The following is a 110,891-nucleotide window of genomic DNA, read 5'->3' as shown; positions in this document are numbered from 1 at the left end:
CCCAGATCAATGACCCGCTCAGTTCGCTATCTATTCTGCAACAGGATACATTCTTGTCATCTGCCGGTTACGGGATTGATTTTTATTTCGGGTGGCGCATCTTACCTTAGATTGTGTTGGGGGACGCAGAAATGCCAGAACTCGTTCAGCCACAGCCGATCGAAAGGCCGCCGCGCTCGCGGCTTGCGGAGTTGCTCACCTTCCTGGTGCTCGCCTTCGGCATCTGGCCGATCGTCGCCGTCGGCATCGTCGGCGGCTATGGCTTCCTCGTCTGGATGCTGCAGATCATCTTCGGGCCGCCTGGTCCTCCGGGACATTGAGGTTGGCCATGGGCATCGAACCTCTTTCCCGCCGTGAACTCTTTACCGGCCGCGCCGCCGCAAAGCCCGCCCGCATCCGGCCGCCCGGTGTTTCGGAGGCAAGCCTTGCGGCCTGCACCGGCTGCGGCGCCTGCGGGGAACGATGTCCCACCGGCATAATCCGTCTCGCAGACGGTCTCCCCTTCGTCGACTTTTCGCGCGGCGAATGCACCTTTTGCGGCGCCTGCGAGGAAGCCTGTCCTCAGCCGGTGTTCGAGGCAAAGGACGTGCGGCGCTTCCCCCATGTCGCCGCGATCACCGATACGTGCCTGGCGCGCCGCAACGTCGCCTGCCAGTCCTGCGGCGAAAGCTGTCCGGAGCAGGCGATCCGCTTTCGCCCGCGCATCGGCGGGCCGTTCCTGCCTGAGATCAACGAGGCCAAATGCACCGGTTGCGGCGCCTGCCTCTCGGGCTGCCCGGTCAGCGCGATCGCGGTCAAGGCAATGGAAGCGGAGGTGGCTCATGTCTGAGGCCGCAACGGCAAAGGCGGGCACGCCCTATCACATTTCGAGCGCCGTGGTCGCCACGATGCCTGACAGCACCGAGAGCATCCTTCAGACGCTGCAGGGAATGGAAAACGTCGAAATCCACGGTCACGGCGGCGGCAAGATCGTCATCGTCATCGAAGGCACCAGTACGGGCCAGCTCGGCGAGTGCCTGACGAAGATCTCGCTGCTTGATGGGGTGATCTCGGCCAACATGGTTTTCGAGCATGTCGAAATGGAAGAGGAAAGGCAGGAGCCATGAGCGGACAACTGACGCGGCGTGACATTCTGAAAGCCCACGCAGCCGGCATCGCCGCCGCCACGGCCGGCATAGCGCTGCCTGCCGCCGCACAGCCGGTGCCCGGCGGTGTCAACGCGCTGGAGATCAAATGGTCCAAGGCGCCGTGCCGCTTCTGCGGCACGGGCTGCGGCGTGATGGTGGGCGTGAAGGAGGGCCAGGTCGTCGCCACCCACGGCGACATGCAGGCGGAGGTCAACCGCGGCCTCAACTGCATCAAGGGCTATTTCCTCTCCAAGATCATGTATGGCAACGACCGGCTGACGACGCCGCTCCTGCGCAAGCGCGGCGGCGCCTACGCCAAGGACGGCGAGTTCGAGCCGGTGAGCTGGGACGAGGCCTTCAACGTGATGGCCGAGCAGGCGAAGAAGGTGCTGAAGGAGAAGGGGCCGACGGCGGTCGGCATGTTCGGCTCCGGCCAGTGGACGATCTTCGAGGGCTATGCCGCGACGAAGCTGATGCGGGCGGGCTTCCGCTCCAACAACCTCGACCCCAATGCCCGCCACTGCATGGCGTCTGCCGCCGTCGCCTTCATGCGCACTTTCGGCATGGACGAGCCGATGGGCTGCTACGACGATTTCGAGAACGCCGATGCCTTCGTGCTCTGGGGCTCGAACATGGCGGAGATGCACCCGATTCTCTGGACGCGCGTCGCCGATCGCCGCCTCGGCCAGCCGCATGTGCGGGTCGCGGTGCTTTCGACCTTCACCCATCGCAGCATGGACCTGGCCGACATCCCGATCGTCTTCAAGCCAGGCACGGATCTGGCGATCCTCAACTATATCGCCAACCACATCATCGAGACTGGCCGCGTCAACGAGGACTTCGTCAGCAAGCACACCAAGTTTGCCCGCGGCGTCACCGACATTGGCTATGGCCTGAGGCCCGACAATCCGGTCGAGGTCAATGCCGCCAACTCCAAGGACCCGGGCAAGACCGAGCCGATGGATTTCGAGGCGTTCAAGGAATTCGTTTCGGAATACACGCTGGAAAAGACCGTCGAACTGACCGGCGTCGAGCCGGAATTCCTGAAGCAGCTTGCCGAGCTCTATGCCGACCCGAGCCGCAAGGTCATGTCGCTCTGGACCATGGGCTTCAACCAGCATGTGCGCGGCGTCTGGGCCAACCAGATGGTCTATAACCTGCACCTTCTGACCGGCAAGATCTCCGAGCCCGGCAACAGCCCGTTCTCGCTGACCGGCCAGCCTTCGGCCTGCGGCACGGCGCGCGAGGTCGGCACCTTCGCGCACCGCCTGCCGGCGGACATGGTGGTGACCAATCCCGAGCACCGCAAGCATGCGGAGGAAATCTGGCGCATCCCGCACGGCATCATCCCGGAAAAGCCCGGCTATCACGCCGTGCAGCAAGACCGGATGCTGAAGGACGGCAAGCTCAACTTCTACTGGGTGCAGGTCAACAACAACGTCCAGGCAGGACCCAACACCGCCAACGAGACCTGGCAGGGCTATCGCAACCCGGACAATTTCATCGTCGTTTCCGATGCCTATCCGACGATCACCGCGATGAGCGCCGACCTGATCCTGCCCGCCGCCATGTGGGTGGAGAAGGAAGGGGCCTACGGTAATGCCGAGCGGCGCACCCATGTCTGGCACCAGCTCGTCCAGGCCCCCGGCGAGGCGCGCTCGGATCTCTGGCAGTTGGTGGAATTCTCCAAGCGCTTCATCACGGACGAGGTGTGGCCGAAGGAGATCCTCGACGCCAGCCCCGAATATCGCGGCAAGACGCTGTTCGAAGTCCTGTTCAAGAACGGCGAAGTCGACCGCTTCCCGATCACCGACGTCAGCGCCGAGTACGACAACAACGAGGCCAAGGACTTCGGCTTCTACATCCAGAAGGGCCTGTTCGAGGAATATGCCACCTTTGGCCGCGGCCACGGCCATGACCTGGCGCCCTATGACACCTATCACGAGGTCAGGGGCTTACGCTGGCCTGTCGTCAACGGCCAGGAGACGAAGTGGCGCTACCGCGAGGGCTTCGACCCTTACGTGAAGGCGGGCGAGGGCGTGAAATTTTATGGCAACAAGGACGGCAAAGCGATCATCCTCGCCGTGCCCTACGAGCCGCCGGCCGAATCCCCCGACGAGGAGTACGACACCTGGCTGGTGACCGGCCGGGTGCTGGAACACTGGCACTCGGGCTCGATGACCATGCGGGTGCCGGAACTCTACAAGGCGTTTCCGGGTGCACGCGTCTTCATGAATGCCGAGGACGCCCGCAAGCGCGGCATCAACCAGGGCATGGAAGTGCGCATCGTCTCGCGGCGCGGCGAAATCCGCTCGCGCGTCGATATCCGCGGCCGCAACCGCATGCCGCCCGGCGTCATCTTCGTTCCCTGGTTCGACGCGAGCCAGCTCATCAACAAGGTCACTCTCGACGCCACCGATCCCATCTCCAAACAGACGGATTTCAAAAAATGCGCGGTCAAGATCGTTCCCGTCACCCTCTAGGGTTTTCTCGGCTGAAGCGGATTTGCGGAAACGTCCTGTCTCTTTGTTTCGGGACCGTTCCTCAGGCAAGACCGCTTCGCACCTTTGCTGGCCCGAAGCGGCCCGTCTGGATGGCGATGGCCGCCGGGCTGATGGTGTTCGTCACCACCGCCGCCGTGGCTCAAGTTGCGGAAAAGCTGGTGCCGCAGCTCGAAGGCCCGACGCCGCAGATGGCGACCGAGGCGGCGGCACCGCTGCCGAAATGGGTGGTCGACGACAAGCGCAAGATGCGCGCCTATCCCGACCAACCGCCGGTCATCCCGCATTCGATCGAGGGCTACGAACTTTCGGTCAATGCCAACCGCTGCCTTTCCTGCCACAAGCGCGAATTCACACAGGATTCGGGCGCGCCGATGATCAGCGTCACCCATTACATGACGCGCGACGGGCAGATGATCGCCGACGTTTCGCCGCGGCGCTATTTCTGCACGGCCTGCCATGTGCCGCAGGCTGACACCAGCCCGCTGGTGCCGAGCAATTTCAAGGACATGAGCGAGTTGGGCTTCAAGCCGGCCGGAAGCGAGTGACATCATGATCGCATGGATCAGGAAACTTATCCTCTGGGCCTGGCACATCATGGCGACGCCGGCCGGCACGCTGGGCTTGGGCTTCCTCACGCTCGGCGGCTTCATCGGCGGCGTCATGTTCTGGGGCGCCTTCAACACCGCGCTGGAACTCACCAACACCGAGAAGTTCTGCACCTCCTGTCACGAGATGCACGACAACGTCTACCAGGAGCTGACGCGCACCATCCACTTCTCCAACCGCTCCGGCGTGCGCGCCACCTGTCCGGATTGCCACGTGCCGCACCAGTGGACCGACAAGATCGCCCGCAAGATGCAGGCGTCGAAGGAGGTCTGGGGCAAGATCTTCGGCACCATCAACACAAGGTCGAAATTCCTCGAAAAACGGCTGGAACTGGCGCAGCACGAATGGGCGCGCATGAAGGCCAATGACAGCCTGGAATGCCGCAACTGCCACTCCTCCGTCGCCATGGACCTGCAGAAGCAGACGCAGCGGGCGGCCGAGATCCACACCCGCTATCTGCTTTCCGGCAAGGCGACCTGCATCGACTGCCACAAGGGCATTGCGCACGAACTGCCCAACATGGAAGGCATCGACCCCGGCTGGAAGATGCCGCCGGAGCTGGAAGGCAAGAAGATGGCCAACCAGACGCCGATCGACGACCTGCGGCAGGCGCTGGCGGAGCTGCATCAGCAGGTGCAGTAGCACGCTGTGGCCGAGGATTTCGGCCGGAGAGAACGCACGATGACAGAGGGCCATGCCGGCGCGGCGTGGCCCTTGTTCGTTCATTGGGCAGTGGGACGCCCATCAAGGCCTCCTCATTCCTGTGCTTGTCACAGGAATCCAGCCGCGCCGCGTCGGCGGCGCGAGAGATCTTCCAAATGTCGAGTGTTGGCACTCCATCTCCCGCCGTGCCGACGCACGGCGGCTGGATCTCTGTGACGAGCACAGAGATGAGGGTGGAGGGTGCTGCGACCGCCGAGCCTACGGAGCCTGCGAGGACGGGCAGCAATGGACAGGCTGGCCTTGGCTTTCCGTTCGCCTCCCTCCACATCATCATTTTTCCTGAAAAATTTCGCCAGCGATGTCGGACCCATCGTTGCCCGTTCGTCATTTAGCCAGGGAGGCCCATTCGGCTTCCTCCACCGGAGCGGGATAGGAAAAAAATCCGCGCGGGCCTTTCGCCCGCAAACCGCTCTCACTATCTGGGTTTCACCGCGCCGATACCCCCTTAGGGTCGCAACGACCGGGACCGGCGTGACAGAGGAGATTGGACGATGCGCGTAGTGGTTTTTGTAAAGGCGACCGAGGACAGCGAAGCGGGCAAGATGCCGACGACCGAGCTTCTCGAAGCCATGGGCAAGTACAATGAGGAACTGGTCAATGCCGGCATCATGCAGGCGGGCGAAGGCTTGCATCCTTCCTCCAAGGGCGCCCGCGTCGCCTTCGACGGGCCCAATCGACTGGTCATCGACGGCCCCTTCGCCGAGACCAAGGAACTGGTCGCCGGCTTCTGGATCTGGACCGTCAAGGACATGGACGAGGCGATCGCCTGGGTGAAGCGCTGCCCGAACCCGATGCCGGGCCCGAGCGAAATCGAAATCCGCCCGGTCTTCGAGGCCGCCGATTTCGGCGACGCGCTGACGCCCGAGATCGCCGCACAGGACGAGCGCCTGCGCGAGAAGATCGCCAAGCAGTAGGGACGTCACTCTGCTGACGCCTAAGGGCGGGCTTGCCCCTCTCCTCGGGTTTAACCCGAGGACTAACCCTCTCCCCGCCAAGCGGGGAGAGGGGACGAGCCCGGTTCGCGGCGTTTTCGAACGCGGCCGCAGTCAGGGTCAAACGGGGTTTAGTCGGGGGCAAACCAATTAGCCCGGAGTGAAACTGTGGCGCTTGTCGTCGAGGCGAGCGGGCGCCACGCGTGCCCTTCATCCCCGCGCGCGCGGGGAAGGTGGCCGGCAGGCCGGATGAGGGGCAAGCCCTCACCGGGCGGATGAGGGGCAGCCGCAAGTGTTGGGCGGTGAGCGGGAAGAAGCAGCCCGCATGTCGGATGAGCGGCTACCACAGTGTCCGAACCGTGGCGCCGTTAGCGGTCCGCTCCGTCGGTTTCCCGTAGAGATTGTATTAACCATATTTGCTTACCTATTCTCAGGGGTTTCAACCGGAGTGGGGCAATGGTCAGGGCGAGCGGTTTCGTCATTTTTCTTTTATCAAGTGTTCAGTTTGCGGCCGCCGCGGATATCGACGGTCCGCTGGTCGGGACGCAGGACGCCTATGAAGTGCCGGTGGAGCAAGCATCCGGCGGCATTGTCGGCTATATCGAGGGCTCCTATGGCGCCGGCGTCGATACACCCGGCGATATCGATACGGATGCATGGGACCTGCGCGGCGCCGTGAACTTCGATGCCGGTGCCGGCCTGAACCTGCAGGTCGATCTCGGCTACACGCGCGCGTCCTATGAAGACGTCGATACCAACAGCTATGACGGCGCGCTGCACGGCTACTACCGCAACGATCTCTATGCGGCAGGCGTCTTTGTGCAAGGCGCGCGCCTCGACCCGGGCATTGGCGTCGACCTCAACGATTACATGGGTGGCCTCGAAGGGGCCTATTTTCTCGATACCTGGACGCTGCATGGTGCGGTCGGCTACGGCCAGGCGAGCGTGGAAGACTTCGACGACATCGACGCCGATCATTACATGGGCTCGCTCGGTGCCCGCATTTACGCGACCGACAACCTGCGCTTCGACGTCGACGGCTCGCTTCATCGCATGAGCGAAAACGACCTGGATTACGATCTGCGCAGCCTGAAGCTGACGGCCAACTACCGGCTGGACGCTTTCCCGGTCACGCTCTTTGCCGGCTACAAATACACCAATGAGGAGCTGTCGGGGCTGAGCGCCTCGGTCTCCGGTGACACGAGCACCATCTTCGGGGGCCTGCGCTTCTCCTACGGTTCCGCGACGCTTAAGGAAGAAGAGCGCCTCGGCCCGGTCTGGTCCAGCAACCGCCTGTCGTTCTGATTGGCTGCTTGGCAGTCGCATCTCGTGCTGCCCCGCGAGTCGGGGCAGCTGATCGCAGCAAATGCCGCTAGCTCGCGTGAAATTCACACGGATACAATGCCTAGTAGCATTATTTAGTATGTGCTAACCTCTCGTCGCCATGAGGGCAAGAGGGAGGCGAATATGGACATGACACGTCGTGCCGTCGCTTTGGGAGGCGCTGGCCTGCTCGCAACGGTTTCAACTTTACCTGCGAATGCTCTGGAATCTCCGCTGATCGATCCGGTCGAGGCGGCTGACGAATTCTGGCTGGCGGTGGAAGCCTATATCTACGGCTATCCGCTGGTGACGACGGAAATGACCCGCCGCGTCGTCACCAATGTGGCACAGCCTGAGGGCAGCAAGGGGCCGATGGGGCATATCATCAAGCTTAGGGAGTATCCGAACGCTTCCTTCAAGGACGTGACCGCGCCGAACGCCGATACGCTTTATACGACGGCCTTCGTCGACGTCAGCAAGGAGCCCTGGGTGCTGTCGATCCCGGACATGAAGGATCGCTACTTCCTGTTCCCGATGCTCGACGGCTGGACGACGGTGTTTCAGGTGCCGGGCAAGCGGACGACCGGCGACGGGGCGCAGTCCTACGCGATCACCGGGCCCGGCTGGCAGGGCACCATTCCCGACGGCGTGACCGAATACAAGTCGGCAACGAGCGTCGTCTGGATCCTCGGTCGCATCTATTGCGATGGCTCGCCCGAGGACTATGCGGCGGTTCACGCGCTGCAGGATCAGTGCAAGCTCTCGCCGCTCAGCGCCTATGGCAAGGACTGGACGCCACCGGCGGGCAAGATCGACCCGACCATCGACATGAAGACGGCGGTGCGCGAACAGGTCAACCGCATGGACGCGGTCGAGTACTTCACATTGCTCTGCGAACTGATGAAGACCAATCCGCCGACGGCTGCGGATGCGGAAGCGGTCGCCAAGTTCGCCGAGATCGGCATCGTGCCCGGCAAGGATTTCGACAAGAGCAAGCTGGATGCCGCTTTCATCTCGCGCATTCCCGCCATGGCGTTCCATCGCATCATGCTGCATTTCAAGTTCAGCGATGGCGACGTTCAGGACATCAATGGCTGGGGCTTTACCACCAAGACCGGCATCTACGGCACGGGCTATCTGCAGCGCGCACTGATCACGGCGATCGGTCTCGGTGCCAATCGTCCTCAGGATGCGATCTATCCGACGTCGCTGAAATCCAAGGACGGCCTCTTCTCTCGCGCCTACCACGGCGCGAACAAGTACGTCATCACCTTCGCGAAGGGGCAATTGCCGCCGGTGCGCGGTTTCTGGTCGATCACCATGTATGACGAGGACTACTTCTTCGTCGACAATCCGATCAATCGCTATTCGATCAGCGCACGCGTCAGCCCCAAGGCCAATGCCGACGGGTCGACGGAGATCTACATCCAGAACGAAACGCCCGGAGCTGACAAGGAGAACAACTGGCTGCCCGCGCCGAAGGGCAAGTTCATCCTGATGATGCGGCTCTACTGGCCCGACGACAGCCCGCCCTCCATTCTCGACGGCTCCTGGGTCATCCCGCCGGTGAAGAAGGCGGGATGATAGAGGCGCTATAGCACTTTGAATTGCTGTATGTTTTTGTCCTTTAATCGGGTACGATTAAAGGAAACATGCAGTAGCGCCGCGCGTCTTGTCAGACGCGCAAAGGTCGCTGTAGCACTTTGAATTGCTGCATGTTTTTGTCCTTTAACCGGGTACGGCTAAGGGAAACATGCAGCAGCGATCAGGCCACGGATACGCGCTTCGGCAGGACGAGATCGCCGACCGAGTAGGTGTGAAACTCGCTCCGGGAGACCTCGTCCAGCTTCCGGAACTTCTCCACGAACACCGGGTCGGAGAAGAACTCACCGACATTTCCGGTTCCCTGGATTGCCTCGACATTGACGACCGTCTGTCCGTCCGTGCTCTTCGCCAAAGTGCTCCACAGGAACCCTTCCTTCCGCTCGGCGACGTAGTGCACAACGTCCTGGATGATCGCGAAGGCTTCCTCCTGCTTGCCGGGGTGAGCGTGGATGACGTTGACGACAAAGGTCGTCGGAGCGGGGGAAGCTGAGAAGGTGGGGGTAAGGCTCGTATTCATGGGGCTCTCCATTTGAACATCGCAGCGCATCGACCGCGACGACATCTGGATATCGAGGGAGAAATAGCGGATAAACGAGCGGGTATTCTCATCACTTCGGAAAGTAATTCCGCAATCGGCAGACGATGGACAAGCTCGGAACGCTCAGCATTTTCATTCAGGTCGCAGAGGCAGGCAGCTTCGTGGCCGCCGGCCATCGGCTCGGCCTTTCGGGTTCTGCGGTCGGCAAGGCCATCGCGCGGCTCGAAGACGAGATGGGCGTGCGTCTCTTCAATCGGTCGACGAGAAGCATGGCGCTGACCGAGGACGGGAGCTTCTTTCTCGATACCTGTCGCCGCATCCAATCCGAATTCGAGGCAGCCCAGGCGCAGCTGTCGCGGTCGCACGCGACACCGCGCGGCCAGCTTCGTGTCAGCCTGCCCTTGGCCGGCATGCTCCTGATGCCGACCATATCGGATTTCATGCGAGCCTACCCATTGATCAACCTCGACCTCGATTTCACCGATCGGCTGGTCGACGTCATCGAGGAGGGCTTCGATGCCGTCATCCGAACAGGCGAGGTCAAGGATACGCGCCTCATGAGCCGCAAGCTCGGGACGTTCCGGCACAGGATCGTCGCGGCGCCGGAGTATCTCGCCGCGCACGGTCGGCCGAAGGTGCCGGAAGACCTGCTCGGGCATCGCTGCCTCCATCACCGGTACGCGAACTCCGGCCGCCTCGAACCCTGGCCGCTCGTTCGTGACGGGCGCGAGGTCAAGCTCGATCTGCCCGTGACCACGGTTGCGAGCACACTCGAGCCCTTGATCTTCCTGGCGGAGCGATCCTTCGGCATCACCTGTCTGCCGCCGTTCGCCGTGTCGTCGGAACTGGCGGAAGGCAAGCTGGTATCGCTGCTGGAGGATTGCCTTCGCGAAACGGGCACATTCCGCGTGCTGTGGCCGACCAATCGATATCTCTCGCCAAAGGTCCGTGCCTTCGTCGACTTCATGGCCGCGAACCTGTTTGCCGAGTAACGGCCGGGCCGTACGGCAGGCGCCTTGTATTATTCCAGCCGTTGCTAAAGCGCGACAAATGGCAGAAGCTCCGTCTACGCCACTTTGGCCATGTGAGCCGGAGACGCAGACCATGACCGAAGCCTCTACCATGCAGCCGGCCAATCGCGGCGACGCCAGGATCTGCCGCGGATGCTGGGACCAGATGCACATGCCGATCCCCATTCGCGGGCCGCTGGCGCTGCCGTTTCGTGCCTTTGGCATCACCCGCAGCAAGATGAACCCGAACATCTGCACGATCTGCGAACGCTCCTTCCGTTACGTCAAGAAGCAGAGTCACGTAGCGGCAAGCGCGACCATTCTTTTTGCCGACATCCGCGGCTTCACCCATTTGTCCGAGCGCATCGAGCGCATCAGGCTCAGCGAAATCGTCAGCCTGTTTCAGGATCGCTGCGCCGAGGCGATCTGGGCGCATGACGGCATCGTCAACAAGCAGATGGGCGACGGGCTGATGGCGATCTTCAATTTTCCCATTATCAGGAAGGATCACGCAGAAGCCGCGATCCGGGCGGCGCTCGATATCCAGCGGCTTTGCGCGCAAGCACTCGGCAGCCTGGACCTCGACGGGCTGGGTGAGCAACCGCTCGGTGTCGGGGTCGGCATTCACTCGGGCGAGGTCGAGATCGGCGAGTTCTCGAGCTTCCGCAGCGATTTCACCGCGATCGGCGGCACGGTCAACCTGGCGTCGCGGCTTGAATCCCAGGCCGAGGCGGGCGAGATCCTGATCTCGACCGAGACCGCCGCTGAGGCGGCAGCGCTCACGATGGGCGCCGGAACCCGGCTGCTTGTCCTGAAGGGCATCGACCAGCCGGTGGAGGCGAGGGTGCTGGCGGCGCACTGATCCGGCGCACCGTTGCAACTGGAGGGAGCCCACTCGCCGAAATGGTGTATAGAGGGAGATTGCACTGAGGCGATAGGGGTAGGCCCGGAGCAAGCTGCCAGCAGTTGGCGCGGATTTGCGCGACAACGTCCTTTGCACGGCTGCCGCTGCGCCCTTGGGTGTCTCGTCGGGAAGGGAGCGCCTCGATGACCATCGCGCACGATCAAAGCCGGGAACAGATGAAGGCCGAGCTGGAAGACAGCGAGCGGCTGCAGGCCATCAGCCTCGAACTGATCAAGGACGGGCGACCGCAGGCCGTCTACGAGACCATTTTGGATGGTGCGGCCGCCATCATGCGCTCGCAATTCGCCAGCCTGCAGATGCTGGATGCCGACCGGGGCGCCGCTGGAGAGCTACGCCTGCTTTCCCATCGCGGCTTCAGCGACGAGGCCGCGCAATTCTGGCATTGGGTCAGCATGGACCGGGCTTCCACCTGCGCGCTCGCCCTGCGCACCGGGCGGCGCGTCGTCGTTTCGGATGTCGAAACCGCTGCGTTCATGCAGGGTACGGCGGATCTGGCCCATTACCGGCAGAGCGGGATCCGCGCCGTGCAGACCACGCCGCTCCATTCCCGCGTCGGAACGCTCATCGGGATGTTGTCGACCCATTGGGCGCATGTGCACCGACCGAAGGAGCGGGAACTGCGTCTCCTCGACGTGCTGGCACGACAGGCGGCCGACCTGATCGAGCGCGAGAAGACGGAGACGGCGCTTCGGGCGAGCGAGGAACGGTTGCGGACGGCGGTGGAGGTCGGCGGTCTGGGGCTCTGGGACTGGAATGTCCTAACCGGAGAGGTGCATTGGAGCGACGAGTATTTTCGCATGCTGGGTTACGGGGTGGACGAGGTGACGCCCAGCTATGAAAACTGGTCCGCGCGCATCCACCCGGATGACCGGGCGGAGACCGAGGCCTTGCTGCAGCACGCGCGGGAGGCCCGCACAGAGTTCGTCACGGAGTTTCGCACCCTGCATCCGAATGGCGCCGTTCGCTGGCTGCACGGCCGCGGCCGTTTCTTCTACGATCAAGGCGGGCAGGCGATCCGCATGGTGGGCGCGATGACCGACACCACCGAGCGGCGGCAATGGGAAGACCGCCAGAAGGCGCTGGTTGCCGAGCTGCAGCATCGCACCCGAAACCTCATGGCGGTTGTCCGGGCCGTTGCCGAAACCACCGCCCGCAGAGCCAAGGACCTGCCGGATTTCAGCGCGCATTTTCGCAGCCGCCTGTCGGCGCTGGCCAGGGTCCAGGGCCTGTTGTCGCGCCTGGCCAACCAGCAGCGGGTCACCTTCGATGAGCTGCTCCGGGCAGAACTGGCGGCGGTGGATGCGGATATGGGGCGTGTGCGGCTGGACGGTCCCAGCGGCGTGAAGCTGCGTTCGTCGACGGTGCAAACGCTGACCATGGCCCTTCATGAACTGGCCAACAATGCCGTCAAGTACGGTGCCTTGGGTCAGGCCGGTGCAGCACTTTCCGTTCGCTGGCATGTCGAGGCCGGGCAGGATCAAAAGCTCTGGCTTCACATCGACTGGCACGAAAGCGGCGTGCGCATGGCGCCGGCAACCGGTGCCGGCGAGGGCATCGGGCACGGGCGCGAACTGATCGAGCGGGCGCTGCCCTACCAGCTTGAGGCGAGAACGAGCTTCGCCCTTGGGCCGGATGGCCTGCGCTGCACCATCTCCATGCCGGTCTCCGAGCTCAACATGGCTCGATGAGGCAGGCTTCGACACTGTTCTGCAACCTTGCTCTGCCACTGCGAAGACACATCGCGAGGGGGGACGCGACTACCCGGCCAGAGGGGCTTCCATGAAGATGAGATGGTTGCGCAGTTCGGGAGGTGCTTTGTAGTAGGGTGCGATCTCCTGGAATCCCAGGGAGCGGTAGAGGCTCAACGCCTCATCGTGGTTGCGGCCGGTATCCAGCCGCATGGCGGCATAGCCCCGCTCGGTTGCCACGCGCACGAGGGCCTCGGCGAGACGGCGGCCCAGCCCCAAGCCTCGGCCCTCCGGGCTGATGAACATTCGCTTCATCTCGCATGTACGTTCGTCGATCCGCTGCATCATCACACAGCCGACCACCTTTCCGTTCAGGCGGGCAACAAGAATCTCCCCATCTGGAGCCGAATGGATTTTCGGCAGGCTGTCCAGGAGTGCGGCCCATTGTTCCGGCGTGTAGTACCGGTCGACGAACCAGGCGTTTTCGCCATAGCGCGATCGGCACCAGTCGAGGAAGCCGTTGCACAAGGATCGAATGGCAGGAAAGTCGTCAGCTTCGGCCGGGCCGATCTCGGAGTTCTGTTCCATCGCTGCGCTCCACTCACGAATTCTGCATCGGAAAGCGGGCGCTCCGTCCCGAGTTCCGCGGCCACCGAAAGGGAGGCCACAGTCGGGCCGGGCTCAAGGACTTGTCCGCTCTGACGAATGTCGTGGTTTCTGCCGCAACTGTAGTCGAAAAAGGCCCTGTTGACCATTTGCCGGTGCTGAGCGCGGCGCGCTTCTGCTTCCGCAAAAACGTGGGGCTTGCCGCGTCCCGCCATCCGGTGTTAATTGCATGCCATCGCGAAAAGCGACTGCTTCCCTTGATCCGCTCAGTGGCGGAGTAAACAGGTGGACGAATCCACGTCCAGGCAGTCAAGCACACGCCATCCCTGCCGTTTGAGCACGGATCGGCCAGCGTTTCCCAAAACCTATCGCCTGCATCGTCAGGTCACCCAATCGCAAGGCATCGGCGCCTCTTGGCGTGGGCGTGCTTGCGTTGATCGGAACGCATCATGAAGAAATCCCTCATCGTCATTTTTACTGCCATTGTGCTCGATGCCGTGGGCATCGGCCTCATCTTTCCCATCCTGCCTTCGCTGCTGAAGGACGTGATCCATGCCGACAACGTGGCGCCCTATATCGGCACGATGACCGCGCTCTACGCGGTCATGCAGTTCATCTGCGCGCCGGTGCTGGGTGCGCTCAGCGATCGGCTGGGCCGCCGGCCCGTGCTCTTGATCTCGCTCGCGGGTGCTGCGGTCAACTATCTGTTCCTCGCCTTTGCGCCCAATCTCTGGATGCTCTTTGCGGGCCGTGCGATCGCCGGGCTGACGAGCGCCAACATGTCGGTCGCAACCGCCTACCTCACCGACATCACGCCCGAGGACAAGCGTGCGCAGCGCTTCGGCCTGTTCAACGCCATGTTCGGCATCGGCTTCATCATCGGCCCGGTTCTCGGCGGCGTGCTCGGCGACCACTGGCTGCGTTTGCCCTTCGTCGCCGCGGCGGTCCTGAACGGCTGCAATTTGGCTCTGGCGTACTTCGTGCTGCCGGAGTCGCGCGCACCGAGCCGCGAGAGGATCGACCTTGCCGCGCTCAACCCGCTTCGGCCGCTGCGCTGGGTGTTCTCGGTGAAGAGCGTGCTGCCGATCGTCTTTCTCTTCCTGATCTTCAGCGCCACGGGCGAGGCCTATGGCACCTGCTGGGCGCTCTGGGGCAGCGAGACGTTCCAGTGGAACGGGCTCTGGATCGGCCTATCGCTCGGCGCCTTTGGCGTCTGCCAGACGTTTGCCCAGGCGGTTCTCCCGGGACCGGCCGTAAAACGCTTCGGCGAGCGCGGCGCCATTCTGGTGGGCGTCGCCGGCGTCTGCGTTGCCCTGACCGTCATGGCCTTTGCGACCGAGGGCTGGATGATCTTCGCGATCATGCCGGTCTTTGCGCTCGGCGGCATCGGCGTGCCGGCGCTGCAATCGCTCGCGACCCGGCAGGTCGACGAGAACCAGCAGGGCCAGTTCCAGGGCGTGCTGGCCTCGGCCGTGAGCCTGGCATCGATCATCAGTCCGCTCGCGTTCTCGAGCATCTACTTCGTCGTTCGCGCGCAATGGCCGGGCGCGATCTGGCTTTCGGTCGTCGTCGTTTATGCGCTGGGCGGGCTGCTGGTTCTCGGCCTGCGCCTGACGAAACCGGTGGCGGCCTCAGTCGCGTCATAACGCCCCGCGGGGCATGTGGATGGGATCGCAATGATCCCATCCGCTGCCGAGCGGGACGATGCTCCGAGGGGCTATTTCGATGGGCGATCCAGCGCATCACCTTCTCCTCGCCGAGCATCATGCCGGTCTCGCGGAAACCGAAGCGGTGATAAAGGGCGTGGGCGCGGGTGTTTTCCGGGTAGACGCCGAGATAGATGTCGCCGCATTCGGGGATGCCGGCCATATGTTCCAGCAGGGCGGCAAGCGCCTTGACACCGTAGCCCTTGCCCTGGTGGCGGGCGTCGATCATCAGGCGGTAGATCCAGTGGTTGCCGTCATCCGGATCGAGCGCATACATGGCGAAGCCGACGGGGGCGCCTTCGATCATCACGGCAAAGCCGACGCATTCGGGGCGTTCGGCGAGTTCTTCCAGCGACTCCTCGTTGCTGGCGATGAAATCCATCTGGCTTTCATGCACGTCCAGTTTTCGGATGGCGTCGGGATCGACGGCATCGACGGGTAGAAGCGTTATCGTCATTCGTTTCCTCATGGTTGACGCCGGGCCCGCGTGGAGCGAGGCGGTTGCCGCGTGCCCCTCATCCGCGCGGTGAGGGATTTGCCCTCATCCGCACGGTGAGGATTGCCCCCTCATCCGCCTGCCGGCACCGTCTCCCGCCTGCGGGGAGACGGGACGCTGTGGCGCTTGCCTGTGTCCATCTCTAGCGTTTGCAGGTCGCGCCGATCCTGTCTGGTCGCAGCCTTCAACGGGCTACGGCGAGGCGGGACGCTTACCGTTTCCCTCTCCCCACAGGCGGGGAAAAGGGGAGGGTGAGGGGCAGATTTGCGCGACGCGTGGCGCGTGTTCCGCCGGGCAAAGGCGCCAATAACAATTTGATTTATAAGTTGTTTCTGTTCAGGCCGAATCCGGTCCCGGCAAGTCTAGCGCCGGAATCCGGAAAGGCAAGTCCTTGTCGTTAGGCTGCATTGCGGGAACATTGCGGCTCGCTGTCGCGGGCGGCTTATGTGCCGGCCGATCAATCCTCGTCCAGAATGCGCGGCTCGGGCGCGCCCGACCATTGAAAGGTGATGGTGCGGCCCTGGCGGATGTTCTGGATGACGGCGGGGCGGAAGACGGCGAGGCATTCGCCCTCGGGGTCGCGGGCGGAAGGGTAGATCAGGCCGTTGCCGCCTTCCGCCAGAATGGTGGCGGCGAGCGCCTGGCCGGCGGGGTAGGCGACCGTGGTATCGGGATCGAGATAGGCGGCTCCCTTTTCTCCGCGCGCATCATGAAAGCGGCAGGTGAAGCCGGCGATCAGTTCGCGGTAGCGGCCGATGTCGTGAAAGCTGCCGGCTTCGCTGAGCGCCCGGGTGCGGTGATAGACGATTTCCGCCTGGCAGGTTTGAAGCGCGCGCGGGCCGAAGGCGCAATACCAGGCGCCGCGCTCCTCGCCGTTGAAGCGGTTGCCCGGCGGGCGCGCATGGCAGAAGGCGGCATTGATCAGCGACCAGCCGTAGCCGAAGGTCTCGTTCAGCAGTTCGGCCGGATCGACGCCGACAGGCAGGGCGAGGGGGCTGAGGCGCGCCGAGGTCATAGCCTCCAGCCGGTTGAGGATTTCGATCTCGTCGTCATCGTCGGCGAGCGGCTTGACGGCGGGCTCGTCAATATAGGCGGTCGAGATCAGCCGGACGGTCGCCGGCTCGTTGAAATCGATCTCGGGTATCATAGGCCGCCGCGCAGGCCATCGAGATAGCGTCGCACCTTCAGCATCACCGGAATGCCGCCCTCGATCATCAGATCGACGGGCGAGTGGCCATTGAACAGCGGGCCGGTATTGACCGCCTTCGGCCATTGATAGGTGAGTGGGCCGTTGAAGAAGAGCCGCAGCCCCTTGAAGATGCCGACGATCAGGCTCGCGCGCATGCGCTTGTCCTGGTCAAGCCTGCCCTTGAAGTCACCCGCCTTCATGCGGTTCCAGGTGGCGATCGGCACGTCGAACAACTGGGCCGCCTCTCTGTTGGTGAGGTTCCAGAGGTCGCAGGCTTTGACCACGGCCTTGACGATGACAGCCTCTTCTTGCCGGGCCGTTTGCCGATCAGGGGCGAAAGCCGATTGAGCGTTGGCCATGGTCGTCTCCTATGCCGCGACTTCGTGTATCATATGATATGAAATGGCGATGCTCGGCGAGAAGTCAAGGGGCGATGGCGGCGTTTGCTGTGCGGGGTGCTGCCGGAGAGACATCACCGCCGAGGCTCCGGCTGGATCGGAATTTTCCTGCGTGCGTGCCTCTGATGGGGAGCGATCGGTTCTCGAGGTCGATCCAACCCGTCAATTCAGGCCGGCACGGGCAAGTCCCTCGATCAGACGCGCCCGATCCTCGGCGCGAACGAAAGAAGATGTTGCTGCGACGGCGTCCCGTGAGATGTCAGGGACTAGCGACTTCAGCCGTCCGAGCAAGTCCGTGGCAGCCTCCTGGTTGTCCAGAAGTCCGGCACAGGCCGTGCCGATGATCAGCGGAACCGCGTGGCCGGACCGCAAGCGATGCGCCTCCCGTGCGTAACTCAATCCAAGTTCGTAATTCGCGCCCTGGAAATAAGCCATGGCGTAGTAAAACTGAAAGTCGCCGAGAAAAGCCTCGCGCGGGCTCAGTCTGAGGGCGTAGTCGATGCAAGGAATGGCGTCCGCCGCGCGGCCCCCGTTGGCATGCGCAAGCCCCAACTGGCCGTGCGCAAACGCGGAGTTGGGGTTGATCGCGACAGCCTGGCTGATCGCTGCCATCGCCAGGACATTGTCACGCGTCGCAAAGGCTATCATCGCCTGCGCAAGGTAAGTCCACTGTTCCTTATCGTCCGCGGCAATAGCTTGTTGGACGAAATCCCTGGCAAGGGCCAGGGCGTACCCCATGTCCTCCCACCCCTGGAACGCGCGCCACACGGTAATCCAACCTTTCATCGCGAGCGCCTGGGCATAACCGGGAGCCAGTCCGATTGCCCGATCGAGTAGGGGGAGCATCTTGCCGCTGCTCTCCTCAGACAACTGGGAACATAGGAACACCGCCCGCACGACACATTCCCAAGCATCAAGGCCATGATGCGGCTTGGGGCTTTCGCGGGCATGCTCTGCCGCCAGGAGTTCCGGCCCGATGCGGCCGACGACGCTTGCAGTGATTTCGTCCTGAATGACGAAGATGTCGCCGAGGTCGCCGTCGTACCTCTCGGCCCAGAGTTGGACTTCGGAGGCCGCATCGATGAGCTGCGCGGTCACCCTTACCCGGTTGCCGGACTTGCGCACACTCCCCTCGAGAATATAGCGGATCCCGAGTTCGCGCCCGATGGCGCGCACATCCACGGGCTTTCCCTTGTAGGTGAACATCGTGTTGCGGGCGATCACGAAGAAGCCCTTGAGCTTGGATAGCGCGGTGGTGATGTCCTCGGTGAGTCCATCGCTGAAGAAGTCCTGCTCCGGGTCGGCGCTCATGACGTTGAACGGCAGCACGGCAATGGATGGTCGATCCGGAAGTGCGGGCCTGGGCGATACCGTTCCTGCGGTCGTCCTTTCCAGAAGGGGGCGGTACAGTCGCACCGGCCGCTCCATGTTCTTGAGCGCGCGTTCGCCGAGGTACTCGTAGCCGCAGTCAAGCTTGCCCGGGAGGTGATCGTACGCCGTGCCGGAAATGCAAATGCCGCCTGGATCCGCCAAGGTCTGGAGGCGGGCCGCGATGTTGACGCCATCGCCGTAGAGATCCCCATCAACCTCATGGATCACATCACCGAGATTGACGCCGATCCGGAAGATGATGCGTCGCTCCGTCGGGATATCGGCCTGGTTCTCGGCAACCCCCTTCTGGATGGCGACCGCGCACGCGACGGCATCGACGACCGAGCCGAACTCCACGAGCGCACCGTCGCCCATCAGCTTGACAATACGGCCCTGATGGTCGGCCAGCAGCGGATCGATCACCTCCCGGCGCAGAACCTTGAGGGCCGACACCGTCCCGGCCTCGTCATGTTCGACGAGGTGGGAATAGCCGACGACATCAGCGGCCAGGATCGCGGCCAGCCGCCGCTCTGCTCTTGCAGTTGCCATGGCTGTCTCCCCCTCAGGAGATCCGCCGGATGAAGCCAGGCAATTGACGCGACATGCACCATCCGGCTGCCCGAAACCGCGACCGTGCTGGTTCATGATACCACTGAGACGGTCGTATAGCGACGCTTCACGAGAGTACCGCCTTCAGCAGGAACAGGATCCGCGAAGCGGTCGCTGCAAAGGTCTGTTGCCGTCCAATGGAGAAGGAAGGTCGGTTTTCCTCACGAGATCGCGTCGGCCTTCATCGGAATCTTGTGGCACTTGCTCCATGATGCTGAAGAGGCGTTGGCGAGCCGGATAGGGCACCTTCCTCTACAAATGCGGCCCCAGCAGCGAGAGATCCGCTTCGCCGAGCCGGTCCTTGGCGCTCCGGAGCTGGTGCCAGTAGGGATAGATCACCGGCGGCAGGCTGACGGCGTCGAGCAGTTCCTTTTCCTCGTCGGAAAGCTTCAGGCCGGCGGCGGCGAGGTTGTCGCTGAACTGTGCTTCCGTGCGGCCGCCGATGATGACGGACGTGACGCCCTTGCGGCCGATCAGCCAGGCGAGCGCGACCTGCGCCGGCGAGACGCCGCGTTCGCCTGATATCGCGCCCAGCATGTCGACGATCTTCCACAGCCGCTCCTCGTCGCGGATCGGCGGCTCGTTCCAGCCGGCAAGCTGGCGCGTTCCCTCTGATGTCTCGCCCCGCCGGTGCTTGCCCGAGAGCAGGCCGCCTGCAAGCGGGCTCCAGACGAGCACGCCGAGCCCCTGATCGATCGAGATCGGCATCAGTTCGTATTCGGCCTCGCGGGCTTCCAGCGTATAGTGGATCTGCTGGCTGACGAAGCGCTGCCGGCCCTCGAGCGCGCTGATGCCGAGCGCCTTCATGATGTGCCAGCCGGAATAGTTGGAGCAGCCGATGTAGCGGACCTTGCCGCTTCGGACGAGGCTGTCGAGCGCTTCCATCGTTTCTTCCAGCGGCGTCTGGCCATCCCATTCATGCACCTGGTAGAGATCGATGACGTCGGTCTTCAGCCGCTTCAGGCTCGCCTCGCAGGCGGCGATCAGATGGTGGCGCGAGAGGCCGCCGTCGTTCGGTCCGGGCCCCATGGAGAAGCGTGCCTTGGTGGCGACCAGCACGCCGTTCTTGCGCTTGCCGCCAAGCACCTCGCCGATGATCTCCTCTGAGTAGCCGATCGAATAGATATCGGCGGTGTCGATCAGGTTGACGCCGGCGTCGAGGCAGAGATCGACGTAGCGGCGGGCGTCCTTGAGGCCGACATTGCCGACCTCGGCGAACTTGCCGCGGCCGCCAATCGTCATCGTGCCCATGGTGATAACAGAGATTTTCAGGCCGGAGCGGCCGAGCAGCCGGTATTCCATGGTCTCGGATCCTTTGCTGATGCGCTGGGAAAGCAACGAAAACGCAAGCCTCCGTTGTGGAACAAACCGAAGGCGACAGGCGGTAAGGTAGCGGCCTGTGCCGGGCGGGCAAGATGTGTATGCCTGCACCGTCCTGCAATCGGATGTTGCGGTTCTTGAGGCTCCTGTTTCTTAGGGCTGGCTTGAAGATGGCGGAATGCTATCGTCTCTGCCGAGAGATGAGGGGGGTCACTCGATGAGCGTTGCCAAGAGTTTGCTGTCCGCATAGGCAATCGCTGCCGGCCTGTGTTGCGTGGTCGCGCCTTCGACGGCGAACGCGGCTGAAAACGGTGCCGGCTTCTATCTGCTCGGTGCCCGTGGCCCGATGGCCGGCCTTCTCGCACCGCCCGGAACCTACTTTCAGAACGACACCTATTTCTATGTCGGTGAGCTCAAGGGCAACAAGCAGCTTCCGCTCGGCGGCCAGATCGTCGGCGAAGTCGACGCGACCCTGATCGGCGTCTTCGGCACCGGCCTCTGGGTCATGCCCGAGGAGGTGCTCGGCGGCAATCTCGGCTTTACCGCGATCGTGCCTTTCGGCGGCCCCGACATCGATGCAACGCTGTCAGCGCCGAGGGCCGGCCGTTCGGCCTCCGCAAGCGACTCGATCTTCACCATCGGCGACCCGGTGGTTGGCGCCGTGCTCGGCTGGCACGAAGGCGATTTCCACTGGACGGCGAACGCCAGCCTCAACGTGCCGATCGGCGACTACCAGAAAGGCGAGCTCGCCAATCTCTCCTTCAATCGCTGGGCAGGCGACTTCACCCTTGCCGGCACCTGGTTCAACCCGGAAGCCGGTTTCGACCTTTCGGGTGCGGCGGGCTTCACCTTCAACGGCGAGAACCCGGCGACGGACTATCGCACGGGTACGGAATTCCACGCGGAATGGGCGGTTACCAGGCACTTCGGCCAGGAATTCTCCGCCGGCGTGGCGGGCTACTTCTACCAGCAGGTGACGGGCGACAGCGGTCCCGGTGCAAGCCTCGGCGACTTCAAGGGCCGTATCGCCGCAATCGGCGGCACCATGGGCTACAATTTCAAGATGGCCGAGACGCCGGTCTCTCTGACGCTGAAGATTTTCCAGGAATTCGGCGCCAAGAACCGGCCGGAGGGTACCGCCGGCTTCGTCACCATCGCCTTCCCAATCGGCACGCCGCCGGCGCAGGTGAAGTAGCATCGACTATAGAGGGAAGCCCCTCATCCGCCTGCCGGCACCTTCTCCCCGCGGGCGGGGAGAAGGGACATGTGGCAACCGCTCGTCTCAACAGCAAGCATCTTCGATTTTTCTCTGACGGCGGCTCCGCTCGACAACGCTGCGAAGGGGCACGTTCCCTCGCCCCGCGTGCGGGGAGAGGGCTAGGGTGAGGGGCAGACTTCGCCTGGAATTGGCGGCGGACGGAGTGGTGGACGGTGTCACAAAGCGTCTTGCCATCCCGATTCACGAAGGCGCTCGATCTCCCTGTATTCACTTCGTTTCCGGGCGTGGCTCACATCTCGAAAAACCGCTCGGGCATCAGGTTCCGGTAGGGAAACATATGGAAATAAGGCCGCGCTTCGGTGAGCACGCGGCGCACGGAGGCGCGCTCAAGCAGGCGCTCGAAATAGGCTGCGAGATGCGGGTATTTCTCATCGAAGGGCTCGACGATGCCGCCATAGAAGAGCGCAGGCGTGGCCGCGCAATCGGCAAGGCTGAAGGCATCGCCGGCGGCGAAGGTGTTCTCAGTGAAATGCTTGTCGGCCATGCCATAGGCAACGGCAAGGGAAGCGCGGGCGTCGGTGACGCCGCGATGGTCGTTTTCGCCTGATGCGCGCAGCGTATCGGTGACGATCTTCTGCATCGGCACATGGATGTAGAGATCGAAGAAGCGATCCCAGAGGCGCGCCTTGAGGGCCGTATCCTGATCGTCGGGGATCAGCCGCTGGCGGCCGGGATAGTGGCGGTCGAGATATTCGATGATGATGGAGGTTTCGGGCATCACGACATTACGGGCGCTGTCGGTCAGAACCGGCATCTTGCCGACCGGCCAGAGTGCTGCAAAGCGGGCCGCTTCCTCAGGATCGAGCAGATCGACAAGGCTGCTCTTGAAGGGGGTATCGTTCTCGTAAAGCGCGATCAGCACCTTATGGCAGAAGGACGCAAGCGGATGCTGGTAAAGCGTGAGGGACATGCGGACGGTCTCCGGCTCGGACGGTTCCAATGAATGGATGGCGCTTCGATAGAACTAGCGCCGCGCTTTCGATTGTCGATCTCGACAATGATATAATTTCACAACCGGTTTAAATTAACAATCAGATTATGGGCATCCGGCGACGCCGATTGTCGACGCAGCGGGCATGAGAACTGTGCCGAATTTGCGCATAGCCATTGAAAGCGCAAAAGCTGCCCTAGAATTAATAGAGTAAGGGCGTCGCAACGCTCGGCGCCTTCTGGCAATCGCGACAGGGGAGGATCGCCGATGCGCTGCTTCACGGTACTTGGGCCCTCACAGACCGGAAAAACCACGCTGGTAGAAAAGCTGGCCGGTTTGGAGGGGGCCTCCAGAAAAGCTGTTTCGCCCTATGGACTGAACCTCACGGAATTCGAGTTTGGCGGCGAGCCCTGGTGCGCGCTCGATGCACCCGGCGGAACCGAGGCGCTTGGCCACGCGCAGCATGCGCTGATTGCCAGCGATGCCTGCGTGCTCTGCGTCTCGCCGGCGCCGGAGGAGGCGGTGCTGGCTGCGCCCTATCTCAAGGTGATCGAGGCCTCGGGCACTCCCTGCATTCTCTTCATCAACCGCATGGACGAGCCGCGGGCGCGGCTGCGCGACGTGATCGCCGCCCTCCAGGACTATTCCGGCCACATGCTGCTCTTGCGCCAGGTGCCGATCCGCGAAGGCGACAAGATCGTCGGCACCTGCGACCTGATCTCCGAGCGCGCCTGGCGCTACCGCGAAGGCCAGACCTCGGCGCTGATCGAGATCCCCGATACGGTGATGGAGCGCGAGAAGGAGGCGCGCACCGAACTGCTGGAACATTTCTCCGAGTTCGACGACTGGCTGCTCGAGGAGCTGATCGAAGATCGGGCACCGGCAAGCGACACGATCTACGCGATCTCCACGCGGCTGCTTAAGGAAAACCGGATCATCCCGGTGCTGGTCGGCTCGGCGAGCCATGCCAATGGCATCATGCGGCTGATGAAGGCGCTGCGCCATGAGGCGCCCGCTGTCGATGCGCTTCGAAACCGGCTGGCTGCGGCCGGCTCGATTGCCGAAACCACCCTTTCGGCTGTCAGCTTCCATGCCTACCACCGCGCCAATGTCGGCAAGACCGTGCTGGTGCGGGCGCTGACATCGGGGATCAAGCAGGGCGCAACGCTCGGCGGCGGCAGCCTCGGCTCGCTGCAGGACCCGGCGACCGGAAAACCGCTGCCAAACGCCACGCCGGAGGCGGGCGCGATCATCGCGGCGGTCAAATCCGAGCATCTGCCGGTGCCGGCGCTGCTTGCCGGCAATAGCACGGCCGAGGCGCCGGACTGGACGGTGCCGCCGACGCCGATGCTGGAGCGCATCCTGGTGCCGGACAGCGAGCGCGACGAGACCAAGCTTTCCGGCACGCTCGCCAAACTCGCCGAGACCGACCGCGGGCTTGCGGTCATGCAGGAGGAGGGAACCGGCGCCCAGCTCGTCTGCGTGCAAGGGCCGATGCACCTGCGCGATCTCTGCAAGACGCTCGCCGACGTCTTCCACGTCGGCGTCACCGACAAGCCACCGAGCCCGACCTATCGCGAGACGGTGCTGAAACCCTCCGACGTGCATTATCGCCACCGCAAGCAGACGGGTGGCGCCGGGCAATTTGCCGACGTCAAGCTCAGCGTGCACCCGAACGAGCGCGGCACCGGCTTCTCCTTTGCCGAGACGGTGAAGGGCGGGGCGGTGCCGCGCAACTTCATCCCGGCGATCGAGGCCGGGGCGCGGGAGGCGATGGAGAAAGGCCCGCTCGGCTTTCAGGTGATCGATGTCGGCGTGACCTTGACCGACGGCCAGCACCATTCGGTCGACAGCAACGACTTCGCCTTTCGGGCGGCGGCCAAGATGGGCGTGCGCCAGGCGCTGTCGCAGGCCTCCGCCGTGCTGATGCAGCCGGTCATCCGCATCGAGATCCACATCCCCTCGATCTATTCCGGCAGCCTGGTGCCGATTGTCTCCACCTACAAGGGCCAGGTGCTCGGCTTCGACCGCGACGAGACCGCCAAGGGCTGGGACATCTTTCGCGCACTGGTGCCCGGATCGGCGCTCGACGATCTCGCCCGGGCACTGCGGGCGGCCACGCAGGGGATCGGCTACTTTTCCAAGAGCTTCGACCATTTCGAGGAGCTCTACGGCAAGGAGGCCGATGCGGTGATCCACGCGCATGGGGCGCAGCAGGCGGGGTGAGGCGAGCGGCCCTTCGGGCAGATGTCGGTGTTCATGGGGTGGTGCGGACGGCTCAACTCGATTGCCGGGCTCTACGGCGCCGCGCGTCTTATCAGACGCGCAAAGGTCGCTGTAGAACTTTGCTTGGCTGCATGTCGCGCAAGAGCGCCGCGCTTCAGGCTGCCAGGCTGGCGATCCTGGGAATGAACCAGAGCATCGCGCTGGTGCCGATGCCGTAGGCGATTGCCCGGCGCGCGAAGGCGGCGTGGTAACCAACCACCGCGCGCCCCGCCCAGGCAACCGCCAGAGCCGCGGCAACGAAGATGATCTGTCCCGCCTCGACGCCGAGGTTGAAGGTCAAGAGGCTCAGCGGCACATCCGACTGCGGTAATCCGATCTCCTTCAGCGCGCCGGAGAAGCCGAAACCGTGCAGCAGGCCGAAGGCGAAGGCGACGACCCAGGGATAGGTTTCCGACAGGCGCGCTTCGTTCGGTCTGGCCTTGAGCAGTTCGCTTGCGACGAAGGCAATGCTGAGGGCGATCGTTGCTTCGACCGGCTTCTGGGGAAGACTGAAATAGCCGAGCGATGCTCCGGCGAGCGTGATGCTGTGGGCGACGGTGAAGGCCGTGATCGTCTTGAACAGCATCCAGCGGTCATGGATCAGCAACATGAGCGCGAGCACGAAGATCAGATGATCGAAACCCAGGAGTATGTGCTCGACGCCGAGCAGGAAATAGGTCCGCGCCACTTCAAGACTGGGCTGGGTGCCGGCCGCAGTGAAGGTGGGCGCCTCGGGCATGAGGCGCCCAACCTCGGTGCCGCCATTCTCGTATTCGATGCGCACCAGTGCTTCGGTCAGCGTGGCCTTGAGCCCGTCGATGACGATCGTGCCATTCCGCAATCCCCCCGCGCAGTCGACGGTCCACCGCTCCAGATAGGCGCTGCCTTCGAACGACGGCATCGGCGTGGCCCTTTCGATGCACTGTTTTGGCAGATGCGCGTCGAGTGCCAGCCGCATCCTGCCCTGCGCCGGCACCTTCCAGAGAACGGCGAAGGTGTCGTGCGCCGTTTCGCGTATGTCGAGATAGGCCGGCCGAACCTCATGGGCGATAGCGGAAGCGCCGAGCAGCAGAAGGATCGGCAAGGCGAGAAGGGCACAAGGCGGTCTCATCTGCCGTCCCCCGCGGCAGTGGCGGCTTCGACGCTCACCTGGTAGCGAGCGAGCAATTCACCGAAGCGTTGCTGCTCAAGTTGGGCACGCTTGGCGTTTTCCCACTCCCTTGCCACGTCGTCGCGGACGTCCTTGAGTTGCGGCACCCGGCCCGGCGCATGCTCGGACACCCGGACCAGATGGAGGCCGAAGCTGCTGGCGATCGGCCCCGTCCACTGACCGAGCGGAGCCTTTTCGAGCCCGTCCGCAAGGTCGCCGCCGAAGGTCTGGTCGATCGCCGCCTTGCTTGTGAGCAGAACTGCCGCGGGAAGCAGGGAGACATCGCCAAGCGAAGCAGGGTCGGCCATGTCGTTGCTGCGGAGCTCCGCGAGCAAGGCGGCGGCGTCCTCAGCAATCGTGTCGCCGTGCCGGGCGGGATTGAGAAACACCTGCTCGAATGCCAGCTTCGCATCGGTGGCGAAGGTTGCCGGATTGGCCTCGAGATAGGCTTCCAGTTCCGGATCGGTGACCGTCACGGGGACGGCGTCGGCGGCGTTCAGGAACTCCATTTTCTGGCGCAGGCGGCGGCGCACGACCGTGTCGTCCCGGTCGAGCCCGAGTTCGAGCGCCTGGCGCACCAGAATTTCCTCCTTCACATAGTCGTCGATCATGCCTTTCAGCTCGTCCGCCGTCGGCGAGCGCTGCCAGGTCTTGGTGAAGACCGTTGCCATCTGCTCGATTTTCGACGCACTGACGACGATTTTTTCCGACGCATCGGCGCCGCCGCGCAGAAGGCCGTGCGCGGCGAAAATCAAAAGCGCAAGTGCCAGGAAATGGACCAGCGGCTCTCGTAAGATGCGTTTCAGCATGGCCGTGCTCGCTCGCTTGACGGAGGGCGGCGGGCGCAGGGTCTTCGTGCGTCCGCCCGCATGCGGTCATCCATCTCCCGGATTATGGCGTGTACCAGATCGGAGAGGTGTAGGCGCGCTCGGTCACGGTCATGCGCGTGCCTTCCAGCGGCTTCGTCCCGAAACGCTTGGCGTCATAGGCGGTCCACCGGGGCGTCGGGATCTCAATGACGCGGCCGTAGTAGAATGCCTTCTGCTTCGGGTCGAACTCCGGGTCCTTCCAGACCGCGATCAGCTCGGGCGCGCCGATGGTGTTGGTCCATGTGGCGTTCTCGATGTCGACCGTATCGCCGACAGACGGCACTTTGCTGTCCGGGCCCGGCTTGCGGTCTCCGCCCCAGGCGACATCGTAGACCTGTTCGTGCGTCTCGCCCTTGTCGTCAAGCCAGCCCTTGACGACCTGGTAACGATCGAGATTGGCGCCGATCGGGTCCCTGAGCGCGGCAACGAGAAATGTCGGTGCCTTGCCCTCAGGCGCCGCCGTCAGATCGCCACCCATGGGCACGCCCTTGGCATAGCCGATGGCGCCGGGATTGCGGCCTTCGGCATCGGCCGGTTCGAAGTCCCAGCCGCCGAAGAAGCGCACGAGCATGCGCGGTCCTGTTGTCGCATAGGTCTCCTTGCGCTGCATGGCGTCCCAGATTGACTCGCGGGTGTTTTCCACCGCCCAGACGGCTGCGTAGCCAGACGCCCCGACCTCCCAGTCCATCACCGTTATGTTGGTCTTAGGGTTCTTGACGAAGGTTGCAGTCAGTCGTTCCGGGCTCGGTTCCTGGGGGGTCGTCTTGCCGAAGAAGTTCTCTTCCTCCATGGCCGACAGACCGGTATGCGAGTCCGAGCTGCCCACCAACCCGAACTTGTAGGGATTGGTGCCGAGTTGAGCCTCGAGCTTAAGGCCGTTCTTGAACGCCGAGCGCGCATATTCGAATTCGAGCATGTCCGGCGTCTTGCGCTCGCTGGCATCGAGGTTGCCGAAGTCCCAGATCTCGAAGTTTGCGAACTCGTCATTGGGCGCGAGCGCCGGGTGCGCCTCGCCGGTGCCCTTGGTCTGGGTTGTCTCATAGAGCCGTTCCCAGCGGGCGCGTTGCTCGACATAGTCCTTGTCCACCGGCTTGCCGGTGAAGGATTCGATCATCGGGAACATGCGCCCGTTGGACAGGTTGCCGTTGTGGGCGATCGCCAGCACACTGCCACCGGTCTTGTCCTCGTAGGCCTGCATCCACTTCCACAGGTCGCGCGGATTGTCGCTGCCGAGCGGCTTCAGCGTCGTGTAGGGCAAGACCTCGTTCGCCTTGTCGGCATTGTCGCGGAAGATGACGTTGCGGTGCAGGTTGTTGCCCGCTGTGTTCGATGTCCATTCGTAGCCGATGAAGGCGGTGAAGCGGCCGGGCTCGTTATATTCCTCGGCCGCCTTGATCGTGTCCTGCCAGGCGTTCTTGTAGGGGCGGGTGTCGGGCCCGTAGATCATCGACTGCGGCAAGGTGCCCTCGCTGAACCCGACGATGATTTCCATCGCCGCCTTGCCGCCCTGACCCGACTTGATCATGTCGTACCAGGTCTTGGCCTGCGGATCGGAGATAACCTCCGGCTTGCCAGCGAAGAGGTCCGGAAACATGCCCATGTTGTCGGAGTGGTCGGAGACCACCAGGAAGTCGAGCGGGCGCGACAGCTTGGCGGGCTGGCCGCTCGACGCCATGACCTCTTCGCCGCGGGCGAAGCGATAGGCGTCGCGCGGCGTCAGCCGCGCCCCGAACGCGCCGGCGTCGAATGAGGCTCCGGTGTGAAGATGCGTGTCGCCGAACAGGGGGCGGGTCGGAAAATTGCGGCCCGCATAGGGTGAATAGAGCGGCTTGGCGGCAAAAGCCTTTTCGGCCTTGGCCGTGTCCAGCGTGCCGGTGTCGTTATGTTCCTGTGCGGCTGCCGGGAGCGCCGGGCCAAGGCTCAGAATGCTTGCAAGGATCAGTCTAGCAGACTTGTTTCTCATCGCTTTCCCCTCCGTGCGGCACGGCCGCTTCGCGAAAGACTGAGCTACTGCGCAGAAACAATCGCACGGCGCAGTCGGGATTTCCTTGACTTTGATCAAGACCGCCAAGGCGATGAGGGTAGCCTGTCCCAAATCCGGTCAGAGAGCAGGACAAGCGGGCAAAAGCTCGTCCGCCGCCATCCGACGCCAGCTAACGGTCAGTCGGCAAACTCGGCGTTGCGACTTTCCCGTTCCTCTGACTGCAGGCGATCGCCTCCGGGCAGGCGCGCGTCTCCGGCACGGCGGTGGCGCCGGAGGCGGTATCGGCCGCACCCTTCATCGTGCGGATCAAGCTGGATAACGAGGCCATTGCCGCAAAGCTGCCCGCAGGCGCGGCAGGGGATGCCGCTGTATTCACCGACCGGGTAAAGGCGGCGCATGTGATCCGCCGCGTGCTACTGCGCCAGATCGCGATCACCAACTATATCAACCCGTTCTGATGGAGCAGCGGAAGCCTGATCTGGCAGCGGAAGCAAAGGTGGCGATCAACTGCGCGCCCGCCGTTGTTAAGCCGCCTGTTGCGACGTAGCATGGCCACCCCATGCCGAGGTCCAGGTCGCAGCAGGTCATGACACTTTCTTCCATTCAACCATCGCCACAGATCCTGCTCACCAGTGCCGGGCGGGCATGGAACGTGCTTTCGGCCGACTTCATCCATATTCCGCGCGGCCGGGTGCATGTGCCGGGCAGTGACACCCATAGGCTCGGCATGCATTTCGGCCCGCCGGTTAACGCCGATTGCCAATGCGGTGGCCGGCGCATGCGGCGGGTGCAGAAGCCGGGCGATATCGACATCATCCCGGCCGGGGTCGAGGGTTCCTGGGAGGATGATGCCGACTGCCGGATCCTGCGGCTCAGTTTCTCGCGATCGCTGCTCGACCGGGTCGCGGCCGACCTCGGGCGGCATGGCGACAGGGTGGAGTTGCTGCCGCAATTGCAGCTGCGCGACACCAGGCTCGAAGCGATCGGTTGGGCGATCAAGGCGGATCTGGAGGCCGACACGCCATCCGATCCACTTTATATCGACCTGCTTGCCAATGCGCTTGCGGTGCGGCTGATCGAGACGGCGACCGGCGGGCCGCAACGGCCGGAAGGGCGGAGCGAACCGAAACTCTCGGCGCGGCAATTGCGGGTTCTGACCGAGTTCATCGAGACCCATCTGGACAAGCGGCTTCATCTTGTCGACCTCGCCGCGGTCGCGGGTTTGAGCGCCACGCGGTTGAAGACCCTGTTTCGCAACAGCACCGGCCTGCCGGTGCACCAATATGTGATCCGCCGCCGCGTCGAGCATGCCCGTGCGCTGATGACCACGACGATGATGCCGGCGAGCGAGATTGCGGTCGCCGCCGGCTTCGCCCATCAAAGCCATATGGCTTCGACGATGCGCCGGCTTCTGGGCGAGACGCCTGGCGAGATCATGCGGCGCGCGGCGGAAATCTGACCGAAGCTGCAAAATCCTGACCGAATCTGTGCGACGGCGCCCTGCGTGGTCCCTAGTCCTTGCCCGTCTTCAGCAAGGAAAGAGATCATGTTTGTTATTCTCGGGGCCGCCGGAAAGGTGGGGTTCTCAACGGCAACGGCACTGCGCGAGGCGGGCCTGCCGGTCAGGGCGGTGCTGCGCGACGCGGCCAAGGCGGACAAATTGCGGGCGATCGGTTGTGATATCGCGCTCGCCGATCTGCGGGACCCGGCAGCACTCCGCCAGGCGTTTGCGGGTGCGCAAGCCGTGCAGATCATCCTGCCGCCGCCGTTGCGCGCCGAGGACGCGAAGGGAGACATGCGCCAGATGACGGCGAACATGGCCGAGGCGATTGCGCGTGCAGGGCCGGAACGCGTGCTGGCGATCTCCGACTACGGCGCCCATGTCGACGGGGATATCGGCATGCCCACCGTGTTCCGTCGCTTCGAGGAACGCCTTCGCGCGCTCGCCATGCCCAAGGTTTTCCTGCGCTCGGCGGAGCATATGGAGGGCTGGGCCCGCAGCATCCCCACCGCGATCGCGACGGGCAGCCTGCCGAGCCTGCACCACCCGGTCGAGCGGACATTTGCCGCCGTTTCGACCGGCGATGTGGGCCGATCGGCAGCCGACCTCCTGCGCCGCCCGAGCATGGAAAAGGTCGAGCGTATCGTTCACGCCGAAGGACCGCGCCGCTATAGTGCCGCGGATGTTGCCGGCGCCCTCAGCCAGTTGCTGGGCCGCACGATCACCGCTCAGGCCGTGCCGCGCGAGCATTGGCAGGCGGCGCTTGAGCGGGCTGTGAGCGCGAGCACCGCCGGGCTCCTGGTCGATCTCTACGACGCGCACAACAAAGGCGGGCTGATCGACATCGAGCCGCAGGGCGAGGTTTGCTACGGCACCACCGAACTGGTCGAGGCTCTCCGGCCGTTCGTACCGGCATGACGGGACAGGGCGACAGGTCGAGGTTTCCGCGATAGCCTGACGGCGGGTTTTCGAATTCGAACCGGGTGGCGTCATGGATAACCGCGCAGGCGAGATGATGGTCTTTGTCCAGGTGGTCGAGGCCGGCAGTTTTTCCGAGGCGGCGCGGCAGCTCATGATGACGCCGTCGACCGTATCCAAGCTCATTCAACGGCTGGAAGCTCGGCTCGGCATCCGCCTGGTCGAGCGTTCGACGCGGCGGCTGCTTTTGACGGATGAAGGCGCGTTCTATTACGAGCGGAGCCAGAGGCTGCTTGCCGATCTCGACGAGACCGAGCAGCAGATCGCCCAAGGAGGTGCAGCACCCGAGGGGCTGATCCGGGTGAGTTCGTCCGTCAGCTTCGGCACGGCGGCGCTGGAGCCGATCCTGCCCGCTTTCTTTGAAGCCTATCCGAAGATCGTCATCGACCTCTCGCTGTCCGACGAGGTGGTCGACCTCTATCTCGAACGGACCGATGTCGCGATCCGGGTCGGGCGCCTGCCGGATTCCAATCTGGTGGCGCGCAAGATCGGCACGACAAAAAGGCGCATCGTCGCTTCACCCGCCTATCTCGCCAGGTGGGGCGTGCCGAAAACGCCGGAGGATCTGCTGAGGCATAATTGCCTGGGGTTCAATTTTCGCCGGGCAAACCCCGTCTGGCCGATGCGCGAGGGCGGGCGGATCGTCGAGCGGATGCTGAGCGGCTCGCTTCTGACCAATAACGGCGAAACCATCCGCCGCATGGCGATGGCAGGCGTCGGGATCGGGCGGATCGCCGACTATCACGTCCGCGGCCCGATCGCCCGCGGAGAGCTCGTCGAGGTGCTTGCCGACAGCGCCATTGCCGAGGCTGATGAAATTCATGCGCTCTATCGCGGTGCCCAGCATCTGCCGGCGCGCGTGCGCGCGTTCCTCGATTTTGCCGTGCCGCGCCTGCAGCGCTTTCTGGCGGAGGATCCGGTAGCGGCTGCCCCGCCCGCAAGATAGCGGGCGGGCACAGTTCACGCTCTCGCTCAGGCTATCGGCAGGGGAGCGGCGGGATTGACCAGGCCGGCTGCCCTGAGTTCGCGCCAGAAATCGGCGGGAATGACCTCGTTCAGCGCCGCGCGGTCTTCCGCAATGCGGCTCGGCTGGCTGGCGCCGGGGATGACGGCGGCGACCGCCGGGTTGGCGAGCGCGAATTGCAGACCCGCGGCCTTCATGCTGATGCCGTGGCGGTCGGCGATCGCCTTGATGCGCGCGACCTTTGCAAGGATTGCGGGCGTGGCCGGGGCATATTCGAAGTTCGGTCCGCCAACCAGGGCACCCGAGCTATAGGGGCCGCCGACGATGATGCCGAGGCCGCGTTCGGCGACAACAGGCATGACGCGCTGCAGGGCGCGGTCGTGATCGAGCAGGGTATAGCGGCCGGCAAGCAGGAAGCCGTCGGGGCGGGGGCCTTCGAGCGCGAGCAGCAGTTCGATCGGCTCGACACGGTTGACGCCGAGGCCCCAGGCCTTGATCACGCCCTCGTCGCGCAGCCGGTCAAGCGCCTTGAACGCGCCCTTGCGGGCGGTCTCGAACACATCCAGCCATTCGTCGCCGTAGAAGTCCTGGGCGACGTCGTGGACGAAGGCGATCTCGATCCGGTCGGTCTTCAGGCGCTTCAGGCTGTCTTCGATCGAGCGCAGCGTCGCGTCATAGGAATAGTCGTTGACGATCTTGTTGGGCCGGCCATAGCGGAAGACGTCGCCCTTTTCCCCGAGATCGCGGGCGCTGACATCCTCGATCTCGTCGAGGATGACCCGGCCGACCTTGGTGCTGATGACGTATTCGTCACGCGGACGGCCGGCCAGCGATTCGCCCATGCGGATTTCGGCGAGGCCGGCGCCATAGAAGGGGGCGTTGTCGAAATAGCGGATGCCGTCGTCCCAGGCGGCCTCCACGGTGCCGAGCGCCTCTTGTTCCGGGATATCGCGGAACATGTTGCCGAGCGGTGCGGCGCCGAAGCCGAGCGTGCCGGGAAGAATGTCCTTGAGTGCCATTTCACTGTCCTTTGCTGATCAATGGGGCAGGCCCTGCCTGCGTCGGGGATGCTTCAGCGATGATCGCTGCGGCGCATTGCCGTTGGACAGAGAAATAGGTCAACCCGTGGAGGGCCGGTAGCGGGGCGGGCTTCGCAACATATGGGAACCGAATTCACAGATGCCGAGACGGTCGATCTCCAGGGGGTGGCGGCATGGCGCTCGCAATCTTGCGCCGCAGGGTCGATGCCGAATGGGACCGCCCGGCCAACGCTCCAGGCGCAGGGTGGGGGCGATCCGTTTGGCCGCGCAGGGTGCGCTCTCTTGTCAGCCTGATGCAGCGCGCCATCTCCATGAGACGAACGGCTGTAAGCCGGCCGGGCAAAGCTCCGGCGGGAAATAGGGCAAAAAAACTGCTTGGGAGGTTCACAGGGGGAGAGGCCGAAACCTCGTGAGGGAGCACAGACCTTCACGCTGTCACGGTGCTTGAAAAGCGCCAGTATCGTCCGTCCATGAACGCCTGACGAGGTTCACCGTCCGGGCCGGCCCCCCGTTCTCAGCCGGGGGCGGGGCCTGAGATAGCGGGCCGCCGGGGTGGGGGCGAAGATCGCCCCAACCGTCGACGGAAAGCCCCGCAATGCATTTTACCAGTTGTTGTAGCCACGAACCGGGCAGTTGGGCTGAAGGCCGAAGACGATCGTGCGACGGTGCGACCCTCTAATTTCGATCCACTGATTGGTGGTTCGACCGACTCTGGCGCCCTGCAAGCCCTCGGCCCGCGCTATCGCCAAAGCGCGTTGCGGGGTACAAATGCGGCGCTGGGCGCGGCGATCGCGATACTGGCGGTCGCGATAGTAGCGGTCGCGATAATAGTCGTCGCCGTAGTCCTCGTCGTCGTAATAGCGTCGGCCATCGTCATATCTTGGCCCACCGCCATCGAGATAGAGCTCTACGCCTTGGGCCAGTGCTGTGCCCGGCGTCAGTGCTGCGCCCGGTATCAGCGACGCGAGCAGCAGGCTGATTGAAATGATCTTCTTCATGTATGTTACCTCCTAAACGTCGGTCCCATTTAGCGCTCGTAATTATGAACGCAGCCAGAACGGAATTGTTCAGGCAACGAAAGACGCGACGCCCGCGTCGATCGCTGGGATGCTTGCATCGCTATACGTGAGTCCCGCTAAAACGAGCATGTTTTTGCGTGATTCATGTTTGCCTGTGGCGGCATCAGCCGCCTTGGGACATTGAACCTAACGCGCGCGAGTTTTACGACCGGTCTTTTACCTTTCCCACACGCAGTGATATGCGTATATTAGACCGTTCTAATTCGGAGAGAATTCAACGATCTGCAGTAGAGGTGTTCGCCATGACCATTGGCCAGAGCATGCTTGCGGGTGCAGCCTTCTTCGCGCTTGGTTTTACGTCCGCATGGGCACAGCAGGTTTCAGGGACGCTCGGCGCACCCGGAGCGACCACGACAATTACGGGTAAGCAGCTTCCGTCGCCAAGTCCGGCTTTTGGCGGCGTGATCAAGGAAAAAGCCTCGGAATCGACGCCCTGGTGGACGCCGCGTGTCGTGCCTCCGAAAGGCGCTCCCAATGTGCTGCTCATCATGACGGACGACCAAGGCTTCGGCGCGCCGAGCACCTTCGGCGGGGTCATTCCGACACCGGCGATGGACCGCATCGCCAAAGAGGGGTTGCGCTTCACGAACTTCCACTCGACATCGCTTTGCTCGCCGTCCCGTGCGGCGCTGATCACCGGGCGCAATCACCATTCCGTCGGTTTCGGCGTGGTCGGCGAAATCGCTACCGGGTATCCCGGTTACGATTCAATCATTCCCATCGAGAAAGGAACGATCGGCACGATCCTCAAGGAAAATGGCTACGCCACCTCATGGTTCGGCAAGAACCACAACACGCCGTCCTATCAATCGAGCCAGGCGGGGCCCTTCAACCAGTGGCCGACGGGCATGGGTTTCGATTATTTCTACGGCTTCGTCGGCGGCGATGCCAGCCAGTGGCAACCGAACCTGTTCCGCAACACGACTGCCATCTATCCGTTTGAAGGCAATCCCAAATGGAACCTGGAAACGGCCATGGCCGACGACGCGATCCAGCACATCAAGCAACTGAGCGAGATCGCCCCCGGCAAGCCCTGGCTCGTATATTACGTGCCTGGCGCCACCCATGCGCCGCACCACCCGACGCCCGAATGGATCAAGAAGATCAGCGACATGCACCTCTTCGACGAGGGCTGGAACAAGGTTCGCGAGACGATCTTCGCCAATCAGAAGCGGCTCGGCATCATGCCTGAGAACGCGAAGCTCACGCCTTGGCCCGACAGTTTACCGCAATGGGATTCGCTCAGTTTCGAGCAGAAGAAACTGTTCATCAGGCAGGCCGATGTGTACGGCGCCTACCTTGCCTATGCTGACAACGAGATCGGGCGGGTCATCCAGGCGGTGGAAGACCTCGGAGAGCTCGACAACACCCTGATCATCTACATCGGCGGCGACAACGGAGCGAGCGCCGAGGGCATGCTCAACGGCACACCGAATGAGTTCACCACATTCAACGGTGTCGAAGTTCCGGTTAAGGACCAGTTTCTCTGGTATCCGTTCTGGGGTTCGGAGCGGACATTCCCGCATTTCGCAGCCGGCTGGGCCTGGGCAATGGGGACACCGTTCAAGTGGGTAAAGCAGGTGCCGTCGCATTTCGGCGGGACGGCGCAGGGCATGGCCATGTCCTGGCCCGGCCATATCAACGACGCGGGCGGGATCCGCGCGCAGTTCCACCACTTCATCGACATCGTGCCGACGATCCTGGAGGCGGCAGGCATCCCGCAACCGGAGACGATCAACGGCATCAAGCAGGAGCCGATCGAAGGCGTCAGCTTGGCCTACACATGGGATAAGGCGAATGCCACTGCCCCGACGCAACACCAGACGCAGTACTTCGAGATGCTGGGAAACCGCGCGATCTACCACGAGGGATGGGTCGCCGCGACGACGCCCGCAACACTGCCGTGGGAACTCAGCACCAAGACGCCACCCGACGTGATCACCGGCTACAATTGGGAACTCTACAACGTCGACGAAGACCCGACGCAGTTCACCGATCTTGCCGCCAAAATGCCTGACAAGCTCAAGGAGTTGCAGGACCTCTTCTACGCCGAAGCGAAGAAGTACAACGTGCTGCCGCTCGACAATTCGACGCTCGCACGCTGGAACGCCCCTCGACCCAACCTGACGGCCGGCCGGACGGAATTCACCTATCAGGGAGAATTGAGCGGTGTGCCGGGCAGTGCTGCGCCCAGCACCTTGAACAAGTCCTATACGATTACTGCCGACGTCGAGATACCGGACGGCGGTGCGCAAGGCATGATCGTCACCGAAGGCGGCCGCTTTGGCGGTTACGGCCTCTTCCTCAGCCAGGGAGACTTCGGTGTCGGCAGTGGGAAGGTCGTGTTCCTCTACAATCTCCTCGACCTCAAGCGCACCATGTGGGAGGGACCGGAACTCGAACCCGGCAAACACACGATCGTCTTCGACTTCAAGTCGGATGGAAAGGGACTTGGCGCCGGCGGCACGGGCGTTCTGTCGGTGGACGGCCAGGAAGTCGCCACGAACAGCATCGACCACGGCATCCCGGTTACCTTCCCCGAGGATGAGACCTTTGACGTCGGTCTCGACACACGCACCGGCGTTGCCTTGCTGGAATACCGCTACGACACGCCCTTCCGCTTCACGGGCAAGATCGACAAGCTGACTTTTGAACTGAAGCCAAACGCAACGCCCTAGAGCGCCGTGCGTTCAAGTGAACGCACAAAGGACGCTCTAGCACTTTGAATCTAGAGCATCTTTCCGCTTCCAGTGATTCCACTTGAGAGCGGGATGCTCTAGCGCCGGTGCATCGCAAGGCTTGGACATAAACGGCTACAGCGCCGCGCGTCTTATTAGACGCGCAAAGGTCGCTGTAGCACTTTGATTTTCTGCATGTCTTTGTCCTTAAATCGAGGTCGATTTAAGGAGACATGCAGTAGCAGAGGTGCGTTCCTATGATACGCGTGCTTGATCTCGCCGCCTTCGCGGAGATGGCAACAGGGCTCGCGCTGGTGGCGGTGCCTTCGTTCGTGGGGCAGGTATTGCTTGGCGAGGTGCTGACCGGGCCCGCTATCCCGACGGCCCGGGTGGCCGGTATTGCCCTGATCGCACTCGGCGTTGCCTGCTGGAGGAACTCAGGGCTCCTCGGCATGCTGATCTACAGTGCGGCAGTCACGCTCTATCTGGCCTATTTCGGACTGACTGGCTCCGCGGGCTTCCTTCTGTGGCCCGCGGTCGCAGTTCATGCGGTGCTGTCGGTCTTGCTCTGGCGCAGTCGCAACTAACCCAACGTCACCTAGAGTGCCGTGCGTTCAACTGGACGCGCAAAGGACGCCATAGCATTTTGATTCTAAAGCATCTTTCGCCTCCAGTGCTTCCACGTGAGGGGCGGGATGCTCTAGGCCGTGAACCCATAAATCAACCGGGCGGAAGACTTGCCGGCGTCCGCTATGCACCGAAAGCGACCAACGTTTGCAGCGCAGCTAAAAGAAGCAGTGGGCCACAAGCAGAAGTTAACTCAACTTGCTCGTAAGGGGCGCACATACTGCTCCGGCAGCCCCGCCTTCCGCAGGGCATCAATCAAGTGTTGCTGAGCTTCAGGGCGTGCGTAGTGCAGTACCTGGATCACATTCCGAAGCGATAAATCCGGTTTCACCAGCTTCACCTTGGCGATCACCTCACTTGCACCAGTTAAGTCGCCTAATTGCGCGCGCGCGGCGGCTAGGTACAAGAGGCCACTGGAGCGTTGTACAGGGACACTCTCGAGCGCTTCGACTGCGTCAGCATATCGAGCGAGGTCAAAGAGCGTCAGGCCGCGAACCGCTGCAAACCAATCGGGCACGAAGGGACCCAAGCCTATGGCGGCATCGATTGTGGCCAACGCATCGGCCGGCCTGCCACTGGCGCGCTGCCAGTTCGCGTAGTCGCCCTTAATCTGTATATCGGCCGGATTGAGGGTCAGCGCCCTGTCAAAATGGAAGCGTGAACGGTCATGGTCGCCTGTCCAAAGGTAGTAGAGCGCTCTTGCCCAATGAGACGTGGCGTCGTTGGCATCTAGTTCCAGCGCTTGTTTCGAAGCGCTCTCAGCCTTGGCCATCTGATCGTCATCGAGCACAATGATATTGCTGATGGTAAGAGCTATCGCCAGCCAGGCATGCGCAAGTGCAAAATGCGGATCGACGGCAATTGCCCGCTCAAGTAGGGGTACGGCTTCGGCATCACGCTGATGGTCACATAGATTGCGGCCTTGCAACAGACAGTCATAAGCCGACCAGCTAGTAGTTGGTTTTGCACGGGCTTTTGCTGCTTCTGCAGCGTACATACGGCCCTCCAGCATTGTTACGATTGCGGCCACAACAAGGTCCTGGACAGCGAAGATATCCTGCGCATCGCGATCGTAGCGGTCGGCCCAGACGTGAGTGCCGGTTATGGCATCGACCAACTGGGCTGTGATGCGTATTCGGTCGCCCAATTTGCGTAGACTACCCTCAACTACATAGGCAACGCCCAGTTCCCGCGCTACTTCGATATGACTTTTTCCTTTGTTGGCAAAATGAAACGACGCGTGGCGAGCTACTACGGATAGGCCGTGAAAGCGGGCGAGTTCGGTAATGATATCCTCGGTGATCCCATCGGAAATGTACTGTTGCCCGGGATCACCACTCATGTTGGTAAATGGCAGTACTGCTATGGACGGTTTGATTCGTTCTACCGCTGTTGGTCGCACCGATGTTCCTGAGGGAGCTCCCAGACTATAGAGCCGGACCGGCTGGGCGATATTCTTGAGTTGCTGCTCACCCATGTCTTCAAACGAGAGATCAAGGCGACTTCCTACGTTGTCATGAACCATGCCGGTGACTGCAATGCCGCCCGCCGGGGCAAGTCCCTCGATCCGCGCAGCGACGTTCACGCCTTCACCGAAAACATCGCCATCCTCAGCAATCACATCCCCCAAGTTGACGCCAATGCGGAGTTGGATGGCTCGGTCCTCTGACAGCTCTGCGTTCCGTGCTGCCATATCCTTCTGCAATGCGACTGCGCAGGCCACGGCCTTCACGACGCTGGGGAATTCCGCGAGAAAGCCATCCCCCATAGACTTAAACAGCCGACCTTGGTGCTCGGCGATCCTGGTTTCGATCACTTCGGCGCGGAGTTCCGCACGACCGCCAAGGTGCCGTCCTCGTCCACGCCCATGAGGCGACTGTAACCGACTACATCGGCGGCAAGGATGGCAGCCAGACGGCGCTGAACGGACTTGTCCACCACTCGATAGTGTCCCTGTTGGTCACCTGGGCTCCCTTGCAGAGCCTGGTTGATGACAGGATAGCATACATAGCCGCGCCTGGCCGCAACCAGTTGTCCCAGAGCGAAGTCAGGCTGCTACGCGTCAGGTCTGCTAGGAGTCATTCGCGACGAGCGGCGATCGATTTTTCTTTCGTACCTGTCGGCGCGCGGCGCCTTCGTTCGTCTTCATGACGTGCACCAACGGAGAGCCACCGCATGAAGCTCTACTTCAGCCGCAATCCCAATCCTCGCCTGGCGGTTGCTGTCGCGCGGTATCTGCAAGCCGAGGTCGTGTTTGAATTTGCCGAACCCATGGCGCCGGGGCAGACCGAACGCTTCCGGTCGCTCAATCCGAACCTGCTGCTGCCGATCCTGGAGCGCACCGGCCGGTCGCTCTGGGAGGCGGATGCGATCGCCTGTTATCTTTCCCGCCATACCGGTTCCAATTTCTGGCGGACGGATGACGACGAGCCGGAGATGATCCGCTGGATCAGCTGGGGGAAAGAGAACTTCGTCAAAGCCTGCGACATGGTGCATTGGGAGCGCGGCACCAAGCTGCGCTACGGCATCGGCCCCTGCGAGGAAGCGATGGTGGAGGAGGGGCTGCGGGAGTTTCATAGGGCTGCCGGAATCATCGAGGCGGAGCTCTCCGAGCGCGCTTGGCTGGTCGGTGACGCGGTCTCGTTTGCCGATTTTCGCATGGCGACATTCCTGCCTTACAACGATGCCGCGCGGCTGCCGATCGGGGACTATCCGGCGCTCAAGCGCTGGGTGGAGCAGCTCGAAGAGATCGAGGCATGGCGCGATCCGTTCCGCGGGCTGGTCGCGCCGGAGCTGCCGCCGATACCGGGTTGAGCGGGCGTTTGCACATCGTCGAGCCCTGTTGCATGATGGCGCACAAAGGGCTCCAGCCGCCTCCCGCCAAGCGCCGCTGTCGGCAGCCGCGCCGGCGTCTGCGGAGCGGGGCAAGGATCAATTGGCCGCCGTACCCATTCCCGCCCAATATCCGAAAGGTGTTTCGCTTTTTTTGGGAAGGCGAGATTTGCCATCTTTCAGCTACCTTTTGGTTGTCCCGCGGGAGACGGGGCAATCACAATGGTATGGAGGAGATACCCTTGGCAAGTATTGCAGAGGAAAGTGTACTACCGGAGAATCCCGAAGACGAACGGCTGAGCATCGGCGCCAACCTCGCCTATGGTCTGCAGCACGTTTTGACCATGTATGGCGGCATCGTTGCTGTCCCCTTGATCCTTGGCCAGGCGGCGGGCTTGAATTCCGCCGATGTCGGCCTGCTCGTCACCGCATCGCTCTTTGCTGGCGGTCTCGCAACCATCCTGCAGACGATCGGCCTGCCTTTCTTCGGCAGCCGCCTGCCGCTGGTGCAGGGCGTTTCGTTCTCGGGCGTCGCGACGATGATCGCGATTTCAGGCAATGGCGGCATTCCGGCCATTCTCGGCGCCGTCATCGCGGCCTCGCTGATCGGTCTTCTGATCACGCCGATATTCTCGCGCGTCACGCGCTTCTTTCCGTCGCTCGTTACCGGCATCGTCATCACCACCATCGGCCTTACGCTGATGCCGGTGGCAGCGTTCTGGGCCATGGGCGGCAACAAGGCGGCGCCGGACTTCGGCAGCACGGCCAACATACAGCTTGCGGCGGTGACGCTCGTCATCGTCTTGCTGCTCAGCAAGCTCGGCAGTGCTTCGATTTCCAGGCTTTCGATCCTGCTTTCGATCGTGATCGGCACGGGCATCGCCTATGTGGCCGGCATGACCGACTTTTCGCAGGTGGCAAACGGCCCGGTCTTCGCGCTGCCTAAGATTTTCCACTTCGGTTATCCGACCTTCGAACTGGCGGCGATCATCTCCATGCTGATCGTCATCATGGTGACGCTGGTCGAAACCTCGGCGGACATTCTCGCCGTCGGCGAGATCGTCGAGACCAAGGTGGACTCGCGCCGGCTCGGCGACGGCCTGCGCGCCGACATGCTGTCGAGCATCCTGGCACCTGTCGTCGGCTCCTTCACCCAGAGCGCTTTTGCCCAGAATGTGGGTCTCGTGGCGGTCACCGGCGTCAAGAGCCGATATGTGGTGGCAACGGGCGGAATGTTCCTGGTGACGCTCGGCCTGTTGCCGATCATGGGGCGCGTCGTTGCTTCCGTCCCGACCTCCGTTCTCGGTGGCGCCGGCCTCGTGCTCTTCGGCACGGTCGCGGCTAGCGGCATCCGCACGCTGTCCAAGGTCGAGTACAACAACAACATGAACCTGGTGATCGTCGCCACCTCGATCGGCTTCGGCATGATCCCGATCGCGGCCCCCGGCTTCTACGAGCATTTCCCGACCTGGGTCGCGACGATCTTCCATTCGGGCATCTCGTCGGCCGCCGTGATGGCGATCCTGCTCAACCTCTTGTTCAACCACTTCACGGCAGGCAATTCCGACCAGCAGTCGGTCTTCGCCGCGGCAACGGAGCGCACGATCCGCTACCAGGACATCGCCCGCCTGCATGACGGCGACTACTTCCTCAACGGCAAGCTCTACGATGCCAAGGGCGCGGAAGTGCCGCTGATTGCGGCGGAGGCGCACTGAACCGGCCCGATCTTTGGAACACGCAATCCCGGGCAAAAGTCGCTTCAGACTTTTCCTGGGATTGCTTTGAAACCCGCCATTCCGGGCAGGAAGCCGTTTCCTGTTTTTCCTGGCGTTGCTCTCAAAACCCAACAAAAGGACACTGGGAATGACACAACAGACGGACAATTACGAACTCCTCGACGCGCTGCTTGGCACGATGGAGCGCGGCATCATTCCGGCAACGGAAGCCGGTGTTGCCGCCGGCAACAAGATCTTCGGCGCGGCACTCATGCGCAAGTCCGACCTTTCGACCGTGCTCGTCGAGACCAACAACGAAACGGAAAACCCGCTCTGGCACGGCGAAGTGCACACGCTGAAGCGCTTCTACGAGATCGAGGGCACTGAGCGCCCGGACTCCCGCGATCTCATCTTCCTCTCCACGCATGAGCCCTGCTCGATGTGTCTGTCGGCGATCACCTGGGCGGGCTTCGACAATTTCTACTACTTCTTCAGCCACGAGGATTCCCGGGACAGCTTCTCCATTCCGCACGACCTGAAAATCCTGAAGGAGGTCTTCACGCTGGAGCCCGGCGGCTACAACCGCACGAACGCGTTTTGGAAGGGCCAGTCGATCCACGCGCTGATCGACGGCCTGCCCGAGCCGCAGCGCAAGGATTTGAAGGCTCGCGCAGACGCGATCCGCGCGAAGTACGACGAACTCTCCTCCACCTACCAGGACAGCAAGGACGGCAACGCCATCCCGCTGAACTGAAAACTGGCCGGAGCTCTTCGTGGTGTTTGCGATTCAGCGAAGTGATTCAACTCACTGAAGCATCACAGTTTCCTCAAATGCCGCGCCAATGGTCGACAGGGCGCGGCATATCTCGTTTCGGACCGAGGGTGTTCGCGGCAAAGCTCGGGCATTGCCAAAGTCTAAGTGGAAGCGGTAGCCAATAGCTACTTGAGGCAGGCATCAGCCGCGACATTCGCGGCTGATGCGAGAAGATAAAGTCCTTCCTGTCCCGCGATGAGCAAACCTCTTTGATCGGGCATTACGCCCAGACCCGTTGTCAAGCGACTTGCAAGCCCCTTGCTCCGAGGCACGGTCTTCCAGGTACCTTCTATGTCCAGCACGTAAATACCGGCCAACGAAAACACGATCAGATTTTGCTGACGTGGATACGCATCGACGCCAGCGATCGGAAAGCTCGCGGCATCGAACGGCAGCGCAATTGGCGTTCTGGTTCCATCCTCTTCGTGCCAGAGCCCGGAGGATAGCCAGAAAAATGTGCGCCCCCATATTTTCGGACCGGAGATCATCTCCGGAATGGCCGCCGGGGGCGGACGTTGTCGAATGAGATGCGCATCCTTCACTTCAGAAAACCTGCCGGAGGCGTCGACGCTTGGAGGCGAGACCGTAAGCTCGTTCCAGTACGTCTTGATATATATTTGTCCTTCCTGGGTGAGGTGCGTCTTCACGACGAAGTCCCCGTCTTCCAAGGTGGCCAGCAGGGCCGTCTCGCCGCTATCGTCGCGCAGATAGACTTTTTTCGACGGGTTCAAGATCAGAGCATTCAGCTCAGGTAAGTCGAAGACGGTTCCCGGATCTCCCTTGGCCTGGAGGGGCAGGCTCTCCAGGTTGAACCGCTGGTCGAGCAGGTAGAGCCCACTCGGGTCGGACAGAGCAAACCCCTTGAAGCGCGGCACGTATGTGATGTCGTGCGGAGACCGGAGAGGGCTATCATTAGCTTCGTAGAGAAGCGTGAATGCGGTCTCTCCGCGGCGGGCTACGAACACCCCCTTGCTTGGGCTAGTTCCGATAACATTTCCACGTTCCGGATCAGACGCGAACCCATCCTGAATCAGGTTCTGCGGGAACTTGCCGCCGAAGAGCACAAACCGGTTGCTATCATCGATCGTCCACACACCTGCGCGATTGTGCGGGTAGATGATCGGCCTCGGGATGTCATCGAAGGCGACAAATTTGGCCACCATCCGCCAGGACGCCCCAAAATCCTCTTGCGTGGGCTGTCCGCCCTTGACCGGAACCAGACACAACTCTTCGAATTGCCGCTCGGCTGCCAAAGCGGACTGCAACAAGGGACATGAAAGGAACCACGTTGAAAGAACGGATGTTGCCAGGAGTATTCGGAGCATTTGTCACCTCTTCGGCGATGAATACATCCGGAAGCTTAACGATTGGAAGTCACGTGCGTGTTGATCGTGCAACCCAGGCAAAGCGATGCGGCGCCCTTGAGGAAAGTGACGGCGTCACGGACTAAGGCTTTTAGGGGCATTCCAGACAGACTCGACTTCAGCGCCTGCGGTTGCGCCGGAATTTGATGAACTCCTGCTCTTCATCCAAAAATTGCGCATTCCCGCCGGTTGGTCGTGGTGGTAGGTTTCCCGAAATACAGTCGCGTTTCGGGGGAGCTGCGTGAACTGGTCCAGACCCCTCAAAGTGCATCTCAGTGTCCTTGTCGTGGCCCTGCTTCTGTGCACGGCGACGCCGATCATCTGGATGGCGTTCAGCCAGGGCAGGGAGGCGGCCGTTCTCTCGGGCGCCAGGCACATGCGCGAGATGAGCTTTCGACTGATCGAAGGCTATCGAAATGCGCTGGAAGGGGGCCATGAGGCCGTCGGACTGGCGTCCGCGGTGCCGCAGCTCATTCCCACGCTGCCTCTGGGCCTGGAGGCAAAACAGCAGTTCTTCCTGGAGGTGCTTCGAAGCGTGTCCAACGCGACGAGCATCTATGCCGGCTATCCCGATGGTTCGTACCTGCAGCTGATCAACACCGAAAGGGACTATGTTCGCCAGAGCCTGGCAGCGCCTGAGGGTGCAGCCTTCGCCATCAGGACAATCGCGCCGGGACAGCAGGGTTGGGGGGCGATATCGACCCTTCGGTTTCTCGACCGCCAGACAAGGCCGATCGGGGAGGCGAAGTCCGAGCCGACATCCTTCGATCCGCGGCAGCGCCCCTGGTATCAATCCGCCGTTTCAAGCGGTGCGGCGGTTTCCGTCGGGCCATTCGTCGCGGGAACGCTCCGGGTTCCGACGCTCGCTTTGGCCGCGCCGATGAAGGAGGACCACCGGGTCGTCGTTGGCGTCAACATTCACCTTCAGACCGTCAGCCGGCTGCTCGATCCGCGGGAGATCTCGCCACGCGCCCGCTCCTTCATCATCGGCGACGGCGACACGATCGTCGCCCATTCCGACCCGGCGATCATGGGCAGGATCTTGGGAACCTGGTCGGGCGGGCGCGCCGTCGACATGGGCAGTCTCGATATGAGCGTGGCGGCCGTGGCGCGACTGCGCAAGGATCCGCGTTATGCCAATGGCGGCCTTGCCGAGATCGATCTTGACGGCGAGCGCTATCTTGCGCAGGTCGCCCCGGTCAGCGTTGACGGCCTGTTCAGGGGGAGTTCGGTCGCCATCGTCGTGCCGCTTGACGATCTCGTTGCGCAGGCCAACCGGTTGCTGGTGCGCAACCTGTTGATTGCCGCCGGCCTTCTGGTGGCCGGCGTGTTCGGATCGCTGATGCTGTCGCGGGTGATCAGCCAGAAGCTTTACCGGCTCGCCGACGAGGCGCGCCGGATCGGCGATCTGAATTTCACCGGCAAGGGCGTGGCGCATTCGTGGATCACGGAGATCAACACGCTCGGGGGCGCGCTTGCTGCCAGCCGCCGTGCCATCCTGCAGTTTGCGCTCTACGTGCCGCGCGAGGTGGTGCGGCGGATCATCGACCCTCAGGGCGGGGCGGTGGTCAAGGGCAGGCGGCAGGAGGTGACGGCACTCTTCACCGACATTCGCGACTTCACCACCATTTCCGAGCAGCATTCGCCGGAGGATGTGGTCGACATTCTCTCGGCCTATTTCGAGCTCCTGAACGGCATCGCCGAAGAGCATGGCGGGACCGTGGTGCAATATCTCGGCGATTCCATCTTCGTCGTGTGGAATGCGCCCGTCGAGGATATCAGGCACGCCGAACACGGCTGTCGTTGCGCGCTGGCGATGAAGGCGGCGGTCGAGGGCCTGAATGCGGCCAACCGCCAGGCGGGCCGGCCCGAATTGTTCACACGCTTCGGTTTGCACACCGGTCCGGCCGTCGTCGGCAGCATCGGGGCGGCCTCGCGCCAGCAATACACGGCCATGGGCGACACCATCAACGTCGCCTCCAGGCTCGAAGGGTTGAACAAGGAGTTCAATACGTCGATCCTGGTGAGCGTCGCCGTGCACGACGCGGTCGCCCGCAGCTTTGTTTTCCGCGAAATCGGGCTGGTGCAGGTCAAGGGACGTGCTGCGAAGATCGACCTTTGGGAACTGGTGGGAGAGCGCGGAGGGTAGGGTCGCGCCGCTTGGCTCAACGTTCGGCAAGCAGGCCCGAGGCCAGGGACTGGAAGGCATCGATCGCTTTCGGCAGCACGTCCTTCGGATCGTCGCTGGCGGCGACCCAGAGGGCGGCGTTGAGTGCGGCACCGCTCAAGAGCCTCGCTGCGGCTTCCGGATCAACCGGCTTCAGCACGCCTTTCTCCAGCAGCTGCTCGACCGAGCGCTGTGTCGCCTGCAGGCAGCTGTTCTGGCTCGGCCATTTCGAGGGATCGCCGAGCACGGCCGGTCCATCGAGCAGCACGATGCGCTGGACCTCCGGGTCGAGCGCCATCTCGATGTAGGCGGCACCTTCGGCCAGCATGGACTGCCAGGCGTCGTCGCTTTCGCCGCCGATCTCCTTGGCGCGCGCGGCCATCTCGCCGTCGATCTCATTGACGACGGCGGCGAGCAGCCCGCGCTTGTCGCCGAAATTATGGTAGAGCGCGCCGCGCGTCAGGCCGACATCGGCGGTGAGCTCGTCCATGGAAGCGGCGGCGTAACCCTTTTCGGCGAAGGCCTTTCGCCCCGCCGCGATCAGCTTCACGCGGTTTTCTTCCATCGTCTCCTGGCGCGTTCTGGCCATGTTGCCCTCAATTTCATATACGGTGCGTATATGAAATTGACATACGCGCCGTATTTGGTTAGTTCATATACGTGGCGTATATCAAATGAAGCAGGTTTTGTGAAGTTCTGCCTGATCGGGCAGCGCTCGCCCGTTTCGGCGCCCTGGATTCAGGAAAAGGACCAGACAGATGACACGCGATGCAATCTTTCCCGCAAACAGGCATGCGCTTTACGAGGCCCACGGCTATTCGGCCGCGATCCGCTCTCAGGATCTGCTGTTCGTTTCCGGCCAGGTCGGCAGCCGCGAGGACGGATCGCCCGAGCCGGATTTCGCCCGCCAAGTCGAACGCGCCTTCGGCAATCTCGAGGCGACCCTGAAGGCGGCCGGCTGCACCTTTGACGACATCGTCGATGTCACCACCTTCCACACCGACCCGGAAAACCAGTTCGAGACGATCATGGCCATCAAGAACCGGATCTTCACCGAAAAGCCCTATCCGAACTGGACCGCCATCGGCGTCAACTGGCTTGCCGGCTTTGATTTCGAGATCAAGGTGATTGCGCGGATTCCGGAGAGTGCTGGAGTTGGGCGCGAGCGGGCGGCCTGACACCGCCGGTAGACCGCTGACAAAGCCGAAATGCTTTTTGGCGAGGGTTGTCCCATTCTCCCTCATCCTCGCCCCTGTGGCGGGGATCCAGCGGCCCGACGTCGGTCGGGTCAAAAGAACCTTTCAGCCCAAGGACTTGGGCTGGTCCGCAGTTCCATTGGAACTGCTAGAGATTCCTGTGACGAGCACAGGAATGACGGAGATTTTGGCTGACGCACCGGCTTCTCCCGCAAGCTTACAATGATCAAACATAGTTTTGTCAGCAGTCTGTCGGGTGGCTTAGTGCCGCCCGGAACAGTAACGCCGGATAATGCCCACGCCTAATGCAGATGCACCAGCTTGTCCGGGTTGCGCACCACATAGATCGCCACCACCTTGCCGTCCTCGATCTCAAGCGCGGTCGTCTGCAACTCGCCGTCGGCTTCCCTGGTGACGAAGCCGGGGAGACCGTTGATGAAGCCGGTGCGCACCAGCGTGGAGCCGTGTTTGGCAAAGAGGGCGGCCAGTTGCTGGTGCACCTTCATGACGGCATCGAAGCCGAGGATTGGCCGCATCGCCGCCGGGCGTTTGCCGCCGCCGTCGGAATGGACGCTGACATCGGCCGCCAGCATCGCGCCGAGCGTCTTCATGTCGCCGTTTCGGGAAGCCGCGAAGAAGGCATTGGCCAGTTCGAGCCCGCGCTGTTGTTCGATCTGGAAGCGCGGTCGTTCCTCGCGCACATGGGTCCGGGCGCGGGCGGCGAGCTGGCGGCAGGCGGCGGCATCGCGCTCGATCGTCGTTGCGACCTCCTCGAAGCTCAGGCCGAAGACGTCGTGCAGCAGGAAGGCGGCGCGCTCCAGCGGTGACAGCCGCTCCAGAGCGAGCATCAGGGGGAGGGTAACATCGTCCTCCGGCTCCTCTTCGACCACGGGATCGGGAAGCCAGGGGCCGACATAGGTTTCGCGTTTGAGCCGCGCGGATTTCAATTGGTCGAGGCAGAGCCTGGTCACGGTGCGGCGCAGGAATGCTTCGGGTTCGCGCACGGCCGTGCGGTCGGCCCCCATCCAGCGGATGAAGGCCTCCTGCACCATGTCCTCCGCATCGGCGACCGAGCCGAGCATGCGGTAGGCGACGCGGATCAGCTTCGGACGCAGCGGGTCGAAAACCGCCGCTGCGTCCTCTTGGGGGGTGCCCGCCATCAGGCGGCCTTCCCGGCTGCGGCCTTTGCCTCTGCCGGATCGACCCAGAGGCCAAAGCCGACGGCGAGACGGTTCCAGCCGTTGATGACGTTGATCATCAGCGTGAGCTTCACCTGTTCCTCCTCGGTGAACTGTTGCTTCAGCGCTTCGTAGGCCTGTTCATGGGTGTGGCCTTCCGAAAGCCGCGTCAGCGCTTCGGTCCAGCCTAGCGCGGCGCGCTCGCGATCGGAATAGCAGGGCGCCTCGCGCCAGGCCGAAAGCAGGTAGATGCGCTGCTCGGTTTCGCCCTTCGCGCGTGCTTCCTGGGTGTGCATGTTGATGCAGTTGGCGCAGCCGTTGATCTGCGACGCACGGATCTTGACGAGCTCGATGATGGTCTGGTCGAGGCTCGCGGCAACGGCGACGGAGGTGCCCATCCAGTTCTTCATCAGTTGCGGTGCGGCGGCGAAAAGGTCGATCTTGGCAGTCATGGTTCCGTTTCCTTTCGTTGGTTCCGATACCATGACGAGCGAGCTACGGCCGGTGTGACATCGGCGCGAAATTTTTTACGGAATCTTTTGCGGCGGGCTCGTCGGCAGCTTGGGTGATGCAACATTTGAAGGCATCCTTCCCCCTCCGATCACGCCCTGGCCACCCGCGATCCACGCGGTCGGCGGCGCCTATTCGGCGGAAGGTTGGCTGCGGCGTTCCAATATGGACTGAAACAGATCGGCCTGGCGCTCGGTGGCGAGGCGAATTTTCTTGAGCTGTCCGAGCAACGAGCCGAAGGCCGCAAGCGCGACGCCTGCGCCGATGCTAGGCGATGCCGACTGCAGGGCAAGGAGAATGCCCATCCAGCCGAAAGACGGCACGGTTGCTTGTAGCGCGAACGCCAGCGATACGACGATGACCACTGCTCCGGCAATTTTCAGAAAAGCGTCCATGGTAGTTCCTCCGCTCGCATTCCGTGCAAGCTTTCCCGGTCTGCACGTCTTGTCAAGGGAGCGTGCGTTCTCCCGGTGAGGGAGCGAGACAGGGCGCTTGCCGTTCTACAGCGCCGCGCGTCTTTTAAGACGCGCAAAGGTCGCTGTAGCACTTTGATTTGCTGCATGTCTTTGTCCTTAAATCGAGCTCGCTTTAAGGAGACATGCAGTAGCTGTCACACCCCTGTAAAACGTCCTCTCTATCCCTCGGCGCCAGTTTCAACACGAGGGTATATCCATGAAATCCTTTGTTTCCGCCATTGCCGGCGCTCTCGTCGCGGGCCTGCTTTCGACCGCGGCCTACGCCGAAAGCCTGGTGCTCTATACCAGCCAGCCGAACGAGGACGCGCAGGCGACCGTCGATGCCTTCCAGGCGGCCAATCCCGGTATCGAGGTCGAATGGGTGCGCGAGGGCACGACGAAGATCATGGCCAAGCTGATGGCCGAGATCGAAGCCGGCAATCCGGTCGCCGACGTGTTGCTCATCGCCGACACCGTGACGATGCAGCGGCTGAAGGAAGCCGGGCATCTGGCCGACTACAAGTCGCCTGAGGCCGCCAACTACGACGCTTCGCTCTATGACGCCGACGGCGCCTACTATTCGACCAAGATGATCACGACCGGCATCGTCTACAACACCTCGGCCGCGATGAAGCCTGCCGGCTGGCAGGATCTCACCAAGACCGAAGCCAAGGGCCTGGTCACCATGCCGAGCCCGCTGACCTCGGGTGCTGCTCTCATCCACGCGCAGACGCTGACCAACATCGATGGTCTCGGCTGGGATTATTACAAGGCGCTCGCCGCAAATGGTGCCACGGCTGCTGGCGGCAATGGCGGCGTCTTGAAGGCGGTTGCGACCGGCGAGAAGGCCTATGGCATGCTCGTCGATTTCATGGCAATCCGCGAAAAGGCCAAGGGTGCGCCGGTGGAGTTCGTCTTCCCGGCCGAGGGCGTTTCGACTGTCACCGAGCCGGTCGGCATCCTGAAGACTGCCAAGAACGTCGATGCCGCCAAGAAGTTCGTCGACTTCCTGCTGTCCGAGGAGGGCCAGAACACGGCGGTGAAGATGGGCTATATTCCGGCCCGCAACGGCGTGGCGCTGCCCGAGGGCTATCCGGCCCGCGAGACGATCAAGGTGCTGCCCGTCAACGCCGCCGAAGCGGTGAAGAACTCCGACACCGACCTCAAGACCTTCTCCGGCATCTTCGGCACGAACTGATACGTTCGATGCTTGAACGCAATGATCGGCGCAGCCGGCCCCGCTGGCTGCGCATTCCCTTTCAAAGCCGGACACAGGACGTGCGGCAGGTGAGGGTGGGTGCCACCCCCGCCGCCGAGCCGTGCTGGCTGGTGCCCTTCGTTTTCGCCTGCCTGTTTCTCATCTGCCTGCTGCCCCTCGTCAGCCTGGCGAAGGCCGGCTTTGCCGGGCTTGTCTCCGGCCGTTCCATCGGCGTGCTCAGCGAGCCCGCGACCTTCGCGGCGATCCGCAACACGCTGCTGACGGCGACCGGCGGCATGGTCGTCTCGGTCGTTATCGGCGCGCTCTTCGCCTTCGCCGTGGCGCTGACGGATGTGCGCGGCAAGCTGGCCTTAAGCTTCGCCTTCATGCTGCCGATGATGATCCCGCCGCAGGTGACCGCACTTGCCTGGGTGGAAATGACCGGGCCGGCGAGCCCGCTTCTGAAGACGCTGGGGATCGCGCCGCCGCTCGGCAGCCCGCAGCCGCTCTATTCGCTCGCGGGCATTTCGCTGCTTCTCGGCGTCCAGCACGCACCGCTGGTCTTCCTGGCGCTGAAGGCCGGGCTTTCGGCCTCGCCGCGTGATGGGGTGGAGGCGGCAAGGCTTGCGGGTGCCACGCCGTTCCGCGTCATCAGCGATATCGTCGCGCCGCTGTCGCTGCCGGGTCTGATTGCCGGGGCGGCGATCGCCTTCGTTTCGGGTGTGGGCAATTTCGGCATTCCGGCGATCCTCGGCATTCCCGCTGGGATCGAGGTGCTGCCGACCTTGATCTACACGAGGCTGGCAAGCTTCGGTGCCGGCACCTTCGGCGAGATCGCGCTGCTTTCGAGCCTCATCGCCGTGATCGCCGCGGCCGGACTGATCCTGCAGCAGCGGGCGCTTTCCGGTCGGGACTACCGCATCATCGGCCTCGCCGGTGCCAATGCCGCTTTCACGCTCGGGCGTTATCGCCCGGTCGTCGAACTGGCGCTGGTGGCGATCCTGTTCTTCGTGCTGGCGGCGCCGCTGGCTGCGCTTGTCGCAAGCTCGCTGGTGCCGGCCTATGGCGTGCCGCTCAACCTTCAGACGGTGTCGCTGCGCGCTTACGAAGAAATCCTCTTTCGCCAGGCGATGACGCTGAAGGCGCTTGGCAACTCGATGTTCCTTGCGAGCACCGCCGCGATCGGCTTGCTCGCGGTCTCCGTACCCGCGGCCTACCTGATGACCCGGCGCAAGGGGTGGCTCTCCAATACGCTCGGCATCCTCATCGAAATTCCCTATGCGCTGCCCGGCATCGTGCTGGCGGTCGCCTTTATCCTGACCTTCGCCGCGCCGTTGCCTCTCCTCAACGTCTCGCTCTACGGCACGATCTGGATCATCCTGATCGCCTATTTCTCGTCGTTCTTGGCGGTCAGCCTGAAGCCGGTGATGAGCGCCTTTCTGCAGATGGACCCGTCGCTGGAAGAGGCGGCGCGGCTTGCCGGCGCCGGTTTCCTCAGGCGCATGCGCGACGTGATCCTGCCCTTGGTGGCGCCGGCTGCCGGGGCCGCGATCATCCTCGTCTTCCTCATCGCCGCCAACGAACTGACGGTCTCCGCACTGCTCTGGTCGGCCGGCACCCAGACGCTCGGCGTCGCCATCTTCAATCTCGACGACAGCGGTTCGTCCGATCTTGCCGCAGCGCTCTCGGTGCTTGTCGTGGTGATGGTCGTGCTGTTGATGGCGGCGCTCGAGGCGCTTGCGAAATATCTTCCCGAGGGCGTGCTGCCGTGGCGCAACTGATCCTCAATCACCTCACGAAACATTTCGGCGGCGGGCGGCCGGCGGTATCGGATGTTTCGCTGACCGTGCGGGAAGGCGGCTTCCTGGCGCTGCTCGGTCCCTCGGGCTGCGGCAAGACCACGGTGCTGCGCATGATCGCCGGCTTCGAGCAACCAACCGACGGCTCGATCGATTTCGGCGAAAGGCGGCTTTCCGACGCATCGCGGGCGCTGCCGCCGGAACGGCGCAACATGGCGATGGTGTTTCAGTCCTATGCGCTGTGGCCGCATATGACGGTGGCCGAGAATGTCGGCTATCCGCTGAATGTGCGCGGCATTTCCGGTGAAGCCTGGCGACGAAACGTCGGCGAGGCGCTGGCGCTGGTGAAGCTCACCGATTATGCTGATCGCCGGCCCGCGGCCCTTTCCGGCGGCCAGCGCCAGCGCGTGGCGCTTGCCCGCTGCCTGGTGACCTCGCCGGATGTGGTGCTGCTCGACGAGCCGCTCGCCAATCTCGACCAGCATCTGCGCAAGTCGATGGAGGAGACCTTCCGCATCTTCCACGAGCGCTCGGGCGCGACGATGATCTACGTGACCCACGACCAGGCCGAGGCGATGGCGCTCGCGACCGATGTCGCCGTCATGTCCGAGGGGCGGCTGATGCAGATGGCGTCGCCGGCGGAGATTTACGCGAGGCCTGAGGGTGCCGTCGTCGGCGGTCTGATTGGCCGCGGCTCGGTGCTCAGGCTGCCGCTGTCCGAGGGGGCGCCCAGGGCGCTGGAGTGGCCGGCGCTGCGGACCGCACTTGGCGGCATGGGCAAGACAGGCGCTGCCGATGAGGCAGTCCGCGATGTGCTGGTGCGGCCGGAGCATGTGAGCCTCGACGGCGAGGGGATGGCGTTTCGCGTCATCTCCTGCGTGTTCGAGGGTGAGCGTTTTGCACTGACGCTTTCGCTGCCCGACGGGCAGGCGCTGAAGGCGTATTGCGACAGGGTGACGACGCCGGGCGAGACAGCACGCTTCGTCATCAGCCGCGGGTGGCGGCTTTGAAGAATGAAGTGGGCTGCTCGGCGCCTGTTCAACCTTTGATTAGCGCGATCATGTTAGCAAATCCTGCGTGCTAGGATTGATGCTGAGCGAAGCGTGAAATGCCGGGAATGGATGAACAGAGCCTGTGGGACCTGCGGTCCCATCATAACGGAAGAACGGGATACATTGATCGCTCCGGCAACTGGGCAATCGAGCCGCGTTTTGACCAAGCCTATGCGTTCGACGGCGACAGAGCGGCGGCTGTGTTCCAGGGGCGGTGGGGCACCTTGGACCGGAAAGGTCAATGGACGCATGCTCCCGGCGAGGTTTCTCACATCTCAACTTATGGCGAAGGTCCATTGCGTGCCCAAGTCGGTCAGAAGTGGGGCCTCCTGGATGAGCGCGGCCGCTGGATTGCACAACCACAGTTCACGTTCATACGCGGCTTTTCGAATGATCGTTGCGTCGCCATGCATGACGGCCTTTATGGCTGCCTCGACGCAAATTTCAGATGGATCATCGAACCCCGTTTCCAGTATCTCGGAGCTTTTTGCCGCGGGCTCGCGGTCGCGAAGTTACCCGGTGGCAGCTACGGCTACATCGACGAGAATGCCAACTGGATCATTCAGCCGCAGTTCAGCACAGCCCACAGCTTTCAGGGCGATGAAACGGACACGGCAGTGGTGGGCTTGAGATGGAAGGATGGAAGCTACCAGGAAGGCTACATCGACCGCGGCGGGCGATGGTTCATCGAACCTAGCTTCAAGTCCGCCAGTGGATTCAAACAGGGAGCCGCCGTCTGCAGCCGAGAAGATCCCGGCGACCCATATCCGCTCGATTGGCCGTGTGGTCTGATCGACACATCGGGAGAATGGGTCGTGGAACCGCGCTTCGAAAACCTATGGATTGCGGGTGACGACCTGTTTGCCGCCAAACACGATGGCTGTTGGGGTTTCATCGATCGGTGTGGCAATTGGCTGCTCGAACCGGTCCTCGATATGATCTCACATGTTGAAGACGGGCTGATCGAGGCTGCGGACGACCGGCGCGGTATTCTCAGCAGGGCCTTCGAGTGGGTGGTCGACCCGATCTATGATGCGGTTGAAATCCGTGGCGAACTGATCAGCGCAGTTTACTTTGGTCGACAATGCTATCTGGATCGAAATGGAAAATCTGTCACCGGCTGGTTTTTATGATGGCGAGCGAGCTAATTAGCTTACCAGGGAGCGAGAAGGGGGACGAGCGCCCGCTTGCCGGCGGCAACGTCAACGCCGGCGTCGTGCGTGTGGGCGATACGGTGCGTCGCGCAACCGCGCCGCAGAGCGCAAGCGTGCACCGGCTGCTCCTTCATCTGGAGGCTAGGGGCTTTCAAGCATCGCCGCGCTTCCTGGGCATTGATGATCATGGGCGCGAGGTCCTGAGTTTCCTTGATGGCGAGGCCGGCGTGTCTTCGGAGATCTGGCTTTCCGAGCGTGCCTTGACCGCCGCTGCCGCGCTGCTCAGGGCCTATCATGACGCGACTGCCGATTTCGAATTCACGGCGGCCGATCTCTGGGCCTTCCGGGATCCGGATCAAAGTCGCTCAGAGGTCGTCTGCCACAATGATTTTGCGCCGTACAATCTCATTTTCCGCGGCGGCGAACCGGTGGGGGTCATCGACTTCGATCTTGCTGGGCCCGGGCCTCGCCTGCGTGATCTTGCCTATCTCGCCTATTGGATGGTGCCGCTTTCCTTCCATACCGAGGAATTGAAGGTGGCGGCGCTGGCGGATCTCGACGACGGCAGCCGGCGTCTCAAACGCTTCTGCGAAACCTACGGCCTTGCCTGCGACGACGCGCTGCTTGCCATGGTGGTCGAGGTGCTTCGGCATATGGGCGACGAGGCGGCGATGCTGGCGATGATCGGCGCGGCCGCGACCGAGCGCCTGAAGCGGGACGGGCATCTCGATCACTGGCAGCGGGAACGGGAAGCCTTCGAGCGCCATAGGGCATTGCTGTCGCTAAACATTGCGTAGCCGCCTTTGACGCGCCGAGAGCAGGTCGATGGCTCGGCGAAAAGATTTGCTGCCTTTAGAAATAAACCATTGAGTTAAATGAAACCGGTTGTTATAAACAACCAGTATCCCGCGCAGATGCGGTTGGGGAAACGAGGCGGGTGGCCTCATCGACAGGAGGATAAGATGAAGCTTTATCAGGGCATGGGGCCGAATTCGTATCGCGTACGCATCTTCATGGCGGAGAAGGAGATTTCGGTGCCGATGGTGGATGTCGATTTCGCCAAGGGCGAACACCGGGCGCCGGAGTTCCTGGCGGTCAATTCGCTCGGGCAGATCCCAGTGCTGGAGCTCGACGACGGAACCATCATCACCGAGAGCGTTGCGATCTGCCGCTATCTCGAGGAGACGAATCCCGAGCACCCTCTCTTCGGCCGCGATGCCGTCAGCCGCGCCAAGGTGGAGATGTGGAACCGGCGCGCCGAACTGGTGATCCTCGGCACCGTCGGCAATGTGGCGCTGCATTCGGACGCCTTCTTCGCCGAACGGCTGACGCAGTTTCCGGCTTTTGCCGAGACCGAGCGGGAGGCGGTGCCGAAGAAATGGGGCTGGCTCGACGACGAACTTTCGGATGGCCGGCCGTTCCTCGCCGGTGATGAGTTCTCGATCGCCGACATCACTGCAGGTGTGACGGCCTGGCTCTGCGATGTCTTCGGCATGGAGATCCCGGCTTCGGCCCGTCATGTTCAAAGCTGGCTGGAGCGGGTGCGCTCGCGGCCGAGTTTTGAGGCTTAGGGCTCAACAAAGGGCAGGGCGGTTGCCTGTACTGCGGATCTGCCCCTCATCCGGCCTGCCGGCCACCTTCTCCCCGCCAGGCGGGGAGAAGGAAATACGCCGCGCCCTCTCGTTGCAAATCAACCTTCGCAGGCGCTGCTTCTTCGGCAAAAGATGGCAAGTCGCGACGCAGCAGTGATCCTCGTCCCCTCTCCCCGCGTGCGGGGAGAGGGCTAGGGTGAGGGGCAATTTTGGTACGCAACATCGGCGTAACCCATTGATCCGAAAGTCAATTTTACACGCGTTGCCGAATGCGGTCGAGCTTGGAATTGCCACCGAAAGGACCCGCTAAAATTCATATGTGGATAGGCGTTCTGTCCTTTTTCCTTGCCTTCTCCATGGCTTTTTTCAATTCCTAAAATAACAGCTGCCCGATTCGCCGCTGCCGGTGCCCGCAGGGCGCTGGCTCTAGGAGACAAAGCCATGACCGATTTCAAGAAGCCCACGATCACCGAAATGCGCCCGAAGATCACCGTCATCGGGGTCGGCGGCGGTGGCGGCAACGCCATCAACAACATGATCAACGAAGGGCTTCAGGGCGTCGAATTCGTGGTGGCGAATACGGATGCGCAGGCGCTCGCCATGTCGAAGTCGTCGCGCATCATCCAGCTCGGTGCTGCCGTCACCGAAGGCCTTGGCGCCGGCTCGCTGCCGGACGTCGGCCGGGCGGCGGCGGAGGAATCGATCGACGAGATCATGGATCACCTCGGCGGCACGCATATGTGCTTCGTCACCGCCGGCATGGGCGGCGGCACGGGCACGGGGGCGGCACCGGTGATTGCGGCTGCGGCGCGCAAGGCCGGCATCCTCACGGTCGGCGTCGTCACCAAGCCCTTCAGCTTCGAGGGCAAGCGCCGCATGGAGACGGCGGAGCAAGGTGTCGAGCGGCTGCGCGAGGCGGCTGACACCGTCATCGTCATCCCCAACCAGAACCTCTTCCGCATCGCCGACGCCAAGACCACCTTTGCCGATGCCTTCGTGATCGCCGACCGGGTGCTTTATTCCGGCGTCGGCTGCATCACCGACCTGATCGTCAAGGAAGGTCTGATCAACCTCGACTTCGCCGACGTGAAGTCGGTCATGAAGGGCATGGGCCGGGCGATGATGGGCACCGGCGAGGCAACCGGCGAGGGCCGGGCGCTGAAGGCTGCCGAAGCGGCGATCGCCAACCCGCTGCTCGACGAAGTGTCGATGCGCGGCGCCAGGGGCGTGCTGATCTCGATCTCCGGCGGCATGGACATGACGCTGTTCGAAGTGGACGAAGCCGCGACCCGCATCCGCGAAGAGGTCTATGACGAGGCCGATATCGTCGTCGGCTCGATCTTCGACCGCACGCTCGACGGCACCTTCCGCGTCTCCGTCGTCGCGACCGGCCTCGATTCCGCGCGTTCGGCCAACAATGCCGCCGGCGCTGCCGCTGGCCAGCCCGCACCGGCCCCGACCCGCACGCTGCAATAGGGCACACACGCCCCAAGCGGGCGTTGATTCAAGACAACAGGACGCCATGCGCTCATCCGGGTGCATGGCGTTTTTGTTGCGCCCCTCATCCGCCTGCCGGCACCTTCTCCCCGCAGGCGGGAAGAAGGGACGTTGCGGCATGATCACCGTTTCCTCTGCTCGCTTGCAGCCGCGGGATACCTTGAGGGAGCACAGCCGGCTTCTTGTTTCCGTATGCGAGAGGTGGCGGAAAGGAGACGTGGGAGCTGCGCGCGGTTCCCTCTCCCCGCAGGCGGGGAGAGGGTCAGTCCTCGGGTTAAACCCGAGGAGAGGGGCGGGGCCAACCGGAAGGAAAATCCATGTCGCGCGCCCATGAGAGCCGCAAACGCGCCGCGACGGGTGAAGCCGAGCGGTTCACTTCCAAGCCGCTGCATTCGCCCGTGGCGCCAGCCGGTAGATCAGCATCGTGTCGTCGTCGACGACGCGTTCGGCTGTCTTGTCGAGATAGGCGATCAGCCCCTTGTTGTATTCGAGGAGCTTGCGCCGCTGCATGTCGCGGGCGTTCTTGGTGATGCCGAACCAGGTGGCGTTCCGGGCGCGCAGGTCCTCCAGCGCCTCGATCGCGTTGTCGTCTTCCATCAGCATCGACCATTCGGTTTCGCCGCCGCCGGGCGGGAAGACCCAGCCGCGGCGGCGGCTGTAATAGATCGCCACGGGATCGCCGATCGTCGGCGTTGCGGTGATGACGAGATCGCCGGGCTGGCTGAGCTCGCTGAGCTTCGTGCCGAGCTTTTCGCCGTGATCGGCATAGGGTGTCTTCATCAGTGACAGGCCGGGGATGCTGCCGCCGATGACGACGACGGCGGCGATCGCCGCGAGGCGCAGCGCGCGCGTGCGAAAGCCCTGTTCGCGGCCGATGCCGACGAGCAGGATCAGGCCGCACCCGGCAAGTGCTGCCATCGGCACATTGAAGATATGGAAGTTCCAGGGGTTGGTCTTGATTTCGCGCGCGGCAAAGACATAGACGATCGCCGCCCCCAGGAACCAGACATGGAAGAACCAGGGCGCGCGACCCGACTTTGCCTGCGTCTGCGCATCGCCTGCCGTCGGCGGCGCGGTCAGGAGCGCGATGCCGGTCAGCACCACCACCGGCAGGGTGAAAAGCCAGTTGCTGGCGATCGTCCAGGTGGCGGGAATGTAGAAGGCTTCGTCGAGGAAGCGGGAAAGACCGTCGCTCCAGAGATAGCCGCTGCCGGCGACATGGTAGGGCGGATAGTTGGTGCCGAGGTAATGCGCCCAGCGATAGTAGCCGAGGATCAGCGCACCGGCGGCGAGTGCGACAGGCAGGATTGCCAAGAGCCGGCCGAGGCTGAGCCTGCCGCGTTGGTGCAGGATGGCGAATGTCGCGTAGGTCATCGGTACGACCACGGCGATGCCCGGGAGCTTGGCAAGCACGCCTGTCGTGGTGAGGAGGCCGGCCGCGATGAGAACGGGCAGGCGATCGTTCTGGAGATAGGCGACATAGGCCCAGGCGCCCGTTGTCACCAGCGCCAGCATGGCCGGATCCGGCAGAAACGAGCGGTCGATCATGACAGCGCCCGGCATGATCGCCAGCAGGAAGGCGCCGGCATGGGCGTGGGCCTCGTCCCAGAGCCGCGCGATCAGCCGATGCAGAGCGAAGACGCCCCAGATACCGAAGGCGATGGCGACGAGCCGGCCCCAGGTGTCGTCCCAGCCGAAGACGGCATAGAGAAGGGCGGTGATATAGGAGACGACCTGCAACTCGCGGCCCTGATAGGAAGGGTCGGGGCCGGTCCAGCTGACCTCCGGAAAGAAGATGTTCCAGCTGCGCAGGAAGAAATTGTCGGCCATCATCGCCGTGCTCGCCTCGCGCCAGCTGAAGGCATCGACCAGCGGCTGCTGAACGTCATGCAGGCGGAACAGGGCGGCGAGCACCAGGATCGCGGCGAGTATCGCGCCATTCATGTGCCTGTGATCGAACCCCGACATATGCCTCCCCAGGCGCGCCGAACGACCCTGACGACGACCGCGAGCGAGATGGGTGCCCTCCGGTAGGCTTCCGCCATGCGCCGTCGCCTGTATCCCTTAGTCTAGGACGAATATAATTAAGTAATCGCTGATTGTCTTGGCGGGAAAAGCTGGAAAACGGCCCCGTTTTCGGGCCTCGATGCGTCGCCAAGACTAATCCCTGGCGTGTGCCGTAGCCCAAAGGGACAGCTTGTCCAGAAACGCGCCCGGTCCTATAAAATTAGTACAAGCAAACTGTTGAGCACGACGCTCGCAGTTGCGCGTTGCTTTCGACCTTGACCACGGATGTACTGGCACGCGTTTTGAGAGCGAAAGAACAGAAGGGCCGGAGCCGCGCGCTCCGGCCTTTTTTGTTGGGACGGGCCGATCGCCCTCCTGAAGTCCGCCGGCTCGGGCAACAGCGCGACGGCCAGGCCGCCGGCAACAAAACGAAGGTTCAAGATGGTGATCGGTTAAGTTGTCTCTTGTGATCTTCTATCGCAACTTTGCCGTTTGGCAAGGCGCCTGAGGATCGTGACACCAAGTGGAGGCGTGAACGCCGAACGGCCGACGCGCAAGTCTGGCGCGGTTCGCTTTCACGAATTGTTCCTCACCCAATTGGGGGAAATGGTTAGAGTGAGACCGCTTTCGTGCTTGGAGCGTTCTCTCATCGTTCGTCGCGTATTAGTCATTGCGCAATTGGGCGCGACCAATTTCCGGGTGGCGGAACGATAGACAGGCCGCGGCTGGGGCAGGCGCGGCCACCTTGTGACGGCCGCCCGCGTCGCGGGCAAGGGGAAAGGTTTACAGGCCCAGCAACCAGAACAGCGCGCCGAACACGAGGATGAAGGCGACGACGGCGCCGATGAATCGCAGCATGCCGGTGTTGGTGTCGCCCGTGCCGACAAGACAGTACCAAAGATTGTTATTGTTCATGTTGCAGCGCTCCGTTTTGCACGTTCCGGTCTTACCAGAACCACCCGGGGATGCTCTTACCAGAACACCCCGGGGATGGAAGCGCAAGCCGGGCGCGCGGCAGTCGGGGTGCGCCCCGGCTGGCCATGGTTGCGGGATCCAGGGAGAGTTCCCGCCGGCGGCACGAAACCGCGCGCCCAGGGGCGCGGTCGTCTGCCGCGGTCGCGGCTATGCGGACGGAGCCTCCTTCACCTTCGGCAGTGCGCAGAGGATGGCGACCGAAAGCAGGTGAATTGCGCTAACGACGAGGGCGAGGGCCGGCAGTCCTTTGGTGATGACAGGCGCTGCCGCCATCGTGCCCAATGTGGTCGTCATGAAGATGAAAAAGACGATCAGCGCCGAGCCGCGAGCATCATTGCCGCCGGAAGCGACGATGCCGCGGTAGAAGCCGATGGGGCCACGCAGGCCGAGGCCAATGCCCATGGGCAGGAAGAGAACGGGCACGAGCAACGGATTGGTTCCGCCTGAGAGGCCATAGGCGAGGAGAGCGAACGCGCTTGCGGCGGCCATCGCGCTGCCGGCCATGATGACTTCTTCCGTGCCGAAGCGCTCGGCGATCTTCGCGGTCAGATTGGCGGCGACGATGAAGCCCGCGACGCTGACGATCTGCACGATGATGAAATCGTTGAGCGTGCCGCCCATCGTCTCGACGATCACCATGGGAATGCCGAACACGAAGGTCAAAACGCCACCGAGCGTCATGGCCTGGCTCAGTGCGTAGCGCATGAAGACGGGATCCGTCAGCAGCTGCAGATAGGTTCCTTGGGTGCCGCTTCTTCGTTGTTCGCGCGGAAGGCCGATCGCCAGCATCAGGACGAAGACGATCGCTCCGGCGGCGCCGAGAAGCTCGAACGACGATTGCCAGCCGAAATGCGCAAGAAGTGCCACGCCGGCGATGGGCACAAGCGCCGGAACCAGCGACTCGACGCTTCCGAGAAAGCCGATGGCGCGCACGGCCGTCTTCTCGCTGAACAATTGCCGGATGACGCCCGGCGCAAACACGGGCGCAGCGCTGGCGGCGATACCCTGCAGGAAGCGCAGGCCGATGAGGACGGCGATATCAGGCGCAAAGGCGCCGGCAAGGGAGGTGGCGGCAAAGGCGGCAAGGGCTGCGACCATCAGCGTCTTGCGATCGAAGTGATCGGCGAGGTGGCCGAAGAGCAGGAGGCCGAGTGCACTGCCGCCGACATAGGCGGCAAGCACCATCTGCGCGGTCGCTTCGCTGGCGGAAAACACGCCCGGCAGGATCAGGTCGGTGCCGGCAAGGGAAAGCGCGGTGCAGATGATGAGCAGGATGAAGGTGAAGGAAGCGCTGGATGATCCTGTCATAGCAGGATCACCAGGCTGCGGGAGAGCGCATGTCGCATCGTCAACGTCTCGATATCAGTTGGAAGGATCGGCCTGATCTCCCGCCCCTAGAGCGAGAAGGTCGGCCAAGCCGTTCCCGCTGCTATCCAGAGACGCACATAGGGAGTGGGGCCGCCGGGGCGGTCAGACGTTTGGCAGCAATGATGAGCCGATACGATCGCATGCGATGAGGATTGCAGAAGACGGAGATCGCTGCAAGACGGAATGAAACCTATGCGGGAGGGGCTGAACGACTTCTGCGAGCATCGCCCGAGCCGGTCCGGTGGTCAGGACCCGCTGGGAGCGGGAGGGGGCGACCGGTCTATTTGCAAAGACCGCTCAGAGGGCGGCAAGTTCCTCGGCCGTCGCAACGATGTGCGTGTTGCCGATGGAATGATCGGCATATTTGAACGCCAGAATGCTCATGACTGACGCGACGAGGGCTACCAGGATGATACGCATTGGGGCGCTCCGAGCTCTTGCTGCCTGACCATGATCTTTCGTTGGGCCAGGCGTTGACCGAACCGGAACCGATGCCCCGATTGAAAGGCCATCGGCCTTTGTGCATTTGTTTTAGCAACGGAACCGGGTGGATGTTGTTCCCGCGGGGACAGGGCGCAAGGCGTTGCCCGATGGAAAGGCCATGCTGACACGAGCCGCGACGAGCACAGGAAGTCTGTCGCCGCGTCGCGCCGGATTGACCGTTACCCTTCCGCGTCTGCTGCTTCCGGTGCCACCGGCTTCTTCGCCAGCGCCAGGTTTGCTGCCGCCGCCTCCGCTTCCGCCGCACCCGCTGCACCGGAGCGCACGGTCACGGCGTTGGAGGCGAGGTCGAGGCCGGCTTCGCGCAGCGCCGGAAGCAGGCGCTTCATCGCCTCGCGCTGGAGGATGCTGGGGTTGCCGGGGCGGGCGGTGAACTTAAGGCGGACGACGAGGGAGTTTTCGGTGACGTCCTGGATGCCCTGCATCTTCAAGGGCACCAGGAATTCGCTGCCGATCTCCGGGTCCTCCAGCATGGCGAGGCCAACCTTCTTGATGGCCTTGCGGATCTTTTCAGGGTCGGCGTCGCGCTCGAATTTCAGCTCGAACTTCACCGTGCTCCAGTCGCGGCTGAAATTGGTCACCGCCTGAAGCTGGCCGTAGGGGACGGTGTGGATCTGGCCGTTCTGGTGGCGCAGCCTCAGCGAACGCAGCGAGATGCGCTCGACCGTGCCCTTGAGCTTGCCGGTATCGACATATTCGCCGACGCGGAAAGCGTCGTCGGCGATGAAGAAGATGCCGGAGACGACATCCTTCACCAGCGTCTGCGAGCCGAAGGAAAGCGCCAGACCCAGCACGCCGAAGCCCGCCAGCAGCGGCGCGATGTTGATGCCGAGCGCCGAGAGAACGACGAGGCTGGTGACAGCAAAGATGGCGCCGAAGATGAGGTTGCGGACGAGCGGCAGGATGGTCGACAGCCGGCTTGTCTGATGAACCATCGTCTCGTCCTCGCTGTCGCCGGGCATGGCGACGCGGGCAGACGGCGAGAAGGCTTCGAAGCTCCGCCAGAGGAAGCTGCAGATCACCCAGGCGGCCACGACCGCAAGGCTGATGCGTTCGAGAACGACGATCCAGCCGACGGCGGCGGCGGTGTCGTCCTGGACCATGATCGGGCGCCAGAGCTCGATGATGATGTGCAGGCCGATCAGCCAGGTGGCGCCGGCAAGTGCCGTCTGGATGCTGCCGGAGATCGCCGCATGCAGCCTGGAGGAGGCGGGCGTGCGGCGGCGTTCGGCGGCGGCACCGGCCAGCGAATGGATGCCGAAGGCGAGGATCGGCAGCGCAAGCAGGATGATCTGCGTGGTGCCGCCGGCAAAGCTCCAGGCCGCGCTGTTGGGGCTGCCGGCAACGATGACGCTCATCAGCCAGAGCACGATGGCGCTCAGCGCATAAAACTCCGGCACGCCGAAGGCGATGGCGCGACGCACGGGGCCGGGGTTCTCGCCGGCAAAGAGCGCGCGGATATCACCCGCGCCACCGATGAACCAGTGGAGCTTCACCACCGTGAGGATGCTGACGCCGATCAGCAGCCAGCCATCGGTGGCGGAAAGGTCCAGCCCGCGCTGATGGGCGAAACGCATGCTGGCGCCGACGACGGCGCTGGCCGCGCCATAGGTGGCAAGCATGTTGGCGTGGAAGCGCGGATGGGCAATATCGAGCAGGCGGATTTCGGGTCGCGTCGGCGCGAAGAGGAAGCGGGCGCCGACGGCATAGACGGCGGCGACGACGGCGATGGTGATCAGGGCATGGGCAAGCTCGGCCGAGCCCGTACCGCGCGTCAGGAGCAGCTGGGCGATCGTGTGGCCGACGGCGGCGAAGATCACCAGATAGGCGATGTCGAAGCCGAGCCGGATCACCGAGGCGCGCACGCGGTGCAAGAGGTCGACCACCTCGAAGGAAGCGCCAAACAGCCGATGGATAAGGGAGCGGCTGGCGAAGGCGGCGGCCAGCCCGGCGGCAATGGCCAGCACGGAAATGGCGGCAACCGAGACGACCGACCAGCCTTCGGCGCGGATGCCTGCCGCAACGTCAGCCATCACGCCGGCGATGCCGGAGATGCCCGCAAAGCCCATCTGCAAGCCATTGAGAAAACGGGCGGAAAGGGTGTCAAAGGAATCCTCGGGGTCAGCGAGTGGAGCGGCTTGCTGTGGCGTACCCGCCGGCGTCGCGGCGACGGCCGGTGTGGCGGCGTGGGTGTTGTCAGGTGTCGCCGCGCTGGCCGGCGCTGCGGCCTGATTTGCCGCGTCGCGCCACTCGACCGTGACCGGACCGCCTGCTTTCGCCGCGGCGCGCAAGGTTTCCTCGATCTCGGCAGGGCTTTGGCCGGGCGTGAGAATGACGGTGATCGGCGCTGGTGCCGTCTGGGCAAGGGCGGGCAGGGCGAGCGCGAGAAGCAGCGCCAGGCTCGCCAGCAGGTGACGGCAGAAAAAGCAGTTATATGCCATGAATTTCACTCATCGAGCCCCGTCGCGCGCCATGCGCTCATCCGCATCACATTACACAACGTCCTAAAATTCCAATCCTATTTTGAATGGAAGGGGCGTCAGCAGCACGCACGCTCTGCCAGATCGCTTCGGGTTGGAAGCGAGCTCGGCCGGAATGCCCGATGGGTAAAGCCGACCAAGAGGTGGTCGCCTGGCCGAGCCGCGCAATTCCCCACAAGCATATGTGCATGAGCACTTTAACGGACCCGGCTGCTCCAGCCTTCCGCGCACCCCATCAACCAAGCAACTTCCTTGCCCAGTCCGAAACATCATCGCCGCTGCTGACGTCCGGTTGCACGATTCCGTCGATCATGAAGGTCGGGGAGACGTGGATGCCGTTCTGTCGCGCAAATTTGCAATGCCACTTGATTTCCCGGTCGAGATCCGGGATCGCGAATGCGGCCTTGAGCTTGACGCCGCTATAGCCTTCCAAGCGCTCGATGATCTGGTTGGGTGTAGCGTCCAGATTGGGGCCGCCGGCATGATGGACGAATTCGAACCCTTCCCGATGCGCAGCGACTGCAGCGATGACTTTCTTCGCGGTATTCTTGCCGCCCTCAAGTGTCGAGGCCGCGATGATGCAGCGAACGATGACACCGGAATACATATGCCAGGGCTGCGACTGCAGGCGGACCTTAATAGTGACGTTGTCTTCGCCGGCCTGGTCGAGCAGGGCGTCGAGCTTGCTAAATGCCTTGGTGGAGTAAGGATCGGTCGGCTCCAGAAAGACCTCGAAGAGATGTGGACCGGTGCCCCAGGTGAGTGGATCGGCGTGCCAAGCTGAGTTGGTCATGGGACTTCCTCTCTTTTCAGGGTCGACGGGTTGGGATCGTTGAATTTTCAGAGTTTTCCAGTTTCGATTGTCGCTGAACCGTCCATGGGCAGAGCATGCATCAGGCTTGTGTGCCACGCTAGGTGATATCATTGGGGCGGGGCATCCCTGACAGCCGCTGCCCCTCTCCTCGGGTTTAACCCGAGGACTAGCCCTCTCCCCACAGGCGGGGAGAGGGGACGGCGCCGCGTGTGCTGCACTCTCCTCTTCTTGCCTTGGCCGCGAATACAGCCACACGCGGACGTCCTGGTTCCCGCGGTATGCCGTGGCACGACGCCTCGCGGTGCGCCGAAGTAGTGCGCGGAGAGAGCCACGTGTCCCTTCTCCCCGTGATTACGGGGAGAAGGTGCCGGCAGGCGGATGAGGGGCGTTTCACTCACCGCGCGGATGAGTGGCGCTTCCCACTTACTTCGTCGTGTAACCGCCGTTGACCAGGATCGTCTGGCCGGTCATCCACCAGCCGTCGGAAACGAGGAAGCGGATATAGGGGACGATGTCCTCGATGTCGGTAAGGCCGGTCTTGGAGAAGCCCGAGAGGGCCGACGCGGTCTTGTGGTAGGCGACGGCGTCGGCCCCTTCGGCCGGGTAGAAGAAGGGCGTATCCATCGGGCCGGGGCCAATGGCGGTAACCGAGATGCCGCGTGCGCCGAACTCCTTGGCGGCTGCGCGGGTGAAGTGCTCGACCGGTGCCTTGGTGCCGGCGTAGGCCGCATAAAACGGCGTGAAGGCGCCGAGCAAGGAGGTGACGAGCGTGCAGACCTTGCCGTTGTCGCTGACATGTTTGCCCGCTTCGCGCAGGAAGAAGAAGGCGGACTTGGAGTTGACCGCGCTCATCTCGTCATATTCGGCCTCGGTGATTTCGACGAAGGGCTTCTTCAGCACCTTGCCGACGGTGTTGACGGCGATATCGATGCCGCCGAGCGCGGATTTCGCATCGGCAAAGAGCTTCTCGACATTGGTGGCACTGGTGAGATCGCCCGCAAAGGCGTGGGCTGCGGCACCGGCTGCCTTGATTGCCGCGACGGTCTCTTCGGCGGCCGCCCTGGTGGCGGCGCTGTTGTAGTGGATCGCGACGCCGCGGGCGCCATGTTCGGCGAGATCGCGCGCCAACAGGCCGCCGAGGTTCTTTGCGCCGCCGGCGATGAGAACGGATTTACCATTGATGCTGTGGTCTGCCATGGGTTTCTCCTGTTATCGGCCGCCTGCTGCAGCCGGTTTGCGGCGAGCGGGAATGCCGGCGCGAGAGCGCGCAGGTCCCCGGTCTGCTCTGGCGCTGACGGCCTGTCCCGAACACGTTGTCTGTCCTGAACGCCGCACGCCGCGTTTCAAATAGCGCGGGCCTTGCCGCCGCCAACGCGAGAGGTCAGCGGTGCGACAGGCATCGCAGGGTTGAGAATACCGTCCGCGCCGCTGGTATAAAGCGCCAGTTCGTGACATGACTTGTCAGAATTGACGAACAATTGGCGTGGCCCGGCATGGACAGGATCGAGCTTTTCCGCATCTTCACGCGCGTCGTCGAAAGCGCGAGTTTTACCCGCGCGGCCGACACATTGGGGCTGCCGCGCTCTTCCGTTTCGGCCGCGGTGCAGACGCTCGAAACCCGGCTCGGCACACGGCTGCTGCACCGCACGACCCGTAAGGTGGCGCCGACGCAGGACGGGGCCGCCTTCTACGAGCGCTGCCTGCGGCTGATTGAGGACATGGACGAGGCGGAGAACCTGTTCCGCCGCAGCGCTTCCGACCCGACCGGGCGGCTGCGCGTCGACCTGCCGAGCCGCATCGGCCGGCTGATCGTGGCGCCGGCGCTGCCGGAGTTCCTGACGCGCTACCCCGGCATCGACATCGATCTCGGCATGACCGACCGGGCGGTGCATCTGATAGAGGAAAGCGTCGACTGTGCGCTGCGGGTCGGGCCGCTCAGCGATTCCGGCCTGATCGCCCGGCCGTTCGGCACGCTTCGCCTGATCAATGTCGCAAGCCCCGACTATCTCGAGCGGTATGGTATTCCGCTAGTGCCCAGCGATCTCGCCAGTCATTACGCCGTCAACTATGCCTCGCCCTCAAGCGGCCGGGTGGAGGACTGGGAGTGGATCGAAGGCGGCGAGGCGCGCACGGTTGCCGTTCCCGGCCGCATCAGCGTCAACAGCGCCGAGGGCAGCATCGCCTGCTGCCTCGCCGGCCTCGGCCTCATCCAGATCCCGGCCTTCGACGTGGTCGACCATCTGAAAGAGGGGCGCCTGGTGGAGGTCATGCCAGGCCATTCAGCCGCACCCATGCCGATGGCGCTGCTCTACCCGCACCGCCAGCACCTGTCGCGCCGATTGCAGGTGTTTGCCAATTGGCTGGAAGGGCTGATGCGGGAGGTGATAACGGCGTGAGGGTTGGCGCAGTGTTGCGAGGCACTCGATGCATGGTCGGGATGGAGGTCTACCTCTGATGTTCCGGAGATGTCGGTCAACCCGCATGCCCAGTGCTCGCACGCCCAGTGAATGTGTTGGCGGATGCTGGCGCAGCCAAAGATCGTCGTTGCGGCACGATTGCAGCGGTCCCACAGTGGAGAGGAAGCCGATGCGGGTCTTAATGCATCGTGGCTCCGGTGAAGAAAATATCTAAATATCCGAGAGACCAGTTTGTGAAGAATTGTTAGAATCTCTGCCGGAGATTTAGCTATTGTCTATCTGTCGTTTCTTGTCGCCAAGTTGAAAGGAGTGTTAGCGTGGGCTTGTTGTCTAAAATACGGACAATGTCCAAGCGCTACGGATCGAGGATGACTCGTTCCGTATTTTCCGTTTGGACGGATGAGATCGTAGACATGATAGATTTTGAAACCAAATATAAATACGGGAAGGTCTCGTTTCAGCTGCGAAAAGATAAATCATCCGGTGCTGAATACCTGATGATAGAGCATCGAGGCCCCGAAGGATTTGTATGGGTTCCGATCGTAGCAAGCGACGCCAAGAAGCTATCGAAATTTTTGATGGAAAAATTCGATAAAGAATAGTGAGTGAAGTCTCAAACAGGTTCCATCCTCTTCCGGGCGCTGCGGTGAACGCACGAAGTAAACTTTAGCTGATCGTCTGATGGCACCGCCGGCCGTTCCATGGCAGGAAGTCCGATCCGCCGGCGTTCCACTTGCCGCCGAACTCTGAGAAGTCGGAGGTGAAGGTGACGAGCAACTGGCCGTAGCCGTATTTGTCGCGCCACATGAAGCTTCGCGTGAGATCGCTGCCGTCGCCGTCGTCACCGGTCTCGGCAAGCTCGCCGTGAACGGGCTGGCCCTGATCGGAGAACATATATTTCCCAATGATCGTGCCGCTCGCATCGGTCTCGAAGTGCGTTTGCGCGTCCGACAGGACGCCGGCGGACGAGAGCTGGCCGCAATAGGCTCCCGAGGGGGCTCTCTCGCCGGCCATCGCGGCAAATGCGACCGAGGCCGCGAGCAGGCTTGCAGCCGTCCATGAAATGCTTGCTATCAACGCGGCACCTTTGGCGTGTCGGGCATGTTGCCGTTACCTCGCGCCGCGATCGTGGCGCGAACGAGTCGTGACGGCTGCTGCCATGGGCGATCATTCGGGACGCAAAATCAAGATGCTCTAACGCCCGTTGCCGGCACGCTCCTCACCGTTGCCGACCGGGTGGCCTTCTCGGCGGACGGGTTAACGGGCGAGCACGCAAGCGCCAAAGAGGCAGAGGTTCACGTTGAAGAGTTCCTAGCGATGCGCGCTCGCGGCAATTGGCGGGGTTCGGCTTTGCGCTGAGTTCATGCTCATCGTCCAGGCTCTTTGCCTGAGCCCTAGTTTTCCTGAACCGAAACGCCGTCCCGGCCGATCTTGATCTCGACGCCCGGCTTCGTCTCTTCCTGATAGACGTAGAGGCCAAGGCCGACGACGGCGACGGCGAGCAAGGCGATGACGAGATAGAGGCCGTTTCGGTTCATGCCGAGCTCCTTTATGCGGTTTCGACAGGGAAATAGGAGCTTCTGCAAGAAAGACAACAGGATAGCGGCGGAACTCACGCAGGGACGCCAGTGCCGATCTTTGCGGCTGCGTCGAAGTGCATGGCGTGGCACGTCACTGGTGTTGACGAACTATTGGCCTCAAGCTTTGCAACCGCCGGCGGACATCGGCAGGCGCGAAATCGAAACCGGTTGCCGTGGCGCTGCTCCAATTTGTGCCGATCACCAAATTGTCCTTCTCAAGGCCCGGTAGCCAGCGATCGACAAAGACGTCCAGTGACAGTTGATGAGGCGTGAAGCTGCGATAGGTGGGTATCCGGTCGATTATCAGCCGGGCTCTGGAGAGCGACGACCAGAACGGCATCGCGGTTTCATTCGACTGGTTCGTCGAGGTCGGAAAAACCTGTTTCGTCACGAATCGTCCAGACGAAGCCGGACTCCAGAACCTCTTCGAAGAAAGCATGTGTGTGGAGGGGCGCGACGCTCATCGCGCCACGTAAGCAGTGATCTCAGGTGTTTGCAACCCTATGAGCGTCACGGATCGGAGCGGGATGTCTTTCCGCATCCCGCTCCGACGCGTTGCCGCAACGTCATGTGACGCTGCGGCAAGGCCGTCCGATGGCGTCCGGTCGTCTCAGCGTCCGGGATGGCGAGCGCCCGTCCAGCGGCCGGGCGCCGGGTTGCTTTAGAGAAAATGCAAGTTCCCGAATCGGCAGGGGTGACGTAACCTGCGGCCATTCGGTCGAGGTGTGGTCCGGTGCAACTGAGACTGGCGACGCCGCCGCGGACGCTGCAAGGGGGAATTGCGCGTGGGGCAGATAGGAGCCAATATTTGGGTGGCGATGCTTGTCGCCGCCGCTATGCAGGGGCAGCAGGCGCTGGCCCAGGATGCGGACGACCTCGCAAAGAAGCTCTCGAACCCGGTCGCCGACCTGATCAGCGTACCGTTCCAGAGCAATTTCGATTTTCGCGCCGGCGCCGAGGAGGATGGCTTCTCCTATACGCTCAACGTCCAGCCGGTCATTCCCATCACGCTGAACGCGGACTGGAACCTGATCTCGCGCACGATCCTGCCGATCGCCTATCGCGACTACCTGCCGCCGCCCGACGGCGATACGTTCGGGCTCGGCGACATCACCCAGAGCCTTTTCCTGTCGCCGGCCAATCCCGGCCCTTCGGGCATCGTCTGGGGTGTCGGTCCGGCCTTTTTGATCCCGACCGCCACCGACGATTTCCTCGGCTCCGGCAAGTTCGGCATCGGCCCGACGGCGGTCGTGCTGAAGCAGGAGGGACCGTGGACCGTCGGCGCGCTGGGAAACCACATCTGGAGCGTTGCCGGCGAGGGTGACAGGGCGGATGTGAGCCAGACCTTCCTGCAACCCTTTCTGTCCTACGGCTTCGGCCATGGTGCGACCCTGACACTCAACACGGAGTCGACCTACGACTGGGAGGCCGATCAATGGACCGTGCCGATCAACCTCAGCGTTTCGCAGGTCTTCAAGGTGGGCGACCAGATGCTTCAGGCCCAGATCGGCGGGAAATATTATGCCGAGGCGCCGCAGGGCGCGCCGAGCTGGGGCGTGCGCGCGACGCTGACCTTCCTGTTTCCGAAGTAAGTCGTTCGGGCCGACGCTATGTTTCAGCGGCGCCGCGGCTTTTGCCGCCGCGCCGCTCTCCGGCGTCTTCCGCCCTCACACCGAGCGCGTCAGGCCGCCGTCCACCTTCAGGTTCTGGCCGGTGATGTAGCCCGCACCTTCGGAGGCGAGGAAGGCGACGGTGGCGGCAACTTCGGCGCTGGTGCCGTAGCGCTTCATCGGCACGGCGTCGCGGCGCTCTTCGGTCGCCGGCAGGCTGTCGATCCAGCCGGGCAGAACGTTGTTCATGCGCACATTGTCGCCCGCATAGGTGTCGGCGAAGATCTTGGTGTAGGAGGCAAGGCCGGCGCGGAAGACGGCGGAGGTCGGGAACATCGGCGAGGGCTCGAAGGCCCAGGCAGTGGAGATGTTGACGATCGCGCCGGACTTCTGCTTCTGCATGATCGGGGCGACGAGGCGGACCGGGCGGATGACGTTCATCAGGTAGACGTCGAGGCCGGTGTGCCACTCTTCGTCCGTGATTTCGAGGATCTGGGTGCGCGGGCCGTGGCCGGCGCTGTTGACCAGCACGTCGATCCGACCCCACTTCTCCACGGTCAGGTCGACCAGGCGCTTGAGGTCGTCATTCGACTGGTTGGAGCCGGTGACGCCGATGCCGCCGAGCTCAGCGGCCAATGCCTCGCCCTTGCCGGACGAGGAGAGGATCGCGACCTTGAAGCCGTCGGCGGCAAGACGCTTCGCGCTCTCGGCGCCCATGCCGCTGCCGCCGGCGGTGATAACGGCTACTTTTTCTACTGCCATGTGTCCATTCTCCTCGTCGCATTCAGGATGACGCCGGATTTTGCGGCTCTCGCGATTGAAATACCATCTCCTTCATGCGACGACGAGAAAGTTTCGCTTTCAAATGGCAGTAGAAAAACTATTCAATGAGTGACGCACCGGGAAAGCTTCCTTCGCTGAATGGGCTGAAAGTGTTCGAGGTGGCGGCGCGCCATCTGAACTTTCGGCTGGCCGCCGAGGAGCTTGGCGTCACGCAAGGGGCGGTCGCCCAGCAGATCCGCGGGCTGGAGGCCGAGCTCGGGGTGAAACTCTTCGAGCGGCTGCCGCGCATGCTGGCGCTGACCGGCGAGGGGCGGGCCTATATCGCCGATGTCAGGCGCGCGCTCGACATCATCGCCCGGGCGACGGATGAGCTGAAGCCGCAGCCGGTGCGGCTGACGATCAGCACCACGCCATCCTTCGCCTCGAAATGGCTGATCCCGCGCCTGCCGGATTTCACCGCGCGCCATCCGGACCTCGACCTGCATATTCTCGCGACCGATCGCATGTCGAATTTCCAGGCCGATGGCGTGGACCTGGCGGTGCGCTACGGGCGGCCGCCCTTCGGGCCGGGGCTGGCTGTCGAGCTGCTGTTCGAGCAGGAGATCGTCGCCGTCTGCAGCCCGATGCTGATGGCCGGCCGACGCGTGCCTGAGACTGCGGACGAGCTTGCCGGCTATACGCTGCTGCACGACGCCCATAATTTCTGGCCGGAGTTCATCGAACGCCATTTCGGCGGAAGCCGGCAGGCCTCGTTCAAGGGCATCAGCTTCAACCAGACCTCGCACGCGATCGAGGCGGCGATCGCCGGTCAGGGCATCGTGCTCGCCAATGGCGACTTCGTGGCGCAGGATATAACCGAAGGTCGGCTAATCCGCATCTTCGAGGGGTCGATGTCCGGGCCCTCGGATTTCTATCTCGTCTGGCCGCGCTATCGCAAATCGCCGGCGCTGCAGACGGTGATCGCCTGGATCAGCGAGGAAGCGGGCAAGGCGCGGGCGCGCGCCCTGGCGTGATCTGCGCTTGGCCGCGGGCGCCGTCAGAGGCGCAGAGCGGTATCGAGCCGGTAGAGCAGGGCGTGAAACGCGCCCTTGCTGGGCTTGCGCCCCGGCATCTTCGCGACAATGCGCCGGATCTCTTCCGATGCGGAGGCGATCACCCAGCGCAGTTCGGTTTCCATGGTGCCGGCTTCGTCGTCCGCACCGAACGAGAGCGCCTGGACGGCATAGGCGGCAGGCCCGAGGATATGATTGATCTGATGCGGCGTTTCGATCGGGTGGGTATAGGGCGCACCGGCTGCGGCAATGGCTGCGCGGGCGGCAGCCTTGGCGGCGGGATCGTCGACCGCGCGCGCCGCCGCTTGAGCGCCCCACGCGGTCTTGCGCAGATGCGCGGTGCGCGGGCCGCCTTCAGCAAAGGCGCGGGCCGCCGCGATCGCCTCGCGCGGGCGGTCGTCGCCCGGCACGGCCGCCTCGAAGACCGGGAGCGCCCGCTCGGCTGTGAGCACCGCCCATCCGGTAATGTGGCGTAGGTCGTCTTCGGTGAGGAGCGGTGGCGGTGGGTCGTTGGTCATTGGAGGCGACATCGGTGTTTTGAGCGAGCCTGCGGCGGCAGATCCAGCGGAAAGCCGGCGGCTTTGTTGACGGGCTTCAGGGATCCGAAGCGGGGAGGACTAGCGCTCCCAGCCGGGCGTGAAGGGGAAGCGTTCGGCCCACAGGGTCGCCAGCCGGGGATCGGCGTCGACGCGGCGCACGGTTTCCGCGAGCCCCGCTGCAACCTCGTAGAAGCGCCGCCGACCGGGAGACCAGCGCGACGCCGTTGCCACATAGAGGTCGAGCACCGACACGTCGTCGCCGAGAAGGTATCTGCCCGGGCGCAGCTCCGCTCCCATCCGCGCCCAGCAATGGGCGATGCGCTCGAACAGGCGCGCCTTGACGGCAGCGTGGTCCTCTTCCCGTTCGACGATGCGGGATGGGTCGTCGGCAATCCAGTAGAGGGCGTAGATGGCCGCGGATACGAAGGTCATCCATCGCAGGAAGGCCGGTCGTGCCGGGTCAGTCACTCCCGGCGCAAGCCGCCCATCGGGGTAGGCATCGGCCAGCCAGATCAGGATCGCGGCGCTTTCGGTCATCAGTTCGCCCGTCGGCAGCGCCAGGGCCGGAACCTGGCGTAGCGGATTGATGCGCGCGAGCCTGTTTGCTTCCTGCTTGCCCTCCCAGGGCGCGTGTTCCTCGACGCGATAGGGCAGGTTGAGAAGGGTCAGCGTTGCCTCGATCGGAACGGATCCCGAGGCTGACGCGCCATAGACGATAAACGGTTCGGCCAACGATCTTTCTCCTTCGCATGACGCAGCAGGGCTTCGGGCTCAAGCCTGCCCAGGTCCGTTCGAGACTCACCTGCACGTTCCCTCAAACGCTATGCGATTCAAGGGAAAACATGCAGTAATACCAAAGCGGTGCGGCGGTATTCGCGCCGCTGACACGTCGCGCGGGCGAAGCTCTCCATCGCATCGCTGTCGCATAGATCCCGGCTTTCGCGATACAATCAAGGCCTTGAGGTGCAAAGGCATGATCGCTTGCAAACCCCGGTTGCGAAAGGGCGCGCGCCGGGTCCTGTCCACGGGCTGCCAGCCTGGTCGCCTGTCGAGGCCGCGCCGGGCGAGCCTAGCGCTCGTGCGGCCGCGCCGCAGGAGCAAGACACGAGGACCAATTCGATGCCACCAGTGACCGCATCTGCCACCCTCGATCCCGATCTTTTGCTCAGGCAATCGCAGGAGCGTCTTTTGCGCGCGGAATGGTCGAGGGAACGATTACTGGCCTTTCAGCGCAGCGAGTTGCAGTCCGCCTTGCGCCACGCGGTCGGGGCATCGACCTATTACCGCGAGAGCATTGGCGAGCTGGTGGCTAGCGGTGCGCCGTTTCATGCCTTTCCGGTGCTGACGAAGCGGGCGCTGATGGAGAATTTCGACCGGATCGTGACCGATCCGAGGCTGAGTCGCGGCCTGATCGAGCAGCACCTGGATGGAGACGATCCCGGGTCGCTTCTTCTCGGACAATACCGTGTGGTGGCAACCGGCGGCACGACGGGCGAGCGGGGTATCGCAGCCTTCGACGACGCCGCCTGGCTTGCGGCAATCGCCAACATGGTGCGCTTCCAGGCGATCGTCGGCATTGACGATACCACGCGCAGCGTTGCCATCTTTGCCTCGTCGCCGGTGCATATTTCCTACCATATCGGCGTGGAGCTTCGCGCGATCCGGCCGGCTGCGCCACGCTTCAACGTGCTCATGCCGATCGAGGAGATCGTCGAGGGCCTCAACCTGCACCAGCCGGAGGTGATTTCGACCTATCCTTCCTTCGTGCGGGTGCTGGCGACGGAGCAGCAGGCCGGTCGGCTCAGGATCAGGCCGAGGCTGTTTCGCACCAGCGCCGAAACGCTGACGCCGGAGGTGCGCGACCTCGCCGCCGAGACGTGGCAGGCGGCTATCGCCAACAGCTATGTGTGCACCGAGGCGGGGCCCATGGGCCACGAGTGCATCTTTGGCGATGGGCTGCATCTGGCCGAGGATTCCTTCGTCTTCGAGGTGGTGGACGAGAATGATCGCCCGGTGCCGGATGGGACCGAGGGCGCAAAGCTTCTGGTGACGACGCTCACCAATCGCGTGCTGCCGCTGGTGCGCTACGAAATCTCCGACATCGTTGCGATGGCGACGGAACCCTGTCCGTGCGGCCTGCCGTTCTGGCGGATCGGATCGATCGCCGGACGCAGGGAAGAGACACTGCATCTGCCCGGGCGAGGCGGCGGCGTCGTGCGCGTGCACGCGCACCGGCTGCGCTCGCCCCTGACCGGCACCGCCGGGGTGCGACAATTCCAGTTCGTGCAATTGCCCGATGGGCTGGAGATCACCATCGCCGTGTTTGGAGGCGTGGATGCTGCCGCCGTCAGCGCTAAGGTCGATGAGGCCGCCAAGGCGGCGCTCGATGCGGCGGGCGCCGAGGCGGGCGGCGTGCGGGTGAGGGTGGTGGATGCCATCGAGCGCTCGGGGTCCGGCGCCAAGCAGAAACTGGTTGTCGCCTCGCCAGCCATCGAGTAGCCAGGACCGGTGACGGGAGCGTGAGAGGCGGCGACGGTCGGCCTTCTCGAAGACTTGCAGAATGGACATTTGCACCGCGGGACGCATCCTGAGGCGTTTCGCCCATGGCTGCGGCCGGAGACCCTTCGATGGTGGGGCAAGGTCGATGAATTCTGGGCGAGTGGAAAGCCGATCGTCTGAGATCCTTCGCGAGGCGGCGCCGTTGTTCTTCCACCCAGCGACCGCAAGTGCGTATAGTGTTGATTGGCAGGCAGCCGGCCGATAAGGACGCTGCGTGCCATACTGCCACACGGAGTTCTGAAGATTGAGCGTTGCCTTCACCAAGGAAGAAAGTGCCGAAACCGCCGCCGAGACGCTGCTGCCGGATCGCCCGATCTCGCCGCATCCGAACCTGGTGACGGAAGCCGGGTTGAAGGCGCTGGAGGCGCAGGTGCAGGAGGCGCGTGCGGCCTATGAGGCGGCGGCCACAGTCGACGACGTGAACGAAAAGCGCCGTCAGCAGGCCGGCCCCTTGCGCGACCTGCGCTATCTCGCCGAGCGGTTGCGCACGGCGCAACTGATGCCGGAGCCAGCGTCCAACGATACCGTCGCCTTCGGCAGCACGGTCACTTTCAGCCGCGACGACGGGCGGGTGCAGACCTACCGGATCGTCGGCGAGGACGAGGCCGATCCCAAGGCAGGATCGATCTCCTATGTCTCGCCGGTGGCGCGGATGCTCCTGGGCAAGGCGGTCGGCGACGTCATGAGCGTCGGCGACCAGGAGCTGGAAATCACCGCGATCGCGTGAGCGCGCTCTTGCAACCATCGGGCGGAACCTCAGCCCCGCGGCAATCCCTCAGGATACCCACGCTTTGGTATAGCTATCGTCGCCGTGATTATTATCGTATGCGATTAAATCGCATTGTATTGACATTGTGACGCGCTTCAGTATTTATATCGCATCCGATTTAATGTGAGGCGGCAAGCCCATGGATGCCGGTGCGCCTCAGAGCGCTCGGGCATTCCCTGGAAAATCCCCGTCCACAGCGAGCAGTCCGTCGACTGGAGGAAGCTGATGCAGTTTGAGCCCCAACGCGTGCAGGCCTATAGCGAGTTTTCGCTGGTGCTGGACCCAAATGCCTATGAGCCATTGCCCGACGACTGGCTGGTGGGGATCACCGATGTCGTCGATTCGACCGGGGCGATCAGGTCCGGGCGCTACGAGGACGTCAATTACACGGGCGCCTCGGCCATCGCCGCGATCGGCAATGCCTGGGGCAATTTCGATTTTCCCTTCGTCTTTCGGGGCGATGGCGCCGCCTTTGCGCTTCCGCCGGAAGGGGAAATGACGGCGACCGCAGCGCTCAGGCAGATTGCAGCCTTCGTGAAGGATCGATTTCGCCTCGACCTTCGCGTCGGCCTGCTGAGCGTCAGGGAAATCCGTGCCCACGGGCAGGACGTGACGATCGCGCGCTACGCCGCTTCGAAAGACGCCACTTACGCAATGTTTGCGGGCGGCGGGCTCAAATGGGCGGAGCAGCAGCTGAAGAGGGGGCGCTACCAGCTTGAGCCGGACAAGGATGGCACCGAACCGGATCTGACGGGGCTCGCCTGCGAGTGGCGACCGTTTCCGAGCCGGCGCGGGCAGATTCTGTCGCTGCTGGTCGAGCCCACGGACGACGTGCCGCCGGCGCGTTTCGCGGCGCTCGCCAGAGACGTGATTGCCGTCTTCGACGAGACGGCGCGGCAGTCGCATCCGTTGCCCGCGGAAATGGGCGTGCCGAAGGATGAGCGGGTCTATATCGCGCCAGAGCGCTGGCTGGGCGTTGCCGCCAATTCGGACTTTCGCAAATACGACGATGGTCTTCGCCTGACGGTGGACGCCGCAGTCGGGCAGATCGATCGGGTCGAAGCGATCCTCCTTGCGGCAAGGGCAAGGGGTGAGGTCAAATTCGGGCTGCACCGGCAATCACATGCGCTGATGACCTGCCTGGTACCGTCAGCCCGGCCGGATGCGCATCTGCATTTTCTCGACGGCATGGATGGCGGCTACGCGCGGGCGGCCGAAATGATGGAGTCGCGCAGGCGCGTCGAGGCGTAAGTGCGATCGAAACGGGCCGCTTCAAAGCAGCCCCGAGCCGGCGACACGACAAAGGGCGGCCAGCGGCCGCCCTCAGACTGCTGACAAGGACATCTCTGATCATCCCAGGCATGCTGAAAAAGCCCGTCGCCAGCCAGCGGCGCCGCGTCGGTGGCGCGGGAAATCATCCTGATGTCGAGCGTCGGCATTCCGGCTCTGCATCTCCTGCCGTGCCGACGCACGGCTGCTGGATCTCTGTGACAAGCACAGAGATGAGGGTGGAGAGGACGGGCGGTCTCATGCCGCCCGTCGTCGTTGGTTGCCGGCCATAGGGATCGAAGCGACGGCTATTCCTTCTGGGATCCGCGTTGTATCGAGTGCAGCAGGTTGTCGCGCAGGCTTGCCACCGATTGCTGCACGACCGGAAAGTCGTCGCCGAGGCCGGTGGCTTCGAGGAGCGCCGAACCCGGCTCCGCGTCCACCAGTTCGCGACCGGCCGGCGTCAAGGTGAGGCGCACCTGCCGCTCGTCCGAAGGGTCGCGACGGCGCTGCAGATAGCCGTCTGCTTCGAGCTTCTTGAGGATCGGCGTTAGCGTGTTCGATTCCAGGAAGAGCTTTTCGCCAAGCATGCTGACGGTCTGGTCGTCTTCCTCCGATAGCGCCACCAGGGTCACGTATTGGGTGTAGGTCAGGCCCAGCTTGTCGAGCAGGGGTTTATAGGCGCGGCCAAAGGCGAGGTTTGCGGAATAGATTGCAAAGCAAAGGAAGTTGGAGAGCTTCTTGCCGCCCTTTGCAGGCGTGGTCTCAGGGCTCGCTGTTTTGGAGGCGGGCATGGGGGTGTCCTTTTTTCTCTTTCCGTATCTGCACTTAATATAAATCGTATCCGATTAAATCGCAATGGTGTTGACGTCGCATCCGGTTTCATCTATATACATCGCATCCGATTGAAGCGGATCCGCTTAATAAATCAAACAGAGAGGAAATGACATGACCACGAAGCTCGTATTCACTGGCAAGACCCACAACACCGGCGGCCGCAACGGCGGCACCCGCAGCCAAGACGGCATGCTGGAACTGAAGCTGTCGCAGCCGCATCCGGCCGCGGAAAACCTGTTCGGTGCCGCCTGGTCGGCCTGTTACATCGGCGCGATCGAGCTTGCTGCGCAACAGCGCAAGGTGAAGCTGCCGGCCGGCCCCGAGGTCGAGACCGACATCAATCTCAACGTCGACGACGGTTCATACTTCCTCAGCGCTCGGCTGAATGTCAGCCTGCCGGGCCTCGATCGCGACCTCGCCCATGAAATTATTCACGCCGCCCACGAGATCTGCCCGTACTCCAAGGCGACCCGTGGCAACATCGAAGTCGAGACCAATCTCGTCTAAGACCGCCTCAGGAAAATCCTTTTGATATCATCGGGATGTGCCGAACCTGGATCTCCAGCCGCGGCGCATCCCGATACCGTTTCAGGGGCTTCGTCCTTGCGCGCCGATCGCGGGCGGAGGCGGTCTTCCGGTCCGACCTCAGGGGAATGTAATTGGGCTGATCGGCAGAACTCCCGTTGTATGGAACGTGTCGCCTCCCGGGCCGATGCCCTCCGTCGCCGCTTGACAAAGATGGAGGACTGTTCGAGTTTCGCCTCATGATCTGCCGTCTCGCCAAACTGACGACCTCGAAAAAAGCCCCGTACCCGGGGCTGTCGGTCGTTGCGCGCAGAGCATAGCAAGCACAAGGATCAGATCGACCCCGCCGGTTCGGACGGGGTTTTCGCTTGCGCTCCGTCTCCGGTTTCTTGAAGGAGATGGAAATTCATGGAAGCCACATATTCAACGCCGAGCGGCCTCTGGCTGCCGCTGATCACGCCGTTTCGCGATGGCGAACTCGATGAGCGCTCGCTGCGCCGGCTGGTGGCGCACTTTGCCGCAGAACCGATCGACGGCTTCATCCTGGGTGCTACCACCGGGGAGGGCATGGCGCTCAGCGAGGCGGAATGCGAGCGGCTGGTTGCGATCACCAACGAGACCCTGGCTGCGGCGGGCAAGTGCATACCTGTCTATTTCGGCCTTTCGGGCAGCGACACGCTGAAGACGGTAAAGGCGCTGGAGCGGACGGCGCCTTGGGATATCACCGGCTATCTGATCGCCTGCCCCTATTACACAAGGCCGTCGCAACGCGGGCTCTTTGCCCATTTCTCGGCGCTTGCCGGTGCCACCGGACGGCCGATCCTGATCTACAACATTCCCTACAGAACCGGGGTGAACCTCGGCAACGAGACGATGCTGCAGCTGGCGGAGCGGGAAAACATCGTCGGCGTCAAGGATTGTTCGGCGGATGCGACGCAATCCTTCGATCTGCTGCGCCACAAGCCCCAAGGTTTTTCGGTGCTGACCGGCGAAGACCCGCTGTTCTACACGGCGCTGACTCAAGGGGCGGAAGGCGGGATCACGGCTTCGGCGCATGTTCAAACGGCAGCCTTCGCCGCCATTCGCAACAGGCTGATATCCGGCGATCAACCGGGGGCTTTGGCCGACTGGCAGCGTCTTGCCGATCTGCCGAGGCTGCTGTTTGCCGAGCCGAGCCCGGCTCCGATCAAGCACTGGCTCTGGCGCTCAGGGCTCATCGACAGCCCGGAAATGCGCCTGCCGATGGTGCCGGTCAGCCACGAGTTGGCAGCACGGATCGACCGGGCGATCGCCAGCCAGGACCGCGAAGGCTGACGGGCTTGCTGGAGCCCGGCCATTGTCGCTCGGCTAGAGCATCCGCTCTCAAGTGGAATCACTGGAGGCGGAAAGATGCTCTAGAATCAAAGTGCTACAGCGACCTTTGCGCGCCTGATAAGGCGCGCGGCGCTGTAGTGCATCTTTCCGCTTCAAGCGATCACGCTTGAAAGCGGGATGTTCTAGCCAGGGCCTTCAGCGCGCTGCAGTCACGGACGCCGCTTTGGTAGATCGCAACAAGCCGCTTTGCGATCCGCTCTGCGGCTTCGCAGCGTCGCGTCAGCCCGCGATCACGCAGGATGTCGTCGAAGATGCGCTCGATCTCCTGCATGTCATGGGGGTGTATCGCCTGTTGGCGGGTCGTGGAATGCATCGCGCGACCTCCAGAACTGGGGCGAAAGCGCGAATGAACTTTCAGCCGTTGGAGCCCGTATAAACAGTCCAACGATGGGCGTGAGTATGCGCCGTTCCGTGGCGAATACAATGAAGCCTTGGGGTTGTGTGCGATGGCCGGGTCGGAGTGACCGTGGCTCAGCGCCAGAAGCGCTTGGCGTCGATCACGTCGTCAAGTGCGCTCTGCGCGTGGTCGATCAGCTTGTCCTTGTCGGCGTGCACAACGAGCGTTTCGGCGTCCGGATGATCCTCAAGGCCGATCTCGCTGAGCACGAGGGGACCGGACACGAGATCGTTCAGCGTGCCGAGCCGGTCCTGCAGTCCGCTCATAGCATCGATGAACCGCTTATGGCGCCGCGTGCCCCGCTTGTCGTCAAACAGCGCGGCAAAGAATTCGGCGGCATAACGCAGCTTCTTGGCATCCTTGCGGGCCTCGTGCCGCTCCTCGTCGCTGACCTTGGCGAGTGCGCGGCCATGTTTCTTGAGCTTGCGGCGCGCGCGGTCGAGAACGGCTTCGGCGAAATCGGCCACCGGCCGGTCGCGAAGCTCGGCGGGCGGCGTCGACAGATAGTCGCCGCAGTGCAGCCATTGCTGGATATCGAGAAGAAGGGCGCGGCCGCGTGCGCCGTCGAGGGCCTCGAAGACTTCGACGTAGCGGGCGGCGCGCGCCGTCTTCAGGCGGTCGCGCAACTCCGGCTCCGGATCACGCGTCAGGAGAACGTCAACATCGCGGGCCTTGCCGAAAACACCGGCCAGCCATTTCAGCTCGCCGTTGATGCGCGCGCTCTCCTCATCGCCAAGCACATCCTTGTAGAGCGAGATGGCCGAGCGCAGTCGGCGAAGGGCGACGCGGACCTGGTGGAGCGCCTCCGGGTTCTTTCGTTCACGCAGCACGTCCTCGTTCAGGCGGTAGTGCCTGAGACAGGCAAGCGCGATGGTGCGGAAACTCTTCGTCACCCGCATCTCGCGGTCGAGCACGACCGGCTCCGCCTTGAAGACGATCGGCCTGGCGTCGATCAGACGGAAGCCGCGCTCGGCCTTGGAAAGAACGCCCAAGCGGAAGGGAACGATCGCCTCGATGCGGCGGGCGAGGGTGAAAAGCGCCTTCGGGTCGCCATCCTTGAGCTCGAGTTCGATTTCGCCGACGGCGGTCTGGCGATTGCCTGAGGCGATCATTCCACGGTCGAGGGCCACTTCGATCTGCGTGCCGTCCTGGTCAACCTCCCAGGTCCTGCGCTCGACCTCGACGGTAAAGTGCGGCTCCAGATCGTCGGGCTCAAGGTCAAACGCGGCGGCAAGCGGGGTGGTGTGATCGACGACCGGCTCATCGGCGGAAAGCGGCTGCTCCCATTCCGGACGGGCAAAGACCGATGCGCCGGGGCCGGTCGCCTTGATCGTCTGGGTGCGTGCCGCGCCGACCGTGCGGATGCGCAGCGTGAAGCCTGACTGATAGAGATCACGGCCGCGCGTATCGAAATAGACGGACCGTTGCTGCTCCGTGCGCGCCGGCTCACCAAGGAGGCCGGATGCGGCAAAGCGGTCAAGATCTTCGGGAGAGAGCTCGGGCTTGAGTTCGATTTCGGTGTTCAAACCATCCTCCATGAGCGCGAGGTCATACACTAACGCCATTTGAGCACATTGGTTCGCGTTCTGGATGACATGGATCATATTGCGGGCGCAGAGACGGAAAGCCGATCGGCCGGGAAGTCGCGCTCGCCGAGACGTGACTGGCCGACAAGGAAATCAGGCTCGACATTTGCCACTCGATGCCTGGATCATCTGCGCAATTCCGGACGGAAAACCGCTTCGCACTTTTCCTGGAATTGCTCTTTGTATTGGACGCAATTCCAGGCGGAAAACCGCTTCACACTTTTCCTGGAATTGCTTTAAGCTCCCGGCATTTCATGCCACGGAATTGATAAATGTCGCTTCGCCTTGCCACCTTCAATATCGAGAACCTTTTGAGCCGCTTCGATTTTTCCGGCTTTCGCAACCAACTCAAGCAGGACCGGGTCCTCAGGCTCTTCGACGTGAAGACGGAAGCCGAATACCAGCGGCTGGAGGAGGCGCGCACCATCGCGCACACCGATGATACGCGGCAGATGTCGGCGCTCGCGATCGCCGATTGCGATGCGGATATCCTTTGCCTGCAGGAGGCCGACAACATGGCCTCGCTGCAGGCCTTCGAATACAACTATCTCTTCCGCATGGTGGGTAACGGCTATCGCCAGAAATACCTGATCGAGGGCAATGATTCGCGTGGGATCGACGTGGCCGTGCTGATGCGCGAGGAGACGCGCGACGGACAGCCGATCGAGTGCCTGGATGTGAAGAGCCATGCGGGGCTGACCTATGAAGATCTCGACCTCTTCAACGACCAGCTCGCGCTCACCAACCGGCCGGCCGACCGGATCTTCAAGCGCGATTGCCTGGAGCTCGACCTGCGCATCGGCGGGCGGCCGCTGACGCTTTATGTCGTGCACTTCAAGTCGATGGGGCCGGCGCGCGAAGGGCTCGACGGCCGGCAGGCGACGATGCCGCTGCGCGTGGCGGAGGCGAGCGCCGTGCGCCATATCATCGAGAGCCGCTTCGGCCGCGGGAAGACCGCCGACAAGATGTTTGCGATCTGCGGCGACATGAACGACTACCAGGAGAAGGTGAACATCCTCGGCGACCGGCGCAACGGCTACCAGTTCGTGCCGCACGAGGAGGAAACGAGCTCGCTCGACGTGTTCAGCCATGACGGCTTCGTGGAAAACCCGATGCTGCGCCGGCCGGTGATGGACCGCTGGACGCTGTTTCACAGCCGCGGGCCGCAGGAGCAGCATCTCTGCCAGCTCGACTATATCTGGCTGTCGCCGGCGCTTGCCAAGCGCAACCACTCCCAGGTGCCCGAGGTCATCCGCGGCGGCCAGCCCTTCCGCACGATCTTTCCGCCGGGGCTTGACGTGGAGCGCTACCCGCGCACCGGCTGGGACCGGCCGAAGGCGTCGGACCATTGCCCCGTGGCCATAACGCTGGATGTGTGATCATGGGCGCTCTTGAAAGCAATAGGGCAGCGTGGCCGGCCGAGGGCGTCATCATCCCGATCGACGGCGTCGATATCCGCGTCAACGGCGCGGCGCATCCGTTTCACCTAGGCGAGGTCGAGCGGGCGCAGGAGAACTGGCACCGCGAAATCGCGGCCAACCCGCATCTCTTCGATGGCCGGATGGTGCTGCAGCGCGCGCTTCGCATCGAGGACGGGCGGATTCGGGGCGAGGGGCATGTCGTGCCCTATTCGACCTTTCTCTGGTGGCGGAAGACGCGGGCCGAAGGCGCCTTTCATCTCTTCGCCATGCCGGCGATCCTGTCCTCCGACGGCGCGTTGATCCTGGTGCGCATGGGGTCGCACACCGCCAATCCGGCCCGCGTCTACAGCCCCTCCGGCTCGCTGGAGCCAGAGGATATCGTCGACGGCCGCTGCGACATCGCCGGCAACATCCGCCGCGAGGCGCTGGAAGAGACCGGCATCGATCTCGCGCTTGCGACGGCCGAGCCCGGCTATCGCCTCCTGCATATGGACCGCGCCGTGACCGTGCTTCGCGTCTACCGCTATCCGGAAACGGCGGCGGCCCTGGTTGCCCGGGTGGCGGCGCATATCGCTGGTGATCCCGAGCCGGAGATCGACGAGGCGATCGCGATTTTCGGGCCGGACCCTGGGGCGCACAACTATCCGCCGTTCATTCCGCCCATTCTGGAGTGGCTGTTTCGGTAACATCCGCTCGCCACGGCCTTGAATCAATAAATCGCGCTATCTTTTTGTATTTGTAGTGCTTATGCCGCGCGCGTCTGCTTGCGCCTTAGGCCCTGTTGATGCGCAGGAAGAACTGCCACGCCTTCACACATGCCCGCGCCCCTCGGTCCTCACATCCCAACAATCAGGAAGGACCGCGCAGGGTGGAAAGCGGACTTCCGCCGGACCAGCCACCGACACTGCAGTCTCACAACGTGAAAGCAATATCGTCGGCAGATAAGTCCGCAAGCGAAACGCCTTCGATGAGGATACCTTCGGTTTCACCATGAAAGGCTACATAGAGACCCTCCTCTGTGTCATGCGAGGCAGCCACAAAGGAATCGAAATTATAGATGTTGGTGTCGCCAGGATAGAAGCCCCCCAACTCGATCACGTCGCCACTTTGGGTGTCAAAATCGACGATATGATCGATGCTGCTATGGCGAACCTCAAATCCACTCCAGTGGAATGTGTCAGCGCCCTCACCGCCGATCAGACGATCCGCACCGTCGCCTCCAGAGAGGTGGTCATCGCCTTCACCCCCACTAAGTGAGTCGACTCCGGCACCGCCTTCAAGGCGGTCATCATCGCCTTCGCCATAGAGATAGTCATTATTTTCGCCGCCAAACAGGCGGTCGGCCCCATTGCCGCCGAAGAGGTTGTCGCGACTGAGGCCACCGAGCAAAGTATCATTGCCGCTGCCGGTATGTGCGTAAACCCGCTCAAAATTGTGAAAGGCCGTACCGGTCGATGTAACGCCATTGACCACATCGACCGTGACATCATCGGTCCGATCCGCATCCTCGAACCGTAACGTGTCGTCACCGTCGCCGCCGTCGAGTTCGGCAGATGAAAGTGTCGTTGTGATGCTGTCGTCGCCACTGCCGCCAGAAAGATGATTGGCCCCGAACCGATCGATTATCGTGTCGTTGCCCGCACCGGCGTCGATAACATCAGCACCCAGGGAACTCAATTGATTATGGGTGTTCGGCAATGACTGGCCGCCGATGATGTCCGCGCCGTCTCCGGTCGAGATCACGTCGTCACCCGTGCCACCCTCAACAATGTCCTTGCCGCTACCGGTCGTCAGCTCCAGCCGCTCAATGCCGCGGTAGAAGATGTGATTGTCGGTCTCAGCCGGGTCACCGAAGGTTACGTGGCGGTTCATGCCGTTAAACGTGACTCGGTTGCCCGTCCCTGAAAGATTGATGACCAGCGTATCGATGCCGGCACCTCCCCGCGCCACGCCGCCCGTTCCGTTGAGTTCCAGCCGGTCATCGCCATCGCCGCCATCGAGCTCGTCATAGCCGCTGAAACTCATCAGGCCGTCGTTACCGGCCCCGCCATAGAGAAAATCGTTCCCAAGCCCGCCGTCCAGCGTGTCATTGGCGCCGAGACCCCAGATATTGTCGTTTTCGTCTGTCCCGAACAGGGTGTCGTTCGCATCAGTGCCGACTATCTTTGCCATTTTTTTCATCCTCCTGAAAGCAATCTATAAGCAAACAACAATTGCAAACAAGTATTATATTTATTAAGTGCAGTCATTTATTGTACTTCAATTATAATTCAAAACTTAAATTAATATCCATTACTGACATTCAAATAACTGAAAACCGGCGCGATCCTGGAACAACTGGCGTTGAGATCGATGACGCTAGCCCGAAGCGCCCGAGCCAGGCGCGGGACGGCTGGCAAGACTCGGATCTACGATTGTTAGTAGTTGCTGATGTTTCCTTCAGCTTTTGCTACTGTTGTCGAGATGATGGAAGGTAGCGCGGTAACTGTGTGCCGCGGGCTGTTGAGCAAGATGGGAGAGCGCTCATGGCGACGGGGACAGATGTCACGCCCGGGGAATGGGGTCAGGTGCACGGCGTCCAAAACGTCGGTTGGTACCGTTTCCGACTGGGGGTGTTCGAGGGGACGGTTGTCTCGGACGGTTATATCCATCACAGCTACGAGGGCTTCTACCCAGATGCTGATCCGGCCGAAATCGCCCGCCTGAAATCCGTCCATCGGTTGCCCATCGACCACATTCCAATGGATATCAACCCAGTCGTGATGAACACGGGCGACAGATTGTTTCTCATCGATGCGGGCGCGGGGCGGACACTTACATGGCGTGGCGACATGGGTCGTCTGATAGACAATCTCGGCGCGGCCGGTATTGAACCGAAAGACATCGACGCGGTCCTGATGACCCACCTGCATCCGGATCACGCCTTTGGCCTCATCCATCCCGACGGTAGCGCGACCTTCCCCAACGCGAAGCTTTTCTGCACCGATCGGGAATGGGCTGAATGGACCGATCCGGAAAACTTGAATCGGAATGACTTCCGATCGGAGTGGACGGGAGGAGCACTTGAAGCAGTGGCTCCTTATCGCGACAGGCTGAGGCTTTTCTCAGTCGGGGAGACCCTGTTCCCGGGAGTGTCCACGTTTTCCGTCGCGGGTCATACCGCGGGGATGTGCGCCTACATCTTCGAGAGCGAAGGGCAAAAAATTGTCTTCACCGGTGACGTCTGCCACCATCAGGTATACGACCCGGCTCATCCGGAATGGTATTTCCATATGGACTACGATACCAACCCGCAGCAGGCCGCGGATGCGAAGACCGCGATTTTCGCCAAGGTCGTGACCGAGGGTATTCGCTATCATGGCTACCATTTCCCTTTCCCGGGAATTGGGGACGTCGTGCCATTGGGCGACGGCACGTATCACTTTCATCCGGAGGCTGTTGCACCGCGCCATTAAGAGCCAAGTTCAGCCGTCGGTGGCTCGCAACCGGCGAACGATTGGTATTGGATTTTCCCGAGGAAGTCCGACGAGGGCTTACGCGGAAGACAGCAAATAAGCTCGGTCAATGTCTGCAGGTATTGCGACATAATCCCGGAAGTTTGGACGGCTCTCGTGAGCCTTTAATAGAGGTGCGTAGCGCTACGAACCCATGACACCTGCTCCGAGTTGTGCACGGGTGCTTTTTAACCCTTGCCGCCCGCGCCCCGACGCTGCAAAGTTCGGGGCATCTTCGCAAGGGGACATGAATGACGCTGAGTTACGCGATCTACGACGTCTTTACCGACAGGCAACTCGAAGGCAATCCACTGGCTGTGGTCTTCGGCGCCGACCGGCTGGACGACGAGGCGATGCAGGCGATCGCGCAGGAATTCAACCTGTCGGAGACGGTGTTCATCCGCAGGCCCGGGGGTGCTGCGCATACGGCGAAGCTCCGGATCTTCACCCCCAGCCAGGAACTGCCCTTTGCCGGACATCCGACCGTTGGCGCGGCGATCGCTATCGCCGAGGCGCAGCATGGCGCGATCGAGGAGGGGATCGACCTTGTGCAGGTGCTGGAGGAGAAGGTGGGTCCGGTGCGCTGCGCCGTCCGCCTCAAGTCGAGGGCTGCGAGCTTTGCCGAGTTCGACCTGCCGCGCAAATCGGTACGGCTCGATGCCCGCTTCGACCGGCAGGCGATTGCCGATGCGTTGAGCCTGAAACAATCACAGATCGGCTTCGAGAACCACGTGCCTTCGTTCTGGAGTGCCGGCGTGCCCTTCGTCATGGTGCCGGTGCACGATGTTGCGGCGGTTTCTTCGATCGAGTTCGATTCGCAACGCTGGGAGCAACTGACGCCGATGGCCGAGGGGCGGCTGGCCCCGGCCTATGTCTATTGCCGCGGCGGCGTGAACCACACGGCGCGCTTCCACGCGCGCAAGTTCGGCCCCGGTGCCGGCAACCTCGAGGACCCGGCGACCGGCTCGGCCGTGGCCGCTCTCTCCGGCGCCATCCATTTTTTCGACCAGTTCGTCGACGGTCATCACCCGGTGCTGGTCGAGCAGGGGGTGGAAATGGGACGGCCGTCCTTCATCCACCTGCATCTGGATATCTCGGGCGGGGAGATCAGCAATGCCCGCATCGGCGGCCACGCAGTGAAGATCGGCGCAGGCGAACTTTTCGTCTGAAGCCGGAGCCAAGCGTTTTGGAAAAAAGAAATTCAATCAGCGTCTTAGGAGAATTTGGTGGGTGATCACGGGCTCGAACCGTGGACCCGCTGATTAAGAGTCAGCTGCTCTACCAACTGAGCTAATCACCCATCCGCGACCGCGTCGGTCAAGTCCCGTCGCTGTCGTGAGGGGGCGTATAAAGGCGTTCGATTGGCTTGTCCAGCGCCTTTGTGAAAATCTTTTGAAAAACTTCATGAGGCCAAGGCGCGCCCTGTGGAGAACGCCCCGCACACCTCCGTGGTTGTAGGGAACACGGGAGTCACGACGAAAGACGCGTTTGACAACTGCCGCTTTGACCTGGGCGGCCGCTTCATCGGCGTGCGCTGATCGCGCGGCCAGGCGAGAGCAAACGCAATCAACTCGGAGCCGGATGGAAACGCTGTGGGTTTATCGTCGCGTGACGCAGATACCCTCTTGAGTGTCATCGGCCCGTGCGCTAAAGCGACGCCACGGATGGGTGATTAGCTCAGTTGGTAGAGCAGCTGACTCTTAATCAGCGGGTCCACGGTTCGAGCCCGTGATCACCCACCAAAACTTCTCCTAAAACGCTGATTAAATTCCAATTTTTCCGGCAGGCATATTGGTGCGCTTTCCAGGTTCTGGGAGGTATCCACGGCCCGTTCCTAAGCATCCGGCGTGACCGCGTGCCGTCCTGTCCGCCGACACTTGTTGCGATGGCCTACGAGGCGCATCAGCGGCGCCATAATCCCGACCGGCGATATGTGCAGCGCTCGACCGGCGCGATTGGTCGCCTGGTCGAGCCGGTCGCGGGCGACGCCAACGGCACCGACCACGCCCTCATCAAACGGTGCGCCGAACATTCATAACGGCGTGACCAATATCGTCGTCAGACGCTGCTGCCGTTCATTTGGCGGGAAAGTATCGGAGCGTTCCGGCGAGCCGCGGGCCGGTCGATCCCTGGGTGTCCATCGGGTGATTGATACCGTCGTTCACGGGCAATTCTTCAAAATCAAAGGGGCTCACGCCTTCGAGACACGCTGCATTGACGCCGTAGAAATCGGGGTTCGCGCGCGGCCTGTGGAAGGTGTAGATGCCGCATTTTGAGCAAAAGAAATGCTCGGCCGCCTTTGTGTTGAACTGATACCTGGTCAGCGCCTCACCGCCTGAAAGCACAGTGACGCCGTCCTTTGCGGCGGAGACGGCAACCGCGCCCTTCAACTGGCAGTAAGAGCAGGTGCAGCGGCGGGCCGTATGAAGACCGTTCTTCAATCGAACATTGAAACGAACTGTTTTGCAGTGACAGGCGCCGTTGAGGTCCTGAACGTCGAGATTCATGGAAGCATCCATCTGATTTTGAAGCGCAATTGACGTCCTTTTCTTAGGGGCTGGATTGCGGATGCTCAAGTGCGGGCAAAGCGAATGGCATGCCGGGCGGAAGGTGAGGACAGCCGTGACGACCCTTGGAGGCCTCTCCGCCTCATCGCGGCAGCGCCTCGACGTCGTGGCGTGAGGGGCGTGGCTCTGTGGTCGCGATGTCAACGATGCTGCCGATGCAGATCAGTGCGAAGAAGACGGAGAACGAGACAATGACAATCAATCGCTCCGTTTTGAACTCTTCGCCGCGGTGGAAAAGCCGCGCCTGTTGGCGATAAAGGCCGGATCGACCCCTGCGGCACGCTCGCACCCGTCACCTGTTGCTCCCGTGCAACAGGCGCTTCGTCATTCCGACAGTTTGCGATTGTGCTCTTGCCGCAGAAGTAAACTCGTGTAATTTTCACCAAATCGGAGCTCAAACTAGAGGAGGCATACGATGATTCATAATTTTGTTCAGATGCTCGCCTCTGGTGGAATGGCTTGCTCGTCACGACGAGTGTGCCACAATTCTGTGAATTACTTCGGCGCATAAACGCGACCCGAGTTCCGCCTTTTCGTATTTTCCATTTTGACTTGATGTGACCGGTTCCCGGAACGCGTTTCCGTGTCCGCGCGCATCCATAATCTAGAGGACCGGCCGCTCGCGGCGGCGGGAATAATCATGCGCGAATTGCAACTTACCTCCGCCGGCACCCTGCCGGCGATCATGGACGACCTGTTTCGAACGTTCGGCTTCCGGCGAACCGTCGGTGCCTTCCTTGTTGCTGCCTGGAGGCGTCGCCGGACGCTCAACCAGCTCAGCCATCTCTCGGATCACTTGCTCCGCGATATCGGCGCGGAGGAAGGCGTGAAGAAGCCCGAGATAGCAGACATATCCCTCTGGCAAATGCCGGTCGGCTATCCGGTTACGAGACAGAACTGAGGCCCGCGTCAGCGGGCCTCAGGCTGCTGGCAAACCCTAAGATGGCTTCCTGCCGCGAAGGGCGTCCCATTCTCCGTCATCCTCGCCCTTGTGGCGGGGATGTGAGCGACCCGACGTCCGTCGGGTCGAAAGACCTTTCGGCCCAAGGACTTGGGCTGGTCTCGCAGTTCCAGCGCGCAATTCGGTGGCGGCGCCGGTTGTGTGTGGACGCGGCTGATCCTGCAACGCCGCGCATCAACTCAGGCGCGCAAAGGTCGCCGTAGCACTTTGAATTGCTGCATGTTTTTGCCCTTTAACCGGCTACGAACAAAGGAAACATGCAGTCGGCAAGTCATCTCTCGTCACCAGCGCGTTGCAGTCGGATCGGAGATCAGGGTGCCAGCGCGGTCGCTGCCGATTGTTGTTCGGCGGCGAGCTTGGCGGCGCAGTCGTGTTTTATCATCGCCGCGGCAAGGTTCGCTCGCCCGGTACCGGTGGCCTTCGCCTTTGCTGCCGCCATGTCCCTGCACCAGTTTGCGTCGAGAACCTCTTCGGGGATGTGCGGCATGCAGGACGAGAGAAGCAGCAGCAAACATAGCAACGCGACGCGCATTCAAGGCTCCTTTGCGGGTGCCGGATTCTTATCATCAGCGAACCGAAAGGAAACACGTGCTTGTGCTTGGGGGCTGCCTGATAGCCCTTGTTTATGCGACCACCCGCAGGCCGGCGGTGCGGCAGGGGTGGTCGCGTTTCGTGGCCGTTACGGGGTCGTTGCCGGCTGGGTCGTTGACGGTTGCGTCGTCGACGGTTCGGTCGTGGACGGCTGAGTGGTCGAGGGCTGCGTCGTCGACTGGTCAGTCGTTGCCGGCTGCTGCGTCGTTGCTGGCTTCTGCTCGGTCGTCGCGGGCTCCGTCGTCGTTGTCGCCGGTGCCGTCTCGGTGGCCTGCTTGGCCCCCGGTTTCAGGTACACGACGCCAAGAATGATGAGCACGATCACAACCACGATGCCGATGACTGTGTTTCGATTCATGCAGGCTTCTCCTCAGGTTAAGTGCCTCAGAGGTGTAAATGGAGCGGTCGGTCGAATAATCAACGGCCAAACTCGCGGATCGGTTGAAAAACGATCCATCCGGTCGCGCAGCGACCGGCCGTGCCGTTCATCTTCGGCTTGGAGACATGCCGGAAGCGGGGCGGTGATGGGTTCTCGAGCGTGCCTGTGCCCGGATAGCCGGCGCTTTTCCGGTGTGTACCCGCGGGCCGCGAGGCTAGCGCTCGCCGCCAGCGGTGGATTTGGGAAGGGGGGTGATGAAGCCGAGCCGCAGCAATTGCTTCGAACCGCCGAATTTCACCGACGAATGGGAAAAGAGCTTCAGCGCGCCGGTGCCGTCGAGGGCTTCCGTCATCTTCGCGTAGGCCGCCGAACCGTCGAAGTATTGGCCGTTGGCGACGGCATCCTCGATGACCTTTTCGTAGTCGGCGAAGAACTTGAAATGCAGGAGGGCGCCGAGCACCGAGGAGAAGTTGCGTTGATAGGGCAGCGGCTGATGGATGCTGGCGCCGAAGCGACAGTCCTCGTCCCAGAAGATCAGCGGATACTTGATCAGTTCCAGGTCGGATTCAAACTCGCGGTGGCGCGCGCCGCCTTTGACCGTGATCGCGCGCGTGGTCGTTGCCAGCGAATAGCCACGGCTATCGAAATGATCGGCGACTTCCCACGGGGCTCGGGTTTTCAGCTGATTGACGTCTGCCGTGCCCAGATTGACCGGATACATATCCAGCATCGGTGCGGGCAGCCGTGAAATCTTCAGATCCTCGAGCGTATGGATCACCGACCACAGCGTGCGGTTCTCGCAATCGTCGTAGATCAGGAACTCATCGGAATCGACGTTGAGGTACCAGCGGTCGCCGCCATAGCGCGCAAACAGCGCCTCCCTCCAGAGGCGGCCGCGCCGGGCTTCCGCGTAGCGAAGCGCAGACGCCCACAGGTCGACATCGGGCTGGCCCAGCAGATATTCACGCGTCCCATCGGTCGAGGCATCATCCACACAGATGAAACGGGTAACGCCCAACGACCGGTAATGCGCCAGAAAGCCGGGCATCAGCTGCGCGTCATTGCGGCTGAGGAAAACCAGCGGGAGATCATCAGGGTAGAGCGACGTTTGCCCCTGCGGGCTGACGCAGCGCAGGTCGACTTCGCGGCCCTCCGTCCGTTCGCGACGCTCGACCTTGGCTGACTCGTACCAGGTGATGAGGCGATCGAAGAGGTTTCGGTCCGAGATCATCTCGGCGTCGGATTGATCCCTGAAGGGATAGGTAATGTCTTTCATTCCCATTCCGATATGTATTCTTCATACATAATATGGGGCGACTTAGATCAAAAACACCGGTGAGGCAATTGTCTGATGGCATCGACCCGGCGATGCCGCGAGTGGCGCATTGCCTGTCTCTAGAGCGCAAAATCGTACTAACTGGCGGTGAAAAGATCCTTGGGGCAGAGCATGAAGCGTCTCCTTCGTTCGATCCGAAAGAAAATTCGTTACTTCACCAATGCGCGCACGGTGACGATCGACCGCATCCGGCTGGTGTCCGACGCGGCGCGCGTTCCGGCCGTCGTGCGCGACCTGATGTATCGCGAAGTCTACGAGGATACGGAACGCAACATCCTGCTTCGGCTGCTAAAGCCCGGCTCGAAGGTGCTGGAAGTCGGCACCGGCGTCGGCTTCATCGCGCTGCTTGCGGCAAGGATCTGCGGCGCTTCGAACGTGCTGACCTATGAGGCCAATGCGTCGCTGGAGCCGCTGATCCGCGAGAACTTCCAGCTGAACGGCATCGAGCCCGCCTTGCGGCTCAGAGCCATGACGTCCGACGGGCGCAGGATCTCCTTCTACCGGAGCGACAACATCATTTCGTCGAGCGCCTACGACCGTCAGCTGCCGGGCGCGAAAGTGGAGATCGAAAGCGACGTCTTCTCCGAGGTACTCCAGACCTATCGCCCCGATGTGCTGATCATGGATGTGGAAGGCAGCGAGGATGAATTGCTGCGCGTTGCCGATTTCGGCTCGGTCAGGGATATCCTGGTGGAACTGCACCCGCATGTCATCGGCGAGGCGAAGGTCGAGGAATTGAAGGCGATCCTGGCGGACAAGGGGTTCCGGCAAGGCGAGACCGACCGCAAGACCTTCCATTTCCACCGGAACCGCGCTTGAACGCAGCCGATTTCGCTCGCCATGACGCGACCATCGCAACTTTTTGGCGGGTCGTTGGTTACTCCTGCATTCACGTTCACTGGGCTAGCCTTGAGGTCCTCTCAATGGGTAGCGGGTGGAGGAGACTGATATGACACACAAGATGAGCAAACTTCTGGCCGTGCTCCTGGTCGCCGCAGGCGCCGTAGGCGCCGTCACGGCGCTGCCTTCGGTATCTCCGGCGCAGTCCCTTGATCTCTACATCGGACCTCGCGGCGACGATGGCGACTGGGATCGGGACTATCGGCGCGAACGCCGCTATGACGACGATTACTACAGCCCGCGGCGCGGCTGCAGCGCCCGCCAGGCCATTCGCCGCGCCTATGGCTATGGCATGCGTGATCCCGAGATCGCCGGAATGAGCCGCAACCGAATCGTCGTCGAGGGCATCGGACGGCGTGGACAATACGCCAGGATCTATCTCGCCAACCGCAGCGGTTGCCCGCGCATCCGCTAGATCACTTCATTGTTTCATCGAAACACTGAAGTGATCTAAGTCTTTGAAATTACGCAATTCTGGACGGAAAACCGTTTCGCACTTTTCCTGGAATTGCTCTAACGTGTCTCCCTGTCTCGACCGCGCGCTTGGTGCGGTCAGGGGGCGCGGTCGAGGGCGCAGTCGGGAATTGCCTGCGCCGCGCAAAGGACACGCGGCAAATGCTCCTCGTTCCGTATTCCGCAGTGCGAGGCGGCGGCGTGATGCTCGTGCCTGGCTCGCCGCAATGGGGTGAACGCCGCTGGTCCGTTCCCTTGAGGAAGGGCAATGTGATATAGCGTCCGCCGATGATCATTCCGACCTCTTCGACATCCACACCGCTCGGCGAGCGTGCTTGCGGCACCTGCACACTTTGCTGCCGGCTGCCGGATATCGACGCGTTGGAAAAACCGGCAAACGACTGGTGCCGGCATTGCATCGACGGTGAGGGGTGCCGGATCTATGAGCAGCGGCCGCAGCTCTGTCGCGACTTCCTCTGTCTTTGGCGCACGGATGAGGGCCTGGACGACACCTGGGATCCGGCGCCCTCGCGCATGATGATCTATCGGCAGGGGCCGCAGGTCACCGTTCTCGTCGATCCGGATTATCCGGAAATCTGGAAGCAGACGCCCTATGCCGAGACGCTGCAGCGCTGGGCGCGCGCGGGCGAAGCCGGGCAATATGTGATCGTCTTTGTCGGCGACGCCGTATTCAAGGTCGACTGACGCGCGCGACAAACCGCAAAAAAGAAAGAGCCCCGCACGAGGGCGGGGCAAGCGAGCACCCAAAATGGCTCGGGGTGCGGGGAAGCGCAGTCAGAAAGAACGTACTGCGCGGTACGGAAGCTAACGCGCATCCGCCAGTCGGGGGAAGGCCTGATTCGGCGATTCCGGTACGCTCGCCAAAATAAATCCTGAGAAGAGCCGAGCAGCGGGCCATCGCCGCCGCGCCCGTCTTTCGCGGTGTTCGGTCTTGAGCAGGGCCGATTGGCTTTGCCGCGTTCCGCCGCATTTCCGAAAGGAGAAACTGACGGAGACGATGATGTCAAAGACGATGCTCATGGTCCTCTGCCTACTGCATGTTTCCTTTAATCGTACCCGATTAAAGGACAAGAACATGCAGCAATTCAAAGTGCTACAGCGACCTTTGCGCGTCTGATAAGACGCGCGGCGCTGTAGCGCTTCTTGCCCTATCGGCCTGCGGCAACACGGCGCGCGGCTTTCGGCAGGATGGTGCCGAGACCGGCCATGCACTCGACGACGCGACGCACCGGGTGCTGAAGTCGACCTCGAAATAGAGCAATTCCAGGAAAAGTGAGAAACGGTTTTCCGTTCAGAATTGCGTAATTTCAAAGACTTAGATCATTTCAGTGTTTCGATGAAACAATGAAATGATCTAGGGCGCAAGAACCCGACACAGGAAAGGCACTTCGGCCTTTCCTGTGTTCGCGCTCAACGGTGGTGCGGTCGGTGCCCGGACGAGCGTTATCGCGGCCGCAAGGCGTTCGGCTGAGCGACCGTTTCGCTGCTCGAAAAGATGACGACTGCAAACAGGAGCACGCCGACGAAGGCGACGATCGAGGCTGCGGCGACGATGGGTTCGATCTCGGGCCTGCCGGTGACCATCAGATAGAGCGCCGGCACCAGCACGGCGACGCCTGAGGTGTAGACGTAGTATTGGATCATGGCGAGCCGGCGCTCGGCCTTGGCGGGATTGAGCGCATAATAGATGCCGAAAATCGCCATCGTGACCCAGCCGAGCAGGTTTGTATGGGCATGCGCCGGCGTGGCGGCATGGTCCTGGCTGATCGCCATGTGCAGGCCGATACAGAGGCCGATGATCAGGAATATGATTGCGGTCTTGAAATACAATTGAGCAAGGCGCGGCATCGATTCTCTCCTCTTGATGCTCCCCGCTTACTTTATTAGCATTTTTGCAAATTAATAATGATTGCCAATATTGGGCACTTTGCGCCGTCGTCATGCCCGCGAGCGGATCCATGCGACCGGGCGGTTGCCGCGGCCAATGCGGCGCGCTTGCGCGTGGCCATGTCGTTGAAAGCGGTGAGGTTCTGGCGCTGCAGATAGGCGGATATCGCGGCTTCCACGCCGCGCTCATTGCCGCCTTCGGCTTCCCAGAAGGCTTCCATGGCGGCGAAGAGGGCGGACTTGTCGAGCGTCATGGTCATCTGAGATCGGCACCGAACTGCTGGCGGTGGTTGAGGGTGCCGTGGACGGCCTGGCTGTAGGGGGAGCGTTCCGCGTCGAAATCCGCGCACCAGCGCTCCCAGGCGTCGGAGGTGCGGACAAGGGCCGGCAGCTTGTGCTCCTCTTGCGGGCTCTGGTCGTAGCCTTCGAGCCAGGCGTCGGCGACCGTCTCGGTCACGTCTTCGCCGTGGAGGACGTCGAGATCGAAGCGGCTTTGCGACATGCTCGCCATCGTGGACCCGAAGCCAATCGGCAGCGGTGCGGTAGGTGGTGCCGACCGTGTCTGTCTCCTCGCAAAAATAGCCGGTGCCGAGCGTCATGACGGCGAGAATGACCTCGCGCCCGTGAAGGAACGGGGCGGGGCCTGTCACAGCATCCGCGATCAACACGTCGGGCATCGTTCACCTCGGCCTGTTCGAGGTGCGCGCTGGCGCGCCCTTGCGGGTGCCATCGGTCCCTCCGGTTTCGTTCTGTGGCAATATAGGAAAATTCCTATTTATACGTCAATAGGAAAGGCACTGCCGGCAGGAATTTTCTTCGCGCGGCCGCTTTGAGTTGTCGATAGGCGATTATTTGTTCTTGTTTTGTTCGATTGATTGCGCCACCTTGGAGCCGCCATTCCAGGTGGCGGAAAAGGAGCATGGGATGATCACCTATTTCGTGGTTCAGAGCTTCACGCTGGGGAGCCGCGGGGCGCTGCTTGCCGACAATCCGGTGCAGGCGACCGGGGCCGAACATGCGGTGCGGCTGGCCGAAAGGCTGGCAGCGACCAAGGTGGGCGTCGTGGCCTTCAGCCGCTCAGGCGATCTCGCGACCGGGGAGTTCGAGGACGCCACGCTGCTCTTCATGTCGGGCGACCTGCCGATGGAGATCGAGGAGGGGATGGCGGCCTGAGTGTCAAGTGGCAGGAGGCAGCGGACCGAACGCTTTGTGACGGCATGCGGAACGGCGGCGATTGCATGGCGAAGTGTTGAGGACTGCCCCGAGGCGATGCCTTGCCCGCGGCATCCTCGCCTGGCGGTGAGGGGCGAACCAGCCAGTGCCTGTGGCGTGCGGGATTTGTCCCTGGATCAGCTGGCACATGGTGCAGAATTGACGTGCCTGTGGTCGGGACTCGCTACCCCACTGCCAGTCGTCGAGACAAGCTGGCGCCCATCGCGGCCCTGTTCAGGGGGTGAGCAGCTATGTGGTCGGCATGCTGCTTTGAATCAGGTAAGCGATATAGCACGTTGAATATGCAAGGATATCGTCGCTTGGCTCTGCAGGCTCTAGCGGGCGCTGTATTTGCCGACCACCCGGTGGCAGAAGGACCACTCGACCCGGCTCTCGGTGAATTCCAGGAAAGGGTTGTACTGCCGGAGCGTCCATTCGCGGTCGTTGAAGGAGACCAGCCGCTTGATGATCGCTTCGGCGTCGTTGGCGGGCGGCACGTGATAGAGCACCACGTCCTTGTCGCGCGCCGGCGGCAGATGCGGGTGGACGAGCGCCATGTCGCCGGGCTCGTATGCCGGGATCATCGAGCTGCCGGTGAGGTAGATGCCGTAGGCGCCCTTGACGCCCTCAAGCACCGAGGGGCGCTTGACATATTCGACCGCATCGAAGGTGACGATCACGTGGCCGTCGCCGCCTTGCGCGGCGGCGAAGATCGGTAGGTCGCGATGGCCGACGAGCTGTTCGCCGGGCACGATCTGCGGTGCGAAGCCGGGCGCACGTCTCGGTGCCGCTTCGGCGGCGGGGGCGCCCTGAATCAGATCGACGATCGTGCGCGCGTCGCGCTCGCGCAGTTCCCGCGGTGTCTCGCGCTCGACGAATTGTTGGATATAGGCGTGGTTCTTCGCGATCGCGATCGACAGATCCTTGTAGGTCGTCTTCTTCGCGTCGACTGCTTCCCGGATAAGGCGGCGCAATTCGTCCATGGCACTGGCATCCCAGATTCCGTTTCTTACGTCCAATAGGAAATTTCCTCTTGATGAGTGTAGGAAATCCTACTATGAATAGGATGTCAACGGAAATGAGCGGTGCAAATCGCCTGAGTTTCCGGCGGCGGCCGGCATCGCCAGCGTTTTTAAAAGACGCGCGGCGCTGTCAATGGCCCCACAGATCGCTCTCCGCAGCAATTGCGGTGAGCATTTTGAGAAAAGCTGCTGTCTTCCCGATCGGCAACGATTTCGGGGTGCGCAGCGGGCGAGAGGTTCCGCTTCCTCCCCGGAGCCTCTCGCTCTTCGATTACGATGATCTTGGGTCGGCTCGGCCCGGCATCATGAGCGCGATCGAAATTGGCGCGAGCGGAACGCGGGCGGGAAACCGTCAGCACTTTTCCTCCTCTCGCTGCAATTCGTCGCCGGCAAGCCGTCACCGGCGCATGCCTCCGGAACCGGCAATGGTTGCGGCTGGCGGCGTGCGCGGTCCGGGCGCCGGGAGCAGGCGGCTGCGCTCCTTGGGGGTGCGGTGCCGGCTCACGAGCCCGAAGTGGCGCCCGCCGTCCCGCGTGCATTCCTTTGGGATGCGCGGTGCGGACCGAAGGGCCTGACCGGTCCGCCCATCAGGGGCGGATGCTGGAAGCGGCTTGTCGGCGGGGTGGGGAGACAAGCGGATTTGGCGCGCGATGAGCGCGATGGAATGGCCGTGCCAGACGGGGCGGCCAAAGGCGAAGGCATGGGAAAAGGCATGGCGCAGGACAGTCTGACAGGAAGGCCTGGAGCCTCCCGCTTTCAAGTGGAAACGCTGGAGGCGGAAAGATGCTCTGGAATCAAAGTGCTGGAGCCTCCTTTGTGCGTTCAGTTGAACGCACGGCGCTCTAGAGCATCCCGCTCTCAAGTGGAAACACTGGAGGCGGAAAGATGCTCTGGAATCAAAGTGCTGGAGCGTCCTTTGTGCGTTCGGTCGAACGCACGGCGCTCTAGAGGGCAGGCGGAAAGCAAGGGTGCGGGTTTCCTGCCGCCTTTGGTGCGCGTCTGCGGCAGCGCTGTTGCCGCGGCGACCGGCAAGACCAGGGCCGCATCCCGGCCGAGCGGGGAGTAGCGGCCATGCGCATCACCGCGATCGTCGAGGCGCTGGTTCAATCCGGTGCGTCGCCGGAGATGATCCTTTGCGCCGTGCGCGCCGCCGAAGCCGGGCAGCAGTCGGAGATCGAGCGGCGCCGGGCAGGCGATCGCGAACGGCAGCAGCGTCACAGGGCGCGCGTGACGTCACGCGATGTCACGGCGACAGCGGCGGGTGTCCTCTCTGATAAAGAAAGCTCCCCCGCACCCCCTAAAGAAACTAACTCTCCCGACACGACTCCGGCCGGGAGCGGCCCTCAGCTCGATCTCCACCTGAGGGCGGAAAATGCAGCGCGGTCGGGGCGCGGCCGCAGGGCCAGCCGGCTGCCCGCGACCTTCGAGCCCGACTGGGCGTTTGCCGCCGGGCTCGGCTTCGGGCCGGCCGAGGCAACAATCGAATTCGACAAGTTTCGCGACTACTGGACCGCCAAATCCGGCCGCAATGCCACCAAGCTAGACTGGGCGGCCACCTGGCGGAACTGGATGCGCAATGCCGGCCGACCAGCCAGGGCTGGCGGCCCCCAAGTCGCGAGCCGATCAACCGCGGCGGGCCGGGCCGGAGACGCCGGACCGCCGCGACGAGGGTCTCGCCAGCAGGCGCCGCCGCACGAGACCGCCTTTGCCCGCCACCAGCGGGAATGCAGGCAAGCCATTGAAAACGAAATCAAAGGAAACCGAGACAATGACCCTTTTGGAAATGATGACCTTGCCGGCGCAGGCCCGGCTTTCGACCTTGAGCCGGGAGATTACCGCGCTCACTGAACGGCTGGCGCCGGCAAGCGAGGCGGCGGTGCTGCGCAGCCTCGACGCGATGCAGACGGCCGGCATGACCATGCCGCAGGGGATCGAGCCGAAGAAGATCCTCGCCGTCTACCACTATGCGCTTTCCAGCGTGCCGGGCTGTGGGCTAGCGGCGGCGACGCAGAAGCTGATCCGCGGCGACTATGCGGCCAACGGCAATGTGCTCTTGGGCACGATCCCGAAGCCGCCGGTGCTGGCGGCGCTGGCAAAGGCGGAGGCGCTGAGCGTGCGGGCCGAGCTTGCCCGCAAGCGCGAGACGATCACCGCCCTCAAGCCCCGGGATGCTGCCCGTTCCGAAGCCAGTCGCGCCCGCGTTCGCGCCAGGCTCGAAGCGTTTCGGAGGACGCACGCAGCGGCCAAGGCGGCCACCCAGAACGTAGGCACGTTTGCAACCCGGGAGATCCACCATGCAGCCTGAGGCAACGGAATTCATGACAGGACAGACAGCCGCAGGCGGCAGGACAGGCGGCGTTGCGGCGCGGGCGAGGGCCGTGCCCGGGGCTGGCGGTGACGACGACGCGGGAAAGGGCCATCGGCGACGCGGCGGACAGGCGCGCGCGGAAAGCGGCGCAGAGGCTATGGCCATGCGGATGACGGCAGGCGACGAGGTGAAGCAGAACGTGGCGGCGTCAGGTAACGCCCGAGCCGGCGGTTCCGCGGGGATGGCCGTGACTGGCGGCGAGGCGGCGCCCGCCGCGACGCTCGAGGATCTGGCGGGCCTGGTCGCGGTTCAGGTGCGCAGGCAGACGCGGCGGATCGCGGAGCTGGAACTGGCGCTCGCCGATGCGGAGGCGCGGCTTCTCTCGCAAGCGCGGGTGATTTGCGGCGCGGCAGATGCGGCGGGCGGCGATCTCTTCAGCCGGCGGCCTGTGCGCGAGATCATCGAGGATGTGCTTGGCGCCTATCCCGGCATCAGCTGGGAGGAGATCATCGGCGTTGGCCGCGAGCGCCGCCTGGTCGAGCCGCGCCATCGCTGCATGGCGGCAGTCTACGAGGAGCGTAAGGATCTGTCGCTGCCGGCGCTCGGCCGCATCTTCCGCCGTGACCATACGTCGGTGCTGCATGCGGTGAACAGGCGCGGCGCCAGCCGATGACGGCAAGCTTTTGATTTTTGGACTGATTTTGCTCAACGCGAAGCCGGGGCCGGCGGTGTCGGCCAGGCAGCGATGACGAATGAATGAAACGAGGAAACGACACGATGACATCCAAGGCAGAACGCATCCGCATCAAGCGCGCCAGCCGGGCCGGCCGGCCGCGCAAGGCCGACGTGGCACGTTATCCCGGTGGGCAGATCAAACACGGCGAGACCGAACGGGAGGTGCGCTCCGTGGCGCTCGATGCGCGCAAGCGCATGCATTTTTCCGGCAAGCGCGACGTCGATGTTGCGAGCCCCTTTGCCGGCTACACACTCGGCCGCATGTTCCTCGACGGCAAGCTGACGGCGCATGAGCGCGAGGCGGGCGACGAGTACGCCCGGCAAATGGCGCGCTATTACAGCCTCACTGGCATCCCCTTTCCAAGTGTCAGGGCGCAGTCGCTCTTCAGCGTCAAGGGCTTTGCCGGCGAGACCAGCGCCGAGCGCGCCAAGAGCGCCCGCCAGGCGGCCAACCGGATGATGGAGGTCGAAGGCGTGCTCCTGAAACTGCAGGACGGACCGCAGGTGAAGACGACGGTCTTCAACGTCTGCATCATGGATTACGAGATGCTGCGCACCATGCCGGAACCGCAGCTCGCCTGGCTGAAACGCGGGCTGACGGAGCTGCACTGGCACTTGGGGCTTTCGCGGGAGAAGGAGGGGTGAGGTAGATGGCGCCCATCTTCTGGACCGCTCGTCCGGCCTGCCGGCCACCGTCTCGCCGCAGGCGGGGAGAAGGGACATATGGCGACGCCCCGCCTAAATCGCTTCGTCACACCCGGCCGCGGGATACGTTTGCAGTCTAACTCCATCGGGCGCGCCGCATCAGCGGCGCCAGAAGGTCCGGTGGGGGCTGAGTAGCTCGTCCTCGATCTCGGGGAAGGGGCCAAAAACCTCGATCGGCTTCTGGCCGGAGGCAAGCACCGTGCGCGAGGCGAGGTTCATGGTCGGGTTTTCGGGGTGGTCGCTGGTTTCGGCAAGGAGCTTTTCCTCCTCGAAGCCATAGACCAGGCGACCGATATTCGCCCAATAGAGCGTGCCGGTGCACATGGCGCAGGGCTCGCCGGTTGAAACCAGTGTGCAGGACCATAGGAATTTCGCCGGATAGGCGGTCGCGGCACGCCGGCTAAGCTCGGTCTCGGCGTGGCGTACGGTGTCGATATTGCCCTGGCGCATCAGGATGCTGTCGTCGGGGCCGACCAGGACCGCGCCGAAAGGATGATGGCCGTGCGCGGCGGCCTCGCGCGCGACTTCGTCGGCGGCGCGAAGGTGGGCGAGCATCTGATCGCGGGTCATGGTCTGTCGCTCCCCAACGTCGTGGACGCCACCGATTGGACGGTGCCGTTCGGACGATCGTAGCTCGAAAATCGAATGTCCGATATCGCCGCTGCCCGCAATTTCGCAAGACATCCGCCATGCCAGTGGGTGCTGCGCTTACAAAGGGGAGTGTGTCTCCGCTCTCCTTGCGACAGGTGAGGCGGTCGCATTGCCCGGTCTTTCCCCAACCGCCGCAGCCTGCGCTGGCGGCGGGTCAATCTTGATCCGACCAGTCGGCAAGCAGGGTGATGCCGAACTTTGGCGCGGTCCTCCGAAGCCGATCAAGCTCTTCCGATGTCGGTGGCTTGACCGCTTCGCCGGGCCCAAGTTCACGGCCGGCTTCCTCCAGAAACCGGTCGAAGATGGCTGGCGTGCCGATCAGGATGTAGCGCGCCGGCCGGCGGCTGACGTTGAGGAGCTGGTGGGGGACGCGGCGCGGGAGAAAGATGCTCTGGCCCACGGTCAACCGGTGCGCAGTCCCGCCGATTACCGCAGTCAGTTCGCCCTCGAGGATGTAGACGGTTTCGTCGTCGCTGGCGTGGACGTGAATTGGCGTCCTGGTGTCGCCGCCGCTGACGTTTTCGAAGAGGCAGAACTGGCCGTCGGTCTGGCTGCCGGACAACAGACGCTTCATGACGACGCCGGCGAGGGCGAATGCTTTCGGTTCTGTGCTGCTCATCGCAAATACCCCATCGAATTTCGCAGGAGCGGTCCTGTCCGCTGCGCTCCCGAGGAAGCGCGGCGGCATGGTTGCATGCGTCGGCGGCGACATCAGGACGAAGGGTGAGGTGCGGCACGGTTCGATCCGGCGCCGATGGAGCCGGGGCGGCGCCCCGCCTGGCCGGCCTGCCGAGGGGACGGCGAAATATCCGCCGCGCGCGAACGGCGATCGGATCCGGTTCCGCATGCCGGGGATCGGTCTCGAACCCGGTAAACCGATCGACGCGGCAGTTTGCCAGCACCGATGTCTCGGCTTGCCCAGCCTGTGGTAGAGTTCGCCCGTTCAGCTGGCTGGAGTGTGCTGTGATGGCTGCATCGACGTTCAATGCCAACACTGGCGACGGATATGAGTTGCAGATGGGGCGCTGGAGCCGAAGGCTGGCCGTGCCCTTCCTGGCATTTGCCGGAGCCGCGGCGGGCGAACGGGTGCTGGATGTCGGCTGCGGCACCGGCAGCCTGACATTCCTGTTGGCCGCGCGGCCCGACCTTTCCGCCGTCTGCGGGGTGGATTGCGCAGCGCCCTACATCGAACACGCCAGCCGCAGCAATCCGGATCCGCGCGTCTCCTTCCAGATTGGCGACGCATGCGCTCTGCCCTTTGAGGATGCGGCGTTCGATCGGGTCCTGTCGCTGCTGATGCTGCATTTCGTTTCTGAGCCGGAACGGGCCGTGGCGGAGATGCGCCGCGTTGCGCGGCCTGGCGCAACGGTCGCTGCCACCGTGTGGGACGGTCGCGGCGGTTTCGCTGCCAGCCGCCTGTTCCTCGATACGGCGGCAGCCCTTGATCCCGCCGCCCGCCGGCTTCGCGAGCGCGCCTTCACCCGCCCGATGACCCGGCCTGGCGAACTGGAGGCGGCCTGGCATAGGGCCGGCCTTGTCGAGGTCGAGACGGCTGAGCTTGCGATCCGCATGGAGTACGCTTCCTTCGACGACTACTGGACGCCCTATCTCGGCAAGGATGGCCCAGGGGCCGAATATATCGCGACACTCAATGAGCCGGCGCGCACGCGGCTTCGCGATGCGGTCCGTTCTGCCTATCTCGATGGCGAGGTCGATGGTCCACGGTCCTATGTCGCGGTCGCCTGGGCCGTCAAAGGTGTGGTGCCAGGTTGAATTCAGGGCGGCGGCTCATACCCCTGGGATCGCTGGAGACTTGAAGAAAGAGGTCAACCGGGTGATGCGGCTCTGTCAGAGTGACGCAACTCGGTTGCCGCTTCCGGGTTAGCCTGCCGATGCGGAGGTGAAAACCGCCAACTGGGCCTCGAAGGCGCGCTTGTAGGCCGGCCGTGCTTCGCCGCGAGCGACATAGGCAGCAAGGTTCGGGTATTCCTCAAGAATCCCTGATCCATGCAGCCGGCGCAGCACCGTCACCATCAGGAGGTCGCCGGCGCTGAAGGCGCCATCGAGCCAGTCGGCATCGCCAAGGTGATTGGAAAGGCCGCCAAGCCGTCTGCGGATGGTTTCGTCGAGCGCACGCAGGCGGTGCTCGTACCAGGGCTCGTTGCGTTCGAGGATCTGGACGAGATTACGGTCGAAGACCGGCGGCTCGATGGTGTTGAGCGCGGCAAACATCCAGGCGATCGCGCGCGCCCGGGCATTGGCTTCGTCTGGCAACAGGCCGGCATGGCGCTCGGCGATATGGAGCACGATCGCTCCGGACTCGAAGAGGGCGAGATCGCCTTCCTCATAGGTCGGGATCTGGCCGAAGGGCTGAAGGGAGAGATGCGGCGGCTGCTTCATCGCCTTGAACGACAGAAGGCGAACCTCGTAGGGCAGGCCTACTTCCTCGAGCGCCCAACGGACACGCATGTCACGCGCGAGCCCCTTGCCGCGATCCGGTGACCGTTCGAAAGCGGTAATGGTGATCGTCATCGTTGTCCTCCATCGCTTGTCTGTCCTTGAAGACGAATGGCGGCACGCGATCCCGACATGTCATCGCGAAAGTCGCGCTCGGACGGCCCGCTCAGGCCGCTCCCGTCACCGTTCCCTGGTGGAACAGCATCTGCCACCTGGTTCCGTTTCGCTTCCAGACAGAGCTTCTGAGCGCGTGCCGCTCCGATCCATCGCTTTCCCTGCGACGGGTTCTGTAGGTCAAGAGCAACGCTTCCGGCGAAATGGCGGTCAGGCGGTAATCGCTCGCGCGCAGTTCGCCATCGTCTTGCTCTGGCTCCTGCACAAGCAGATCGATGATTTCCGCACGATGATAGATCGTACCGGAAGCCCCGAACTCGACGAAGCCTTCGGCGAGCAGCGCCTCGACGGCTGAACGCGACCGGCGAACCTCCGGGCGGTGCAGTGCTTCTTCAAGCGCACGGATTTCATCGAGAGGGGGCAGAGCGTGCATCATGATTGTTCCGCTGTGGGCGAGGGCTGCCGGTACACTACTGCATGTCTCCTTAATCGACCTCGATTTAAGGACAAAGGCATGCAGAAAATCAAAGTGCTACAGCGACCTTTGCGCGTCTGATAAGACGCGCGGCGCTGTAATCTGCTGAGACCTCGGACGGCAACTGCCAGAGCGCCGTGCGTTCAGATGAACGCAAAGGACGCTTTAGCCGTGGCGCACCAGTTCATCCGAGGCGGCGCGAGCCAGCCGTTCAAAGAGGAAGCGGCCGGTTCTGGAAGATGCTCTTCATCACAAGGGTAGAGGTCAGGCGCAGCACGCTCGGCAGCGCAAGCAGGCTCTCGTCATAGAGCGCCTGGAAAGCCTTCAGGTCCTCAGTCACCACGTGCAGCATGTAGTCGGGATCGCCAAACAGACGCTCGGCTTGCGTGATTTCCGGTATCGCCCAAAGTGCCTTTTCGAAGGCATGCACGTTCTCGCGGCTGCCTTCCCTGAGCGTCGCAAAGACGATCGCCGAGAAATTGAGGCCGACCTTGGCGGCATCGATATTGGCGCGATAGTCGCTGATCACGCCGGATTGCTCGAGCGCCCTGACCCGGCGATGGCAGGGGGAAAGGCTGAGCCCGATGCGGTCGCCGAGCTCGGTAACCGACAGTCTCCCGTCCTTCTGAAGCTCAGCAAGAATCTTGCGGTCCGTATCATCCATGAGGGAGATATTGCCTCAAGATGCCACATCTCGGCAAGAGATAGGGAGCTAATCCCCGTGATGCAACGCTATTCTTCCTTTGATGGCGCGGGTATCCGAAGGAAGGTGGCGCGAGATGGAAATGGGTCTGTTGACGGCGTTTTGGGCGATATCGTTTTCGCTGGTGCTGACACCCGGCGCAGACTGGGCCTATGCGATCTCGGCGGGATTGCGAGACAGGGCGATCATGCCGGCCGTTTCCGGCATGCTGCTTGGCTATCTTGCGATCACTCTGGTGGTCGCGGCCGGCGTCGGCGCGCTCGTCGCCGGCGTTCCGGCGGTCCTGACAGTGCTTACCGTGCTGGGGGCAGGCTATCTCCTTTGGCTCGGCGTCGGGGTTCTGGCCCATCCGCCTGTCCCGGTGGCCGGCGAAGACCAGGCGGCCAGGAGCTGGACCGGGTGGATCGTCCGCGGTTTCGCGGCGAGCGGCATCAACCCGAAGGCGCTACTCCTTTTCCTCGCGCTGCTGCCGCAATTTACCAGCCGCGACGGGAGCTGGACGATCCCGAGCCAGATCGCGGCGCTCGGGGCCGTGCATATGCTCAACTGCGCGCTGATCTACTCGCTTGTCGGCACGGGTTCGAGCATGGTCCTCAGGACGCGCCCGCGCGTGGCCCGTCTGGTGAGCCAGTTCTCAGGCGCGGCGATGATTGCGATCGCGCTGTTCCTGCTCGCCGAGCAGCTTGTCATAATCCGATGAGGCGTGGCGGCCGCCTCAGGACGCTTTCGCCAGTTTTTCTTCGCGACCGATGCGGGCGTCGAGGTCGCGCAGGCGAAGCGTGACGGCGGGGTGGCCGGGCAGGAGCGACAGGGCATTCGTCAGCATGTCGCGCGCGGTGACGAGGTTGCCGTCGCGGATATGGCGATTGGCGCGGTGGAAGAGGAAGTTGACCTGCTCCGTGGGGGCAAAGCGATCGCCGAAGCGGGCGTGCAGGCGATCGGCCCAGGCCGGGTGGCGGGCCATGGCGGCGACGGCGTTCTGGTAAGGCCGCATCGGCGCGTCGATCCGCGCGGAGCGGGCAAGGGCGCGCAGGGCAGCAAGGTCATTGGCGCGGCAGGCATCGATCAGCGAAAGCGCGCGCTGCGTTCCGGTGAAGACCCTGACCGTGCCATGACCGGTCATGTGTACGGGCACGAGATGCGTTTCCGCCTGCAGTTCCGCTATGCGCTCGGCATGCCTGCGATCGATCGCGTGGAACGGGTCGTAGAAGAGATAGGCGCGGCCGGCGGCATGGTCGGGGGCGATGCCCATATTGGCGTGCAGGTCGGGCGAGAAATGCCTGAGAAAGCGATTGTCGTAGGGAACGGCTTTGGGATTGATCGAGATTTGCGGGCAGAAGGCGATGGCTGTCGTGGCGTTGAAACGCCGGCGGTAGCGAAGCGCTGCATAACCGCCCTGAGAATGGCCGTAGAGGATGCGCTCGGGTGCTGCCTTCAGGATCGGCGCCGCAGCCTCGACCGCCTTGACCACGCTTTCGGCCGGAAACCAGTTGGGACGCTTGCTGATGAAGCCGAGGGCGGCGATATCCGCCTTCTCGCAAAAGCGCTGGCCCCAGTAGCGGCTCCCGTTTGCCTGGATTTCCATCTCGTTGAAGGTGATGAGGAGGTAAGCCGAGGCGCCCGGGCGATGGATGACCTCAAGGTTTTCGTCCGAGTAGATAAGCACGGTTGCTCCGAAGTATTTCAAGGTTTGCAGTAGTATATTTCCAATTTCCGAAGCTTGTTCGGCGACGTTATATTAGTGTGAATTCGCCTGGGATTTCCAGTGCCTAGGACTTTCTGCAAGAGGATTTCAATATTCATTTCGGCTGACGGCTTCAGCGGTCGTTCGTTTCGGCAGCTTTCGGCTCAAACCGGACATAGAGGTTCGCATCGCGGACGGCTGCTTTGCGCCCCCATTTGAGCCGTTCAGCGCGCCGATCGCCGAGCCCAGAAGCTGCCATTCATTCACGTGGAGCGGCGCTGAGCGGCAACGGCCTCAATGAGACTCTGCTGCCGTCCTCGGATGATACGGCGAACGGCAGCTTCCAGCGAGAGCGAACGTTCCGGCGTTTATGCAGATCATCGCCCGTGGCATGCGCTGAGACATCAGGGTTTCGTATCCTCCTTGAAACGCGATACTGGTTGACTACATGTTGTAGATGCATCATCGAGAGACTATGAACCTGCGTTCCCTACCCGACGATAGACGAGCAATGCTGCGGGAACTGGAAGATGCCTGCGTAATTTCGCGGGCGCGCCTTATCTCACGCGTTATGACCAACATCTTCGACGAGGAACTGCGGCCGTTCGGCCTAGTGTCCTCGCAACACACCTTACTCGGTTCAATCATGCGGATGGGCGTCGCGACGCGTGCCGAAATCGGCCGAGCCAACTGCCTCGATCGCTCCACCTTGACGAGAAACCTCAAGCTGATGCTGGACGCGGGATGGATCGAAGAGGTCCCCGACAAGGTTCAAGGTCGTCAGCGCCCCCTTCGGCTGAGCAAAGCTGGCGAAGACCTGCTGTTTTCA

At 62.8% G+C, this 110,891-nt stretch carries 110 protein-coding genes, 2 tRNA genes and 3 pseudogenes; 61 read left to right on the top strand and 54 right to left on the bottom strand.

Features of this window, described 5'->3' with window-relative positions; translation table 11 throughout:
* Positions 1-131: 131 nt before the first annotated feature.
* The 9 genes from napE (at position 132) to ACTJKM_RS23960 (ending at position 8,799) form a co-directional block, all read left to right on the top strand.
* On the top strand, positions 132-320 hold the full coding sequence (gene napE, locus ACTJKM_RS24000; RefSeq protein ID WP_058327131.1) for a periplasmic nitrate reductase, NapE protein: 189 nt from the start codon (positions 132-134) through the stop codon (positions 318-320).
* Between the two features lie 2 nt (positions 321-322).
* Positions 323-829 (top strand): ferredoxin-type protein NapF, encoded by a 507-nt coding sequence (napF, locus tag ACTJKM_RS23995; protein ID WP_440661137.1) that lies wholly within the window; start codon positions 323-325, stop codon positions 827-829.
* On the top strand, positions 822-1,106 hold the full coding sequence (locus ACTJKM_RS23990) for a chaperone NapD (protein WP_058327129.1): 285 nt from the start codon (positions 822-824) through the stop codon (positions 1,104-1,106). Before napF ends, ACTJKM_RS23990 begins: the two co-directional genes overlap by 8 nt.
* The gene (gene napA, locus ACTJKM_RS23985; RefSeq protein WP_058322418.1) at positions 1,103-3,610 is read left to right on the top strand and encodes a periplasmic nitrate reductase subunit alpha; all 2,508 of its coding nucleotides are present in this window, start codon (positions 1,103-1,105) and stop codon (positions 3,608-3,610) included. Before ACTJKM_RS23990 ends, napA begins: the two co-directional genes overlap by 4 nt.
* A 110-nt stretch (positions 3,611-3,720) precedes the next feature.
* A complete protein-coding gene (locus ACTJKM_RS23980; RefSeq protein ID WP_058322419.1) occupies positions 3,721-4,176 on the top strand; it encodes a nitrate reductase cytochrome c-type subunit in 456 nt (151 codons plus the stop codon).
* A 4-nt stretch (positions 4,177-4,180) separates the two neighbouring features.
* Positions 4,181-4,879 (top strand): NapC/NirT family cytochrome c, encoded by a 699-nt coding sequence (locus ACTJKM_RS23975; protein ID WP_058327128.1) that lies wholly within the window; start codon positions 4,181-4,183, stop codon positions 4,877-4,879.
* Positions 4,880-5,451: 572 nt separating this feature from the next.
* Positions 5,452-5,874: a YciI family protein gene (locus tag ACTJKM_RS23970; protein ID WP_057253827.1), complete on the top strand. Its 423-nt coding sequence runs from the start codon at positions 5,452-5,454 to the stop codon at positions 5,872-5,874.
* Between the two features lie 474 nt (positions 5,875-6,348).
* On the top strand, positions 6,349-7,197 hold the full coding sequence (locus ACTJKM_RS23965) for a hypothetical protein (RefSeq protein ID WP_058327127.1): 849 nt from the start codon (positions 6,349-6,351) through the stop codon (positions 7,195-7,197).
* 162 nt (positions 7,198-7,359) lie between these two features.
* On the top strand, positions 7,360-8,799 hold the full coding sequence (locus ACTJKM_RS23960; protein ID WP_058327126.1) for a DUF1254 domain-containing protein: 1,440 nt from the start codon (positions 7,360-7,362) through the stop codon (positions 8,797-8,799).
* Between the two features lie 181 nt (positions 8,800-8,980).
* On the opposite strand, the gene ACTJKM_RS23955 is transcribed toward ACTJKM_RS23960, so the two are convergent.
* Positions 8,981-9,337: an antibiotic biosynthesis monooxygenase gene (locus ACTJKM_RS23955; RefSeq protein ID WP_057253833.1), complete on the bottom strand. Its 357-nt coding sequence runs from the start codon at positions 9,335-9,337 to the stop codon at positions 8,981-8,983.
* Between the two features lie 125 nt (positions 9,338-9,462).
* Here ACTJKM_RS23955 and ACTJKM_RS23950 point away from each other — a divergent pair, with 125 nt between their 5' ends.
* The 3 genes from ACTJKM_RS23950 (at position 9,463) to ACTJKM_RS23940 (ending at position 12,981) form a co-directional block, all read left to right on the top strand.
* The gene (locus ACTJKM_RS23950) at positions 9,463-10,350 is read left to right on the top strand and encodes a LysR family transcriptional regulator (protein ID WP_058327125.1); all 888 of its coding nucleotides are present in this window, start codon (positions 9,463-9,465) and stop codon (positions 10,348-10,350) included.
* 112 nt (positions 10,351-10,462) lie between these two features.
* Positions 10,463-11,230, top strand: coding sequence for an adenylate/guanylate cyclase domain-containing protein (locus tag ACTJKM_RS23945; RefSeq protein WP_058327124.1), 768 nt, complete (start codon positions 10,463-10,465; stop codon positions 11,228-11,230).
* 185 nt (positions 11,231-11,415) lie between these two features.
* The gene (locus ACTJKM_RS23940; RefSeq protein ID WP_058327123.1) at positions 11,416-12,981 is read left to right on the top strand and encodes a sensor histidine kinase; all 1,566 of its coding nucleotides are present in this window, start codon (positions 11,416-11,418) and stop codon (positions 12,979-12,981) included.
* 69 nt (positions 12,982-13,050) lie between these two features.
* Here the strand turns inward: ACTJKM_RS23940 and ACTJKM_RS23935 are convergent, their stop codons facing one another.
* Positions 13,051-13,569 (bottom strand): GNAT family N-acetyltransferase, encoded by a 519-nt coding sequence (locus tag ACTJKM_RS23935; RefSeq protein WP_058327122.1) that lies wholly within the window; start codon positions 13,567-13,569, stop codon positions 13,051-13,053.
* 467 nt (positions 13,570-14,036) lie between these two features.
* On the opposite strand from ACTJKM_RS23935, the gene ACTJKM_RS23930 reads away from it, so the two are divergent.
* Positions 14,037-15,233: a TCR/Tet family MFS transporter gene (locus tag ACTJKM_RS23930; RefSeq protein ID WP_057253842.1), complete on the top strand. Its 1,197-nt coding sequence runs from the start codon at positions 14,037-14,039 to the stop codon at positions 15,231-15,233.
* Between the two features lie 175 nt (positions 15,234-15,408).
* Here the strand turns inward: ACTJKM_RS23930 and ACTJKM_RS23925 are convergent.
* The 5 genes and pseudogenes from ACTJKM_RS23925 to ACTJKM_RS23905 form a co-directional block, all read right to left on the bottom strand.
* A pseudogene (locus tag ACTJKM_RS23925) lies at positions 15,409-15,675 on the bottom strand (GNAT family N-acetyltransferase); the annotation flags it as partial.
* Between the two features lie 571 nt (positions 15,676-16,246).
* Entirely contained in the window at positions 16,247-16,936 is a 690-nt protein-coding gene (locus ACTJKM_RS23920; protein ID WP_058327120.1) for an RES family NAD+ phosphorylase, read from the bottom strand.
* Entirely contained in the window at positions 16,933-17,337 is a 405-nt protein-coding gene (locus tag ACTJKM_RS23915) for an antitoxin Xre-like helix-turn-helix domain-containing protein (protein WP_058327119.1), read from the bottom strand. The genes ACTJKM_RS23920 and ACTJKM_RS23915 overlap by 4 nt, the downstream gene beginning before the upstream one ends.
* 201 nt (positions 17,338-17,538) lie before the next feature.
* Complete coding sequence (locus tag ACTJKM_RS23910; protein ID WP_058322432.1) at positions 17,539-19,296, bottom strand: adenylate/guanylate cyclase domain-containing protein; 1,758 nt, start codon at positions 19,294-19,296, stop codon at positions 17,539-17,541.
* A gap of 312 nt (positions 19,297-19,608) precedes the next feature.
* Positions 19,609-20,658 (bottom strand): aldo/keto reductase, encoded by a 1,050-nt coding sequence (locus ACTJKM_RS23905; protein WP_058327155.1) that lies wholly within the window; start codon positions 20,656-20,658, stop codon positions 19,609-19,611.
* A gap of 292 nt (positions 20,659-20,950) precedes the next feature.
* Here ACTJKM_RS23905 and ACTJKM_RS23900 point away from each other — a divergent pair, with 292 nt between their 5' ends.
* On the top strand, positions 20,951-21,871 hold the full coding sequence (locus tag ACTJKM_RS23900; RefSeq protein ID WP_245296082.1) for a SphA family protein: 921 nt from the start codon (positions 20,951-20,953) through the stop codon (positions 21,869-21,871).
* A gap of 313 nt (positions 21,872-22,184) precedes the next feature.
* Here the strand turns inward: ACTJKM_RS23900 and ACTJKM_RS23895 are convergent, their stop codons facing one another.
* The gene (locus ACTJKM_RS23895) at positions 22,185-22,865 is read right to left on the bottom strand and encodes a glutathione S-transferase family protein (protein WP_057253852.1); all 681 of its coding nucleotides are present in this window, start codon (positions 22,863-22,865) and stop codon (positions 22,185-22,187) included.
* A gap of 288 nt (positions 22,866-23,153) precedes the next feature.
* On the opposite strand from ACTJKM_RS23895, the gene ACTJKM_RS23890 reads away from it, so the two are divergent.
* Positions 23,154-25,112 carry an elongation factor G gene (locus ACTJKM_RS23890; protein WP_058327118.1) on the top strand — a complete coding sequence of 653 codons (1,959 nt, stop codon included), beginning with the start codon at positions 23,154-23,156 and terminating at the stop codon, positions 25,110-25,112.
* A 154-nt stretch (positions 25,113-25,266) separates the two neighbouring features.
* Here ACTJKM_RS23890 and ACTJKM_RS23885 read toward each other — a convergent pair whose 3' ends face one another.
* The 3 genes from ACTJKM_RS23885 to ACTJKM_RS23875 form a co-directional block, all read right to left on the bottom strand.
* Positions 25,267-26,262 carry a HupE/UreJ family protein gene (locus tag ACTJKM_RS23885; protein WP_058327117.1) on the bottom strand — a complete coding sequence of 332 codons (996 nt, stop codon included), beginning with the start codon at positions 26,260-26,262 and terminating at the stop codon, positions 25,267-25,269.
* Entirely contained in the window at positions 26,259-27,056 is a 798-nt protein-coding gene (locus ACTJKM_RS23880; RefSeq protein ID WP_245296081.1) for a peptidyl-prolyl cis-trans isomerase, read from the bottom strand. The genes ACTJKM_RS23885 and ACTJKM_RS23880 overlap by 4 nt, the downstream gene beginning before the upstream one ends.
* Positions 27,057-27,192: 136 nt before the next feature.
* The gene (locus ACTJKM_RS23875) at positions 27,193-29,133 is read right to left on the bottom strand and encodes a DUF3604 domain-containing protein (RefSeq protein ID WP_440661131.1); all 1,941 of its coding nucleotides are present in this window, start codon (positions 29,131-29,133) and stop codon (positions 27,193-27,195) included.
* Positions 29,134-29,372: 239 nt separating this feature from the next.
* On the opposite strand from ACTJKM_RS23875, the pseudogene ACTJKM_RS23870 reads away from it, so the two are divergent.
* The 4 genes and pseudogenes from ACTJKM_RS23870 to ACTJKM_RS23855 form a co-directional block, all read left to right on the top strand.
* A pseudogene (locus ACTJKM_RS23870) lies at positions 29,373-29,612 on the top strand (efflux transporter periplasmic adaptor subunit); the annotation flags it as partial.
* Between the two features lie 128 nt (positions 29,613-29,740).
* Complete coding sequence (locus ACTJKM_RS23865) at positions 29,741-30,613, top strand: helix-turn-helix transcriptional regulator (protein ID WP_058327113.1); 873 nt, start codon at positions 29,741-29,743, stop codon at positions 30,611-30,613.
* 87 nt (positions 30,614-30,700) lie between these two features.
* A complete protein-coding gene (locus ACTJKM_RS23860) occupies positions 30,701-31,573 on the top strand; it encodes an NmrA family NAD(P)-binding protein (protein WP_058327112.1) in 873 nt (290 codons plus the stop codon).
* 73 nt (positions 31,574-31,646) lie between these two features.
* Complete coding sequence (locus ACTJKM_RS23855; protein WP_057253867.1) at positions 31,647-32,579, top strand: LysR family transcriptional regulator; 933 nt, start codon at positions 31,647-31,649, stop codon at positions 32,577-32,579.
* A gap of 26 nt (positions 32,580-32,605) precedes the next feature.
* On the opposite strand, the gene ACTJKM_RS23850 is transcribed toward ACTJKM_RS23855, so the two are convergent.
* Both ACTJKM_RS23850 and ACTJKM_RS23845 read right to left on the bottom strand, forming a co-directional pair.
* Positions 32,606-33,616 carry an aldo/keto reductase gene (locus ACTJKM_RS23850; RefSeq protein WP_058324842.1) on the bottom strand — a complete coding sequence of 337 codons (1,011 nt, stop codon included), beginning with the start codon at positions 33,614-33,616 and terminating at the stop codon, positions 32,606-32,608.
* Between the two features lie 623 nt (positions 33,617-34,239).
* Positions 34,240-34,635 (bottom strand): hypothetical protein, encoded by a 396-nt coding sequence (locus ACTJKM_RS23845; protein WP_057253870.1) that lies wholly within the window; start codon positions 34,633-34,635, stop codon positions 34,240-34,242.
* Between the two features lie 323 nt (positions 34,636-34,958).
* Here ACTJKM_RS23845 and ACTJKM_RS23840 point away from each other — a divergent pair, with 323 nt between their 5' ends.
* Both ACTJKM_RS23840 and ACTJKM_RS23835 read left to right on the top strand, forming a co-directional pair.
* Positions 34,959-37,394: an arylsulfatase gene (locus tag ACTJKM_RS23840; RefSeq protein WP_440661128.1), complete on the top strand. Its 2,436-nt coding sequence runs from the start codon at positions 34,959-34,961 to the stop codon at positions 37,392-37,394.
* Between the two features lie 257 nt (positions 37,395-37,651).
* Positions 37,652-37,981 carry a hypothetical protein gene (locus ACTJKM_RS23835; protein WP_058327111.1) on the top strand — a complete coding sequence of 110 codons (330 nt, stop codon included), beginning with the start codon at positions 37,652-37,654 and terminating at the stop codon, positions 37,979-37,981.
* Positions 37,982-38,214: 233 nt separating this feature from the next.
* On the opposite strand, the gene ACTJKM_RS23830 is transcribed toward ACTJKM_RS23835, so the two are convergent.
* Positions 38,215-39,837, bottom strand: coding sequence for an adenylate/guanylate cyclase domain-containing protein (locus ACTJKM_RS23830; RefSeq protein ID WP_058327110.1), 1,623 nt, complete (start codon positions 39,835-39,837; stop codon positions 38,215-38,217).
* Positions 39,834-39,962, bottom strand: a complete 129-nt coding sequence (locus ACTJKM_RS23825) for a hypothetical protein (RefSeq protein ID WP_280938102.1) — start codon at positions 39,960-39,962, stop codon at positions 39,834-39,836. Before ACTJKM_RS23825 ends, ACTJKM_RS23830 begins: the two co-directional genes overlap by 4 nt.
* 234 nt (positions 39,963-40,196) lie before the next feature.
* Between ACTJKM_RS23825 and ACTJKM_RS23820 the strand changes: the two genes are divergently transcribed.
* The 3 genes from ACTJKM_RS23820 (at position 40,197) to ACTJKM_RS23810 (ending at position 43,322) form a co-directional block, all read left to right on the top strand.
* Positions 40,197-40,835: a glutathione S-transferase family protein gene (locus ACTJKM_RS23820; protein ID WP_440661127.1), complete on the top strand. Its 639-nt coding sequence runs from the start codon at positions 40,197-40,199 to the stop codon at positions 40,833-40,835.
* 260 nt (positions 40,836-41,095) lie between these two features.
* A complete protein-coding gene (locus ACTJKM_RS23815) occupies positions 41,096-42,568 on the top strand; it encodes a nucleobase:cation symporter-2 family protein (protein WP_058327154.1) in 1,473 nt (490 codons plus the stop codon).
* Between the two features lie 148 nt (positions 42,569-42,716).
* The gene (locus ACTJKM_RS23810; protein ID WP_058327108.1) at positions 42,717-43,322 is read left to right on the top strand and encodes a deaminase; all 606 of its coding nucleotides are present in this window, start codon (positions 42,717-42,719) and stop codon (positions 43,320-43,322) included.
* Positions 43,323-43,507: 185 nt separating this feature from the next.
* Here ACTJKM_RS23810 and ACTJKM_RS23805 read toward each other — a convergent pair whose 3' ends face one another.
* Complete coding sequence (locus tag ACTJKM_RS23805; RefSeq protein ID WP_058327107.1) at positions 43,508-44,707, bottom strand: hypothetical protein; 1,200 nt, start codon at positions 44,705-44,707, stop codon at positions 43,508-43,510.
* 280 nt (positions 44,708-44,987) lie between these two features.
* Here ACTJKM_RS23805 and ACTJKM_RS23800 point away from each other — a divergent pair, with 280 nt between their 5' ends.
* A complete protein-coding gene (locus tag ACTJKM_RS23800; protein ID WP_440661124.1) occupies positions 44,988-46,895 on the top strand; it encodes an adenylate/guanylate cyclase domain-containing protein in 1,908 nt (635 codons plus the stop codon).
* A gap of 16 nt (positions 46,896-46,911) precedes the next feature.
* Here ACTJKM_RS23800 and ACTJKM_RS23795 read toward each other — a convergent pair whose 3' ends face one another.
* A complete protein-coding gene (locus ACTJKM_RS23795) occupies positions 46,912-47,502 on the bottom strand; it encodes a TetR/AcrR family transcriptional regulator (RefSeq protein WP_058327105.1) in 591 nt (196 codons plus the stop codon).
* 169 nt (positions 47,503-47,671) lie between these two features.
* Here ACTJKM_RS23795 and ACTJKM_RS23790 point away from each other — a divergent pair, with 169 nt between their 5' ends.
* The gene (locus tag ACTJKM_RS23790; protein WP_058327104.1) at positions 47,672-48,091 is read left to right on the top strand and encodes a RidA family protein; all 420 of its coding nucleotides are present in this window, start codon (positions 47,672-47,674) and stop codon (positions 48,089-48,091) included.
* A gap of 320 nt (positions 48,092-48,411) precedes the next feature.
* On the opposite strand, the gene ACTJKM_RS23785 is transcribed toward ACTJKM_RS23790, so the two are convergent.
* From ACTJKM_RS23785 to ACTJKM_RS23775, 3 genes are all read right to left on the bottom strand, one after another.
* Complete coding sequence (locus ACTJKM_RS23785; RefSeq protein ID WP_058327103.1) at positions 48,412-49,269, bottom strand: sigma-70 family RNA polymerase sigma factor; 858 nt, start codon at positions 49,267-49,269, stop codon at positions 48,412-48,414.
* Positions 49,269-49,739: a carboxymuconolactone decarboxylase family protein gene (locus ACTJKM_RS23780; protein ID WP_058327102.1), complete on the bottom strand. Its 471-nt coding sequence runs from the start codon at positions 49,737-49,739 to the stop codon at positions 49,269-49,271. The genes ACTJKM_RS23785 and ACTJKM_RS23780 overlap by 1 nt, the downstream gene beginning before the upstream one ends.
* A gap of 189 nt (positions 49,740-49,928) precedes the next feature.
* On the bottom strand, positions 49,929-50,192 hold the full coding sequence (locus ACTJKM_RS23775; protein ID WP_058327101.1) for a hypothetical protein: 264 nt from the start codon (positions 50,190-50,192) through the stop codon (positions 49,929-49,931).
* A 277-nt stretch (positions 50,193-50,469) separates the two neighbouring features.
* Between ACTJKM_RS23775 and ACTJKM_RS23770 the strand changes: the two genes are divergently transcribed.
* The 7 genes from ACTJKM_RS23770 (at position 50,470) to ftsZ (ending at position 58,523) form a co-directional block, all read left to right on the top strand.
* Positions 50,470-51,450 carry an ABC transporter substrate-binding protein gene (locus ACTJKM_RS23770; RefSeq protein ID WP_058327100.1) on the top strand — a complete coding sequence of 327 codons (981 nt, stop codon included), beginning with the start codon at positions 50,470-50,472 and terminating at the stop codon, positions 51,448-51,450.
* A gap of 8 nt (positions 51,451-51,458) precedes the next feature.
* Positions 51,459-53,231 carry an ABC transporter permease gene (locus ACTJKM_RS23765; protein ID WP_440661120.1) on the top strand — a complete coding sequence of 591 codons (1,773 nt, stop codon included), beginning with the start codon at positions 51,459-51,461 and terminating at the stop codon, positions 53,229-53,231.
* Positions 53,219-54,259 carry an ABC transporter ATP-binding protein gene (locus ACTJKM_RS23760; RefSeq protein ID WP_058327099.1) on the top strand — a complete coding sequence of 347 codons (1,041 nt, stop codon included), beginning with the start codon at positions 53,219-53,221 and terminating at the stop codon, positions 54,257-54,259. The genes ACTJKM_RS23765 and ACTJKM_RS23760 overlap by 13 nt, the downstream gene beginning before the upstream one ends.
* Before the next feature lie 107 nt (positions 54,260-54,366).
* Positions 54,367-55,434, top strand: coding sequence for a WG repeat-containing protein (locus tag ACTJKM_RS23755; protein ID WP_057253906.1), 1,068 nt, complete (start codon positions 54,367-54,369; stop codon positions 55,432-55,434).
* Positions 55,434-56,252: a phosphotransferase gene (locus ACTJKM_RS23750; RefSeq protein ID WP_063893343.1), complete on the top strand. Its 819-nt coding sequence runs from the start codon at positions 55,434-55,436 to the stop codon at positions 56,250-56,252. The genes ACTJKM_RS23755 and ACTJKM_RS23750 overlap by 1 nt, the downstream gene beginning before the upstream one ends.
* A 165-nt stretch (positions 56,253-56,417) precedes the next feature.
* Complete coding sequence (locus ACTJKM_RS23745) at positions 56,418-57,026, top strand: glutathione S-transferase family protein (protein ID WP_058327097.1); 609 nt, start codon at positions 56,418-56,420, stop codon at positions 57,024-57,026.
* Between the two features lie 462 nt (positions 57,027-57,488).
* Positions 57,489-58,523 carry a cell division protein FtsZ gene (gene ftsZ, locus ACTJKM_RS23740; protein WP_057253912.1) on the top strand — a complete coding sequence of 345 codons (1,035 nt, stop codon included), beginning with the start codon at positions 57,489-57,491 and terminating at the stop codon, positions 58,521-58,523.
* Positions 58,524-58,916: 393 nt separating this feature from the next.
* Here the strand turns inward: ftsZ and ACTJKM_RS23735 are convergent, their stop codons facing one another.
* The 7 genes from ACTJKM_RS23735 to ACTJKM_RS23705 form a co-directional block, all read right to left on the bottom strand.
* Positions 58,917-60,512, bottom strand: a complete 1,596-nt coding sequence (locus tag ACTJKM_RS23735) for an ArnT family glycosyltransferase (protein ID WP_058327096.1) — start codon at positions 60,510-60,512, stop codon at positions 58,917-58,919.
* A gap of 822 nt (positions 60,513-61,334) precedes the next feature.
* Positions 61,335-61,466 carry a hypothetical protein gene (locus ACTJKM_RS23730; RefSeq protein WP_280938101.1) on the bottom strand — a complete coding sequence of 44 codons (132 nt, stop codon included), beginning with the start codon at positions 61,464-61,466 and terminating at the stop codon, positions 61,335-61,337.
* Positions 61,467-61,673: 207 nt separating this feature from the next.
* On the bottom strand, positions 61,674-62,834 hold the full coding sequence (locus ACTJKM_RS23725; protein WP_058327095.1) for an MFS transporter: 1,161 nt from the start codon (positions 62,832-62,834) through the stop codon (positions 61,674-61,676).
* Between the two features lie 357 nt (positions 62,835-63,191).
* Positions 63,192-63,314 carry a hypothetical protein gene (locus tag ACTJKM_RS23720; protein ID WP_255571016.1) on the bottom strand — a complete coding sequence of 41 codons (123 nt, stop codon included), beginning with the start codon at positions 63,312-63,314 and terminating at the stop codon, positions 63,192-63,194.
* A 242-nt stretch (positions 63,315-63,556) separates the two neighbouring features.
* The gene (locus ACTJKM_RS23715; RefSeq protein ID WP_058327094.1) at positions 63,557-65,836 is read right to left on the bottom strand and encodes a mechanosensitive ion channel family protein; all 2,280 of its coding nucleotides are present in this window, start codon (positions 65,834-65,836) and stop codon (positions 63,557-63,559) included.
* 274 nt (positions 65,837-66,110) lie between these two features.
* Positions 66,111-66,668, bottom strand: coding sequence for a DsbA family protein (locus tag ACTJKM_RS23710; protein ID WP_058327093.1), 558 nt, complete (start codon positions 66,666-66,668; stop codon positions 66,111-66,113).
* 444 nt (positions 66,669-67,112) lie between these two features.
* Positions 67,113-67,886, bottom strand: coding sequence for an SDR family oxidoreductase (locus ACTJKM_RS23705; RefSeq protein WP_058327092.1), 774 nt, complete (start codon positions 67,884-67,886; stop codon positions 67,113-67,115).
* A gap of 296 nt (positions 67,887-68,182) precedes the next feature.
* Here ACTJKM_RS23705 and ACTJKM_RS23700 point away from each other — a divergent pair, with 296 nt between their 5' ends.
* Entirely contained in the window at positions 68,183-69,085 is a 903-nt protein-coding gene (locus tag ACTJKM_RS23700; protein WP_440661116.1) for a LysR family transcriptional regulator, read from the top strand.
* 365 nt (positions 69,086-69,450) lie between these two features.
* Positions 69,451-69,708: a hypothetical protein gene (locus ACTJKM_RS23695; RefSeq protein ID WP_156436852.1), complete on the top strand. Its 258-nt coding sequence runs from the start codon at positions 69,451-69,453 to the stop codon at positions 69,706-69,708.
* Positions 69,709-69,772: 64 nt separating this feature from the next.
* On the opposite strand, the gene ACTJKM_RS23690 is transcribed toward ACTJKM_RS23695, so the two are convergent.
* The 3 genes from ACTJKM_RS23690 to ACTJKM_RS23680 all read right to left on the bottom strand — a co-directional run bounded on the left by ACTJKM_RS23690 (position 69,773) and on the right by ACTJKM_RS23680 (position 71,077).
* Positions 69,773-70,183 (bottom strand): hypothetical protein, encoded by a 411-nt coding sequence (locus ACTJKM_RS23690; protein ID WP_245299235.1) that lies wholly within the window; start codon positions 70,181-70,183, stop codon positions 69,773-69,775.
* A gap of 317 nt (positions 70,184-70,500) precedes the next feature.
* Positions 70,501-70,644 carry a hypothetical protein gene (locus tag ACTJKM_RS23685; protein ID WP_192494766.1) on the bottom strand — a complete coding sequence of 48 codons (144 nt, stop codon included), beginning with the start codon at positions 70,642-70,644 and terminating at the stop codon, positions 70,501-70,503.
* A gap of 133 nt (positions 70,645-70,777) precedes the next feature.
* Positions 70,778-71,077 (bottom strand): DUF2750 domain-containing protein, encoded by a 300-nt coding sequence (locus tag ACTJKM_RS23680; RefSeq protein WP_197423432.1) that lies wholly within the window; start codon positions 71,075-71,077, stop codon positions 70,778-70,780.
* A gap of 427 nt (positions 71,078-71,504) precedes the next feature.
* Here ACTJKM_RS23680 and ACTJKM_RS23675 point away from each other — a divergent pair, with 427 nt between their 5' ends.
* A complete protein-coding gene (locus tag ACTJKM_RS23675) occupies positions 71,505-72,278 on the top strand; it encodes a hypothetical protein (protein ID WP_058327088.1) in 774 nt (257 codons plus the stop codon).
* A 75-nt stretch (positions 72,279-72,353) separates the two neighbouring features.
* On the opposite strand, the gene ACTJKM_RS23670 is transcribed toward ACTJKM_RS23675, so the two are convergent.
* Positions 72,354-73,058, bottom strand: coding sequence for an SDR family oxidoreductase (locus ACTJKM_RS23670; RefSeq protein WP_058327087.1), 705 nt, complete (start codon positions 73,056-73,058; stop codon positions 72,354-72,356).
* 125 nt (positions 73,059-73,183) lie between these two features.
* Between ACTJKM_RS23670 and gcvA the strand changes: the two genes are divergently transcribed.
* The gene (gcvA, locus tag ACTJKM_RS23665; protein ID WP_058327086.1) at positions 73,184-74,092 is read left to right on the top strand and encodes a transcriptional regulator GcvA; all 909 of its coding nucleotides are present in this window, start codon (positions 73,184-73,186) and stop codon (positions 74,090-74,092) included.
* Positions 74,093-74,115: 23 nt separating this feature from the next.
* On the opposite strand, the gene ACTJKM_RS23660 is transcribed toward gcvA, so the two are convergent.
* Both ACTJKM_RS23660 and ACTJKM_RS23655 read right to left on the bottom strand, forming a co-directional pair.
* Complete coding sequence (locus ACTJKM_RS23660) at positions 74,116-74,649, bottom strand: putative immunity protein (protein ID WP_058327085.1); 534 nt, start codon at positions 74,647-74,649, stop codon at positions 74,116-74,118.
* A gap of 99 nt (positions 74,650-74,748) precedes the next feature.
* On the bottom strand, positions 74,749-75,402 hold the full coding sequence (locus ACTJKM_RS23655) for a glutathione S-transferase family protein (RefSeq protein WP_058327084.1): 654 nt from the start codon (positions 75,400-75,402) through the stop codon (positions 74,749-74,751).
* 387 nt (positions 75,403-75,789) lie between these two features.
* Here ACTJKM_RS23655 and ACTJKM_RS23650 point away from each other — a divergent pair, with 387 nt between their 5' ends.
* The 3 genes from ACTJKM_RS23650 to ACTJKM_RS23640 all read left to right on the top strand — a co-directional run bounded on the left by ACTJKM_RS23650 (position 75,790) and on the right by ACTJKM_RS23640 (position 79,249).
* Positions 75,790-77,169, top strand: a complete 1,380-nt coding sequence (locus ACTJKM_RS23650) for a phenylacetate--CoA ligase family protein (protein WP_156436851.1) — start codon at positions 75,790-75,792, stop codon at positions 77,167-77,169.
* A gap of 304 nt (positions 77,170-77,473) precedes the next feature.
* On the top strand, positions 77,474-77,956 hold the full coding sequence (greA, locus tag ACTJKM_RS23645) for a transcription elongation factor GreA (protein ID WP_058327083.1): 483 nt from the start codon (positions 77,474-77,476) through the stop codon (positions 77,954-77,956).
* Positions 77,957-78,223: 267 nt separating this feature from the next.
* A complete protein-coding gene (locus tag ACTJKM_RS23640; RefSeq protein WP_058327082.1) occupies positions 78,224-79,249 on the top strand; it encodes a DUF3095 family protein in 1,026 nt (341 codons plus the stop codon).
* Here the strand turns inward: ACTJKM_RS23640 and ACTJKM_RS23635 are convergent.
* Positions 79,198-79,437, bottom strand: coding sequence for a hypothetical protein (locus tag ACTJKM_RS23635; protein WP_058327081.1), 240 nt, complete (start codon positions 79,435-79,437; stop codon positions 79,198-79,200). The two genes, ACTJKM_RS23640 and ACTJKM_RS23635, sit on opposite strands and share 52 nt — an antisense overlap.
* Before the next feature lie 138 nt (positions 79,438-79,575).
* A complete protein-coding gene (locus tag ACTJKM_RS23630) occupies positions 79,576-80,061 on the bottom strand; it encodes a MarR family winged helix-turn-helix transcriptional regulator (RefSeq protein WP_058323861.1) in 486 nt (161 codons plus the stop codon).
* A gap of 154 nt (positions 80,062-80,215) precedes the next feature.
* Between ACTJKM_RS23630 and ACTJKM_RS23625 the strand changes: the two genes are divergently transcribed.
* Both ACTJKM_RS23625 and dapA read left to right on the top strand, forming a co-directional pair.
* Positions 80,216-80,611 carry an Ohr family peroxiredoxin gene (locus tag ACTJKM_RS23625; protein ID WP_057253948.1) on the top strand — a complete coding sequence of 132 codons (396 nt, stop codon included), beginning with the start codon at positions 80,216-80,218 and terminating at the stop codon, positions 80,609-80,611.
* A gap of 426 nt (positions 80,612-81,037) precedes the next feature.
* Positions 81,038-81,943, top strand: coding sequence for a 4-hydroxy-tetrahydrodipicolinate synthase (dapA, locus tag ACTJKM_RS23620; RefSeq protein ID WP_058327080.1), 906 nt, complete (start codon positions 81,038-81,040; stop codon positions 81,941-81,943).
* A 160-nt stretch (positions 81,944-82,103) separates the two neighbouring features.
* Here the strand turns inward: dapA and ACTJKM_RS23615 are convergent, their stop codons facing one another.
* Complete coding sequence (locus tag ACTJKM_RS23615) at positions 82,104-82,316, bottom strand: hypothetical protein (RefSeq protein ID WP_058323863.1); 213 nt, start codon at positions 82,314-82,316, stop codon at positions 82,104-82,106.
* 158 nt (positions 82,317-82,474) lie between these two features.
* The gene (locus tag ACTJKM_RS23610) at positions 82,475-83,926 is read right to left on the bottom strand and encodes a CYTH and CHAD domain-containing protein (RefSeq protein ID WP_058327079.1); all 1,452 of its coding nucleotides are present in this window, start codon (positions 83,924-83,926) and stop codon (positions 82,475-82,477) included.
* Positions 83,927-84,258: 332 nt separating this feature from the next.
* Here ACTJKM_RS23610 and ACTJKM_RS23605 point away from each other — a divergent pair, with 332 nt between their 5' ends.
* On the top strand, positions 84,259-85,365 hold the full coding sequence (locus ACTJKM_RS23605) for an endonuclease/exonuclease/phosphatase family protein (protein WP_058327078.1): 1,107 nt from the start codon (positions 84,259-84,261) through the stop codon (positions 85,363-85,365).
* A 2-nt stretch (positions 85,366-85,367) separates the two neighbouring features.
* The gene (locus ACTJKM_RS23600; RefSeq protein WP_440661111.1) at positions 85,368-86,093 is read left to right on the top strand and encodes an NUDIX hydrolase; all 726 of its coding nucleotides are present in this window, start codon (positions 85,368-85,370) and stop codon (positions 86,091-86,093) included.
* 226 nt (positions 86,094-86,319) lie between these two features.
* On the opposite strand, the gene ACTJKM_RS23595 is transcribed toward ACTJKM_RS23600, so the two are convergent.
* Positions 86,320-87,579, bottom strand: a complete 1,260-nt coding sequence (locus ACTJKM_RS23595; protein WP_058327076.1) for a calcium-binding protein — start codon at positions 87,577-87,579, stop codon at positions 86,320-86,322.
* A 353-nt stretch (positions 87,580-87,932) separates the two neighbouring features.
* On the opposite strand from ACTJKM_RS23595, the gene ACTJKM_RS23590 reads away from it, so the two are divergent.
* Together ACTJKM_RS23590 and ACTJKM_RS23585 are read left to right on the top strand one after the other, a co-directional pair.
* Positions 87,933-88,862: an MBL fold metallo-hydrolase gene (locus ACTJKM_RS23590; protein ID WP_058327075.1), complete on the top strand. Its 930-nt coding sequence runs from the start codon at positions 87,933-87,935 to the stop codon at positions 88,860-88,862.
* A 290-nt stretch (positions 88,863-89,152) separates the two neighbouring features.
* Positions 89,153-90,070 carry a PhzF family phenazine biosynthesis protein gene (locus tag ACTJKM_RS23585; RefSeq protein ID WP_058327074.1) on the top strand — a complete coding sequence of 306 codons (918 nt, stop codon included), beginning with the start codon at positions 89,153-89,155 and terminating at the stop codon, positions 90,068-90,070.
* A gap of 55 nt (positions 90,071-90,125) precedes the next feature.
* Here ACTJKM_RS23585 and ACTJKM_RS23580 read toward each other — a convergent pair.
* Positions 90,126-90,201: transfer RNA gene (locus ACTJKM_RS23580), tRNA-Lys, on the bottom strand.
* A 366-nt stretch (positions 90,202-90,567) separates the two neighbouring features.
* Here ACTJKM_RS23580 and ACTJKM_RS23575 point away from each other — a divergent pair.
* Together ACTJKM_RS23575 and ACTJKM_RS23570 are read left to right on the top strand one after the other, a co-directional pair.
* A tRNA-Lys gene (locus ACTJKM_RS23575) sits at positions 90,568-90,643 on the top strand.
* Positions 90,644-90,786: 143 nt separating this feature from the next.
* A complete protein-coding gene (locus ACTJKM_RS23570) occupies positions 90,787-90,939 on the top strand; it encodes a hypothetical protein (RefSeq protein ID WP_156436850.1) in 153 nt (50 codons plus the stop codon).
* 37 nt (positions 90,940-90,976) lie between these two features.
* Here the strand turns inward: ACTJKM_RS23570 and ACTJKM_RS23565 are convergent, their stop codons facing one another.
* Positions 90,977-91,408: a GFA family protein gene (locus tag ACTJKM_RS23565; RefSeq protein ID WP_057254431.1), complete on the bottom strand. Its 432-nt coding sequence runs from the start codon at positions 91,406-91,408 to the stop codon at positions 90,977-90,979.
* 643 nt (positions 91,409-92,051) lie between these two features.
* On the opposite strand from ACTJKM_RS23565, the gene ACTJKM_RS23560 reads away from it, so the two are divergent.
* Entirely contained in the window at positions 92,052-92,369 is a 318-nt protein-coding gene (locus ACTJKM_RS23560; RefSeq protein WP_245296080.1) for a DUF1127 domain-containing protein, read from the top strand.
* Between the two features lie 370 nt (positions 92,370-92,739).
* Here the strand turns inward: ACTJKM_RS23560 and ACTJKM_RS23555 are convergent, their stop codons facing one another.
* The 3 genes from ACTJKM_RS23555 to ACTJKM_RS23545 all read right to left on the bottom strand — a co-directional run bounded on the left by ACTJKM_RS23555 (position 92,740) and on the right by ACTJKM_RS23545 (position 94,630).
* A complete protein-coding gene (locus ACTJKM_RS23555; protein ID WP_057253966.1) occupies positions 92,740-92,961 on the bottom strand; it encodes a hypothetical protein in 222 nt (73 codons plus the stop codon).
* Between the two features lie 147 nt (positions 92,962-93,108).
* On the bottom strand, positions 93,109-93,378 hold the full coding sequence (locus tag ACTJKM_RS23550; protein WP_057253968.1) for a hypothetical protein: 270 nt from the start codon (positions 93,376-93,378) through the stop codon (positions 93,109-93,111).
* Positions 93,379-93,613: 235 nt separating this feature from the next.
* On the bottom strand, positions 93,614-94,630 hold the full coding sequence (locus tag ACTJKM_RS23545; protein ID WP_058327151.1) for a glycosyltransferase family 2 protein: 1,017 nt from the start codon (positions 94,628-94,630) through the stop codon (positions 93,614-93,616).
* Between the two features lie 216 nt (positions 94,631-94,846).
* On the opposite strand from ACTJKM_RS23545, the gene ACTJKM_RS23540 reads away from it, so the two are divergent.
* The 3 genes from ACTJKM_RS23540 to ACTJKM_RS23530 all read left to right on the top strand — a co-directional run bounded on the left by ACTJKM_RS23540 (position 94,847) and on the right by ACTJKM_RS23530 (position 96,793).
* Complete coding sequence (locus ACTJKM_RS23540) at positions 94,847-95,554, top strand: FkbM family methyltransferase (protein ID WP_440661108.1); 708 nt, start codon at positions 94,847-94,849, stop codon at positions 95,552-95,554.
* A 130-nt stretch (positions 95,555-95,684) separates the two neighbouring features.
* The gene (locus ACTJKM_RS23535; protein ID WP_057253970.1) at positions 95,685-96,050 is read left to right on the top strand and encodes a hypothetical protein; all 366 of its coding nucleotides are present in this window, start codon (positions 95,685-95,687) and stop codon (positions 96,048-96,050) included.
* Between the two features lie 326 nt (positions 96,051-96,376).
* The gene (locus ACTJKM_RS23530; protein ID WP_058327072.1) at positions 96,377-96,793 is read left to right on the top strand and encodes a hypothetical protein; all 417 of its coding nucleotides are present in this window, start codon (positions 96,377-96,379) and stop codon (positions 96,791-96,793) included.
* 120 nt (positions 96,794-96,913) lie between these two features.
* Here the strand turns inward: ACTJKM_RS23530 and ACTJKM_RS23525 are convergent, their stop codons facing one another.
* Positions 96,914-97,129, bottom strand: a complete 216-nt coding sequence (locus tag ACTJKM_RS23525) for a hypothetical protein (RefSeq protein ID WP_197423431.1) — start codon at positions 97,127-97,129, stop codon at positions 96,914-96,916.
* Between the two features lie 113 nt (positions 97,130-97,242).
* Here ACTJKM_RS23525 and ACTJKM_RS23520 point away from each other — a divergent pair.
* Positions 97,243-97,365 (top strand): annotated as a pseudogene (locus tag ACTJKM_RS23520) (entericidin); the annotation flags it as partial.
* 187 nt (positions 97,366-97,552) lie between these two features.
* Here the strand turns inward: ACTJKM_RS23520 and ACTJKM_RS23515 are convergent.
* From ACTJKM_RS23515 to ACTJKM_RS23505, 3 genes are read right to left on the bottom strand one after another with little or no spacing between them, the layout of a single operon-like run.
* A complete protein-coding gene (locus ACTJKM_RS23515) occupies positions 97,553-97,957 on the bottom strand; it encodes a hypothetical protein (protein WP_058323279.1) in 405 nt (134 codons plus the stop codon).
* A gap of 35 nt (positions 97,958-97,992) precedes the next feature.
* Complete coding sequence (locus tag ACTJKM_RS23510) at positions 97,993-98,256, bottom strand: hypothetical protein (protein ID WP_110881668.1); 264 nt, start codon at positions 98,254-98,256, stop codon at positions 97,993-97,995.
* The gene (locus tag ACTJKM_RS23505; protein WP_058327071.1) at positions 98,253-98,498 is read right to left on the bottom strand and encodes a hypothetical protein; all 246 of its coding nucleotides are present in this window, start codon (positions 98,496-98,498) and stop codon (positions 98,253-98,255) included. Before ACTJKM_RS23505 ends, ACTJKM_RS23510 begins: the two co-directional genes overlap by 4 nt.
* Before the next feature lie 422 nt (positions 98,499-98,920).
* Here ACTJKM_RS23505 and ACTJKM_RS23500 point away from each other — a divergent pair, with 422 nt between their 5' ends.
* Entirely contained in the window at positions 98,921-99,169 is a 249-nt protein-coding gene (locus ACTJKM_RS23500; protein WP_057253978.1) for a hypothetical protein, read from the top strand.
* A gap of 374 nt (positions 99,170-99,543) precedes the next feature.
* Here the strand turns inward: ACTJKM_RS23500 and ACTJKM_RS23495 are convergent, their stop codons facing one another.
* On the bottom strand, positions 99,544-100,191 hold the full coding sequence (locus tag ACTJKM_RS23495; protein ID WP_057253980.1) for a S24 family peptidase: 648 nt from the start codon (positions 100,189-100,191) through the stop codon (positions 99,544-99,546).
* Between the two features lie 1,110 nt (positions 100,192-101,301).
* On the opposite strand from ACTJKM_RS23495, the gene ACTJKM_RS23490 reads away from it, so the two are divergent.
* The 4 genes from ACTJKM_RS23490 (at position 101,302) to ACTJKM_RS23475 (ending at position 103,918) form a co-directional block, all read left to right on the top strand.
* On the top strand, positions 101,302-102,078 hold the full coding sequence (locus ACTJKM_RS23490; RefSeq protein WP_440661104.1) for a hypothetical protein: 777 nt from the start codon (positions 101,302-101,304) through the stop codon (positions 102,076-102,078).
* Positions 101,999-102,535, top strand: coding sequence for a hypothetical protein (locus tag ACTJKM_RS23485; protein WP_156436761.1), 537 nt, complete (start codon positions 101,999-102,001; stop codon positions 102,533-102,535). The genes ACTJKM_RS23490 and ACTJKM_RS23485 overlap by 80 nt, the downstream gene beginning before the upstream one ends.
* The gene (locus tag ACTJKM_RS23480) at positions 102,525-103,211 is read left to right on the top strand and encodes a helix-turn-helix domain-containing protein (RefSeq protein ID WP_440661102.1); all 687 of its coding nucleotides are present in this window, start codon (positions 102,525-102,527) and stop codon (positions 103,209-103,211) included. The genes ACTJKM_RS23485 and ACTJKM_RS23480 overlap by 11 nt, the downstream gene beginning before the upstream one ends.
* 104 nt (positions 103,212-103,315) lie before the next feature.
* A complete protein-coding gene (locus ACTJKM_RS23475) occupies positions 103,316-103,918 on the top strand; it encodes a hypothetical protein (RefSeq protein WP_058325760.1) in 603 nt (200 codons plus the stop codon).
* Between the two features lie 159 nt (positions 103,919-104,077).
* Here the strand turns inward: ACTJKM_RS23475 and ACTJKM_RS23470 are convergent, their stop codons facing one another.
* Complete coding sequence (locus ACTJKM_RS23470) at positions 104,078-104,548, bottom strand: nucleoside deaminase (protein ID WP_057254438.1); 471 nt, start codon at positions 104,546-104,548, stop codon at positions 104,078-104,080.
* 235 nt (positions 104,549-104,783) lie between these two features.
* Positions 104,784-105,248, bottom strand: coding sequence for a cupin domain-containing protein (locus ACTJKM_RS23465; RefSeq protein ID WP_058325766.1), 465 nt, complete (start codon positions 105,246-105,248; stop codon positions 104,784-104,786).
* Positions 105,249-105,595: 347 nt separating this feature from the next.
* Here ACTJKM_RS23465 and ACTJKM_RS23460 point away from each other — a divergent pair, with 347 nt between their 5' ends.
* Positions 105,596-106,402, top strand: a complete 807-nt coding sequence (locus ACTJKM_RS23460; RefSeq protein ID WP_058325759.1) for a class I SAM-dependent methyltransferase — start codon at positions 105,596-105,598, stop codon at positions 106,400-106,402.
* Between the two features lie 108 nt (positions 106,403-106,510).
* Here ACTJKM_RS23460 and ACTJKM_RS23455 read toward each other — a convergent pair whose 3' ends face one another.
* The 3 genes from ACTJKM_RS23455 to ACTJKM_RS23445 all read right to left on the bottom strand — a co-directional run bounded on the left by ACTJKM_RS23455 (position 106,511) and on the right by ACTJKM_RS23445 (position 108,339).
* Positions 106,511-107,161, bottom strand: coding sequence for a glutathione S-transferase family protein (locus ACTJKM_RS23455; protein WP_057253992.1), 651 nt, complete (start codon positions 107,159-107,161; stop codon positions 106,511-106,513).
* 91 nt (positions 107,162-107,252) lie between these two features.
* Positions 107,253-107,633, bottom strand: a complete 381-nt coding sequence (locus ACTJKM_RS23450) for a nuclear transport factor 2 family protein (RefSeq protein WP_058325765.1) — start codon at positions 107,631-107,633, stop codon at positions 107,253-107,255.
* A gap of 253 nt (positions 107,634-107,886) precedes the next feature.
* Positions 107,887-108,339, bottom strand: a complete 453-nt coding sequence (locus ACTJKM_RS23445; RefSeq protein ID WP_057253994.1) for an Lrp/AsnC family transcriptional regulator — start codon at positions 108,337-108,339, stop codon at positions 107,887-107,889.
* 115 nt (positions 108,340-108,454) lie between these two features.
* Between ACTJKM_RS23445 and ACTJKM_RS23440 the strand changes: the two genes are divergently transcribed.
* Positions 108,455-109,078 carry a LysE family translocator gene (locus tag ACTJKM_RS23440; RefSeq protein WP_058325758.1) on the top strand — a complete coding sequence of 208 codons (624 nt, stop codon included), beginning with the start codon at positions 108,455-108,457 and terminating at the stop codon, positions 109,076-109,078.
* Positions 109,079-109,093: 15 nt separating this feature from the next.
* Here ACTJKM_RS23440 and ACTJKM_RS23435 read toward each other — a convergent pair whose 3' ends face one another.
* Entirely contained in the window at positions 109,094-110,044 is a 951-nt protein-coding gene (locus ACTJKM_RS23435) for a hypothetical protein (RefSeq protein WP_058325764.1), read from the bottom strand.
* A gap of 529 nt (positions 110,045-110,573) precedes the next feature.
* Between ACTJKM_RS23435 and ACTJKM_RS23430 the strand changes: the two genes are divergently transcribed.
* Positions 110,574-110,891 (top strand): MarR family winged helix-turn-helix transcriptional regulator (locus ACTJKM_RS23430; RefSeq protein ID WP_440661100.1); only part of this gene is annotated, 318 nt, incomplete at its 3' end.

The organism is Ensifer sp. 22460 (genome assembly GCF_052044935.1).
GTDB lineage: Bacteria > Pseudomonadota > Alphaproteobacteria > Rhizobiales > Rhizobiaceae > Ensifer.
This window is presented reverse-complemented; position numbering and strand designations above follow the sequence as displayed.

Coding starts and splice junctions, on each gene's coding strand:
- napE (WP_058327131.1), top strand. CDS start 132: ATGCCAGAACTCGTTCAGCCACAGCCGATCGAAAGGCCGCCGCGCTCG.
- ACTJKM_RS23990 (WP_058327129.1), top strand. CDS start 822: ATGTCTGAGGCCGCAACGGCAAAGGCGGGCACGCCCTATCACATTTCG.
- napA (WP_058322418.1), top strand. CDS start 1,103: ATGAGCGGACAACTGACGCGGCGTGACATTCTGAAAGCCCACGCAGCC.
- ACTJKM_RS23980 (WP_058322419.1), top strand. CDS start 3,721: ATGGCGATGGCCGCCGGGCTGATGGTGTTCGTCACCACCGCCGCCGTG.
- ACTJKM_RS23975 (WP_058327128.1), top strand. CDS start 4,181: ATGATCGCATGGATCAGGAAACTTATCCTCTGGGCCTGGCACATCATG.
- ACTJKM_RS23970 (WP_057253827.1), top strand. CDS start 5,452: ATGCGCGTAGTGGTTTTTGTAAAGGCGACCGAGGACAGCGAAGCGGGC.
- ACTJKM_RS23965 (WP_058327127.1), top strand. CDS start 6,349: ATGGTCAGGGCGAGCGGTTTCGTCATTTTTCTTTTATCAAGTGTTCAG.
- ACTJKM_RS23960 (WP_058327126.1), top strand. CDS start 7,360: ATGGACATGACACGTCGTGCCGTCGCTTTGGGAGGCGCTGGCCTGCTC.
- ACTJKM_RS23955 (WP_057253833.1), bottom strand. CDS start 9,337: ATGAATACGAGCCTTACCCCCACCTTCTCAGCTTCCCCCGCTCCGACG.
- ACTJKM_RS23950 (WP_058327125.1), top strand. CDS start 9,463: ATGGACAAGCTCGGAACGCTCAGCATTTTCATTCAGGTCGCAGAGGCA.
- ACTJKM_RS23945 (WP_058327124.1), top strand. CDS start 10,463: ATGACCGAAGCCTCTACCATGCAGCCGGCCAATCGCGGCGACGCCAGG.
- ACTJKM_RS23940 (WP_058327123.1), top strand. CDS start 11,416: ATGACCATCGCGCACGATCAAAGCCGGGAACAGATGAAGGCCGAGCTG.
- ACTJKM_RS23935 (WP_058327122.1), bottom strand. CDS start 13,569: ATGGAACAGAACTCCGAGATCGGCCCGGCCGAAGCTGACGACTTTCCT.
- ACTJKM_RS23930 (WP_057253842.1), top strand. CDS start 14,037: ATGAAGAAATCCCTCATCGTCATTTTTACTGCCATTGTGCTCGATGCC.
- ACTJKM_RS23920 (WP_058327120.1), bottom strand. CDS start 16,936: ATGATACCCGAGATCGATTTCAACGAGCCGGCGACCGTCCGGCTGATC.
- ACTJKM_RS23915 (WP_058327119.1), bottom strand. CDS start 17,337: ATGGCCAACGCTCAATCGGCTTTCGCCCCTGATCGGCAAACGGCCCGG.
- ACTJKM_RS23910 (WP_058322432.1), bottom strand. CDS start 19,296: ATGGCAACTGCAAGAGCAGAGCGGCGGCTGGCCGCGATCCTGGCCGCT.
- ACTJKM_RS23905 (WP_058327155.1), bottom strand. CDS start 20,658: ATGGAATACCGGCTGCTCGGCCGCTCCGGCCTGAAAATCTCTGTTATC.
- ACTJKM_RS23895 (WP_057253852.1), bottom strand. CDS start 22,865: ATGTCCCTCACGCTTTACCAGCATCCGCTTGCGTCCTTCTGCCATAAG.
- ACTJKM_RS23890 (WP_058327118.1), top strand. CDS start 23,154: ATGCGCTGCTTCACGGTACTTGGGCCCTCACAGACCGGAAAAACCACG.
- ACTJKM_RS23885 (WP_058327117.1), bottom strand. CDS start 26,262: ATGAGACCGCCTTGTGCCCTTCTCGCCTTGCCGATCCTTCTGCTGCTC.
- ACTJKM_RS23875 (WP_440661131.1), bottom strand. CDS start 29,133: ATGAGAAACAAGTCTGCTAGACTGATCCTTGCAAGCATTCTGAGCCTT.
- ACTJKM_RS23865 (WP_058327113.1), top strand. CDS start 29,741: ATGACACTTTCTTCCATTCAACCATCGCCACAGATCCTGCTCACCAGT.
- ACTJKM_RS23860 (WP_058327112.1), top strand. CDS start 30,701: ATGTTTGTTATTCTCGGGGCCGCCGGAAAGGTGGGGTTCTCAACGGCA.
- ACTJKM_RS23855 (WP_057253867.1), top strand. CDS start 31,647: ATGGATAACCGCGCAGGCGAGATGATGGTCTTTGTCCAGGTGGTCGAG.
- ACTJKM_RS23850 (WP_058324842.1), bottom strand. CDS start 33,616: ATGGCACTCAAGGACATTCTTCCCGGCACGCTCGGCTTCGGCGCCGCA.
- ACTJKM_RS23845 (WP_057253870.1), bottom strand. CDS start 34,635: ATGAAGAAGATCATTTCAATCAGCCTGCTGCTCGCGTCGCTGATACCG.
- ACTJKM_RS23840 (WP_440661128.1), top strand. CDS start 34,959: ATGACCATTGGCCAGAGCATGCTTGCGGGTGCAGCCTTCTTCGCGCTT.
- ACTJKM_RS23835 (WP_058327111.1), top strand. CDS start 37,652: ATGATACGCGTGCTTGATCTCGCCGCCTTCGCGGAGATGGCAACAGGG.
- ACTJKM_RS23820 (WP_440661127.1), top strand. CDS start 40,197: ATGAAGCTCTACTTCAGCCGCAATCCCAATCCTCGCCTGGCGGTTGCT.
- ACTJKM_RS23810 (WP_058327108.1), top strand. CDS start 42,717: ATGACACAACAGACGGACAATTACGAACTCCTCGACGCGCTGCTTGGC.
- ACTJKM_RS23805 (WP_058327107.1), bottom strand. CDS start 44,707: ATGCTCCGAATACTCCTGGCAACATCCGTTCTTTCAACGTGGTTCCTT.
- ACTJKM_RS23795 (WP_058327105.1), bottom strand. CDS start 47,502: ATGGCCAGAACGCGCCAGGAGACGATGGAAGAAAACCGCGTGAAGCTG.
- ACTJKM_RS23790 (WP_058327104.1), top strand. CDS start 47,672: ATGACACGCGATGCAATCTTTCCCGCAAACAGGCATGCGCTTTACGAG.
- ACTJKM_RS23785 (WP_058327103.1), bottom strand. CDS start 49,269: ATGGCGGGCACCCCCCAAGAGGACGCAGCGGCGGTTTTCGACCCGCTG.
- ACTJKM_RS23780 (WP_058327102.1), bottom strand. CDS start 49,739: ATGACTGCCAAGATCGACCTTTTCGCCGCCGCACCGCAACTGATGAAG.
- ACTJKM_RS23775 (WP_058327101.1), bottom strand. CDS start 50,192: ATGGACGCTTTTCTGAAAATTGCCGGAGCAGTGGTCATCGTCGTATCG.
- ACTJKM_RS23770 (WP_058327100.1), top strand. CDS start 50,470: ATGAAATCCTTTGTTTCCGCCATTGCCGGCGCTCTCGTCGCGGGCCTG.
- ACTJKM_RS23765 (WP_440661120.1), top strand. CDS start 51,459: ATGCTTGAACGCAATGATCGGCGCAGCCGGCCCCGCTGGCTGCGCATT.
- ACTJKM_RS23755 (WP_057253906.1), top strand. CDS start 54,367: ATGGATGAACAGAGCCTGTGGGACCTGCGGTCCCATCATAACGGAAGA.
- ACTJKM_RS23750 (WP_063893343.1), top strand. CDS start 55,434: ATGGCGAGCGAGCTAATTAGCTTACCAGGGAGCGAGAAGGGGGACGAG.
- ACTJKM_RS23745 (WP_058327097.1), top strand. CDS start 56,418: ATGAAGCTTTATCAGGGCATGGGGCCGAATTCGTATCGCGTACGCATC.
- ftsZ (WP_057253912.1), top strand. CDS start 57,489: ATGACCGATTTCAAGAAGCCCACGATCACCGAAATGCGCCCGAAGATC.
- ACTJKM_RS23735 (WP_058327096.1), bottom strand. CDS start 60,512: ATGTCGGGGTTCGATCACAGGCACATGAATGGCGCGATACTCGCCGCG.
- ACTJKM_RS23730 (WP_280938101.1), bottom strand. CDS start 61,466: ATGAACAATAACAATCTTTGGTACTGTCTTGTCGGCACGGGCGACACC.
- ACTJKM_RS23725 (WP_058327095.1), bottom strand. CDS start 62,834: ATGACAGGATCATCCAGCGCTTCCTTCACCTTCATCCTGCTCATCATC.
- ACTJKM_RS23720 (WP_255571016.1), bottom strand. CDS start 63,314: ATGCGTATCATCCTGGTAGCCCTCGTCGCGTCAGTCATGAGCATTCTG.
- ACTJKM_RS23715 (WP_058327094.1), bottom strand. CDS start 65,836: ATGGCATATAACTGCTTTTTCTGCCGTCACCTGCTGGCGAGCCTGGCG.
- ACTJKM_RS23710 (WP_058327093.1), bottom strand. CDS start 66,668: ATGACCAACTCAGCTTGGCACGCCGATCCACTCACCTGGGGCACCGGT.
- ACTJKM_RS23705 (WP_058327092.1), bottom strand. CDS start 67,886: ATGGCAGACCACAGCATCAATGGTAAATCCGTTCTCATCGCCGGCGGC.
- ACTJKM_RS23700 (WP_440661116.1), top strand. CDS start 68,183: ATGGACAGGATCGAGCTTTTCCGCATCTTCACGCGCGTCGTCGAAAGC.
- ACTJKM_RS23695 (WP_156436852.1), top strand. CDS start 69,451: ATGTCCAAGCGCTACGGATCGAGGATGACTCGTTCCGTATTTTCCGTT.
- ACTJKM_RS23685 (WP_192494766.1), bottom strand. CDS start 70,644: ATGAACCGAAACGGCCTCTATCTCGTCATCGCCTTGCTCGCCGTCGCC.
- ACTJKM_RS23675 (WP_058327088.1), top strand. CDS start 71,505: ATGCTTGTCGCCGCCGCTATGCAGGGGCAGCAGGCGCTGGCCCAGGAT.
- ACTJKM_RS23670 (WP_058327087.1), bottom strand. CDS start 73,058: ATGGCAGTAGAAAAAGTAGCCGTTATCACCGCCGGCGGCAGCGGCATG.
- gcvA (WP_058327086.1), top strand. CDS start 73,184: ATGAGTGACGCACCGGGAAAGCTTCCTTCGCTGAATGGGCTGAAAGTG.
- ACTJKM_RS23660 (WP_058327085.1), bottom strand. CDS start 74,649: ATGACCAACGACCCACCGCCACCGCTCCTCACCGAAGACGACCTACGC.
- ACTJKM_RS23650 (WP_156436851.1), top strand. CDS start 75,790: ATGCCACCAGTGACCGCATCTGCCACCCTCGATCCCGATCTTTTGCTC.
- ACTJKM_RS23640 (WP_058327082.1), top strand. CDS start 78,224: ATGCAGTTTGAGCCCCAACGCGTGCAGGCCTATAGCGAGTTTTCGCTG.
- ACTJKM_RS23635 (WP_058327081.1), bottom strand. CDS start 79,437: ATGCCGACGCTCGACATCAGGATGATTTCCCGCGCCACCGACGCGGCG.
- ACTJKM_RS23630 (WP_058323861.1), bottom strand. CDS start 80,061: ATGCCCGCCTCCAAAACAGCGAGCCCTGAGACCACGCCTGCAAAGGGC.
- ACTJKM_RS23625 (WP_057253948.1), top strand. CDS start 80,216: ATGACCACGAAGCTCGTATTCACTGGCAAGACCCACAACACCGGCGGC.
- dapA (WP_058327080.1), top strand. CDS start 81,038: ATGGAAGCCACATATTCAACGCCGAGCGGCCTCTGGCTGCCGCTGATC.
- ACTJKM_RS23615 (WP_058323863.1), bottom strand. CDS start 82,316: ATGCATTCCACGACCCGCCAACAGGCGATACACCCCCATGACATGCAG.
- ACTJKM_RS23605 (WP_058327078.1), top strand. CDS start 84,259: ATGTCGCTTCGCCTTGCCACCTTCAATATCGAGAACCTTTTGAGCCGC.
- ACTJKM_RS23600 (WP_440661111.1), top strand. CDS start 85,368: ATGGGCGCTCTTGAAAGCAATAGGGCAGCGTGGCCGGCCGAGGGCGTC.
- ACTJKM_RS23595 (WP_058327076.1), bottom strand. CDS start 87,579: ATGGCAAAGATAGTCGGCACTGATGCGAACGACACCCTGTTCGGGACA.
- ACTJKM_RS23590 (WP_058327075.1), top strand. CDS start 87,933: ATGGCGACGGGGACAGATGTCACGCCCGGGGAATGGGGTCAGGTGCAC.
- ACTJKM_RS23585 (WP_058327074.1), top strand. CDS start 89,153: ATGACGCTGAGTTACGCGATCTACGACGTCTTTACCGACAGGCAACTC.
- ACTJKM_RS23570 (WP_156436850.1), top strand. CDS start 90,787: ATGGCCTACGAGGCGCATCAGCGGCGCCATAATCCCGACCGGCGATAT.
- ACTJKM_RS23565 (WP_057254431.1), bottom strand. CDS start 91,408: ATGAATCTCGACGTTCAGGACCTCAACGGCGCCTGTCACTGCAAAACA.
- ACTJKM_RS23555 (WP_057253966.1), bottom strand. CDS start 92,961: ATGCGCGTCGCGTTGCTATGTTTGCTGCTGCTTCTCTCGTCCTGCATG.
- ACTJKM_RS23550 (WP_057253968.1), bottom strand. CDS start 93,378: ATGAATCGAAACACAGTCATCGGCATCGTGGTTGTGATCGTGCTCATC.
- ACTJKM_RS23545 (WP_058327151.1), bottom strand. CDS start 94,630: ATGATCTCGGACCGAAACCTCTTCGATCGCCTCATCACCTGGTACGAG.
- ACTJKM_RS23540 (WP_440661108.1), top strand. CDS start 94,847: ATGAAGCGTCTCCTTCGTTCGATCCGAAAGAAAATTCGTTACTTCACC.
- ACTJKM_RS23535 (WP_057253970.1), top strand. CDS start 95,685: ATGACACACAAGATGAGCAAACTTCTGGCCGTGCTCCTGGTCGCCGCA.
- ACTJKM_RS23530 (WP_058327072.1), top strand. CDS start 96,377: ATGATCATTCCGACCTCTTCGACATCCACACCGCTCGGCGAGCGTGCT.
- ACTJKM_RS23525 (WP_197423431.1), bottom strand. CDS start 97,129: ATGAGCATCGTCTTTGACATCATCGTCTCCGTCAGTTTCTCCTTTCGG.
- ACTJKM_RS23515 (WP_058323279.1), bottom strand. CDS start 97,957: ATGCCGCGCCTTGCTCAATTGTATTTCAAGACCGCAATCATATTCCTG.
- ACTJKM_RS23510 (WP_110881668.1), bottom strand. CDS start 98,256: ATGACCATGACGCTCGACAAGTCCGCCCTCTTCGCCGCCATGGAAGCC.
- ACTJKM_RS23505 (WP_058327071.1), bottom strand. CDS start 98,498: ATGTCGCAAAGCCGCTTCGATCTCGACGTCCTCCACGGCGAAGACGTG.
- ACTJKM_RS23500 (WP_057253978.1), top strand. CDS start 98,921: ATGATCACCTATTTCGTGGTTCAGAGCTTCACGCTGGGGAGCCGCGGG.
- ACTJKM_RS23495 (WP_057253980.1), bottom strand. CDS start 100,191: ATGGACGAATTGCGCCGCCTTATCCGGGAAGCAGTCGACGCGAAGAAG.
- ACTJKM_RS23490 (WP_440661104.1), top strand. CDS start 101,302: ATGCGCATCACCGCGATCGTCGAGGCGCTGGTTCAATCCGGTGCGTCG.
- ACTJKM_RS23485 (WP_156436761.1), top strand. CDS start 101,999: ATGACCCTTTTGGAAATGATGACCTTGCCGGCGCAGGCCCGGCTTTCG.
- ACTJKM_RS23480 (WP_440661102.1), top strand. CDS start 102,525: ATGCAGCCTGAGGCAACGGAATTCATGACAGGACAGACAGCCGCAGGC.
- ACTJKM_RS23475 (WP_058325760.1), top strand. CDS start 103,316: ATGACATCCAAGGCAGAACGCATCCGCATCAAGCGCGCCAGCCGGGCC.
- ACTJKM_RS23470 (WP_057254438.1), bottom strand. CDS start 104,548: ATGACCCGCGATCAGATGCTCGCCCACCTTCGCGCCGCCGACGAAGTC.
- ACTJKM_RS23465 (WP_058325766.1), bottom strand. CDS start 105,248: ATGAGCAGCACAGAACCGAAAGCATTCGCCCTCGCCGGCGTCGTCATG.
- ACTJKM_RS23460 (WP_058325759.1), top strand. CDS start 105,596: ATGGCTGCATCGACGTTCAATGCCAACACTGGCGACGGATATGAGTTG.
- ACTJKM_RS23455 (WP_057253992.1), bottom strand. CDS start 107,161: ATGACGATCACCATTACCGCTTTCGAACGGTCACCGGATCGCGGCAAG.
- ACTJKM_RS23450 (WP_058325765.1), bottom strand. CDS start 107,633: ATGCACGCTCTGCCCCCTCTCGATGAAATCCGTGCGCTTGAAGAAGCA.
- ACTJKM_RS23445 (WP_057253994.1), bottom strand. CDS start 108,339: ATGGATGATACGGACCGCAAGATTCTTGCTGAGCTTCAGAAGGACGGG.
- ACTJKM_RS23440 (WP_058325758.1), top strand. CDS start 108,455: ATGGAAATGGGTCTGTTGACGGCGTTTTGGGCGATATCGTTTTCGCTG.